Below are 112,777 nucleotides of genomic sequence, written 5' to 3' on the forward strand. Positions count from 1 at the left end.
CGGTGCGCTCAGACCTTTCCAGCCTTTCTCCAGCACGAAGCCACGGATGTCGCCGGCATCGTCCTTGGCCCACACCACGAACACGTCGGCGATCGGGCTGTTGGTGATCCACATCTTCGCGCCGGTCAGGCTGTAACCGCCGTCGACCTTGCGAGCACGGGTAATCATCGCGCCCGGGTCGGAACCGTGGTTCGGCTCGGTCAGACCGAAGCAGCCGATCCATTCGCCGGACGCCAGCTTCGGCAGGTATTTCTGTTTCTGTGCTTCAGTGCCGAATTCGTTGATCGGCACCATCACCAGCGAGGACTGCACGCTCATCATCGAGCGATAGCCGGAATCGACACGCTCCACTTCACGAGCGATCAAGCCGTAGCTGACATAGTTGAGGCCGCTGCCACCGTACTGTTCAGGGATGGTCGCGCCCAACAGGCCGACTTCGCCCATCTCGCGGAAGATCGCCGGGTCAGTCTTCTCATGGCGGAAGGCTTCGAGGACACGCGGTGCGAGGCTCTGTTGAGCGAACTGCTCGGCGGTGTCGCGGATCATGCGCTCTTCTTCAGTGAGCTGTTGATCCAGCAGCAGGGGATCGATCCAGTTGAAGCTTGCTTTACCGCCCATGAGTGTGTCCTCGCAAATCGGGTGAATTAACGTGGCATTGATCCTAGGCCCGGTTCGCCGTCGCGGCAAACGAGGATTTCGCATTCTGTTGTGCTAATTTCTCACTCCGAAACGTCGCTGAATGCCTTTTACGCGGCGCATTAGTGAGGTTGACGTACATGCGCAGAAAGATCCCCAGCACCACAGCCCTGATCAGCTTCGAGGCTGCCGCTCGCCATGAGAGCTTTACCAAGGCCGCCGAAGAACTTTCCCTCACCCAAGGCGCCATTTGCCGACAGATCGCCAGCCTTGAGGACTTCCTCGGCGTGGAACTGTTCCGACGCTCACGACGCGGCGTGAAGCTGACCGAAGCAGGACTTTCCTACAGCCGCCGAGTGGCAACTCAACTCGATGCGGTTGAACGCGACACGCTCTCGGTAATGGGCCAGCAAGGCGCCAATGTGATCGAGTTGGCGGTGGTGCCGACGTTCGGTACGCAATGGCTACTGCCAAGGCTCAAGGATTTCCAGGTCAAGCACCCGGAAGTCACGGTCAACCTGACCAACCGCACTCGGCCGTTCCTGTTTGCCGACACCGACTTCGACGCGGCGATCTACTTTGGCGACGCGGACTGGTCGGGTACCGAATCCCACAGGCTGATGGGCGAGAATCCGATGCCCGTGTGCAGTCCCGCCCTTCTCGGCAAGAAGATACAGCTGACAGCCGATGAGATTGCCGAGCTACCGCTTCTACAACAGACCACCCGCCCTTACGCCTGGCGTCAGTGGTTCAACTCGCAACACCTGAACATCCCCCGCGACATGACAGGCCCACGCTACGAGCTATTCTCCATGCTCGCCCAAGCAGCCATGCACGACATGGGCATCGCACTGATTCCACCGTTCCTGATTCAGCGTGAGTTAGCCGAGAAGCGCCTGGTGATTGCCAACCCGCAGGCACTCTCCAGCATCAAGGCGTATTACCTGATGATTCCAGAGCGAAAGGTCGAATCGGCGTCCTTAAGGGCATTTCGCGACTGGCTGGTAAACCAGGCGCAGAGCTATAGCCTAGAAGGATAAAGGCCCAGAGCAATAGCTGACCTAGTAGTCAGCAAAGTAAAAGCACTACAGATATAAGTATTTGTCGCATATTCAACGACTGTATCCGAAAGTCGTACAGACGTCCCACAAGCGCCTGAAGACGTGGCTTTGCGCCTCAATCAACGACTCATTACGGCCTATTCACGTCGCCGATGAGAAATTTTTTCAAATTCAGCCAGAATCCTTACAAGGCACGGCCTACAAGGGATTCAACCGGCTATCTGCGACATTCGGTCACAGGATGACTTGTAGTTAATTTTCCGTCACCCGTCATAATCCCTTGAAGGGCATAAAGTTCGCCTGCAAAATGCCGCTCCCCGCCCTGATTTGGCGGGATCGTGCTGATCGGCCGCCCCAGTCGCACCATCCGCAGTGCCTGGGTTTACTCAATAAGATCACGCAGGAGATTTGACGTGCACATTGGTGTTCCTCTCGAAACCCAGACCGGTGAAACACGGGTTGCTGCAACCCCGGAAACCATTAAAAAGCTGATCAGCCAAGGTCATAAGGTCACTGTGCAAACCGGCGCCGGCGTCAAAGCCAGCGTTGTCGACAGTGCCTATGAAGCGGCAGGCGCAACCATTGGCAGTGCCAACGATGCGTTTGGCGCCGAGCTGATTCTCAAAGTGGTCGCCCCAAGCGATGCCGAACTGACGCTGATCAAGCGCGGCACGGTGCTGGTTGGCATGCTCAACCCATTCAACAACGAAACCATCGCGAAAATGGCCGAATGCGGGATTACCGCGTTCGCCCTTGAAGCGGCGCCGCGCACCTCGCGGGCGCAGAGTCTCGATGTGTTGTCGTCGCAGGCGAACATTGCCGGCTATAAGTCGGTGCTGCTGGCCGCTCACTACTATCCGCGCTTCATGCCGATGCTGATGACCGCTGCGGGCACCGTGAAAGCGGCGCGCGTGCTGATTCTCGGCGCCGGTGTGGCCGGGTTGCAGGCGATTGCCACGGCGAAACGTCTGGGTGCAGTCATTGAAGCGTCTGACGTACGTCCGGCGGTGAAAGAGCAAATCGAATCCCTCGGCGCCAAGTTCGTCGACGTGCCGTACGAGACCGATGAAGAGCGCGAATGCGCGGTCGGTGTCGGTGGTTACGCGCGACCAATGCCGGCGAGTTGGATGCAGCGTCAGGCCCAGGCGGTACACGAACGCGCCAAACAGGCCGACATTGTCATCACCACTGCACTGATTCCGGGCCGCAAGGCACCGACGCTGTTGAGCGCGGACACCGTGGCGCAGATGAAACCGGGTTCGGTGGTCATCGACCTCGCAGCGGCTCAGGGTGGCAACTGCCCGCTGACCGTGGCCGATCAGGTCGTGATCGAGAATGGCGTAACCATTTGCGGCCCGACCAATCTCGCCGGTGAAGTCGCCGCAGACGCTTCGGCGCTGTACGCGCGCAACCTGCTGGACTTCCTGAAGCTGGTCTTCACTAAAGAAGGCCAGTTCGACGTCAACCTCGAAGACGACATCGTCGCCGCGTGCCTGATGTGCCGCGACGGCCAAGTCATCCGCAAAAACGCCTAAGCAGGGATTCAGACGATGGAAGAGCTTATCTCCCCCGGTATCTACAACCTGATCATCTTCGTGCTGGCGATTTATGTCGGTTACCACGTGGTCTGGAACGTTACGCCTGCGCTGCACACCCCCTTGATGGCAGTGACCAACGCGATTTCCGCAATCGTGATCGTCGGCGCCATGCTGGCCGCTGCGCTGACCGTCACGCCGCTGGGCAAGACCATGGGCACCCTCGCCGTGGCGCTGGCCGCGGTCAACGTGTTCGGTGGCTTCCTGGTCACCCGCCGCATGCTTGAGATGTTCAAGAAGAAAGCCCCGAAAGTAAAAGAAGAGGCGCCGAAGTAATGAGCATGAATCTCGTCACGACGCTCTACCTGATCGCGTCGATCTGCTTCATCCAGGCCCTCAAAGGCCTGTCGCACCCGACCACTTCACGGCGCGGCAACCTGTTCGGCATGCTCGGCATGGCGCTGGCCATCCTGACCACCGTCGGTCTCATCTATAAGTTGGGTGCAGAGCTGGCCACTGCCGGTATCGGTTACGTGATCGTCGGCCTGCTGATCGGCGGCACCGCCGGTTCGATCATGGCCAAGCGTGTTGAAATGACCAAAATGCCGGAACTGGTCGCCTTCATGCACAGCATGATCGGCCTGGCGGCGGTGTTCATCGCCATTGCTGCCGTGGTTGAGCCGCAGTCGCTGGGCATCGTCAAGCAACTGGGCGACGCGATCCCGGCGGGCAACCGTCTGGAACTGTTCCTCGGCGCGGCGATTGGTGCAATCACCTTCTCCGGTTCGGTGATCGCCTTCGGCAAACTGTCGGGCAAGTACAAGTTCCGCCTGTTCCAAGGCGCACCGGTACAGTTCGCCGGTCAGCATAAGCTGAACGCAGTACTGGGTCTGGCCACATTGGCACTCGGCCTGACCTTCATGTTCACCGGCAACCTCACCGCGTTCGCGTTGATGCTGGCGCTGGCGTTCGTGATGGGCGTGCTGATCATCATCCCGATCGGCGGCGCCGATATGCCGGTGGTGGTATCGATGCTCAACAGCTACTCCGGCTGGGCGGCGGCAGGTATTGGTTTTTCGCTGAACAACTCGATGCTGATCATCGCCGGTTCGCTGGTGGGTTCGAGCGGTGCGATCCTCTCGTACATCATGTGCAAGGCAATGAACCGTTCCTTCTTTAATGTACTGCTCGGCGGTTTCGGCAATACGGCGGATGCTGGCCCGGCCGGTGCGAAAGAAGCGCGTCCGGTGAAATCCGGCTCGGCTGATGACGCGACCTTCCTGCTGACCAACGCCGACACCGTGATTATCGTGCCGGGCTACGGTCTGGCGGTGGCCCGTGCGCAGCATGCTCTGAAGGAGCTGACCGAGAAGCTGACTCACCGTGGCGTGACCGTGAAGTACGCGATCCACCCGGTGGCCGGCCGCATGCCTGGGCACATGAACGTGCTGCTCGCCGAGGCCGAAGTGCCTTACGACCAGGTGTTCGAGATGGAAGACATCAACTCCGAGTTCGGCCAGGCCGACGTGGTGCTGGTGCTGGGCGCGAACGACGTGGTCAACCCGGCCGCGAAGAACGATCCGAAATCGCCGATTGCCGGCATGCCGATTCTCGAAGCGTTCAAGGCCAAGACCATCATCGTCAACAAGCGCTCGATGGCCAGCGGCTATGCCGGTCTGGACAACGAGCTGTTCTACCTGGACAAGACCATGATGGTGTTCGGTGACGCGAAGAAAGTCATCGAAGACATGGTCAAAGCGGTCGAGTAACTCGCCGCTGAAACACCGAACGCCCCGATTCGTCGGGGCGTTTTTGTTTGCGCAAACAGTCGGACAATATGCCGCGTTGTTGCATATCCGGTAACGATGTTTTACTTGAAACCCGCTAAATAGACGCCTTGTTTGCGACCTTGGTAGCGGGACAGGCGCCTGCCAAATTCACTAGACTGCGCATCCTGCTACTCGCTTCCCGAGATAATAATCCATGTACCGTGACCGTATTCGCCTGCCTTCGTTGTTGGATAAAGTGATGAGCGCCGCCGACGCCGCTGCTCTGATTGAGGACGGCATGACCGTCGGCATGAGCGGCTTTACCCGTGCCGGCGAAGCCAAAGCCGTACCCCACGCACTGGCCGAGCGGGCCAAGGTCACGCCGCTGAAGATCAGCCTGATGACCGGTGCGAGCCTGGGCAACGACCTCGACAAGCAACTGACCGAAGCCGGCGTGCTGTCGCGGCGCATGCCGTTCCAGGTCGACAGCACACTGCGCAAAGCAATCAACGCCGGCGAAGTGATGTTTATCGACCAACACCTGTCGGAAACCGTCGAGCAACTGCGCAACCAGCAACTGAAGCTGCCGGACATTGCGGTGATCGAAGCCGTGGCGATTACCGAACAGGGCCACATCGTGCCGACCACCTCGGTGGGCAATTCGGCGAGCTTCGCGATTTTCGCCAAGCAGGTGATCATCGAGATCAACCTGGCGCACAACGCCAACCTCGAAGGCCTGCATGACATCTATATCCCGACCTATCGTCCGACGCGCACGCCGATCCCGCTGGTAAAAGTAGACGACCGCATCGGCAGCACCGCGATCCCGATCCCGCCGGAGAAGATCGTCGCCATTGTCATCACCCAGCAGGCGGATTCGCCGTCGACCGTATCGTCGCCGGATGTCGACACCAACGCCATCGCCGAACACCTGATCAATTTCTTCAAGCAGGAAGTCGACGCCGGGCGTATGACCAACAAACTCGGCCCATTGCAGGCCGGGATCGGCAACATCGCCAACGCAGTGATGTGTGGCCTGATCGACTCGCCTTTCGAAGACCTGACCATGTACTCCGAAGTGCTGCAGGACTCGACGTTCGATCTGATCGATGCCGGCAAGCTGAGCTTCGCCTCGGGCAGTTCGATCACCTTGTCCGAGCGGCGCAACAGCGATGTATTCGGCAATCTGGAGAAGTACAAGGACAAACTGGTGCTGCGTCCGCAGGAGATCTCCAACCACCCGGAAGTGGTGCGGCGCCTCGGGATCATCGGGATCAACACCGCGCTGGAGTTCGACATCTACGGCAACGTCAACTCTACCCACGTCTGCGGCACGCGGATGATGAACGGCATCGGCGGCTCGGGCGACTTCGCGCGCAACGCGCATCTGGCGGTGTTCGTGACCAAGTCGATTGCCAAGGGTGGCGCGATTTCCAGCGTGGTGCCGATGGTCAGCCATGTCGACCACACCGAGCATGATGTCGACATTCTGGTGACTGAGGTGGGTCTGGCGGACTTGCGTGGTCTGGCGCCACGGGAGCGTGCGCGGGTGATCATCGATAATTGTGTACACCCGGACTATCGTCAGGCGTTGAATGATTACTTCACCGCAGCCTGTGCAATCGGTGGCCACACTCCGCATATCCTGCGTGAAGCCTTGAGCTGGCACATCAACCTGGAAGAAACCGGGCGGATGCTGAAGGTGTAACTCGCACAGATATTCCGCTGGCGCAAACACAGTTTCGTCAGCGGGATGTTGCAACCCGCGCCAACTATCAAAAACTGTACTGCTGTACCGGTCTTTTCCTACCGTAAATACCTACCTATTCTTCCGAAATGAGCAAACACGCACTACTTAAGTGCGGACAGGTACAGTTCGCTCGATTTTGACCCATACACCTCCTATAAACAGTTAACTGGTCACTCACAATACAGTTGAACTGTATCTAGAGAGACTTGGCAAACGAGAGGATCATGGGCACCAGTCAAACCACTACCTGATCCCGCCACAAGCGGAAGGATGTCAACCATGGAACGTACACTCAGTTCCGAACTGTTCTTCGAAGACAAAGCTGTAAACACCCAGGCTTCCCTGCCTCTGCGCGTTATCGCCAACCTGATGTTGTGGCAGCGCCGCATCTCCAGCCGCCACCAACTGGCCCGTCTGGATTCGCGCCTGCTGGCTGACGCCGGTATCAGCGAAGCTCAACGCTACGAAGAGCTGAGCAAGCCGTTCTGGCGCTAAGTAGCGTCGCTGGCTCTGGTCGTTAGAACCTCCGCCAGCAACCCGAATTGAATAAAACAAAACCCGTCGTGGGAAACCACGACGGGTTTTGTCGTTCTGGATCCTTCAAAACAGCAGAATAGACGCTTCGAGATTGAAACAAGTACAGTTTTAGATTTATTAATATACGCAGGTACAGTTAGAAGCGTTCAACAGGAGCCAGTATTCTGACCACTGGGCGAATTGCACATAGCAGCCTAATATCCATTCAGTAAGTGGCGAATGCTGTGCCGAAGGCGTCTGACTCCTCAGATACCGAGCCACCTCTCAAAACGGTTTATCCACAGGAGTTATCCCATGTCCCGTCTTCGCCTGCTCAGCGCTGCCGCCCTGCTGGCCGTGGCTGCGAACGCCAGCGCCACCAGCTTCATCGTGACCACCGACGCTGTCGTCGGCGCCCTGAAATCCTCGTCCGATGCCACTTCCGACGTTACTTCGTCCTTCCGTGACGACAAGATCGTCCTCGCGGCCCGCGATGACGCGGCCAGTTTTGTAGCCAGCGAAGGCGAGATCCGTGGCGTGAAACTGGAAAGCGCGCTCGATCACATCCGTCATCAAGCCCCACAGCTGCAAGCCACCGACGCACAGTTGGCTCAGGCCATTCTGACGATCTAAGCGATCGCGGTATCGCGGGACACGCCGGTCGTGTCCCGATGTTTCGACGCTGGCTCTAGCCCGGGCATTGCGCTAGCCTTGCGGCTCGCTAACCGTTACCGAGTCTTATGCGTTTTCTTCAAAATCTGCTGTTCCCTTGCGCATTGTTAATGGCCTGCTGGACGACGTCGGTCGATGCCTTCGATATGTCGACCCAGAACACCGTCGTCAGCGTTTGGGCGACCGGCATGGTGTCTTCCGCACCTTTCGACCGTAAACTGCTGCTGGCTGCTCACGACGATGCAGCGGTGTTCGTTGCCAGTGACGGAGAACTGCGAGGCGCTCGACTGGAATCCGCACTGCATTACCTGCGCAAAACCCGGCCGAAACTTCATGTAAGCGACCTTGAACTGGCACAGGCAATTCTCGTCCAATAGTTATCCTTGTCCTTCCGGAGTCGTTCCATGCGTAGCCCGCTGATTGCTGCCGCCCTTGGCCTGTTTTTGTTGGCCGATGTGGCCCAGGCGCACACCCTGGTCGCCACCAGTAACATCATCGTTCGTGCCTCCCAGCGCACCATCGATTTCACCTCCGATACCACCACCTCGATTCGCGACTCGAAAATCATCCGGGAAGCCCACGACGACGCCGCCAGTTTCGTCGCCAGCAACGGTGATATCCGTGGCGCACACCTGGAAGCCGCGCTCAACACCTTGCGCACTCGCGTGCCGGAAGCGCGCGACGCCAGTGATCAGGTTCTCGCTGAAGCCATCCTCGCACTGTGAGGTCACTCGGCGCCTGGCTACTGGCCGGGACGTTGTTGCTGCTTGGCAACAGCGCCCACGCCGGCCTGCAATTACGGCTCAAGACTGACGGCCTGAGCCCAGCCCAACAACAGGCCAGCCAGGCGCTGATCGATGAAGCCATGCGCGCGCTGCCGCCGAGCTTCATCGAGCGGCTGGATCGGCGCATCGATGTCGGCTGGACCGACGACATGCCCGTCAATGCCTATGGCCAGGCCACGCTGGTTGCCGAACTCGATCTGAACCGCAAACTGCTCGCCAGCCTCACCGACGGCAGCGCCGCCAAAGAGAAAACCAATCGCCCCCACGGCACTGTGCGTCAGGAACTGCTCGCCACCGTGCTGCACGAAATCACCCACATTTATGACCGCGCGCGCTTGTGGCCGAGTGCCGAACGCACGCTGATCCAGCGTTGCACCCGGCGTTTCAATAGCGCCGGGCTGATCGGTATCCCCGATGAATGCCGTGGCCAGAACGGCCGCCGCTTTACCCTCAGCGATGACCCGCGTCTGCTCGACCTTGCCGGTTGGCAGCAATACGTCGGCCGTCGTGGCGAACGCGAACAGCACAACCGGCAGATCGCCCGCAGCCCGGATTTGTACGAAATCTCCAGTCCAAAGGAGTTCGTCGCGGTCAACATGGAGTATTTCCTCCTCGACCCGAGCTATGCCTGCCGCCGTCCGGCGTTGTACCGCTACTACCAGGAACACTTCGGCTGGGCACCACCGGCCAAGGACACCTGCAGCAAGACCTTCGCCTTCCTCAATGCCGGTAACGACTTCGCCAAGCAGCCCTTGGGACAGGTCGACCCGGAACGGGTTTACGCCGTCGATTATCTGCTCGCCGAGGCCAATCAGAACTGGGTCAGCCGTTGGGGCCACAGCATGTTGCGGCTGGTGATCTGCGCACCCGGTCGGCCGCGTGGCCCGGATTGCCGGCTCGATCTGGATCAGCATCTGGTGCTGTCGTATCGCGCCTTCGTAGGCGATGTGCAGCTGTCGAGCTGGGACGGACTGGTCGGCAAGTACCCTTCACGATTGTTCGTCCTGCCATTGGCACAAGTCATCGACGAATACACCAAGACCGAACTGCGCAGCCTCGCTTCGGTACCGCTGAATCTGTCACGCAACGAGATCGAAGGCGTGGTCGAACACGCCGCCGAGATGCACTGGAGCTACGACGGTAACTACTTCTTCCTGTCCAACAACTGCGCGGTAGAAGGCCTGAAACTGTTGCGCAGCGGCAGCAACAACGCGCAGCTCACCGGCCTGGACAGCATCATGCCCAACGGTTTGCTGGAAGTGCTCAAGGGCCGGGGCCTGGCCGACACCAGCGTGCTGGATGATCCCAAAGAGGCGCTGCGTCTGGGTTATCGCTTCGATTCGTTCCGTGATCGTTATCAGGCGATGTTCGATGTACTGAAGAAGCAATTGCCGATCAAACAGAACAGTGTTGAGCAATGGCTTTCGTTGACTGCCGAGGAACGCCGCCCGTGGTTCGAACGTGCCGACCTGCGCACCAGCGCCGCACTGCTGCTGTTGGAACAGGCGAGCTACCGGCGACAGTTGTTGCTCGCACAGGACGAGGTCAAGCAGCGTTACCTCGGCGCACGCGAACTGGAAAACGGCGGCATGGACAAAGCCAACGCGACCTTGCAGGAAATCCTCGCCAATAGCGGCTTCCTCAGTCGCCCGGCGGAATTGCTCGACTCCAAGGGTTACGGCTTGCCGCAACCGAGCGAATTCAGCCGCTTGGAAGCAGAAAGCAGCCAGCGGCAGAAAAAGCTCCTGGCCCTTTCCGGAGATCTGGACACCGAAGTGCGAAAGTTGCTGGAGCCCAAGCGTGCTGCCGAGATTGCGGCGAGCGAAGCCAACGTGAAACAGATTGGCGAGCATTTGCGCAAACTGCACAAGGCGTCTGGCGGACTGGAACTGCCATAAAAGCGAAAGATCGCAGCCTGCGGCAGCTCCTATGTATGGACTCGCCCCCACTGTCTACCCGTTTTTTGAAAACTGTCGCCCCGTTGCATCTATGTATTAGGCCTATTCGTGGAAGCCGTCTTCGGCCTCTGGCCAAAATTGGAAGAGCTCGTGGCATGCCGATTACAGTCAGGCCTCGAAGGCCAGTAGGAGCTTAGGCATCAATCCACGCTGGTCTTACCTGGGGTCAATTTTTTTCAGCAAAGGGTCGGACAGTCAGTACCTCGGTGGCAGAACTCGGTCGCTCAGTGGCTTATCGTCGCTTACTGACCATTACCAGCATGACGACGATAAGACTGGTCATTCTGTAGAAGCACCCAGACGATTCGTAGGTTGCGGTTGGCTAACCTGATCGCAGCCTCCTTACGGCCCAGTCGGCTCATCCACCGCAACAAGCGGCGGTCATCGGGTTGCAGGGAATCAGGTCGCAGTTGTTGCAGGACCGAATGGGCTCCCTGGATCATCAAGCTGCGTAAATAAACATCACCTCGCTTGGTCATGTCGCCCAGCCGGACCGTCTGCCCGCTGCTGTGCTGGTCAGGCACCATGCCAAAGTACGCGGCAAACTTGCGGGCATTGGGAAACCGCTCAGGGTTGGTTTCCTTGGCCACCAGTGCCGTGGCAATGACTGGGCCAATGCCGCGCACGGTCATCAGTCGCCTCGCTGTCATGTCGGCGTTAGCGGCCACTTCCAGGCGGCCCGTCAACACGCCGATGCGCTCGCCCAAATGGCGCCACTCAGCCAACAGTTCGTCGATCAATTCACGCAGCAGGCCAGGCAGTGGCTGGGTCGCATCTTCCAGTACCCGCGGAATCTTCTGACTGATCGCAACATCGCCCTGCGCCAAGGCCACGCCGTGCTCGAGCAGCAGGCCGCGCATCTGATTGCTGACCGCCGTGCGTCGACGCACATAGCCCTGACGGGCGCGATGCAGCGCTTGCATTGCCAGCGCAGCAACGCTTTTGACCGGTACCGCGCAGATTTTTTCATCGCGACCAGCGCGCAGAATCGCCAGCGCATCGTTGCGATCATTTTTAGGCCCACTGCGGTGTGTGGTCACCAAACCGGCTGGAAGAATCCGCGCCAGATTACCTTTGTCTTGCAACTGCCGGGCCCAGGCTTGAGCTCCCGGACCGGTCTCCATCAAAACCACGACATGAGGCGGCAGCTGTTGGAGAAACTCATAAAACGCCTCACGCGACTTGATCCGCTGTTCATAGCGCACCTGGCCGAGGACATCTTCACCAGCGACCTGAAAGACCTGTTTGGCCAGATCTACCGCCAAAGTTGTGCAGGCCGACAAATCGGAAGAAGACAGGGATTGATCATTCGAACTATGATTTTTCATGGACTCGCCCTCGCTGTCGATGGCTGTTTAGACTGCCACCGTGGCGCATTGACGCCTCGGCTTGGGCGAGTCCATCCAATTACAGAGGGATCGAATTCCCTGTAGGAGCTGCCGCAGGCTGCGATCTTTTGACTGACTAACGATTAATACAAAACCCCATCCAGAATTTCATAAACGATCCCGGTGCCCACCGCGATCAGCACGATATCGCCACCAGCCCGGCGCCATTCATAACCCGGATAGACCGGCAAACGACCTAACGCACGACCATCCAGGCGCTCACCGTAATAACCGTGCGGCAATGGCCGGCCACGCTCCAGGTGGATGCCCGGCGGCGGCGGCGCACCGCGCACGAAGTAGCCGTGGTTGTCGCGAATGGTCTGGCGCACCGGACCGAAGTCGCGAGGTGGCGGGCCGCCTCGGTGGTTGTTCGGCGGGCCACGGCGATCGTCACCGCGATGCTCCCCTTGGTTGTCGTAATGGCCCTGCTGCGGGCCGCCGCGGTCGTGATCATCGCGCTGATCGGCGCTGGCCAGCAGCGGAGTCGCGCTGATCATCAGCACACCCAATCCGGCCATCAGACGTTTCGGCATTTTCATTCGGTCTTTCCTCACAGCACTGACAGCAAAAAGGGCTTCAGAACGTAGTCCTGAAGCCCTCGGTCTTGCTTGTTTAGTCTGTACCGTGAGGTGCTAATTCCTCTGTATCAGGAACTTTACCTTCAACTGACGCGGGCCTTACGCACGCCTTCGGACAGCGCCGAGCACAGGCTCAACACGCCATCGATGGCCTGATCCGGCGTGGTCGCGTTGGCGATGTGATCGATCAGCGCCGAACCCACCACCACACCGTCGGCAAGACGCGCAATGGCCGCCGCTTGCTCCGGGGTACGGATACCGAAACCAATGCTGATCGGCAGATCGGTATGGCGGCGCAGACGGGTCACTGCCTCTTCGACGTGCTCCAGCGTTGCCGCACCGGCACCGGTCACACCGGCCACGGACACGTAGTAAACAAATCCGGAACTGCCGTTGAGCACCTTCGGCAGACGTGCGTCGTCGGTGGTCGGCGTGGTCAGGCGGATGAAGTCCAGACCGGCAGCCTGGGCCGGGTCGCAGAGTTCTTCGTTGTGCTCTGGCGGCATGTCGACCACGATCAGACCATCGACGCCTGCCTCTTTGGCTTCAGCGATGAAACGCTCAACGCCAAACTTGTGGATCGGGTTGAAGTAGCCCATCAGCACCAGCGGCGTATCGCTATTGTCTTCACGGAACTCGCGAACCATTTGCAGGGTTTTCGCCAGATTCTGCTTGGCACCCAGCGCACGGATATTGGCGAGTTGAATCGCCGGGCCGTCCGCCATCGGGTCGGTGAACGGCATGCCCAGTTCGATAACGTCGGCACCGGCCTTGGGCAAGCCCTTGAGGATCGCCAGCGAAGTGTCGTAATCCGGGTCACCGGCGGTGACGAAGGTCACCAGCGCGGCACGATTTTGTTGTTTGAGTTCGGCAAATCGGGTTTGCAGGCGGCTCATCAGTGTTTCTCCTGCTTGGACTGTTCCATGTGGTGCATCACGGTCTGCATGTCTTTGTCGCCACGGCCAGACAGGTTGACCACCATCAGGTGATCCTTCGGCAGCTTCGGTGCACGTTTGAACACTTCGGCCAAGGCGTGGGCGCTTTCCAGGGCAGGAATAATCCCTTCCAGACGGCAGCACTTGTGAAACGCTTCGAGGGCTTCATCGTCGGTCACCGAGGTGTACTGGACGCGGCCGATGTCATGCAACCAGGCGTGTTCCGGGCCGATACCCGGGTAATCGAGACCGGCGGAAATCGAGTGGGCGTCGATGATCTGGCCATCGTCGTCCTGCAGCAGGAAGGTGCGGTTGCCGTGCAATACACCCGGTACGCCGCCGTTGAGGCTGGCCGCGTGCTTGCCGGTTTCGATGCCGTAACCAGCGGCTTCAACGCCGATGATCTCAACGCTCTTGTCGTCGAGGAACGGGTGGAACAGGCCCATTGCGTTGGAACCACCGCCGATGCACGCCACCAGGCTATCCGGCAGACGGCCTTCCTGAGCTTGCAACTGCTCGCGGGTTTCCTTGCCGATCACGGCCTGGAAGTCGCGAACCATGGCCGGATAAGGGTGTGGGCCGGCCACAGTGCCGATCAGGTAGAAAGTGCTGTCGACGTTGGTCACCCAGTCACGCAGCGCTTCGTTCATCGCATCTTTCAGGGTGCCGGTGCCGGCAACCACCGGGATCACCTCGGCGCCCAGCAACTTCATGCGGAACACGTTGGCCTGCTGACGCTCGATGTCAGTGGTGCCCATGTAGATCACGCAGTCCAGACCGAAGCGCGCAGCTACGGTGGCGGTCGCCACGCCGTGCATGCCGGCGCCGGTCTCGGCGATGATGCGTTTTTTGCCCATGCGCCGCGCCAGCAGGATCTGGCCGATGCAGTTATTGATCTTGTGCGCGCCAGTGTGGTTGAGCTCTTCGCGCTTGAGGTAGATCTTCGCGCCGCCGCAGAACTCGGTCAGACGCTCGGCGAAGTACAGCGGGCTCGGACGTCCGACGTAGTCACGCTGGAAGTAGGCCAATTCCTCTTTGAATGCCGGATCTTCCTGAGCCGCTTCGTATTCGCGGGCCAGATCGAGGATCAACGGCATCAGGGTTTCAGCGACGTAGCGGCCACCGAACGAACCGAACAGGCCGTTGGCGTCAGGGCCGTTACGCAGATCGGAGTTGTGCGAAGTCTGGGTCATGGTGTGCTCCAGGAGAATTCGGGTCAAAAGACAATGACGACCACTCTACCCCTGACCTTCTAAGCTGAAAACCGATAAGATCGCCGCAACCCGTCAGGAAAACTCACAGATATCATGAGCCACGACCTTCCCCCGCTGAACGCCCTGCGCGCCTTCGAAGCCACGGCCCGGCTGAACAGCGTCAGTCAGGCCGCCGAACAGCTGCACGTCACCCATGGCGCAGTGAGTCGACAGCTCAAAGTGCTGGAAGAACACCTTGGTGTCAGCCTGTTCGTCAAGGATGGACGCGGCTTGAAACTCACAGATGCCGGCGTGCGTTTGCGCGATGCCAGCGGCGAAGCGTTTGACCGGTTGCGCAGCGTTTGTGCAGAGCTGACGCAAAGCACCGCCGATGCGCCGTTCGTGCTCGGTTGCTCCGGAAGTTTGCTGGCGCGCTGGTTTATTCCGCGACTGGGGCGCTTGAATGCCGATCTGCCGGACTTGCGTCTGCACCTCTCGGCGGGAGAAGGCGATCTCGATCCCAGACGTCCGGGGCTGGATGCTCTCCTGCTGTTCGCCGAACCACCATGGCCGGCGGACATGCAGGTGTATGAACTGGCTGCGGAACGCATCGGCCCGGTGCTGAGCCCGCTGTTCAGCGGCTATCAACGCCTGCAAACGGCATCTGCCGAAGCCTTGCTCGATGAGCCGCTGCTGCACACGACGTCACGCCCGCAAGCCTGGCCGAGCTGGGCACAGCAAAACCACCTCGACACCAAGGCATTGAAGCTCGGACAAGGTTTTGAGCATTTGTATTATTTGCTGGAAGCGGCGGTTGCAGGTCTCGGCGTGGCCATCGCGCCGGAGCCGCTGGTTACCGAGGATTTGAAGGCCGGTCGCCTGGTTGCGCCGTGGGGCTTCTGTGAAACCCCGGCGCAACTGGCGTTGTGGCTACCCAAGCGCGCCGCGGACGGGCGCGCTCGGCAACTGGCGCAATGGCTCAAGCATGAGCTGCGCCAGAGCGATCACTCGCCGCGCTTGAACAGCAAGTAAGCCGCCAGCAGACCCAGTGCACCGACTGCCACACCGGCAGTCGTCCATGGGTGTTCCTGAGCATAATCGCGGGTGGCGATCCCGGTCTCACGGGTTTTCACTTTAACTTCTTCGTAAGCGTCGCTGAGCAGGTGGCGCGAATGTTTCAGCGCACTTTCAGCATTGCTTTTCAGCGCCTTGAGGGTCTTGCGCGACTCGTCGGAAGCATCGTCTTTCAGGCTTTCCAACGACTTGAGCAGACTCTCGATCTCCGCTTCCATGCTTTGCAATGAGGCTTTACGTAAAGAGGTGTTGGCCATGGTGGCTCTCCTGCATTGGTGATGAGTGGCGTGTGTTGATTGGGACTTCAGCGGTTTGAGAAAGTGCAGAAAATCTGAACTTCGCTTGCGCAGCGGCGCCGAAATCAACAGTGCAATTCACTGCTAGTCTCAAATCCACACGCAAAGGAGATCGCCATGAGTGACCATCACACGTACAAGAAAGTCGAGCTGGTCGGCTCGTCCCCAACCAGTATCGAAGACGCCATCAACAACGCGTTGGCCGAAGCCAACAAGAGCATCAAGCACCTGGAATGGTTTGAAGTGACCGAGACCCGCGGCCACATCAAGGACGGTAAAGCGGCGCACTTTCAGGTAACGCTGAAGGTCGGGTTCCGGATTGCCAGCAGCTGAGTTTAGTCTACGCTTCTGAACTTGCGCGCTGGCCGAGTGCCATAGGAATGGCAAAGCGCTACAAGGTGGTCGCACCGAGTGAATGACTCGGTGCACGCCTCTTTTAATCCGACCAGGGAGTGCGACCGATGAAGAATTTCATATTGGCAGTAGGTTTGTTGAGCCTTGCGGGTGGTGCGTTTGCTGCCGGCAAGCCTTGTGAAGAGCTGAAAAGCGAGATTGCGGCGAAGCTGGATGCCAAGGGCGTTTCCGGGTATTCGCTTGAGATTGTAGAGAAGGGCGCCGCGGCTGGCGGCGATGTCGTCGGCAGCTGTGAAGGTGGCACCAAAGAAATCGTCTACAAGCGCGGTTGATCGTGCCTGAAATGCAAAAGCCGACGTGAATGCGTCGGCTTTTTTGTGGGCAACGTATTGCCAATGTGGGAGCGGGCTTGCTCGCGAAGGGGGCGTGCCAGTCGACATTTTTTGTGCCTGACACCCCGCCTTCGCGAGCAAGCCCGCTCCCACAAGGGATCTACGCAGAATTTCAGCCCTTCATGACTTGTGCCAGCAACTCGTACGAGTGCACACGATCAGCGTGTTCATACAAATCACTGGTGAAAATCAGCTCATCCGCCTGCGTCTGCTCAATCAGCACTTCAAGTTTCGCGCGGATTTTCGCCGGGCTGCCAACCATCGCCAGGCCAAGGAAATCACCCACCGCCTCACGCTCATGGGGCAACCACAAGCCGTCCATGGTTTTTACCGGCGGACGTTGCACCAGGCTTTGCCCACGCATCAGCGCGAGGATTCGCTGGTACACCGAGGTCGCGAGGTAATCCGCTTGTTCATCGGTATCGGCCGCCACCAGCGGCACACCGAGCATCACATACGGCTTGTCCAGCACCGCCGACGGCTTGAAATGATTGCGGTAGACGCGAATCGCCTCGTGCATGAAGCGCGGGGCGAAATGCGAGGCAAAGGCGTAGGGCAAACCGCGCTCACCGGCCAGTTGCGCACTGAACAGGCTGGAACCCAGTAACCAGATCGGCACATGGGTGCCAGTGCCCGGCATCGCGATCACCCGTTGATCCGGGGTGCGCGGGCCAAGGAAGCGCGCCAGTTCGGCAACGTCTTCGGGGAAGTCGTCGGCACTGCCGGAACGCTCACGGCGCAGGGCACGGGCGGTCATTTGATCGGAACCCGGCGCACGGCCGAGACCGAGATCGATGCGCCCCGGATACAGACTCTCAAGGGTGCCGAACTGCTCGGCGATCACCAGCGGCGCGTGGTTGGGCAGCATGACGCCGCCCGAACCGACGCGAATCGTCGATGTACCACCGGCCAGATAACCCAGCAGCACCGAGGTCGCGGAACTGGCGATGCCGTCCATATTGTGGTGTTCAGCCACCCAGAACCGCGTGTAGCCGAATTTTTCAACATGCTGCGCCAGATCCAGGGAATTGCGCAGAGACTGTGCCGGGCTGCCGTTTTCTCGCACCGGAACCAGATCGAGGGTGGAAAATTTTACGTCCGAGAGTTGCTTCATAAACCTGCTTCTCCGAGTGAGGAGGCAGGTTTTTCTTGCGAACGAAAACCTGCCGAATCCATAAGCGTGTTTTGTGCAATGTGGGCATATACCCGAATTTCAATAGCACAGGCGAAATTTCCTACTAAAAAAGTCAACCATTCAGATGAGCTGAACTTTGTTCCGCCGTCTATCCTCAGAAGCCTTGCAAGCAAAACCACGACGGCGCGGCGTTCCGCGCCTGATCTTGAGGAGGCAGACATGGCTATCGTTAAGAAAGCATCCGCGCATTGGGCAGGTGATCTGAAAACCGGCATCGGCTCGATCTCCACTGAAACCGGTGTCCTCAGAGAAGCCCCGTATGGCTTCAAGGCACGCTTCGAGGGCGGCAAGGGCACCAACCCTGAAGAACTGATCGGCGCGGCCCATGCCGGCTGTTTCTCCATGGCGTTTTCGATGATTCTCGGCGATGCCGGCCTGAAAGCCGACAGCATCGACACCAACGCTGAAGTCACCCTCGACCAGGTCGACGGAGGGTTTGCGATTACTGCGGTGAAGCTGATCCTCAAGGCGAAAATTCCGGGGGCGACTCAGGCGCAGTTTGAAGAACTGAGCAACAAGGCCAAGGAAGGGTGCCCGGTATCCAAGGTTCTGAATGCCAAGATCACCCTTGAGGCATCGTTGGTCAGCTGATTTTCCAAGGCGCGATTCAGGCGTTGGCAGCACCGACGCCTTCGCGAGCAGGCTCGCTCCCACATTCGATCTCCAGCGGACACATTTTCTGTGAACAACCGGGATTCCTTGTGGGAGCGAGCCTGCTCGCGAAAGCGGCCTCAAGCGATGAGCAGAACTTGTGAGCGAAGTCAGAACCTGCTCGGCGAAAGTGTGGTCGAATACATGACAGCAGCTTCAGCGCACACCCGTGCGCGCTGCCTCAAGGAGCTACATTGATGAAACGTATTGGCTTGGCGATCCTCTGCAGTGCACTGGCCACATCAGTTCTCGCCGCCCCTAAAGACTGCGAAAAACTCAGGAAAGAGATCGAAATCAAGATCCAGGCTAAAGCCGTGCCGTCCTACACACTGGAAATCGTCACCAAGGAAGAAGCCGCGCAACATGACATCGCCATGGTTGTCGGTTCTTGCGAGAACGGCAGTAAAGCAATCGTCTATCAAAAGAACAGCGACTGAAATTGCTCAGGGCACGCAGTTGATCTGCCGTTCCTCGGCAACGATCTGCCCCTGGCCGTTTAGCAACCGGGCGCTTGGCGTAAAGGCCAATGACCGGGCTTCGAGCCGATAACGTTGCCCTGCCTCGAAATGATCGTAGCGCACTCTCATGTAACACAGCCGCTCCTGCGGATCGGTGTCCATGCCCTGACCACCGCCGAAGACTTCGAAATCAAAACGCACCGTCAGCTCATGGCTGCCCGGTGGGACCTGAAAAAATCGGCCATCCTGCAAGCGCATATTGTCCAGCCGTTCGGCCATCAGCACCTTGCCGCCGGGCGTGGGCATGGCAAAGTCGACCCAGGCCTTGCCGGGGTCCGCCGCCGGCATCGGGCTCTGGCAACCGGCAACCACACTTGCAGCGAGCAACAGCGTCAATCTGCGCATGATCAATGTCCTTTGGATTGGACAACCAGCATAACGCCGTTCAGGTCTTCTGACAGCCTGCCGGCGTGCCCTGCCCCACGACCTTGCGCTGCTCGTCATACAGCTTGGCCCATGGGCGGAATCCGATACTGCCGGCCTGTAACTGATAGCGCTGACCCGCGTTGAAGTCCTTGAATTTGACGTTCAACTGGCAATCGCGCCATAGCGGTTCGGCAACCGGGCCGATGTTGGTCGCCTCCACCGGAAACTGATAACGCACCTTCAGCTCATGGCTGCCGGGCTGCACCTCGAAGTAACGTTTGTCGACGGCGGCCTGGCTGTCGACTTGCAGCGCTTGCAGCGCCGTGTCCTGTTGCCGGGCATCCAGATCGACCCAGGCTTGCGAAGGGTCGGGATCGGGCATTCCGAATCCGGCACAACCGGCCAGCGTCAGCAGGCTTCCTGTCAGTATCAACATGCGCATAGCGGAGCTCCAATGGGCGGGATAGTCTTGCGGGCAGACTTTCCAGGGGATTTCTTATTTTGATCAGGCCGCTTCCAAGCCATCGGTTACTTGATCGCGTTTTTCGGATTTTGTTTCCGGGTGTGATGCTTTTGTTGCTCAACGGTTGTGCAAGCCTCAGCTATTACAGCCAGTTGGCCAGTGGTCAGTTGCAGTTGCTGCGCGCGCGCGAGCCGGTAGCCGAGGTCATTGCCGACCCGAGTCGCGACGCGAAACTGCGCACGCATCTGGCCCAGTCGCAAAAGGCCCGGGCCTTCGCCAGCGAGCAACTGCACCTGCCGGACAACCAGAGCTATCGCCTGTACGCGGACATTGGCCGGCCGTTTGTGGTGTGGAACGTATTCGCCACCCAAGAGTTTTCCCTGACCGCGCAAAACCATTGCTTCCCGATTGCCGGGTGCGTGGCTTATCGCGGCTACTACAGCCAGAGCGCGGCGCGGGGCGAAGCGGCGATTCAGCGGCTGCAAGGCTTGGACGTGTCGATGGGTGGCGTCGAGGCCTATTCGACGCTGGGCTGGTTCAACGACCCGATCCTCAATTCGATGATGGGCTGGGGCGACGAACGGTTAGCCACACTGATTTTCCATGAACTGGCCCATCAACGCGTCTATGTGAAGGACGACACCGAGTTCAACGAGTCTTTCGCCACGTTTGTCGAGCAGGAAGGCACGCGGCAGTGGCGGGCGTTTCGCGGGTTGCCAGCGGACACTGATGCAAAGCTCAAACAGCGTGATCAATTCATTGCGTTGGTGCTGGATACGCGGTCACGTCTGGAAAAGCTCTATGCCCAGCCATTGCCGGTCGAGCAGATGCGCGAGCGCAAAGCGGAGGAGTTCGAGCGGTTTCGCCGGGATTATCGGTTGATGCGCGACAGCCAGTGGGCCGGGGACAAGCGTTATGACGCTTGGGTCAATGCGCCGTTGAACAATGCGCGGCTGTTGCCGTTTGGGCTTTATGACCAGTGGGTGCCGGCGTTTGCGGCGTTGTTCCGGCAGGTCGGGGGGGATTGGCTGAGGTTTTATGCCGAGGTCGAGCGGTTGGGTGGGTTGCAGGTGGCTGAGCGTAAGGCGGCGCTCAAGGCATTGGCGCAATCCTGATTTTGCATTGGCTGGGCCGGCCCTTTCGCGAGCAAGCCCGCCCACAGGGGGAATGCATTCCAAATGTGGGAGCGGGCTTGCTCGCGAAGGCGTACTGATCAGCGCCGCATAAATGCCTGATGCAACTCGGCCAGCGTTTCAAAGTGGAAGGCCGGCGCCTCGGCATTCAGCTCTTCAAAACTGCCAAATCCATACCCCACTGCCGCCGCATCCAGCCCATTGCTGCGCGCGCCGATCAAGTCATGCTTACGATCGCCGATCATCAGCGTATTCGCCGGATCCAGCCCTTCCTCGGCCACCAGATGCGCAATCAGCTCCACCTTGTTGGTCCGCGTGCCATCCAGTTCACTGCCATAAATCACCTTGAAATGCCGGGCAAAGTCGAAGTGCCGGGCGATCTCGCGGGCGAACACCCACGGCTTGGACGTCGCGATATACAGCTGCCGCCCCTGGCCGCTGAGGGTTTCCAGCAACGGCGTGACACCGTCGAACACGCGGTTCTCATACAAGCCGGTGACCTTGAAGCGCTCGCGATAGAAATTCACCGCCTCCCACGCCTTGGCCTCGTCGAAGCCATAAAACTGCATGAACGCCTGCAGCAGCGGCGGGCCGATGAAGTGCTCAAGCCTGGTCAGGTCCGGCTCATCGATGCCGAGCTTACCCAAGGCGAACTGGATAGAACGGGTGATGCCCTCACGCGGGTCAGTCTGTAGTGGTCTAATGAAACCGGACACCCATTTAGGCGAGAATGCTCGCCAGATAGAGGTGTCTGATGACCAAACAACGTCGTTCTTTTTCCGCTGAATTCAAACGCGAGGCCGCAGGCCTCGTGCTCGATCAAGGCTATAGCCATATCGAAGCCAGCCGCTCGCTTGGTGTGGTTGAGTCCGCGTTGCGCCGCTGGGTTAATCAGCTTCAGCAGGAGCGCACTGGCGTTACTCCGCAGAGTAAAGCGCTGACGCCAGAGCAACAGAAAATCCAGGAATTGGAAGCTCGAATCGCTCGACTTGAGCGGGAGAAATCCATTTTAAAAAAGGCTACCGCGCTCTTGATGTCGGAAGAGCACGAGCGCACGCGCTGATTGATCAACTGAGCCCCCAAGAGCCGGTTGATTGGCTTTGCGCAGTCTTTGACGTCACTCGTTCGTGTTACTACGCCCATCGTCTCAGGCGCCGAACTCCAGACGTTGAGCGGCTTCGGTTGCGCAGCCGGGTTAACGAACTGTTTACGCAAAGTCGAAGCGCCGCCGGTAGCCGCAGCATCGTGTCGATGATGCAGGAAGACGGCGAGCAAATTGGGCGGTTCAAGGTGCGAGGCCTGATGCGGGAACTGGAGTTGGTCAGTAAACAACCTGGATCACATGCCTACAAACAAGCGACGGTTGAGCGGCCTGACATTCCGAACATATTGAATCGAGAGTTTGATGTGCCGGCGCCGAATCAGGTCTGGTGTGGCGACATCACCTACATCTGGGCTCAAGGGAAATGGCATTACCTGGCTGTCGTTATGGATCTTTACGCGCGCCGAGTGGTGGGCTGGGCGCTGTCGAACAAGCCGGATGCGGATCTGGTCATCAAGGCGTTGGACATGGCTTACGAACAGCGTGGCAGGCCTCAAGGGCTTCTGTTTCACTCGGATCAGGGCTCGCAATATGGCAGTCGCCAGTTTCGCCAACGGCTCTGGCGTTACCGCATGCGCCAAAGCATGAGCCGTCGTGGAAACTGCTGGGATAACGCGCCGATGGAGCGTGTGTTTCGCAGCTTGAAAACTGAATGGATACCGACCGTGGGCTACATGACAGCTCAAGAAGCGCACCGCGACATCAGTCATTACCTGATGCATCGGTACAACTGGATTAGACCGCACCAATTCAACAACGGACTGGCCCCAGCTCAGGCCGAGAAAAAACTTAACGTCGTGTCCGGGATTAGTTGACCACTACAGTCAGGGTGCCATCGAGGTCGAACAGTACGGTCTGGTAATGCATGAGAAATCCTGAGCAGGTGTAAGTCGATTCAGAGCCGGTCGTAGCCTTCGGCAAGGTGCAGATCCTTGAGCTTCACGTAGTTCGCCGCGCTGTAGGTGAAAAAAGCGTTTTCCTTGTCGGTCAGCGCACGGATCTGCTTCACCGGGCTGCCGACATACAGAAAACCGCTTTCCAGGCGCTTGCCCGGTGGCACCAGGCTGCCGGCGCCGATGATCACGTCGTCCTCAACCACCGCGCCGTCCATGACGATGCTGCCCATGCCGATCAGCACGCGACTGCCTACCGTGCAGCCGTGGAGCATGACTTTGTGGGCAATGGTCACGTCGTCGCCGATCAGCAACGGGAAGCCGTCCGGGTTGAACGGTCCGGCGTGGGTGATGTGCAACACGCAGCCGTCCTGCACGCTGGTGCGCGCACCGATGCGGATGCGGTGCATGTCGCCGCGGATGACGGTCAGCGGCCAGACGGAGCTGTCTTCGCCGATTTCGACGTCGCCGATCACCACCGCCGAGCCGTCGACAAATGCGCCTTGGCTCAACTGCGGGGTGTGATTCTGGTACTTGCGAAGGGACACGATAATTTCTCTCTCTGTCGCCGATAGCTGCGGTCGATGCCGATTGTAATTAAGATGGGGCAATGTTTCTTCCAGCCAAGGTGCCAACCGTGAGCGTGAACAACCCTCTTCTGCAGTCCTACGACCTGCCGCCGTTCTCCACGATCCGTGCCGAACACGTGCTGCCAGCCATCGAAACGATCCTGGCCGACAACCGCGCCGCCATCGCTGAAATCCTCAAGAGCCAAGGCCAGAACCCTACCTGGGCCGGCCTGGTGCTGGCGATGGACGAACTCAATGATCGCCTCGGGGCGGCCTGGAGCCCGGTCAGCCACCTCAACGCCGTGTGCAACAGCGCCGAACTGCGCGAAGCCTACGAGTCGTGCCTGCCAGCCCTGAGCGCCTACTCCACCGAGATGGGCCAGAACCGCGAACTGTTCCAGGCGTATGAAGCCTTGGCCAACAGCCCGCAAGCCGCCGGTTTCGACGTGGCGCAGAAAACCATTCTGGAACACGCCCTGCGCGATTTCCGCCTGTCGGGTATCGACCTGCCAGAAGCCGAACAGAAACGCTACGCCGAAGTGCAAAGCAAGCTGTCCGAGCTGGGCAGCCGCTTCTCCAACCAACTGCTCGACGCCACCCAGGCCTGGACCAAGCACGTCACCGACGAAGCCGCCCTCGCCGGCCTGACTGATTCGGCCAAGGCGCAAATGGCTGCCGCTGCACAGGCCAAAGGCCTTGATGGCTGGCTGATCAGCCTGGAATTCCCAAGCTACTACGCGGTGATGACCTACGCCCAGGACCGTGCGTTGCGCGAAGAAGTCTACGCCGCCTACTGCACCCGCGCCTCGGATCAAGGCCCGAATGCCGGCCAGAACGACAACACCCCGGTGATGGAAGAGATCCTCGACTTGCGTCAGGAGCTGGCCAAGCTGTTGGGTTTTGCCAGCTTCGCCGAGCTGAGCCTGGCGACCAAAATGGCCGAGTCCAGCGATCAGGTGCTGAGCTTCCTGCGTGATCTGGCCAAGCGCAGCAAACCGTTCGCCGCGCAGGATCTGCAACAGCTGCGTGCCTACGCCGCCGAACAGGGCTGCGCCGATCTGCAAAGCTGGGACAGCGGTTTCTACGGCGAAAAGCTGCGTGAGCAACGCTACAGCGTCGCTCAGGAAACCCTGCGCGCCTACTTCCCGATCGACAAAGTGCTGGGCGGTCTGTTCGCTATCGTTCAACGCCTGTACGGCATCGAGATCGCCGAGCAGAAAGGCTTCGACACCTGGCACCCGGACGTGCGCCTGTTCGAAATCAAGGAAAACGGCCAGCACGTCGGCCGCTTCTTCTTCGACCTGTATGCCCGCGCCAACAAGCGTGGCGGTGCCTGGATGGACGGCGCCCGCGATCGTCGTCGCACTGCTGACGGCGTGCTGCAAAGCCCGGTGGCCAACCTGGTGTGTAACTTCACCCCGGCGGACAGCGGCAAGCCTGCGCTGCTGACCCACGATGAGGTCACCACCCTGTTCCACGAATTCGGCCATGGCCTGCATCACCTGCTGACCCGCGTTGATCATGCCGGCGTTTCGGGCATCAACGGCGTGGCGTGGGACGCCGTCGAGCTGCCGAGCCAGTTCATGGAAAACTGGTGCTGGGAGCCGGAAGGCCTGGCGCTGATTTCCGGCCACTACGAAACCGGTGAGCCGCTGCCACAGGATCTGCTGGAAAAAATGCTCGCGGCGAAGAACTTCCAGTCCGGCCTGATGATGGTGCGGCAGCTGGAGTTCTCGCTGTTCGACTTCGAACTGCACGCCACTCATGGCGACGGCCGCAGCGTGTTGCAGGTGCTGGAAGGCGTACGTGACGAGGTGTCGGTGATGCGTCCACCGGCCTACAACCGCTTCCCCAACAGCTTCGCGCACATCTTCGCCGGCGGTTATGCGGCGGGCTACTACAGCTACAAGTGGGCTGAAGTGCTGTCGGCCGATGCCTTCTCGAAATTCGAAGAAGACGGCGTGCTCAACGCTGAAACCGGTCGCGCGTTCCGCGAAGCGATTCTGGCTCGCGGCGGGTCGCAGGCGCCGATGGTGCTGTTCGTCGACTTCCGTGGTCGCGAGCCATCGATTGACGCACTCTTGCGCCACAGCGGCCTGAGTGAGGACGCGGCAGCATGAGCGAGGCGCCTGTGATTACCAAAAAACGCTTTATCGCCGGGGCGGTCTGCCCGGCGTGCAGCGAGCCGGACAAGTTGATGATGTGGAACGAGGACAGCGTGCCGCACCGCGAATGCGTGGCGTGCGGTTACTCCGACACACTCAACGAGCAAGGGCTGTCAGTACCCAAAGAGCTGGGCACGCGGGTCAACACCAGCGCGCTCAAGCCGCCCGCGGACAAGAAAGTCCAGGCGGTGCAGTTCTTCCCGAACCCGAAGCTTGCGAAAAAGCCCGACGAGCAACACTGAGCCACCACCACCTTCCACGGATAACCCGTGGAAGGTGGTATCTATTTACCGCCTTCTCCGCGCGCTTCCTGCCTAGTCTGGATGTTTCAGCCAGACGTCAAGGAAGACGCCCATGCCCCTCTCCAATCCTCTGTTGCACCCCTGGGACTTGCCGCCTTGGTCTGCCGTGCGCGCCGAACACCTGATGCCCGCCATCACTGCGATCATTGCCGCCAATCGGCAAGCCATCGGCGAGATCGTTGACCATCAGACAGCGCTCCCCGGCTGGGATGATCTGGTATTGGCAGTCGATGACACCGACGCCCGCCTTGACGAGGCCATGGGCATCGTCGAGGTCTTGGCCACGGTAAACCACGATAGCCACTGGACACTCGCCATCGAGGGCTGCAACGAGGCAGCGAGCGATTATCGTCTGTGGAAATCCACCCACCTGGGACTGTTTCGCGCCTATCAGACTCTGCAACAGAGTGCGCTTGCCCGCAGTTTCGACCCTGCCCGCAAATTTGCCCTGAGCAAGGTGCTGCGCAAGTTTCAGCTGTCCGGCATCGCACTTGCGTCGCAAGGCCAGGAAACACTGGCGCGACTCAATGACGAAATCGACCGGCTCGAAACGTTGTTTCTCAATAACCTCGACCGCGCCAATAGCCGATGGCGCAAACACATTGACGATGTTGCGCTGCTTGAGGGACTGCCACAGGCGATACAGGATCATCTGGCCCGGCTGGCCAAGGACGCCGGGCTTGGCGGATGGTTGCTGCCACTGGACCACAACACCTATCACCAGGTCATGACGTACGCGGAACATCGGCCACTGCGCGAAGAATACTTCCATGCGTATTCCACCCGAGCCTCCGACCAAGGCCCTCATGCAGGACTGTTCGATAACGGCCCGGTACTGGCCTCGTTACTGGCGCTGCGTCAGCAGAAAGCCGAGCTCCTCGGCTATGCCGATTTTGCCCAGTTACGTCTGGCCATGGAGTCATCCCAATCGACTTTGCATATCAATGCTTTTTTACGCCAGCAGTTGGCCCTGACGCGCCCTGCGCTCGTGCAGGAAAGGCAAGCACTCGAGGCCTTTGCACAGGCGCTAGGCGCGCCTGAAACCAAAGCCTGGGATCAGGATTTTCTCGCGCAGAAATGGCGTGATTCGCACTTCAGCGGGGCATTGAAGGGGCTGCGCGATTACTTCCCACTGGAGGGTACCCTGCACCGGCTCTGTCTGTTCAGCGAGCGCATGTTTGGCATTCAGCTCGTCGAACAGAAGACGCTCAGCTATTGGCACGCACATGTGCGCCTGTTCGAGGTCAGGGAAAATGGACAGGCGCTCGGCCACCTGTATATCGATCCGTATAAGCGCCCGGGACTGGCCGACTTTGCCGGAACAGGTTCACTGCGCCATCGACGGGTAAATGCCGAAGGTCGAGTGACACTGCCGATCGCCTTGCTCAATGGCAACTTCACACCACCCACCGACAGCATCCCCTGTTTGTTGTCGCATATTGATCTGCGTGTACTGTTTCATGAGTTCGGTCATTGTCTGCAGCACATCCTGACGCGTTCGCCCCACCACATCCTGTCCGGCATTTCACAGATGGGCCGTGAATCCGCCGAGTTTGCCGGGCAGTTTTTCGAACGGTGGTGCCTGTCGAAGGCGTTTCTCTTGTGGCTGGCTGCGCATCACCAGACAGGCGAGCGCTTGAGTGAAACGCGCGTCGAACTCGCCTTGGCCGCCATTCAAACCCAGACCAGCCAAGCGACTGCATTACTGCAGATGGGCGCATTGCTCGACTTCGAGCTGCATCGCTGTCATGGCGATGGCCGCAGCGTGCAACAGGTGTTTACCGATGTGCAGCGCGAAGCCATGCAATTGCAGCTGCCCGCGTATTGTCGATTCGCCAACGGTTTTGACTACCTGGTGACCGGTTATGAAGCCTTGGTTTACGCCTACCTGTGGTCCGGCAAGCTGGCAGCGCAAGCGTTCAAGCGGTTTGAGCAGCAGTGGGTTTTCAATCCGGCCACTGGCCGGGCGTTTCGCGAAACGTTCTTTTCACCGGGGGACCCGGGTTCGTTGCTGACGGCAGTACAACGCTTTCTGGGGCGCCGGGGCGATGAGCTGTTCAGCACGCCATCACCCGAAAACACCCATTGATCGGCATCATCACTTGAGATTGACCGTCTGGAACCAGCTCTTCATCGAGCAGGTCGCGAACGCGCTGGTGCTGCAATCACCGTTAGCCAGCGCGGTACGCAACTTGTCGACATCGGCCTGCATCATGTAGCGAACGCCCTCCTTGAAGTGGCCACTTTCGCCGAAACCGCCCTGAGTCATTTCATTCAGGGCATCCTCTTTGCTCCAACCCTGAACCACCACGCGGTACATCGCCGCCATCAGGCCGGTGCGATCAGAGCCGTGCTTGCAATGCATCAACACCGGGCCATTGGCCTCGGCGCTCTGGATGGCGCGCAAGGTCTTGAGCACGTCGCTGTCGTCGACGTGGTTGGTGCGATAAGGCAGTTGCAGCTGATTGATCCCCGGCTCGGACAACCAGTTGCTGTCGGCTTCCGGCAGAAAGTTAATCACCGTGGTCACTTTTAGATTGTTCAGCAACGGTACCGCTCCGCCATCAGGCAATGCGCTGCGATAAAGGGTCGGTGACATCTGGAACAGGTTGTATTGCACTTCGACCGGTTGTGCCCACTCGGCGGGACGGGACGCCGTGTCAGCAGCCTCGGCCGGGATCAGGTACAGCAGAGCCACAAGCGACAAACACAAGGCAGGAAAAAAACGCACTCGGGACATGCTGGGTAGACCGTGTCGGGATTTTTTGAGAACTGCAGCTTCAATGTTTGCCGGTCAAAGCCCTGTGAGCGGCCTGTCAAAGATTTGTGAATGAGCACCCATCTCCCGATGAGCTGGTCAGAAATCTGGGGTTTTTTCGGTTTTATCGATTCATCACGATGCTTAGCCTGCTACCATTTGTCACATCATGTTGCAGGCGTGTCCCCCTTCCCCGGGTCATCCCGGCCACGCCGCAACGAAAAATCCTCAAGCCGTTCGCAGAAACGGTTGACCCCCTTGATGCCTGATGAGGTGCACCCCCCATGTCTGATGCAGATCGAGACAACCCGCGGCGTGAGTTTTTGCGCAAATCCCTGACCCTGATTCCGGTGGTCACCCTGGCCGGCACCAGCCTGGGCAGCAGCGTGCTGCAAGCGGCGCCGGAAGCGGCACCGGTCAAGCCTGCCGCGCAACCGGCTCGCGCCGACGCAGGCGTGTATCAGCCGAGCTATTTCACCGCCGAAGAATGGGCATTCATCAATGCGGCCGTGGCGCAATTGATCCCGAATGATGCCCAAGGCCCGGGTGCACTTGAGGCCGGGGTACCGGAATACATCGACCGTCAGATGAATACGCCATACGCCGCCGGTGCCCTTTGGTACATGCAAGGCCCGTTCAACGCCGACGCCGCACCGGAGATGGGTTGGCAGAGCAAACTGGTGCCAAAAGAGATCTATCGCCTGGGCATCGCCGCCACGGATCAGTGGGCAAAAGCTCTCAACGGTAAAACATTTGCCGAGCAAGACAGCGCTACCCGAGACGATTTGCTCAAGCAACTCGAAGCTGGAAAACCGCAATTCGATAGCGTCCCGGCGAAGATTTTCTTCAACCTGCTGCTGCAAAACACCAAGGAAGGGTTCTTCTGCGACCCGATCCATGGCGGCAACAAAGGCATGGTTGGCTGGACCATGATCGGTTTCCCCGGCGCCCGCGCCGATTTCATGGATTGGGTGGAACGCAACGAGCAATACCCCTTCCAGGCAGTTTCGATTCGCGGCGAGAGGGCTTAAGGCATGGCAACGGTAATGAAGAAGGTTGACGCGGTCATCGTCGGTTTCGGCTGGACTGGCGCGATCATGGCCAAGGAACTGACCGAGGCGGGCCTTAACGTGCTGGCGCTGGAGCGCGGGCCGATGCAGGACACGTATCCCGACGGCAACTATCCACAGGTGATCGACGAACTCACCTACAGCGTGCGCAAAAAACTCTTTCAGGACATTTCCAAAGAAACCGTCACCATCCGCCACAGCGTCAACGACATCGCCCTGCCGAACCGCCAGTTGGGCGCGTTCCTGCCGGGCAACGGCGTCGGCGGCGCGGGGCTGCACTGGTCGGGCGTGCACTTTCGCGTCGACCCGATCGAGCTGCACATGCGTAGCCACTACGAAGAACGCTACGGCAAAAGCTTCATCCCCAAAGACATGACCATCCAGGACTTCGGCGTCAGCTATGAAGAGCTGGAGCCGTTTTTCGATTACGCCGAAAAAGTCTTCGGTACCTCGGGCCAGGCCTGGACGGTGAAAGGTCAACTGGTCGGTCAGGGCAAGGGTGGCAACCCCTACGCACCGGATCGTTCGAACCACTTCCCGCTGGAAGCGCAGAAAAACACCGTTTCCGCACAGCTATTCGGCAAAGCGGCTACAGAAGTCGGTTACAAACCCTACAACCTGCCTTCGGCGAATACCTCGGGGCCGTACACCAACCCCTACGGCGCGCAGATGGGCCCGTGCAACTTCTGCGGCTTTTGCAGCGGTTACGTTTGCTACATGTATTCCAAGGCCTCGCCGAACGTGAACATTCTGCCAGCGCTCAAGCCTCTGCCGAACTTCGAGTTGCGGCCCAACTCGCATGTACTGCGGGTCAACCTCGACAGCACGAAAACCAAAGCCACCGGCGTGACGTACATCGACGGCCAGGGTCGCGAGATCGAGCAGCCGGCGGATCTGGTGATTCTCGGCGCCTTCCAGTTGCACAACGTGCGGCTGATGCTGCTGTCCGGGATCGGCAAGCCCTATGACCCGATCAGCGGCGAAGGCGTCGTCGGGCGCAACTTCGCCTACCAGAACATGGCGACCATCAAGGCGTTCTTCGACAAGGACACCCACACCAACAACTTCATCGGTGCCGGCGGCAACGGTGTGGCGCTGGATGACTTCAACGCCGACAACTTCGACCATGGCCCGCACGGCTTCGTCGGTGGGTCGCCGATGTGGGTCAACCAGGCCGGCAGCCGCCCGATCGCCGGCACCTCCAACCCACCGGGCACGCCGGCCTGGGGCAGTGCGTGGAAACGTGCGACCGCCGATTACTACACCCATCAAGTGTCGATGGACGCCCACGGCGCGCATCAATCCTACCGAGGCAACTACCTCGATCTCGATCCGGTGTACCGCGATGCCTACGGCCTGCCGCTGCTGCGGATGACCTTCGACTGGCAGGAAAACGACATCAAGATGAACCGCTTCATGGTCGAGAAAATGGGCAAGGTCGCTGAAGCGATGGGCCCGAAAGCCATTGCGGTGATCGGCAAGAAAGTCGGCGATCACTTCAACAGCGCGTCCTACCAGACCACCCACCTCAACGGTGGCGCGATCATGGGCACCGACCCGAAAACCAGCGCCCTGAACCGTTACTTGCAGAGCTGGGACGTGCATAACGTGTTCGTGCCAGGGGCTTCGGCGTTCCCGCAAGGTCTGGGTTACAACCCGACCGGGCTGGTGGCCGCGCTGACCTACTGGTCGGCGAAAGCGATCCGCGAGCAATACCTGAAAAACCCCGGCCCGTTGGTTCAGGCTTAAGGAGCGATGACCATGAAGAACCTTGTTATCGCGACCCTGGCCCTGCTCGGCAGCGCCTCCATTCATGCCGCCGACGTTGATCAAGCGTTGATCAAACAGGGCGAATACCTCGCCCGTGCCGGCGACTGCGTGGCTTGCCACACGGCCAAAAACGGCAAGCCGTTCGCCGGTGGCCTGCCAATGGAAACGCCGATCGGCACGATCTACTCGACCAACATCACCCCGGATAAAACCGGTGTCGGTGATTACAGCTTCGAAGATTTCGACCAGGCCGTCCGACATGGCGTCGCCAAAAACGGCAGTACCTTGTACCCGGCGATGCCGTATCCGTCCTACGCCCGTGTCAGCGAAACCGACATGCAAGCGCTGTACGCGTATTTCATGCACGGCGTTGAACCGGTGGCGCAAGAGAACAAGGCCAGCGACATTCCCTGGCCGTTGAGCATGCGCTGGCCGCTGATGGGCTGGCGCTGGATGTTTGCGCCAAAGGTCGAGGACTACAAAGCCGCGTCGCAAGACGCCGTTATTGATCGTGGCGCCTATCTGGTCGAAGGCCTCGGCCATTGCGGCGCCTGCCACACGCCGCGCGCCCTGACCATGCAGGAAAAATCCCTGAGCGCGGCGGACGGCAAAAACTTCCTGGCCGGCAGCGCGCCGCTGGAAGGCTGGATCGCCAAAAACCTGCGCGGCGACCACAAGGATGGCCTCGGCAGCTGGAGCGAAGAGCAACTGGTGCAATTCCTCAAAACCGGCCGCAGTGATCGCAGCGCGGTGTTCGGTGGCATGAGCGATGTGGTCACCCACAGCATGCAATACATGACCGACGCCGACCTGACCGCCATTGCCCGCTACCTCAAGTCGTTGCCAGCGACTGATCCGAACGATCAGCCGCATCAGTACGACGAGAAAGCTGCCAAGGCCCTGTGGAACGGTGACGACAGCCAACGCGGCGCATCGGTTTACATCGATAACTGCGCGGCGTGCCACCGCACCGACGGCCACGGCTATACCCGGGTATTCCCGGCATTGGCGGGTAATCCGGTGCTGCAATCGGACGACCCGACTTCGCTCATCCACATTGTGCTCAAGGGCGGAACATTGCCGGCCACGCACGCGGCACCATCGACCTTCACCATGCCGGGTTTCGCCTGGCGTCTGTCGGATCAGGAAGTCGCGGACGTGGTGAGCTTCATCCGTGGCAGTTGGGGCAACAAAGGGGCGCCGGTCAGCGCTGACGAGGTCAGTCGTTTGCGCACCAGCGATATGACGACCACCTCGACAGATGACCTGGGCCAGCTAACCCACAGCAATTAAACAAAAAGCCCTGTGCGCATTCATGCACACAGGGCTTTTTTTTGGTTCTTCACGGAATCCCGGGAAACACAGAAACAAGAACGCCGATTTGATTGATGATGTTCGTGCGAGCAAACACATCTAACAAACCGGCGTTCTTATGCGCGATATTAATACTTTCCTTCCTTTTTGGGAGGGCTTTTCTGTCGTCACGATCAAGCCTGATGGTGATGCCCTCCAGATCGATCTTACACCCCACGCCACCCGATTCCCTTCCTGTGGTGGGTGCCAAAAACCCTGTTCAACCACGCATGAGTATTGCCAGCGAGTCATTCGTGATTTACCCATTCTCGGTCGCGCAGTACGCCTGAGCGTTTTGCTCCGACGCGTTGGTTGCCGCGACTGTGGCAAACGCATGGAGGCCGTCAGTTGGCTGGATCGCTATGCCCGTATGACACGGCGTCTGGCAGAGGCGGTCATTCAAGCCTGTGAACGCCTTCCCACGTTGCACGTAGCGCAGATGTTTGGGCTGCATTGGGAGACCGTTCGGGTGCTGGAGCGTCGAGCCTTGCAAGCAGCATTGAGCGTTTTGCCAAAGGCGCAACCGCGACGTTTGGTGATGGACGAGTTCGCATTGTTCAAAGGTCATCGTTATGCCAGCGTTGTTCTGGATGCGGATACGCGACGGGTGCTGTGGATCGGCGAAGGCCGCAGCCGGGCGGCGGTCAGGCCATTTTTCGAAGAGCTGGGGCCAGAGGGGTGCGCCCGAATCGAAGCGGTGGCAATGGACATGAACACCGCTTTTGATCTGGAGGTTCGTCAGCACTGCCCAAAAGCGCGAGTGGTCTACGATCTTTTCCATGTGGTGGCCAAATATGGCCGAGAGGTGATTGATCGGGTTCGCGTCGACGAAGCCAATCGACTGCGTCACGACAAGCCGGCCCGAAAGGTCATCAAGCAAGCGCGTTGGCTGCTCCTGCGCAACCCGCAGAACCTGAAAACACCGGAGCAACAGGTCCGCTTGGAGGATTTGCTGGCGGCCAACCAAGCGTTGATGACGGTCTACTTGATGAAAGCTGAACTCAAAACGCTCTGGACGCCAAGTACCGCCTGGGGCTGGAGATCAGCCTGGAAGCAATGGCTGCGCCACGCTGATGAAAGCGCGATACCGGCTCTGATCCTGTTCGCCAAACGGCTAAAGGGTTATTGGCGGGGAATCGTCAGCCGGGTTCGCTGGCCGATGCACACGGGGCAGTTGGAAGGCATAAACAATCGAATAAAGGTTATCAAACGGATGGCGTACGGTTACCGGGATAGCGAATTCTTTTTCATGAAAATCAAGAGCGTCTTTCCCGGTAATCCGTGAAGAACCTTTTTTTTACGCTACAACCAATACAGCGTTTAATCCCTATTACGGATTCATGATATTTACATAGGCCTTGGCCAGTGCCAGCAACTTGGCCTTGTCATTTGCATCAATATCACCGTCACCATCGATATCCTTTACATTACGCACATCGAAAGTTTCACCCGCGTCGTAAGATGCGGCAATGATGATCTGCGAATCCAGCAGGGACTCGCTCGGCACTGCGTTCTGCGCATCCCAGCCAGACTGTTTCAGCGCAAACTGCATGGACACCAGGACTTCATTCGGATCAACCGGAGTCGGCCCAAGTTTCTGCAGAAAGATGCCACGTTGATTAAAGTTCGACACATTTAATTCCTTTTAAATATTGAATAGCAGAATGACAACAAGGCGAATACTAACGACATCGCAAGTTGCACTGCTACTTGAAAGGTGTGTCTCCGGATTGCGATAAACATAGTTCAATCAATAAACCGGAGGAGCTGTTTCCATACCCGAGTCGCCGAACGGCACTGGCTGTTTCCTCGCACCAGCGATACTGTATATACATACAGACGTCAGGACATATCCGATGCACACGCCCTTGCCACCTCGCGGACGCGGCACCGCGACCAACCCGCACAACCGTTTCGCACCGAACCGTTCGGTGGCCGAGGACGACGGCTGGTATCAGGAGGTGCCCGAAACCCAAGGCACCGAAGTGATGATTGAAACGGCGAAAACCATCATCACCCGCAACACTTCGCCGGATCTGCCGTTCGACCGCTCGATCAATCCCTATCGCGGCTGCGAGCATGGCTGCATTTATTGCTACGCGCGGCCCAGCCACGCCTATTGGGACATGTCGCCGGGGCTCGATTTTGAAACGAAGTTGATCGCCAAGACCAATGCTGCGCAGGTACTGGAAGAACAGCTGAGCAAACGCGGCTATCAATGCGCGCCGATCAATCTGGGCTCCAATACCGATCCGTATCAGCCGATCGAGCGCGAACACAAAATCACCCGCCAGACCCTCGAAGTGCTGCTGCGTTATCGGCATCCGGTAACCATCGTCACCAAAGGCTCGCTGATCCTGCGTGATCTCGACCTGCTGACCGAACTGGCGCAGCAACGGCTGGTGGCGGTGATGATCAGCCTGACCACGCTGGACGATGAACTGAAGCGAATCCTCGAACCGCGCGCTGCGGCGCCCAAGGCGCGATTACGGGCCATTCGGGTCATGCGCGAAGCCGGGATTCGCGTAGGTGTGCTGTGTTCGCCGATGATTCCGATGATCAACGACAGCGAAATCGAAAGCCTGCTCACCGAGGCTCACGCCGCTGGCGCGCAGAGTGCTGCGTACATGATGTTGCGCCTGCCGCTGGAAGTCGCGCCATTGTTCGAAGAGTGGCTGCAGGCGCACTATCCACAACGGGCGGCGCATGTGCTGAGCCTGATTCGCCAGAGCCGGGGCGGCGAACTCTACGACAGCCGTTTCGGCGCACGGATGCGTGGCGAAGGGCCGTTCGCCGACTTGCTCGCGCAACGCTTTGCCAAGGCCATTAAACGTCTTGGTTTAAATCATCGCGAGAGCTACAACCTCGATTGCACAGCCTTCTGTCCGCCGGGTCGCCAGATGTCGTTGATTTAGCGACAATTGGCCTATGGTTGTGAGGTTGGAACCCTTCCGTCGAAACACCTCAGTCACGTTTTTTGTGACCTGGAACACACGTTCTAGAGCGCTTGATTCAGTTTGAGTTAAGTTTCGGCGGCTACCTTGTTCATCGAGTGACTGACGGGACGGGATGACCCGGATGTTTAAACAGCCACTGGCTTCATACCGGAATACCGGGGCAATGACCCCCTGAATCCGCCTAAGAGGATGAATCATGAGTGACAAGGATAAACAGCCGTTGGCTGCGTCGGCGCAAGCCCTTGTGGCGGAATCCGCCGATGCAGCGCTGCGACAGATCGTAGACGGCTTTTTGCATTTTCATCATGAGGTCTTCCCGCAGCAGGAAGAACTCTTCAAGAAACTCGCCACGGCCCAGTCGCCAAAAGCGATGTTCATCACCTGCGCCGACTCGCGCATCGTCCCCGAACTGATCACCCAGAGCTCGCCTGGCGATTTGTTCGTGACCCGAAATGTCGGCAACGTTGTACCGCCTTACGGCCAGATGAACGGCGGCGTTTCCACCGCCATCGAATATGCGGTGCTGGCGCTCGGCGTGCAGCACATCATCATCTGCGGCCACTCGGATTGCGGCGCCATGCGCGCGGTGCTCAACCCCGACAGCCTGGAAAAAATGCCGACGGTCAAAGCCTGGTTGCGCCACGCCGAAGTGGCAAAAACCATGGTGCATGAAAACTGTAACTGCGCCGACGAAAAAGAAAGCATGCCGGTCCTCACCGAGGAAAACGTCATCGCCCAATTGCAGCACTTGCGTACCCATCCTTCGGTAGCCTCACGCATGGCGAACGGTCATCTGTTCATCCATGGCTGGGTCTACAACATCGAAACCAGCGAAATCAAAGCTTACGACGCGGATCAGGGACGCTTCCTGCCGCTCGACGGCAGCCATCCGATTCCGGTGGCGACGCCCAAAGCGCGCTTCTAAATCTTCCTAACAATCTGTGTGGTTTGACGCCGGCCGCTGTTTCAGCGGCCCGGCCTCGCCACGCCTGAAGAAAGCTTCGGGAGAGTCATCATGCGTGCTGCTCAATTAAAAGCGGTGTTGCCACGGGAGCTGCTCGCTTCGGTGGTGGTGTTTCTGGTCGCTCTGCCACTGTGCATGGGTATTGCGATTGCCTCGGGATTACCGCCGGCCAAAGGTCTGATCACCGGGATCATCGGTGGTCTGGTCGTGGGTTGGCTGGCAGGTTCGCCGTTGCAGGTCAGCGGGCCGGCGGCGGGTCTGGCGGTGTTGGTCTTTGAGCTGGTGCGCCAGCACGGTATCGAGATGCTCGGGCCGATCCTGTTGCTCGCCGGTTTTCTGCAATTGGTGGCCGGGCGCTTGAAGCTCGGTTGCTGGTTTCGGGTCACAGCGCCAGCGGTGGTCTACGGCATGCTCGCCGGGATCGGCGTGTTGATCGTGCTGTCACAAATCCATGTGATGCTCGACGCCTCACCAAAGCCCTCGGGGCTGGATAACCTCACAGCATTCCCCGGCGCGGTGTCGCAGGCCTTGCCGTCGTTTGGCTGGCAGGCCGGTCTGCTCGGGCTGGCGACCATTGCGGTGATGTGGCTGTGGGAAAAATTTCGTCCGCATTCACTGCGCTTCGTTCCCGGTGCATTGCTGGGTGTGGGTCTGGCGACGGGTGCCAGTCTGCTGCTGGCGTTGCAGGTAAAACGCGTTGAGGTGCCGGCCAATCTGGCGGAAGCCATCGACTGGCTGAAACCTGCGGATCTGCTCAGTCTGGCGGATCCGACGCTGCTGATCGCTGCGTTTGCCGTGGCGTTTATCGCCAGCGCCGAAACCCTGTTGTCGGCAGCGGCGGTCGATCGCATGCATAACGGCGTGCGCTCGGACTTCGACCGTGAATTGTCGGCACAAGGCGTCGGCAACATGCTCTGCGGTCTGCTCGGTGCGTTACCGATGACCGGGGTGATCGTGCGCAGTTCGGCTAACGTCCAGGCCGGTGCGACCACGCGTTATTCGACAATCTTCCATGGCCTGTGGCTGCTGGCGTTCGTGCTGTTGCTGTCGAGCGTGCTGCAAAGCATTCCGGTGGCGAGTCTGGCGGGGGTACTGGTGTATACCGGTTTCAAACTGGTGGATCTCAAGGCGTTTCGCGGGCTGGGACGTTATGGGCGGATGCCGATGTTCACTTACGCAGCGACAGCGCTGGCGATCATCTTCACCGACCTGCTTACCGGCGTGTTGATCGGCTTCGGCCTGACCTTGCTGAAACTGGCGTTCAAGGCTTCGCGCTTGAAGATCAGCTTGATCGACCTGCCGCAGGACGGCGAGATGGAGTTGCGTCTGGTGGGTGCAGCGACGTTCCTCAAAGTGCCAGCACTGACCCAGGTGTTGAACACAATTCCAGCGGGTACGACGGTGCATGTGCCGCTCAATAACCTGAGCTACATCGATCATTCGTGTCTGGAGTTGCTGGAAGAGTGGGGCCGGGCGAATGCGGCCAAGGGCTCTAAGCTGTTGATTGAGTCGCGAGGGTTGAAGCGCAGGCTTGAAGGGCGGATTCGGACTACCACAGGTATCGGCGCGGCCGGTTAAATCTCCCCGCCTGAACACAAACCCTTAGGGAGGGGGCTTGCTTCCGAAAGCGGTGGATCAGTCGACATGGTTAGTGACTGACACATCGCCTTCGGGAGCAAGCCCCCTCCCACATTGGCATTTGCGCACGCCTTTAAATCAGGCGGCGGGCTGATCCAGCTCCAGGCCCACACCCAATCGGCGGCCCATACACGGCCAGCGCTTCCACGCGGCGCCGGTGTCGGGGCTGCTGAGTTTTTCGCGGTAAGCCTCTACCGACTCCAGCGCAAAACTCTCGTCGTTGAGCATCTCGTCGATGGCGTGATGCACCGCTTCGTCCAGTTGGTTGGCAAATTCCTCACCGATCAATTGGTGAGCAATCAGATTGGCGACCGTCATGTCAAAGGGGATCAGTGGCTGGCCGAAATGCTTGATGTACAGGTCGTTGACCTCTTCGACAAAACGGTGCGCCAGATAGGCTTCGTCCAGCAGGCTGTCCAGGCCAACGTGCCCGGCCATGATTGCCGGCGGCTGGAGGAAATACTGCTCGGCGATTTTCAGCACCGGTTTGATCTGCGATTCGATTCCCGCTTCCCTGGCGACTTCATTGGCTGCATCCAGCAGGTCTGGCACTTCATCGATGTAGGCGGCGACAAAACGCGTCAGCACGCCTTGGGCGTCGGCTTCCGGCAACTGGATCGCCGGATGTAAATGAGGCAGCTTGCTTTCCAGCTGACGGGTCAGCAGGCCGGTGTCTTTCTCGTGTTGTTGGGCTGTTTGGATCTGCTCGCGCAATGCGGCGGTGTTCATGAAAACTCCAGGAAACAAGGCAATGAAATAGGGAAGACATAAGTTAGCTGGCTTACGAAAAATGCTAAGACGCATTTGTCATAATTATTTCATCCTTGATGCGCCTGCGTTATATCGGTTTGCCACCACTCGTCTGCATCCTTCTCCATTCGTGCCCTTGAACGCAAGTCTCGGCTGTTTCAGTTCATTTACGTGTGCACATTGCAATTCTCAGTCGCTGTCTATACTCGCCATTGAATGGAGTTAGCTGATGACGCCCGACTGCCCAAGCAGCAAGGCCCGGCGATTCAAGTTCGTAGTCTGATGCAGCCGCTCCCTTGCCGAAGGCGTTGCGCCTACGGGATAACAAGAACGATAAGGGGAACCCGCAATGATGCGACATCCACACGTCTGGATGGGCCTCCTGTTGTGGTCGATTTTCAGCCAGGCCAATGCGGCCTGGACTGTGAATATGGCGCCTGGAGCGACTGAAATCAGTCACGCAGTATTCGACCTGCACATGACCATTTTCTGGATCTGTGTGGTAATCGGGATCATCGTCTTCGGCGCCATGTTCTGGTCGATGATGGTGCACCGCCGCTCTACCGGGCAGGTCGCCGCAAAATTCCACGAAAGTACCACCGTCGAAATTCTCTGGACCATTGTGCCGTTCCTGATCCTGGTGGCGATGGCCGTGCCGGCGACCGCCACCCTGATCAAGATGTACGACACCAGTGAGCCGGATATCGATATCCAGATCACCGGTTATCAGTGGAAGTGGCACTACAAATACCTGGGCCAGGACGTTGAGTTCTTCAGCAACCTGGCCACGCCCGCCGAGCAGATCCACAACAAGGAAGCCAAAGGCGAGCATTACCTGCTTGAGGTCGACAAGCCGTTGGTGCTGCCGACCGGGGCCAAGGTGCGCTTTCTCGTGACCTCCGCCGACGTCATCCACTCGTGGTGGGTGCCGGCGTTTGCGGTCAAGCGCGACGCGATTCCGGGTTTCGTCAACGAAGCCTGGACCCGCGTCGACAAGCCGGGCATCTACCGTGGCCAGTGCGCCGAACTGTGCGGCAAGGATCACGGGTTCATGCCGATCGTGGTCGAGGTCAAGGAAAAGGCCGACTACGAAACATGGCTCGCCGAGCGCAAGGCCGAAGCTGCGCAGCTCAAAGAGCTGACCAGCAAGGAATGGACCCTCGATGAGCTTAAAGAGCGCGGCGACAAGGTCTATCACACCACTTGTGTCGCGTGTCACCAAGCCGAAGGCCAAGGCCTGCCGCCAATGTTCCCGGCACTAAAAGGCTCGAAAATCGCCACCGGGCCGATCAAGGATCACCTGAGCATCGTCTTCCACGGCAAGCCCGGCACCGCCATGGCGGCGTTCGGCAAACAGTTGTCGGAAGTCGATATTGCAGCGGTCGTGACCTATGAACGTAACGCCTGGGGCAACAACAAGGGCGACATGGTCACGCCGAAAGAAGTGCTGGAGCTGAAACAGGCGGAAAGCAAATGAGCCGGTCTATTGCGTACTTCGTGAACCAGTCGGGGCTCTGTGCCCCGGCCTGCCCAGCCCACTCACTTGAAGGAGACCGGCCATGAGCGCTGTCATCGATGACCACGGTCACGCCGACCACGCCCACGGCCCCGCCAAAGGCCTGATGCGCTGGGTGCTGACCACCAACCACAAGGACATCGGCACGCTGTACCTGTGGTTTGCGTTCTGCATGTTCCTGCTTGGCGGCTCGTTCGCCATGGTGATCCGCGCCGAGTTGTTCCAGCCCGGATTGCAGATCGTCGAGCCGGCGTTCTTCAACCAGATGACCACCATGCACGGTCTGGTGATGGTCTTCGGTGCGGTGATGCCGGCGTTCGTCGGCCTCGCCAACTGGATGATCCCGCTGATGATCGGCGCGCCTGACATGGCCCTGCCGCGCATGAACAACTTCAGTTTCTGGCTGCTGCCGGCGGCGTTCCTGCTGCTGGTCTCGACCCTGTTCAGCCCCGGTGGCGGGCCGAATTTCGGCTGGACGTTCTACGCGCCGCTGTCGACGACCTACGCGCCGGAAAGCGTGACGTTCTTCATCTTCGCCATCCACTTGATGGGGATCAGCTCCATCATGGGCGCGATCAACGTGGTCGCGACCATCCTCAACCTGCGCGCGCCCGGCATGACGTTGATGAAAATGCCGCTGTTTGTCTGGACCTGGCTGATCACAGCGTTCCTGCTGATCGCGGTGATGCCAGTACTGGCCGGGTGCGTGACGATGATGCTGATGGACATCCACTTCGGCACCAGTTTCTTCAGTGCCGCCGGTGGCGGTGACCCGGTGTTGTTCCAGCATGTGTTCTGGTTCTTCGGCCACCCTGAGGTGTACATCATGATCCTGCCGGCGTTCGGCGCCGTCAGCTCGATCATCCCGACGTTCTCGCGCAAACCGCTGTTCGGCTACACCTCGATGGTCTACGCCACCGCGAGTATTGCGTTCCTGTCGTTCATTGTCTGGGCGCACCACATGTTTGTGGTCGGCATTCCGTTGGTGGGCGAGCTGTTTTTCATGTACGCCACGCTACTGATCGCGGTGCCGACCGGAGTGAAGGTGTTCAACTGGGCGAGCACCATGTGGCAAGGCTCGCTGACCTTCGAAACGCCGATGCTGTTTGCCGTGGCGTTCGTGATCCTGTTCTCCATTGGCGGGTTCTCCGGGCTGATGCTGGCCATCGCCCCGGCGGACTTCCAGTATCAGGACACCTACTTCGTGGTCGCGCACTTCCACTATGTGCTGGTGCCGGGGGCAATCTTCGGGATCTTCGCCTCGGCCTATTACTGGCTGCCGAAATGGACCGGGCACATGTACGACGAAACCCTCGGCAAGCTGCATTTCTGGTTGTCATTCATCGGGATGAACATGGCCTTCTTCCCTATGCACTTCGTGGGTCTTGCGGGGATGCCGCGGCGGATTCCGGACTACAACCTGCAATTCGCCGACTTCAACATGGTCTCCTCGATCGGCGCGTTCATGTTCGGCGCCACGCAGATCTTCTTCCTGTTCATCGTGATCAAGACCATTCGCGGCGGGCCGCCAGCACCGGCCAAACCGTGGGATGGCGCCGAAGGTCTGGAGTGGAGCGTGCCGTCGCCGGCGCCGTATCACACCTTCACTACGCCGCCGGAAGTGAAATGAAACGCCTTGCTTCTGTGGGAGGGGGCTTGCTCCCGAATGCCATTTATCATTCAACAGATAAGTTGACTGACCCGACGCATTCGCGAGCAAGCCCGCTCCCACAGGGGTTCTCGGTTGAGGGATGGAACCATGGCTGACTCGATCTCGCTGAAGAAACTGGTCACCCGCCTGCTCGCCGTGGTGGTGGCGATGTTTGTCTTCGGGTTTGCCCTGGTGCCGATCTACGACGTGATGTGCAAAGCCTTCGGCATCAACGGCAAGACCGGTGGGCAGTACGAGGGCGAGCAGGTGGTCGACACCTCGCGGCAGGTGCGCGTGCAGTTTTTGTCGACCAACACCGCCGACATGCCGTGGGACTTCTACCCCAAACACGACGAGCTGACCGCCAACCCCGGCGCCGTCAACGAGATGATCTTCATTGCGCGCAACCCCACCGACAAACCGATGAGTGCGCAAGCCGTGCCGAGCATCGCGCCAAGCAACGCGGCGGCGTATTTCCACAAGACCGAATGCTTTTGCTTTACCCAGCAGGTGCTGCAGCCCGGTCAGCAGATCGAGATGCCGGTGCGCTTCATTGTTGACCGTGACATGCCCAAGGATGTGAAGCACCTGACGCTGTCCTACACGCTGTTCGATATCACCGCCCGACATCCACCGGTGGCTGTAAACACTGGCGGTTGAGCGTGCCCGATAAGGAGAACAATAAATGGCAACTCATGAGCACTATTACGTTCCGGCCCAGAGCAAGTGGCCGATCATCGCCACGATCGGGATGTTGGTCACCGTGTACGGCCTGGCCGTCTGGTTCAACGATCTGAAGGCAGCGCGCCCGGAATCCCACGGCCCGCTGATCTTTTTCATCGGTGGCTTGCTGGTGGCGTACATGCTGTTCGGCTGGTTCGGCACAGTGATCAAGGAAAGTCGTGCCGGACTTTACAGCGCGCAGCTTGATCGTTCGTTCCGCTGGGGCATGAGCTGGTTCATCTTTTCCGAGGTGATGTTCTTCGTCGCCTTCTTCGGTGCGCTGTTTTACGTGCGGCACATCTCCGGCCCGGCGCTGGGTGGCGAAGGTGCGAAAGGCCTCGCTCACATGCTCTGGCCAAACTTTCAGTTCACCTGGCCGTTGCTGCAAACGCCGGACCCGAAACTGTTCCCGCCGGCCAAGGACGTCATCAGCCCGTGGGGCCTGCCGCTGATCAACACGATTCTGCTGGTCAGCTCCAGCGTGACCATCACCATTGCCCACCATGCCTTGAAGAAGGGCCATCGCGGCGCGCTGAAAATCTGGCTGGCGATCACCGTGCTGCTGGGCTGCGCGTTCCTTGGTTTTCAGGCTGAAGAATATATCCACGCCTACCAAGAACTGGGGCTGACCCTCGGCTCGGGTATCTACGGCGCGACGTTCTTCATGCTCACCGGTTTCCACGGCGCCCACGTAACCATCGGCACGATCATTCTGTTTGTGATGCTGATGCGCATCATGAGGGGTCACTTCGACAACGAACACCAGTTCGGCTTCGAAGCGGCGAGCTGGTATTGGCACTTCGTCGACGTGGTGTGGATCGGCTTGTTCATCTTCGTTTACGTGCTCTGAGCACTACCAAGGCGCATGCGACACCAGTTGGCCGCTGTAGAAGCCCCAGGCGATCAAGCCGACCGTGGCAGCGGCCAATGCCACCCGAACACTCAAGGCGATGACCAGACGATTGGAGCTGCTGTCGTCCTTGACCAGGAAAAACAGGCCGCTGAACAGGCTGATCACCGTGGCAATCAGCAGCAGGACGATGGCTGCTTTGAGCATGGGAAGACTCCGGGGGACAGGCGATGCACTTGAGTATAGCGATCGCGATGCCTGACTTTATGGCGATGCCATGAAGCACTTTCGCCCGGGCGTCATACCGACCGTGGTCGTGGCTCTGTTGCTGCCGCTGCTGGTGTCGCTGGGTTTCTGGCAATTGGGCCGTGGCGCGGAGAAAACCGCGCTGCTTGCCAGTTACGCCGAGCGTCGCGCCGCCGAACCGATGGCCAGCACAGAGCTGGCGAATAGCGCTGATCCGGCCTATCGCCGCGTGCATCTGCACGGTCAGTTCGACGCGGCCCACAGCCTGCTGCTCGACAACAGCCAGCGCAACGGCAAGGTCGGCGTCGAGTTGCTGCAACCCTTTCAGGATCAACGCACCGGCCTGTGGCTGCTGGTCAATCGCGGCTGGCTGCCGTGGCCGGACCGGCGCGTGCCGCCGCAATTCACCACACCCCCGGAGGCGCTGAATATCGACGCCTGGGTCTACATCGCCCCCGGCGCGACCTTCCAGCTGCACGCCGACCCGGTCAGCAATACCTGGCCGCAAACCATCACTGCCGTCGAGCCCGCCAAGCTGTGGAAAACTCTCGAACGCGACGGCTTCGCCTACGAATTACGCGCCGAATCCGGCCCGGCCAGCTATCAGGCTGACTGGCCGGTGGTGGCGATGGGGCCGGAAAAACACCTCGGTTACGCCGTGCAGTGGTTCGCCATGACCATCGCTCTGCTCGGTCTCTACCTCTACTTAGGCTGGCACAACGCAAAGGAGAAACACCATGGGAACGGCCATGAATCCACCCAGCATGTCTGAAACCAAACCTGCCGCCAGCCGTCGTCGCGGACGTCTTCAGTTGCTGCTGATTGTGCTCGGCGTGGTCGGCCCGATGATCCTCGCCACCGGCATGTACAAATTGCAGTTCTGGGTGCCGGAGGGTCGCAGCTATCACGGCGAACTGATCGGCAACGGCCAGACCCGCGCCGACCTCGGCGTGCAGGCGAATGAACAGCGCTGGCAGATGTTGGTGACCGCACCGAAGGATTGCGCCGTGGATTGCCAGCAGTTGGTGTATCTGGCGCGGCAGATCCAGATCGGCCTCGGCCGTGAAGCCGGGCGCGCCAGCCACGCCCTCGCCGCCGCACAACCGCTGACCAGCGATTACGACGCCAAACTCACCCGCGAATACCCACAGTTGCAACGCTATCCGCTGGACGCCGCAGTGTTCAGCAAGACCACGGGCGACAAGGCCACGCCGCAACTGTGGATCATCGACCCCCACGGCAACCTCGTGCTGCGTTACGAGCCGAATGTAAAGGGCAAGGATCTGCTCAACGACCTGCGCCACCTGTTGAAACTGTCGAACATCGGATAAGGGCATCGTCATGGCCAAACCTGGATTTCGCCTCGCGCTGTTTGCCACCCTGCTGGCGCTGATTGTCGTGCTGCTCGGCGCCTACACGCGCCTGACTCACGCAGGCTTAGGCTGTCCGGACTGGCCGGGCTGCTACGGGTTTATCAGCGTGCCGAAAAGCGAAGCCCAACTGGCCCATGCCGAACTGCACTTCCCCGACGCACCAGTGGAAGCGCACAAGGGCTGGAACGAAATGATCCACCGCTACTTCGCCGGCACCCTCGGCCTGCTCATTTCGGTATTGGCCGGGCGCGCGTGGGTCAATCGTCGCCATCCCGGGCTACCGTTGAAACTGCCGCTGTTTCTGCTGGCGGTGGTGTTCGCCCAAGCGGCGTTCGGCATGTGGACGGTGACGCTCAAGCTCTGGCCGCAAGTGGTCACCGGGCATTTGCTCGGCGGTTTTGCGACGTTGAGTCTGCTGTTTCTGCTGACGTTGAGATTGTCTGGAGTGCTGCCGGCGCTGACCGTGCCCAAGCGTCTGCAATATTGGGCGACCGCCGGTTTGTTGCTGGTGATCGGTCAGATTGCGCTGGGCGGCTGGGTCAGTTCCAACTACGCAGCGGTGGCCTGCATCGATTTCCCCACCTGCCACGGCCAATGGTTGCCGCCCGCCGATTTCGCCAACGGCTTTCACCTGACCCAACACATCGGCCCGAATTATCTGGGTGGACAACTCGACAGCGATGCGCGCACGGCGATTCACCTGACCCACCGCATCGGCGCATTGCTGGTGACGCTGGTGCTGCTTGGTCTGGCCTGGCAATTGAAAGTGGTCGGCATGACCCGATTGGCCGGGTTGGTGCTGATCGCCCTCGGCGCACAAATCAGCCTCGGCATCAGCAACGTTATTTTCCATCTGCCACTGCCAGTGGCCGTGGCGCACAACGCCGGCGGTGCAGCGCTGTTGCTGACCCTGGTGCTGGTCAATTATCACGCGCGCACCAGTCTGGTCCGGGTCAGACAACCGGTGCTCGCGCGCTGGCGCTTCAGCCCACGTAAACACTCGGCCGCGCCCATCACAATAAAAGGAGAAACGCCGTGGCGATTCTGATTGGTGAACGTCCCACTCAGGCAATCTGGCGTGATTATCTGGAACTGACCAAACCGAAAGTCGTGGTGCTGATGCTGATCACTTCGCTGGTCGGCATGTTCCTCGCGACCCGCGCCGGGGTGCCGTGGACGGTGCTGGTGTTTGGCAACCTGGGTATCGCGCTGTGTGCCGGAGGTGCGGCGGCGGTCAATCATGTGGTGGATCGGCGCATTGATGCAGTGATGGCGCGCACGCATAAACGGCCATTGGCCGAGGGCCGGGTTTCGCCCGCCGCCGCGTTGACCTTCGCGCTGGTGCTGGCGCTGCTCGGTCAGGCGTTGCTGCTGACCTTCACCAATCCGCTGACCGCGTGGCTGACCCTCGCCTCCTTGCTCGGCTACGCGGTGATCTACACCGGTTTCCTCAAGCGCGCGACGCCGCAGAACATCGTCATTGGCGGTCTGGCCGGCGCCGCGCCGCCGCTGCTCGGCTGGACCGCCGCCACTGGCCATGTCAGCGCCGAACCGTTGCTGCTGGTGCTGATCATCTTCGCCTGGACGCCGCCGCACTTCTGGGCGCTGGCGATTCATCGCAAAGAGGAATACGCCAAGGCCGACATCCCGATGCTGCCGGTCACCCACGGCGAGCACTACACCAAGGTGCATATTCTGCTGTACACCTTCGCGCTGCTGGCGGTGAGTCTGCTGCCTTATGTGATCCACATGAGCGGCGTGCTTTATCTGGTTTGCGCGCTGGCTCTGGGCGCAAGGTTTCTGCAATGGGCCGTGGTGCTGTACCGTGGCACTCGGCCGCACGCGGCGATCAACACGTTCAAGTACTCTATCTGGTACTTGTTTGTGCTGTTCATCGCCCTGCTCGTAGACCACTACTTACTGTTGAACCTATGACTCGAACCCAGAAAACCGTCTTCATCCTCGTCGCCGTGATCGCGCTGATCCTGGGGCTTACCGTCAACAAGGTGCTGAGCGGCAAGGGCCAGGGCGACCCGACCGCGCTGATCGACGCCGGCATTATTCTGCTGCCGCAGAGCCGCACCCTGCCAAACGTGACGATGACCGATCAGGACGGCAAACCGGTCGCCATCGACGAGTTGAAGGGCAAGTGGAGCCTGCTGTTTTTCGGCTACACCTTCTGCCCGGACATCTGCCCGACCACCCTTGCCCAGCTACGTCAGATCAAAAGCGAACTGCCCAAAGACGCTGTGGATAAGTTGCAGATCGTGCTGGTCAGCGTTGACCCGAACCGCGATAACCCGAAGCAGTTGAAGCAGTATCTGGGCTACTTCGATCCGCAGTTCATCGGTCTCACGCCGAGTTCGATCGAAGCGCTGCAAAAGGTCGCCAACGCGGTGAGCATTCCGTTTATTCCGGCCGATACCAGCAAGCCGAATTACACGGTTGATCACAGTGGCAATCTGGCGGTGATCGGGCCGGACGGGACGCAGCGTGGGTTTATTCGGGCGCCGCTGAACAACGCCAAACTGGTGGCGCAGCTGCCGGTGATGCTTAACCGCAAGTAAAACCAACACGGTCCCCCTGTGGGAGCGAGCCTGCTCGCGAAAAGGCCGGCACATTCAACATCTGCATCGACTGACACACCGCATTCGCGAGCAAGCCCGCTCCCACAGGGACACAGGCACAAAAAAGGGGGCGCTCATGGCGCCCCCTTTTCATTGCAGCAATCTGGATCAGAACGCCGGCAACACCGCACCCTTGTACTTCTCGGTAATGAATTTCTTCACTTCCGGGCTGTGCAGGGCAGCGGCCAGTTTCTTCATCGCGTCGCTGTCCTTGTTGTCCGCACGGGACACGAGGATGTTCACGTACGGCGAATCATTACCTTCGATCACCAGCGCATCCTTGGACGGATCAAGCTTGGCTTCCAGCGCGTAGTTGGTGTTGATCAGCGCCAGATCGACCTGGGTCAGCACGCGCGGGATGGTCGCGGCTTCCAGTTCACGGATTTTCAGGTCTTTCGGGTTCTGCGCGATGTCTTTGAGGGTCGACAGGATGTTGGTCGGATCCTTCAAAGTAATCACGCCAGCCTTGGCCAGCAGCAACAGCGCACGGCCGCCGTTGGTGGCGTCGTTCGGGATTACCACGTTGGCGCCGCTTGGCAGGTCTTTCAGATCCTTGATCTTGCTCGAATAGGCGCCCAGTGGCTCCAGATGCACGCCCGTCACGGCCACCAGGCTGGTGCCCTTGGCCTTGTTGAACTCATCGAGGTACGGCTGGTGCTGGAAGAAGTTGGCGTCCAGACGTTTTTCGGCGACCTGTACGTTCGGCTGAATGTAGTCAGTGAAGACCTTGACCTTCAGATCCACGCCTTCTTTGGCCAGGGCCGGCTTCACGAATTCGAGGATTTCCGCGTGCGGCACCGGGCTGGCGGCAACGGTCAGGGTTTCTGCGTGGGCCGAGAATGCCGCAACGGCAGCGAAAGCAGCGATCAGTTTTTTCATTCAGCTAACTCCTTTTGAGGCGCCCGTCTGGCGCCTGCCAGCGAATGGCCGGCTCATTTCTTGATGGTCAGACCGGTTATTTGCGCGAGAAGTGCACAACCAGTCTGTCACCTACCATTTGCAGCACTTGTACCAGAATCAACAGCAGCACCACGGTGACGATCATCACGTCAGTCTGGAAACGCTGGTAGCCGAAGCGAATCGCCAGGTCACCCAGGCCACCGGCGCCGACCACACCGGCCATCGCCGTGTAGGAAACCAGAGTAATCGCCGTCACCGTAATCGCCGCGAAGATGCCCGGACGGGCCTCAGGCAGCAAAGCGTTCATGATGATCTGCCGGGTGGTCGCGCCCATCGACTGGGTCGCTTCAATGATGCCGCGATCGACTTCACGCAGCGCGGTTTCCACCAGACGCGCGAAGAACGGCGTGGCACCCACCACCAGCGGCGGAATCGCACCGGCCACGCCCAGCGACGTGCCGGTGATCAGCACGGTGAACGGGATCATCACGATCAACAGAATGATAAACGGCAGCGAACGCAGAATGTTCACTGCCAGCGACATGAACGCGTAGAGGCCACGGTTTTCCAGCAACTGACGCGGGCTGCAAAGGAACAGCAGCACGCCAAGCGGCAGGCCCAGCAGCACGGTGAACAGCAGCGAACCGCCGAGCATCAGCATGGTGTCGCCAGTCGCCAGCCAGATTTCAAACCAGTCGATGTTTTCGAAGAACGTCTTGAGCAGTTCCATTAACGGAGCACCTCCATGTGAACGTCAGCGGCGGTGAAGCGGGCAAACGCCGCTTCCATGTCGCCACCGGTGACGGCGAGGGTCAATTGCCCGTACGGAATGTCTTTGATGCGGTCGATGCGGCCGGCAAGGATGCTGTAGTCGACGCCGGTTTCCCGGGCAACGGTGCCAAGCAGTGGCGCGTAGGTCGCTTCGCCCTGGAAAGTCAGACGCACGATACGACCCGGCACATGAGCAAAGTCATCACGCTGTTCGCCTTCGTCGATTTGCTCGCTTTCCTGGACGAAGCGCTTGGTGGTCGGGTGCTGCGGATGCAGGAACACATCGGCCACCGAGCCTTGCTCGACGATCACGCCGGCATCCATCACACCCACCTGATCGCACACGCGACGGATCACATCCATCTCGTGGGTGATCAGGACGATGGTCAGTTTCAGCTCACGGTTGATCTCGGCCAACAGTTGCAGGACCGACGCGGTGGTCTGCGGGTCGAGGGCGCTGGTGGCTTCGTCGCACAGCAGAATCTTTGGCTTGGTCGCCAGGGCGCGGGCAATACCGACGCGCTGCTTCTGGCCGCCGGACAACTGCGCCGGATATTTTTTGGCGTGGTCAGACAAACCGACCCGCGCCAGCAACTCGGCGACGCGCTTGTCGATTTCGCTGCTCGACAGTTCGCCGGCCAGGGTCAGCGGCAACGCAACGTTGTCGGCAACGGTCTTGGACGCGAGCAGGTTGAAGTGCTGGAAGATCATCCCGACTTGCTGGCGGAAACGGCGCAGGCCGTTGGCGTCCAGCGCGGTGACTTCTTCGCCGTCGACGATGATCTTGCCGCCACTGGATTCTTCCAGGCGATTGATCAGACGCAGCAGGGTACTTTTTCCCGCACCGGAATGGCCGATCAGGCCGAAAACCTGACCGTTCTCGATCGTGAGACTGGTCGGGTGCAGGGCGGGGATGTCCTTACCGGCGACGCGGTAAGTTTTGTGGACGTTTTGAAACTCGATCACGTAGCGAACCTTGTGGGGCGCGTTAGAAAAGGATCAGCGGTTAGCCGGGCGCGCATTTTAGCCTGTCCGTATAGAGGTTCTTAGCATTTATTTCTCAATTAACCTTCGATTTGGCAATAACAAGATCAAAGGTCATAAAAAAGGAACGCCCGTTCCTGCTCATCGGTCACTAGTTAAGCGACTTGAAACCCTGGGTAACCGTGCCCGGAAACGCTCAAGAGTCCCCGTTGAAAGGGGTCAAACGAGGAGTTTACGTCTGATGAGTACCAAAAAACCTGCCTCCGGCAAAAGTGAACTGGCTGGAACCGACACCCCGGACCGCGCCAACACCAACGCCAAACTCGACAGTCTGGAGAAATTTCGCTCCGACGCCACCGGCCAGGCCCTGCGCACCAATCAGGGGGTAAAAATCGCCGATAACCAGAATACCCTCAAGGCCGGCCCCCGCGGGCCGTCGTTGCTGGAAGACTTCATCATGCGTGAAAAAATCACGCACTTTGACCATGAGCGCATTCCGGAGCGCATCGTCCACGCCCGCGGCACCGGGGCTCACGGCTTCTTTCAGGCCTACGAGAATCATGCCGCGCTGACCAAGGCCGGTTTCCTACAGGATCCGGGGAAAAAGACGCCAGTGTTCGTGCGTTTTTCCACCGTACAGGGGCCGCGCGGCTCCGGTGACACCGTGCGTGACGTGCGCGGTTTTGCCGTGAAGTTCTTCACCGACGAGGGCAACTTCGACCTGGTCGGCAACAACATGCCGGTGTTTTTCATTCAGGACGCGATCAAGTTCCCTGACTTCGTCCACGCGGTAAAACCTGAACCGCACAACGAAATCCCTACCGGCGGCTCGGCTCACGACACCTTCTGGGACTTCGTATCGCTGGTGCCGGAGTCGGCGCACATGGTCATCTGGGCGATGTCCGACCGGGCGATCCCGAAAAGCCTGCGCAGCATGCAGGGCTTTGGCGTGCACACCTTCCGGCTGGTCAACGCCGAAGGCAAATCGCGCTTCGTCAAATTCCACTGGCGCCCTACAGCCGGCACTTGCTCGCTGGTGTGGGACGAGGCGCAGAAACTCGCCGGTAAAGACACCGACTACCACCGTCGCGACCTTTGGGAATCGATCGAGATGGGCGACTACCCGGAATGGGAACTGGGCGTGCAGATCATCGAAGAGGAAAACGAGCACGACTTCGAGTTCGACATCCTCGACCCGACCAAGCTGATCCCCGAAGAAATCGTGCCGATCACGCCGCTGGGTAAAATGACCCTCAACCGCAACCCGGACAATTTCTTTGCCGAGACCGAGCAAGTTGCGTTTTGCCCGGGCCACATCGTGCCGGGCATCGACTTCTCCAATGACCCGCTGCTGCAAGGTCGGCTGTTTTCCTACACCGACACGCAGATCAGCCGACTCGGTGGACCGAATTTTCATGAGCTGCCAATCAACCGCCCGGTGGCGCCGTTCCATAACGGCCAGCGTGATGCTCAGCACCGCACAGTGATCGACAAGGGACGCGCGTCTTACGAGCCAAACTCGATCGATGGCGGCTGGCCGAAAGAAACCCCGCCTGCCGCGCAGGATGGCGGTTTCGAGACCTATCCGGAGCGTATCGACGCCGCCAAGATCCGCCAGCGCAGCGAGTCGTTCAGCGACCACTTCTCCCAGGCGCGCCTGTTCTTCAACAGCATGAGTGCGCATGAGAAGGAACACATCATTGCCGCCTACAGCTTTGAGTTGGGCAAGGTTGAGCGTGAGTTCATCCGCGCGCGGGAAGTGAATGAAATTCTGGCCAATATCGACCTGGAACTGGCCAAGCGTGTGGCGGCCAATCTGGGGCTGCCTGCGCCGACCAAAGGCACGGTCGAGGTGCGAAAAACATCGTTCGACCACTCGCCTTCACTCAGCCAGGCGAATCTGCTGCCGGAAAATATCAAGACGCGCAAAGTGGCCATTCTTGCTGCCAACGGCGTCGATGGTGCAGCGATTGATGCGATGAAGAAGGCATTGGCCGCTGAAGGTGCACACGCCAAGTTGCTGGGGCCGACTTCAGCGCCAGTGAAGACTGCCGATGGCAAAAGCCTGCCGGTGGATGCATCGATGGAAGGTATGCCTTCAGTGATTTTCGATGCGGTGTTCGTGCCGGGTGGCGCGGCGTCGATCAAAGCGTTGAGCGGTGAGGGCGTGGCGCTGCATTACGTGCTGGAGGCCTATAAGCATCTGAAGGCGGTTGCCTTGCACGGCGAAGCCAAGCAGTTGCTGGATGTGCTGAAGCTGGAGACGGATGCCGGGTTGCTCGAGGGTAAGGATATCGGGGCGTTGACCAAGCCGTTCTTTGCCGCAATCGGGCAGCATCGGGTTTGGGCTCGGGAGCCTAAGGCGAAAGCCATTCCGGCCTAAACGTTATTTGCTGACTGACAGGACGCCTTCGCGAGCAAGCCCGCTCCCACTCTGGATCTGCGTCGAACACAACATTTGTGGGCACAGCAGATCAAGGGTGGGGGCGGGCTTGCTCGCGAAGCTTTTAGGGTTTTTGCGGACTTAGAACCATCTGCGCCGGCACCGTGCGCAAAATCTGCTTCTCGATCTTCAGATCAAAATCCGGATTCAATTTCTTCACCCGCTTGGTCAGCAACGTCGCCAACCAAGGGTAATCGTTGGTGCGGGGCGCCTGAATGCTCACCGCGCACTCGTAATTCACCACATCAGCGGCGATCGCGTCGAGTTGCCGGCGAAGTTTGCGGCTATCGGTGATGTTCAGCGCCACGGTGGTGCTTTCGGCGGTCGGATCGATCACCTTGGCTTTTGGCTTGGCTTCCGCGGCCAGCAATGCGGCTTCGGCCTTTTCCAGCTCGGCCTTGCGCGCTTCGGTGATGGCGCCATTGACGCCACCAGTCAGCGCCGGGGCCTTGGGCATCAGCGCACGGGCACGGCTCAACGCTGTGGCAGCAGCGTTTACATCACCCTTCTGCAGGACAATCTGGCTGCGGCGCAGATACGCCTCGGCCAATTGTCGCTGGTATTGCTCAAGGGATTGATCGTTGGGCGTTTCGGCCTGCAAAGCGGCCAACTGGTCTTCGGCTGTGGCCAGTTCGCTGCTGGCCAGGTTTTGCTCCAGCTGTGCGATGGCCGTAGCCCGCGCATCGGGGATCTGGGCCACCGGCGGCGTGCTTTGGCAGGCGCCCAGCAGCACGGAAAATGCGACAAGGAGCAGATAACGGGAGGCGAACGGCTTCATTCCTGCGACTCTCTAATTGCGCAAAAAGCGAGCAAGTCTACACCCCTCGACGGGGCAGAACAAAACTCAGCAGAAACAGTGCGGCCGCCGTTACAACAATTGACGGGCCGGCCGGGGTGTCCTTGAACCACGACAGCGCCAGGCCGCCACACACGGCGAGCATGCCCAGCAGGCTCGCGCCCAGTGCCATCTGCTCCGGCGAACGGGCGTGACGCTGTGCCGCAGCCGCCGGGATGATCAACAGCGAGGTAATCAGCAACACACCGACGATTTTCATCGCCACCGCGATCACCACCGCAATCAACAACATCAGAGCCATACGCAGGCCAGCCACCGGCAGGCCTTCGACTTTGGCCAACTCTTCATGCACGGTGATCGCCAGCAGCGGTCGCCACAGCGTCACCAGCAATACCAGCACTGCCGCGCTACCGCCAAGGATCCACGCCAGATCAGTCGGGCTGATCGCCAGCAGGTCGCCGAACAGATAGGCCATCAGGTCGATCCGCACTTCATGCATGAAGCTTAGTACCACCAACCCGAGAGAGAGCGTGCTCGGTGCGAGAATTCCCAAAAGCGTGTCGGACGCCAGTGGTTGGCGCTGTTGCAGGGTCACCAGCAACACCGCCAGCAGCAGACAGCCGACCGTCACCGCGACCGTCGGGCTGACATCCAGCAAAAAGCCCAACGCCACGCCGAGCAATGCGGCGTGGGACAAGGTATCGCCGAAATAGGCCATGCGCCGCCAGACCACAAACGATCCGAGCGGCCCTGCAACGATCGCCAACGCCAGACCTGCAAGCAGGGCATACAACAGAAAATCAGCCATGCTTGCAGCTATCTCCATGAACGTGGGGTTGGCCGGAAACCGGGCCTTTGACCACTGAACCGTGCAGGTCATGGGCGTGGTCGTGATGGTGGTGATAAATCGCCAGGCTCTGCGCGTTCTTGCCGAACAACTCGACAAACGCCGGATCGCCGCTGACCTGCTCGGGATGCCCGGAGCAGCAAACGTGGCGGTTGAGGCACACCACCTGGTCGGTGGTGCTCATCACCAGATGCAGATCGTGAGAAACCATCAACACACCGCAGCCGTGGCGGTCGCGCAGACGGGTGATCAGGCTATACAACTCGGCTTGGCCGGCCACGTCGACACCTTGTACCGGCTCGTCGAGCACCAGCAGTTCCGGTTCACGCAGCAACGCCCGGGCCAGCAGCACGCGCTGCATTTCACCACCGGAAACGCTTTGCACCGGGCTTTCGATGACCTGTTCGGCGCCGACTTCCTTGAGCGCAGCCAATGCGCGCGGGCGATCAACACCCGGCACCAGCCGCAGGAAGCGCAGCACCGACAGCGGCAAAGTCGGATCGACGTGGAGTTTTTGCGGCATGTAGCCCACGCGCAGTTTCGGCTTGCGCCAGACACTGCCGCTGTCCGGCTTCAACAGCCCGAGCACGGCGCGCACCAACGTGGTCTTGCCAGCGCCGTTGGGGCCGATCAGGGTGACGATTTGTCCCGGCTCGACGCTCAGCTCGATGTTGTCCAGCACGGTCTGCCCGGCAAACGTGACGGCGACTTGCTCCAGACGGATCAGCGCGTTGCTCATCAAGCCCCCTGGCAACCGGAGCACAGGCCGACCACTTCGACGGTCTGCGCCTCGACGATAAAACCGACATCCTTGGCGCTGTTAATGATCGCGTCGCTGATCACTTTTTGCTCAAGTTCGATGGCGGCGTGGCAATCGCGGCAGATCAGGAACTGGCCCTGATGCGAATGTTCCGGGTGCACGCAGCCGACGAAGGCATTGAGTGAGGAGATGCGGTGCACCAAGCCGTTTTCCAAAAGGAAATCCAGCGCCCGGTAAACGGTCGGCGGCGCGGCGCGGCGGCCGTCCTGCTCGCTGAGCACGGCGAGGATGTCGTAGGCGCCCAGCGGCTTGTGGCTCTGCCACACCAGCTCCAGCACCCGGCGGCGCAACGCGGTCAGGCGCAAGCCTTTCTGCGCGCACAAGGTATCGGCCTCGGACAATGCGCTGTGCACGCAATGAGAGTGGTCGTGGGGACGGCTGGCAATCGGTGTAATAGGCATGGGCGGCGACGAGTTTTGATAGAGACGTTATTATGTTACCCGTTCTCGCCTCCTTGAGTGGTCATCGTGTCCCGACTTTTTTCTGTTTTTGTGGCTTTTGTCGCCAGTTTCCTGCTGATCGGTTCGGCTCAGGCCGAGGTCAAAGTCCTCACCAGCATCAAACCGTTGCAGCTGATTGCAGCAGCCGTGCAGGACGGCGTGGCGATCCCCGAAGTGCTGCTGCCGCCGGGTGCCTCACCGCATAACTACGCGCTGCGTCCATCCGACGTACGGAAGGTGCAAGCGGTGGATCTGCTCTACTGGATCGGCCCGGACATGGAAGGTTTCCTGCCGCGCGTGCTGAACGGTCGTACGCTGCCGAGCGTCGCCGTGCAGGATCTGCCGGGGATGAAACTGCGTCATTTCGCTGAAGACAGTCATTCCCATGCAGAAGAGGCCGACGATCATGACCACGATCACCGCCCGGGCACGCTGGATGCGCATTTGTGGCTAACGCCGGTCAACGCGCGGGTCATTGCCGACAAAATGGCCGCTGACCTGAGTGCGGCTGATCCGGCGAATGCTGAACGTTATCAAAGCAACGCCAAGGCATTCGACGAGCGTCTGGATGCGTTGGACCTGCGCTTGAAGAAACGACTGGCCAGCGTTGAAGGCAAACCCTACTTCGTGTTTCACGAGGCGTTCGATTACTTCGAAGAGGCTTACGGCCTGAAGCACACCGGCGTATTCAGCGTTGCCGCAGAAGTGCAACCGGGCGCGCAGCACGTGGCGGCGATGCGCAAGCGTTTGCAGGAAGTGGGTAAGACTTGCGTGTTCAGCGAACCGCCATTGCGGCCGCGCCTGGCGGAAACGCTGGTGGCTGGCTTGCCGGTGAAACTGGCGGAGCTGGATGCACTGGGCGGCTACACCCCGGCGACTGCTCAGGGCTACGAGCAGGTTTTGGAAAAATTGGGCAATGATCTGGCCGGTTGCCTGGAATCTCTTTAACCCCGGCATCGGCGTCGACCCATTCGCGAGCAAGCCCGCTCCCACATTGGATTTAAACCAATGTGGGAGCGGGCTTGCTCGCGAAGCTTTTTAAAGGGCAAAAGGCAACGGTGTACTGACCTGCTGCCGTTGCGCCAACCGCTGCTCGAACTCCTGCGGATCGTGAATCAACACATCCTGCCCGGCAAACTGCTCAGCCGCGATCAACCGCGACAGCCAGAAGCGCACACACGCCACGCGCAGCATGGTCGGCCACAACTCTGCTTCTGCCGCCGAGAACGGACGCAGCGCCGCATAGGCACCGAGGAATGCACGCGCCCGCGGGCCATCGATCAAGCCGTCATCGTCCGAACACCAATCGTTCAGGGCAATCGCCACGTCATACAGCATCGGTCCCGAGCAGGCGTTGTAGAAGTCGATCAGCCCGGTCAGGTGCGTACCTTCAAACATCGCGTTGTCACGGAACAGGTCGGCGTGAATATTCGCCCGTGGCAGCGCGAGAATTTTCTCTTTCTGCTCTGTGATTTCATCCAGCGCCTTTCGCAGCAGTGCACGCGGCTCATCGCTCAGGTGCGAGAGAAACTCCGTGCCCTCCTCCAGCATCCAGTCCAGGCCACGATCGGTCTTGCGTTTGATCATGCGCTCGCCCTGGGTCGCCAGGTGCAGATGTGCCTGCAACTCACCGACCTGCGCGCAATGCTGAGCATTGGCGACCTTGATGTGCTTGCCAGACAGACGCGGTTGCAGCAGCGCCGGCTTGCCTTTGAGTTCACGCAACGCCACGCCGTCAGTGGTACGCAATGCGTAAGGCACCGGCAGATCGGCTTCGTGGAGGACGTCGAGCAGGTCGATGAAAAACGGCATCTCCTGCACCGGGCCGCGCTCAACCAGGGTCAGGACGAATTCGCCCTGCTCCAGGCTGATAAAGAAGTTGGTGTTTTCGCTGCCGGCGGCGATCCCCTGGAAATCAAGCAGGCGGCCGAGCCCGTAGGGGGCGAGAAAGGTTTCCAGCTCGGGCCGAGCCAGGGGGGTGAACACAGACATGGTTAAAAACTGCTCAGTTCGGGCGCCGCTATCAAAGCGGCGCCGATTAAAATTAAGAGACTACTTCCATTCGAAAATCTTCCACGACGGAATCAGCATATCCGGCTGATCCGAACGGATGAAATTTGCATCCGTCCCGTCGGCACGCACCAGAAAATAAGGCGGGGCGCCCTTTACCGTGACCTTGATCGCATACAGGAAACCGTTTTGCCGGTACTCCTGAATGGTCTTGTCGCCTTCCGTGCGAATGGTAACTTCCGGATCCGCTGACGGCGCATCATCCGCCGCCATCGCGACCAGGGGTGAGGCAGCAATCAGACCGACCAGCAGCAAGCGATTTAACGTACGCATGATAACCTTGTCCCTTTGTCGTCAACGGTCCCGCTATTCTAGCGCCGGGCCCGCCGAAAAGGTTGATTCTGCTCATGAGCCAAGCCCCCCTCGTCCTGGTGGACGGTTCGTCTTACCTGTACCGCGCTTTCCACGCCCTGCCTCCTTTGACCACGTCCAAAGGCCTGCCAACCGGTGCGGTCAAGGGCGTGCTGAACATGCTCAAGAGTCTGCGCAAGCAGTACCCGGACAGCCCGTTCGCCGTGGTGTTCGACGCCAAGGGCGGGACATTTCGCGATGAGATGTACGCCGAATACAAGGCCAACCGCCCGAGCATGCCCGACGACATGCGCGTGCAGATCGAACCGCTGCACCAGAGCGTGATCGCCCTCGGCTTCCCGCTCTTGTGCGTGGAAGGCGTCGAGGCTGACGACGTGATCGGCACTCTGGCGCGCAGCAGCGCAGCGGCGGATCGCCCGGTGATCATCTCCACGGGCGACAAGGACATGGCGCAACTGGTCGACGGCCACATTACCTTGGTCAACACCATGTCCGGTAGCTCGATGGACGTGGAGGGCGTGAAGGAGAAATTCGGCGTCGCTCCGGAGCAGATCATCGATTATCTGGCGCTGATGGGCGACTCTTCCGACAACATTCCAGGCGTTCCGGGTATCGGCCCGAAGACCGCGTCCGGCCTGCTGGTCGGCGTCAACGGCGGCCTCACCGAGCTGTACGCGAATCTCGACATCGTCCCGACCCTGCCGATTCGCGGCGCCAAGACCCTGCCGGCCAAGCTCGAAGAACACAAGGAGATGGCGTTCCTCTCCTATCAACTGGCGACCATCAAGGTCGACGTGCCGCTGGACGTCGAGCTCGACGATCTGCAAATGGGCGCGGAAGACCCGGCCAAGCTCTACGAGCTGTACTCCCTGCTCGAATTCAAAAGCTGGATCAACGATCTGGATCGCGACGCCAAACGTCTGGAACTGAGCGCTGCCGCCACGCCTGAACCCGCAGGCGACCTGTTCAGCGCGCCGGAAGCCCAAGCGCCAGCCGCCCCCGCTGAAGCCGCCTATGAAACCATCCTCGATCAGGCGCGGTTCGACGTCTGGCTGGAAAAACTGAACAACGCCAAGCTGTTCGCCTTCGACACCGAAACCACCGGCATCGACGCGCAACAGGCGCAACTGGTCGGCCTGTCGTTCGCCGTGCAGGCCAACGAAGCGGCGTATATCCCGCTGACCCACTCTTACATCGGCGTGCCTGAGCAACTGGATCGCGATACCGTGCTGCGCGCACTGAAACCGATTCTGGAAGACCCGACCAAACTCAAGGTCGGCCAGCATGCCAAGTTTGACATGAACATCCTGGCCAACTGCGCCATTGGTGGCGACCAGAACGAAGGCATCACCGTGCGCGGCATCGCCTTCGACACGATGCTTGAGTCCTACGTGCTCAACTCCACCGCCACCCGTCACGACATGGACAGCCTCGCGCAGAAGTACCTGGATCACACCACCGTGAGCTTCCAGGACATCGCCGGCAAAGGTGCCAAGCAGCTGACTTTCGACCAGATTGCCTTGGAGCAGGCCGGGCCGTATGCCGCCGAAGACGCCGACATCACCCTGCGTCTGCACCAGACCCTGTTCGAAAAACTCAGCGCGATCCCGAGCCTGGCCAGCGTGCTGACCGACATCGAAATCCCGCTGGTACCGGTGCTCGCGCGCATCGAGCGCCAAGGCGCCTTCGTCGATGCCGAGTTGCTCGGTATCCAGAGCATCGAGCTGGGCAACAAGATGGTCGCGCTGGAGCGCGAAGCGTTCGAGATCGCCGGGGAAGAATTCAACCTTGGCTCACCCAAGCAGCTCGGCGTGATTCTCTACGAGAAACTCGGCCTGCCGGTTTTGAAAAAAACCGCCAAGGGCCAACCGTCCACCGCTGAAGAAGTCTTGGCGAAACTGGCCGAAGATGATCACCGCTTGCCGAAAGTGCTGATGGAGCACCGTTCGATGAGCAAGCTGAAAAGCACTTACACCGATCGCCTGCCGGAGCAGATCAACCCGCGAACCGGGCGTATCCACACGTCTTACCATCAGGCGGTGGCATCCACCGGGCGCTTGTCCTCCAGCGATCCGAACCTGCAGAACATTCCGGTACGCACCGCTGAAGGCCGGCGCATCCGTCAGGCGTTCGTTGCGCCAAAAGGCTACAAACTGCTGGCGGCGGACTATTCGCAGATCGAACTGCGGATCATGGCGCACCTGTCCAAGGACGAAGGCTTGATGAACGCCTTCCGCAATAACCTCGACGTCCACACTGCCACCGCTGCCGAAGTGTTCAAGGTCGAACTCAACGAAGTGACTTCCGACCAGCGCCGTGGCGCCAAGGCGATCAACTTCGGCCTGATCTACGGCATGGGCGCGCAGAAGCTGGGCAAGGACATTGGCGTCGACACCAAGACCGCGAAGGCCTACATCGATACTTACTTCGCCCGTTACCCAGGCGTTCGCGAGTACATGGATCGCACCCGTGCGCAGGCGGCAGACCAAGGTTACGTGGAAACGTTTTTCGGGCGTCGCCTGTACCTGCCGGAAATCAACTCGAACAAGCCGCAGGAGCGCGCCGCCGCCGAACGCACGGCGATCAACGCGCCGATGCAGGGAACGGCCGCGGACATCATCAAGAAAGCCATGGTGGCGGTGGACAACTGGCTCGCGACTTCCGGGCTGGACGCCAAAGTCATTCTGCAGGTACACGATGAACTGGTACTGGAGGTTCGCGAGGATCTGGTCGAGCAGGTCAGCAGCGAGATTCGTCTGCACATGAGCGAAGCGGCGAAGCTGGATGTGCCGTTGCTGGTCGAAGTGGGTGTGGGCAACAATTGGGATGAGGCTCACTGAGCCATTTGACGATGGTCTTGCCGCGACACAACGTCGCGGCAGCGCCGGTAAACCTGCTTATTTCGAAAAGCGCTTGGGACTATTCCAAAGCTTTTTGAAAAAAATCTGAACTAATCTGGCAGACCACTACTCAGAGTTACTGAATGGCTGGTGAAGCCCTTCGATGCTCCTATGTTGTGTTAAGTGTTGGCAGATATCTGAACCCCGCCCTAGCGGTTCGGAACTTAAACCCCGGAATTTCTCCCTCCCCAATGAAATCCGGGGCTTTTTTTGCCCAAAACTTGTCTGTAGCGCGTTCATGCTGCGTTGAAAGATCAGCTCAAATGCTCATTTAGGTCCCCTAAACTCCGCTTTTCACCGCCCTTTCGCCTTGCCTGAACACACTACAAACAAATTTCCATATCCCGACTTACTCGGCTGCCGCCTCGGCGCCTTTGTCTGCCAGTTCCATCCAGCCGGCCAGTACAGTGTAGGCCTCTTCCAGGCCCATGCGTTTCGGCGCCGAAAACAGCTGGATCGTCACAAGATCGCCCCAACCTTTGCGAATTTCCGACTGCACCTTGAGCAGCGTGTTCTTGGCTGCGCCATAAGTCAGCTTGTCGGCCTTGGTCAGCAGAATGTGCATCGGCATACCGGCGGCAACGGCCCAGTCGAGCATCAGCAGGTCGAAGTCGGTCATTGGATGACGGATGTCCATCATCAGAATCAAACCCTTCAAACTCTCACGGCCACCGAGGTAAGCCTCAAGGTGACGCTGCCAGTGCATCTTCAGCGGGATCGGTACTTTTGCATAACCGTAGCCCGGCAGGTCGACCAGACGCCGATCATCGTCTAGCTTGAAGAAGTTCAACAGCTGTGTGCGACCCGGGGTTTTCGAGGTGCGCGCCAGGCTGGCGTGAGTCAGGGTGTTCAGGGCGCTGGATTTGCCGGCGTTGGAACGCCCGGCAAACGCCACTTCGAAGCCTTCGTCGTCAGGGCATTGATCGACTTTGGCGGCACTGAGCATGAACGTGGACTGTTGGCACAGGCCGAGGATGGGATTCTTGAGTTGCATGGGATTTCCGATGTGGGCGGCGCCGGGATTGGGCGCGGAACGCGGTGTCGCTTCCGTTTCAGTGACGCCAGTATATAATGCCGCAGATTTTGTGTGTGCTTTGTCCCAGCGTAGGATGAAGTACACGAGAGCGACGGACCTTGATTGCGCATTAGAACGCAGAACGCTCTCAACCCTGAAAAGGTCGTTTCAATGGCTGCTGGCTGCCGGACTCTTGATGCCGCTTTACAGCGCACAGGCTACACAGGATCCGGAAGCCGTGTACAACCGTGTTTGTAGTGCCTGTCATTCCGGCCAACTGCCCTTGGCGCCCAAAAGAGGCGATCAGGCAGCCTGGACGCCGAGGTTGGCGAAAGGTATGGAGACGCTGGTGCAACACGTGACCCAGGGTTTCAAGGCGATGCCGCCGCGTGGTTTGTGCATGGACTGCAGTGCCGAGGATTACCAGGCCATCATCCTTTGGATGAGCGAGTAAACCCGGTCCATAACTCTTAACCCTTAGCCGTAGTTGGATTAGCTGATGAACAAATTGATCGTGAGTCTGCTGTTGACCGTGGGAATCTCAGGTTTCGCCCATGCTGCAGGTGATGCCGCAGCAGGCCAGGCAAAAGTCGCCGTTTGCGGAGCCTGCCATGGCCCGGACGGCAACAGCATGGCGCCAAACTTTCCAAAACTGGCCGGCCAGGGTGAACGCTACCTGACCAAGCAACTGCACGACATCAAGTCGGGCAAACGTGTCGTTCTGGAAATGACCGGCCTGCTGACCAACCTGAGCGATCAGGATCTGGCCGACATGGCCGCGTACTTCGCCAGCCAGAAAGGCTCCGTTGGCGCAGCCGATCCCAAGCTCGTCGCGCGCGGCGAAGCGCTGTTCCGAGGCGGCAATCTGGCCAAGGGCCTGCCCGCCTGCACCGGTTGCCATTCGCCGAACGGTGCCGGTAACGCCGCTGCCGGCTTCCCGCATCTGGGTGGCCAACACGCCTCGTACATCGCCAAGCAGTTGACCGACTTCCGCAAGGAAGAAGGCGGTCGCACCAACGACGGCGACACCATGACCATGCAGACCATCGCCAAGCGCCTGAGCGACGAAGATATCGCCGCGGTCTCCAGCTACATTCAAGGCCTGCACTAAGACCGACGGATCGAGCGTGGCGCGCGCGGTAAAGCGCCGACAATGTTAACGCTCGATTAATCCGTCGCAGCAAGTATAAAAAGGGTGGCTTTGGCCGCCCTTTTTTGTGGCCGCTGCCGTTACACTACAGAACTCATGCCCGCCAGGACCTGTCTGAAAACAGGTCGCGCGAGGCGACCAAAATTGTCCAGGAGTAAAGCATGCGTAATCTGATCATCAGCGCCGCCCTCGTCGCTGCCAGCCTGTTCGGCGTGACCGCTCAAGCCGCCGAAGCCCCTGCCGCTCCTTACGTGGAATTGACCAACCCGGTACCGGTTGCAGTGCCTGGCAAGATCGAAGTGGTCGAGTTGTTCTGGTATGGCTGCCCGCACTGCTACTCGTTTGAGCCAGTGATCAATCCGTGGGTTGAAAAACTGCCGTCCGACGTCAACTTCGTGCGTATTCCAGCCATGTTCGGCGGCCCATGGGACGCTCACGGCCAGATGTTCCTGACGCTGGAAGCAATGGGTGTCGAACACAAGGTTCACAGCGCCGTGTTTGAAGCGATCCAGAAACAACACAAGAAGCTGACCGACAAGAACGACATGGCTGACTTCCTCGCCACCCAAGGCGTGGACAAAGACAAGTTCCTCGCCACCTTTGACTCTTTCGCCATCAAAGGCCAGATCGTCAAGGCTCGTGAACTGGCCAAGAAGTATGAAATCACTGGCGTTCCAACCATGATCGTCAACGGTAAATACCGCTTCGACATCGGCTCCGCCGGCGGTGCAGAACAGGCTCTGCAACTGGCTGACCAACTGGTTGCCAAAGAGCGAGCGACCAACAAGGCCGCTGCCAACTAAGCGCGGCAACCGCCATGCGTCGCTGGAAGACCGAACGCATCGTTGGCCTGCATGATCCGCAGGTCAACGAGCATCACCTGGCGTCCACAGGCCTGCCAGCGGATCAGCGTCTGCGCTTGCTCAGTTTCAATATCCAGGTCGGTATCAGCACCGAGCGCTATCGGCATTACCTGACCCGCAGCTGGCAGCATCTGCTGCCGCACAACGGGCGCTCGGGCAACCTGCAAAAAATTGGTGACCTGCTCGGCGACTTCGACCTGGTCGCCTTGCAGGAAGCCGACGGCGGTAGCCTGCGCTCAGGCTACGTCAATCAAGTCGAACACTTGGCCCACCTCGGCGCCTTCCCCTACTGGTATCAACAACTCAATCGCAACCTCGGCCGACTGGCCCAGCACAGCAATGGCGTGCTCAGTCGTCTCAAGCCGTGGGCGATCGAGGATCACCCGCTGCCCGGCCCGAAAGGTCGCGGCGCGATCCTGCTGCGCTTCGGCGAAGGTCCGGAAGCACTGGTGGTGGTGATGATGCATCTGGCCCTTGGCGCGAGAACTCGCAGCCTGCAACTGGCCTATATTCGCGATCTGATCGGTGGCTATAAACATCAGATATTGATGGGCGACATGAACACCCATGCCAGCGATCTGCTACAACATTCACCGTTACGCGATCTCGGTCTGCTGGCCCCGCAGGTGGAAGCGACATTCCCCAGCTGGCGTCCTCAGCGTTGCCTTGATCATATTTTGCTCAGCCCGACCCTGACCCTGGAAAAGGTCGAAGTGCTGGCACAACCCATTTCCGATCACCTGCCGGTCGCGGTAGAGATTCGTCTGCCGGGTTCGCTCACGGCCGATGCATTGCCCGCGTTGAGTCCTGCCCCTCGCGGAACCCCTGAATGAGCGACGACGCCCAGCGCTGGAAAGAGAAGTACCTCAAAAGTATCGAACAACAGGAAAAGCTGGAGCGTCGATGGGACGCGCGTCTCGACTTGCTGCGTCGAGGCCTGGTGCGTAGCACCTTGGCGGCCGAAGGCACCGACAAAGTCGTTGATCAATGCATGAAAGAGATGCGCGACGTGGTGCGCACCGACGATATGGACGCCGGGCTCGCCGCCCTGTTGCCACGTCTGGAAAAAGCCGTGCTCGACTCCGAGCAGCGTCGCGAGACTCGAATCGATCAGGTCAGCAGCGCACTGACTTCCCTAGTGACGCAGTTGCAGGCGTTGCCACTGCCGCGGGAAGTCGCCCAGCCGCTGAAGAAGTTCGCCAAACAACTGGATGGGCGGGTCGGTCAGGCACGGGAAATGCCGCTGCTGTTGAGTGAACTCAGCAGTTTGCAGGGCAAGGCCCTGAGTCAGTTGGAGACACCGCCAGAACCGGGGCGTCCGGGGTTATTGCAGCGCCTGTTTGGTAGCCGTGATAACGAGGAGGCACCTACACCTACACCTACACCTACACCTGCTGTGCGCGAGCACGTTGCCGTTGTCGAACAGCCGCACATCGCTGCTGCGCCTGAATCCGAGCCGGTGCAGGTCGCCCCCGCCGTCGTCGCTGAACCGGCAATGGCCAATCCTGTTATCAAGGAATCTGCGCCAATCGCAGCAGTAGAGGCGCCTGCGGCCCCCGCTCAGCCGGAACCGGAAGTGGTTGCCTTTGTTCCGCCAACCGTCGCTTCTGAAGCGACCACGGCGACTGAAGTGGAAGCTTTCACGCCAGAGCCTGAAAACGTTATCGCTCCCGTTCCTGCTCCGACACCAGACACACCCGTCACCTTCAATCCCGACGAATTGATTCACCCCGGCGACCCAGCACCGCTGCTCCTCGACAGCCTGCCACTGCCCGAACCCATCGCTCAGGCATTGGCCGCCATCGACCCGGAGCAATCCGAGCAAGACATCCTCTTCGCCTTGCCGGATTCCCCGGAGCCGTCCTACAGCTCCGTGGCCAAACATATCGAAGACACGCTGATCGGCCTGCTCGACGACCTGACCCTGCCCGAGCGCCACCGTCCACAAGCCGAGGCAATGCGCGACCGGCTCAAACATGGTTTGAACTGGTACGAACTGATTCCGATCCTCGACGATCTCGCCACATTGATGCTGGCCATCACCGACAGCGGCCAGCACGAATTCGAAGCCTACTTGCAACAGCTCAACGAACGTCTTGAAGCGTTCCAGAGCAACCTGCAAGCCGCCAGCGAAGGGCACGCCGACAACAGCTCGGCAGCGCGGGCCATGGACACGCAGATCCGTGAGCAAGTCGACGGTTTGCAGACCAGCGTGCAGGAAGCGGCGGATCTGGACGATCTCAAGCAAGTGCTGGAGAACCATCTGGAAGGCTTGCTCGGCACCATGGATCAACACCAGAAGCAACGCGATGCCCGTGAGCAGGAGGTGGCGGCGCGCCTCAAAGGCCTGTCCGAGCGCGTGGCGCACATGGAGCAAGAAGCCCAGGGCTTCCGCGAGCACCTTGAAGAACAACGCCAGAAAGCCCTGATCGACCCACTCACCGGCCTGCCCAACCGCGCAGCGTGGAGTGAACGCCTTGAGCATGAAATCAAGCAATGGCAGCAACACGGCAACACCTTGAGCCTGGCAATGCTCGACCTTGATCACTTCAAACGCATTAATGACAACTACGGCCACCTGGCCGGCGACAAGGTGCTGAAGATCATCGCCACCGTGCTGCGCAAACGCCTGCGCGGTTCCGATTTCATTGCCCGTTTCGGCGGCGAAGAGTTCGTTCTGCTATTGCCGGCCACCCCGCCAGCGGTCGGCGCGAAGCTGCTGGAAACCCTGCGCGCGGCGATCGAGGCGTGCCCGTTCCACTTCAAGGGCGAGCGGGTGACGATCACCATTTCCATGGGCCTGGCATCGTTCAAGGCGGGAGAACACAGCGATCTGGTGCTTAAAAGAGCTGATCAGGCGCTGTACAGGGCTAAAAACGCAGGACGCAATCGGGTTGAACTGGGCTGAGCAAATTGTTCCATTTTGTTTAAATCCACACGCTGACCGTCTCGACGCAAGGCAGTACGTTACACTGTTGCATTATTGTCTTTTGCGTACTGCCTTCTGCCATGAAATTCTTTGCCCTCCTCGCGTCTCTTCTCGTTCTGGCCGGTTGCGCCAGCGGTCCGCGTTATGACACCAGCCATCCTTCAGCCAATTACGACAGCCGTATCCAGTTCGTGGTCGTGCATTACACCTCGACTTCGCTGGAGCGTTCGCTGCAGCTACTGACCCATGGCGAAGTCAGCAGCCATTACCTGATCGGCGACGACAAAAGCGCCACCGTTTACAAGCTGATGGATGAAAACCAGCGCGCCTGGCACGCCGGCGAAAGCCAGTGGCAGGGCCGCACCTGGTTGAACTCCAGCTCGATCGGCATCGAAATCGTCAACCCCGGTTTCAAGGACACCCCGACCGGGCGCCTCTGGTATCCCTACAGCGAAGCGCAGGTTCAGGCGCTGATCGTCCTGCTCAAGGACATCAGCAAGCGCAACGGCATCAGCCCACGGCACATCATTGGTCACAGCGACATCGCTCCATTGCGCAAGCTTGATCCGGGCCCGTTGTTCCCTTGGAAGCGTCTCGCCACTGAAGGCTTGGGTGTCTGGCCCAACGAGCAAGCCGTGGCTCGCCAGCAAGCGCTGTTCGACAGCGGTGAACTGCCGAGCATCGGCTGGTTCCAGGCGCAGTTGTCGCACCTGGGCTATGACACGCCGCAGACCGGCGAGCTGGACGTCGCCACGCGCCATGTCCTTGCGGCATTCCAGATGCACTTTCGCCCGACCCGCTTCGACGGCACGCCAGATGCGCAAACGGCGGCGTTGTTGCTGGTGCTCAATCAGACAAAATAATGACGCCCGCCCGACGGTCAGGGCGATTTTGTAATCAGCAGCTATAACTCATTGGTAATTCTTCGGATATTCCATGATGGTTGCTACCCGAGCGACGCTGCGTAGCTGGTTTTATCGCCCCTTGTTTTTGGCGATGATCGCGGCTGTCCTCAGTGCAAGCCTGCTGATCGCTGGCGCAATGTTTTTCGCGATGCGTCAGGTCGAGCAAAGTGAAAGTCAGGTCATGAACGCCCAAGGTGAGCGTTTCCTCGCCCGCCTTGAACAATTGTTCGGCCAGTTGCGCGAAAGTCTCGACGACCTCGAAGCCCAGCCCCTGCGCAGTTGCGATGACGAAATGATCGCCACGCTGCAGCAAGTCACCTTCAACTATCGCTTTGTCTACGAAGCCGCCTACATGGACGCTTCACGGATCTGCTCCAACCGTCCGCGTCAGGAAGGCCTGTCGGTTGTTCGCGCGCCGGATATCAAAGGCCCGACCTACAGCTATTGGCTGAACACCACCACAGAACCCGACGAAAACCGCGCCGCACTGATGCTCGGTCGCGGCAATTTTCGCGTGGCCACCTCGCGCGGGCATTTGACCGACATGGTCGACCTGTCGCCCGGCAGCAGCCTGCTGGTGGTGTTGGATCATGGCACCCGAGCGATTCCAGTGCTCGGCATGGCGCAGACATGGCCACCCCGCGAGCACTGGCCCCCCAAAAGCCACGATGCCCTGCAAGTCACCCAGACCCGACTGATCTACCGGATGCCCACCGACAACCCGGAATATCAACTGGTGCTGATCACACCGCGTACCGGCATGCACATCCCGGCTATCTGGTGGTGGATGGTGCCCGTCTGCCTGTTGCTTGGCGCGTTCGTCGGCTTCTTCGTGTTTTTGCTGGTGCGCCAGCGTCAGTCACTGGACGCCGAACTGCACGGTGCCATCCGCCGTGGCGAGTTGCAGGTGCTCTATCAACCGATCTTCGACCTCGACACTCGCAACTGTGTAGGTGCCGAGGCCTTGCTGCGCTGGCGCCGCCCGGACGGCACGCTGACCAGCCCTGATCTGTTTATTCCGCTGGCGGAAAACACCGGGCTGATCCGGCAGATGACCGACTTCGTTCTTCAGCGCCTGCTGGAGCAGTTGGGACCGGTGCTGCGCGCCAACCCGCAGCTATATATCTCGGTGAACCTGGCTGCCTGCGACGTGATGGTGCCGCGCATCGGCCAGGTCATGGCACGACTGCTGACCCTGCACCGAGTCGCGGCGCGGCAGATTGCCTTTGAAGTCACTGAACGCGGATTGATTGATGTGGTGGTGGCGCGGGAAAACCTGCAAGCCTTGCGCGATGTCGGCCATCAGGTACTTATCGACGATTTCGGAACCGGCTATTGCAGCCTCGCCTACCTGCAAACGCTGCCGGTGGACTGCCTGAAAATCGACAAGGCATTCATCGACGCCCTCGGCCATGACGCCGCCAGCAGTGGCGTCGCGCCGCACATCATTCACATGGCGCAAGCATTGGACTTGAAGGTGATTGCCGAAGGGATCGAGCTTGAGTCGCAAGCCGTCCTGCTCAGCAGTGAAGGCGTGAAATTCGGCCAGGGCTGGCTGTTCGCCCATGCCCTGAGCGCGGTGCAGTTCATTGAGCTGATTACTCGCGGGCGCCGCCTCGCAGGGCGACGCATGGATGACGAGGCCTAAACGGCAAGCGCCATATAAAACTGCGTCCCCTGCCCCGGCCGCGAATAAACACCCATCCGCCCACCATGCAGCTGGACGATTTCTTTGCACAGTGCCAAGCCAAGCCCCGCGCCGCCCTTCTTGCGTCCGACCTGCACAAACGGCTCGAAAATCCGCCCTTGCTGGCCATAAGCAATGCCTTCGCCGTTGTCTTCGACGCTGATGATCACACGCTCGCCATGGCGACGCGCCTGCAAGCGGATCTGACCGTCGCGGGCGGTATGACGCAGGGCGTTGTCGATCAGGTTGTCGAGCACCCGCTCCAATTGCGCCTGGTCCGCCTGCAAGCGCGGTAGCGGCCCCTGCACTTCTACCGTCAAGGCGATGCCCTTCTCGGCCGCCGCATCGGCAAAGCGCGATTGTGCCTGCTCCAGTAAGTCCTCGATGGAACACGGCGCCAGTGTCAGCTTCTGCAAGCCGTTTTGGTAACGTGAAAAGTTGAGCAAGTCGTTGATCAGCTGCATCAGGCGCTGCATTTCTTCGTTCACGGTGTCGAGCAAGTCAGCCTCGCGGGAGTCCGCTGGAAACTTTGCCCGCTCACGGAACAGGCCGAACGCCATGTGCATGCCGGTGACCGGCGTGCGCAGCTCATGGGAGGCCCGTAGCACGAACTCGCTGCGGACCCGCTCGAAGGCTCGCTGTTCGGTGACGTCGTGCAGCACCATCACCGCGCCAAGGATATGCCCCTGGGTGTGGCTGACCGGGGTCAGGCTGTAAGTCAGCAGGCGTGATTCGCCGTCGACTTCGATGCTCAAATCCTCCGGCGCCCGCTCCAGAGTGCCGCCGCGCAACACCAGTTGCAGTTGCGCATCCAGTTCCGGCCGCCCGAGCGCGCAGCCAAGGCCTTGGCCGAGACGATCATCTTCCCAACCCAGCTGGCGCTGCGCGACCGGGTTGAGGTGTTCCAGATGGCCCTGACGATCAATCATCAGCAGGCCGTCGTCGATGCTGTCGAGCACGGCCTGCAAGCGTTGCTGCCCGGCCAGCAGCTCATCGATGTTGGTCGCCTGATGCTCGCGCAGCGCTTCGGCCATCAGCCCGAAACGCTTGGTCAGCAGGTTCATTTCCATCGCAGAAGAAATTGGCAGCGTCACTTCAAAATTGCCTTGGCCGATATTGTCCGCCGCCCGCGCAAGCGCCTCGATCGGTGCGCCAAAACGCCGGGCAATGCCTTGGGCCGTGACAAACCCGATGATCAACACCGCCAACCCCACCAGTCCAAGCAGGCCAGCGATCAGCAGCGCCCGGTTGCGCGTATCACGCTGGACTGCGTTGATGTTGTCCAGCGCATGCTTGTGCTCGGCGATCAGTCCGTTGCGTAACGTATTGAAGCGATCGCGGAAGTCCGCATTGCTCATCATCGTCTTGGCCGGGTCATGGGACAGATCGAACGCATTCAGGAAGCTCAGGTAATCCGCCTTGGCCCGACTGAAACCGTACAGTCGACCATCACCCGCCTGCTCCTGCGCGATGCCTTCGTCGAGTAACTGGAAGTAATGCTGTTTAGACGCTTCGAACGCGACGGGATCAGGCTTTTCCGCCAGCATGATGATCAGTTGATCACCCAGCGTCTGCCGCAGCTTGAGACCCAGATCAAGGGTGGCGAAGTTGCTGCGTACCCGATCTTCCTGGGTTCCGGCCATCTGCATCACACTGACCAACCCGAGCAACAGCCCGAGCAAGGCCACCGTGATCAGTGCGGAAATACTCAGGAACAACCGGGTCCGCAACTTCATAGCCAGTTTCATCGTCGGGCACTCACAGGTTGTACTGCTTGCGCTTGCGATACAGGGTCGAGGCGTCGATGCCCAGGGTTTTTGCCGCTTGATCCAAGGTGCCGGCGGTGGCCAGAACTGCGCCAATATGGGCCTTTTCCAGCTCATCCAGGCTCAGTGCCGCACCGACTCGAGGGGCGTTGTTGGCCGGTTGTTCGGCCATGCCGAGGTGACTGATTTCCACGCGCTCCTGCGGGCAGATGATGCTCGCCCTTTCAACCACGTTGCGCAGTTCGCGGATGTTACCCGGCCAGCGATAGCCCAGCAGCGCCTCGCGGGCCTCGTCGCTGAAGCCGCGCGCCGGACGCGCGTACTCTTTGACGAAGCGGGCAAGAAAGCGATCGGCCAGAGTCAGGATGTCTTCGCTGCGCTCGCGCAACGGCGGCAAGTGCAAGGTGATGACGTTCAGGCGATACAACAGGTCTTCACGGAAACGACCGTCGCGCACCATGTCCTCAAGATTGAGGTTGGTCGCCGCCAGAATACGCACATCGGCGCGGCGGGTGACCGGATCCCCTACCCGTTCGTATTCCTTGTCCTGAATGAAGCGCAACAACTTGGGTTGCAATGTCAGGGGAAAATCGCCGATCTCGTCGAGAAACAGCGTGCCGCCGTCGGCCTGATTGACGCGACCCAAGGTACTTTCGCTGGCACCGGTGAACGCACCGCGACTGTGACCGAACAATTCGCTTTCCATCAGTTCAGCGGTCAGCGACGGGCAGTTGATGGTCACGCAGGATTTTTTCTCGCGCTTGCTCCAGCCGTGAATTGCCCGGGCCAGTTCACCTTTACCGGTGCCGGACTCACCCAGAATAAGGATGTTGGCGTCGGTGCCCGCCACTTGCCGCGCAGTTTCCAGCACCACTTTCATCGCGGGGCTATGGGAATCGAGGCCGTCCTTCGGCTTGCGGATCTCACCTTCGAGGGCTTCAAGACGCGCCGAGAGCTGACGTACTTCCAGTTGTTTGGCAGTCGCCAGACGCAACTGATCCGGGCTGCACGGTTTGACCAGATAGTCGGCGGCGCCGGCCTGGATCGCATCTACGGCGGTATCGACCGCCGAATGCGCGGTGACGATCACCACGCGCATCCATGGCGTCTGAATGCGCATTTGCGCCAGGACATCGAGGCCGTTGTCTTCGCCCAGACGCAGATCCAGAAAGCAAAGATCGAACACCTGCCGTTGCAACAATGCGTCGGCCTGAGCCGCACTGTTGGCGGTGGCCACCGTATAGCCCTCGTCTTCGAGGCAGTAACGGAAGGTTCGCAGGATGGCGGATTCATCATCCACCAGCAGAATGCGGCCTTGGTGCTCAGTGGCAGATTCCATTTTTCCTACGCTCCATAGTGATTGGTCTTGGGTTAGTCCCGGAAAAATCGGGCAAGTTGCATGGTTGATTCTGAACGATGCCAGCCATAGGAGGGTAGCTCTCTCCTGCCTTAACGGCTAATTCACTGATTTTGTTGATTTTTTAAACAATCGCCGATTTGCAGGGCATTCCCTGCGTACATTTCTGACATCCGCGCCCTGCTCTCAATTCCATAAGAATGAAATCTCCTACGAAATAATCGTGCATTGCGCACGATCGGAGATGACCCATCGTGCAGGATGCGTCGCGAATTATTTTTTATAATATTGTAACTATTTGATTTTATTGAATATTTTTCAAATAAAAAACTGGCATGCAGGCTGCAATACCTCATTCATCCCGGGCAGATCAGAACTGCCCCAACCGAATAAGAGAGTGAGGAACCCAGGATGACTCGCCAACGTGCCGCCCAAGTGCGTATCTCGCCACTGCATATCCAGCAAGGCCTGTTCGGCGTACTTGCGCTGTTGATCACCCTGATCGCTTGCCAGCAATGCCTGAGCTGGGAAAACAGCCAGAAGCCTGAGCCGCTGATCTCGATCCAGCACCGCACGCAAAAGCACTTCAGCGCGGTTAGCAACAGCCAGGCCGAGAGCGTCTCCATGCGCATGATGGATGTCGATCAGGCGCAACCACTGGATCAAATGCCACGTGAAGAACGCTGGGTTTTTTAATTGATTGAACAGATTCAGGCGCTATGCGTCGAAAAACGTAACACCCCTAAATAAAGAAGTAAGGAGAATCACCATGTTGAGCTGGGCAATTACATTCTTGATCATTGCCATCATTGCTGCAGTATTGGGCTTCGGTGGTATCGCGGGCACCGCCACGGGTATCGCCAAGATTCTCTTTGTCGTGTTCCTGGTGATGTTCATCGCTTCCTTCTTCTTTGGCCGTCGCGGCCGAGGTTAACGATGAGTGCGTTAAAGACTCTGGCAGCCGCCCTGCTTCTGGGCGGTAGTGCCATGGCGATGGCGGCCAACGATGGCCAGACGCGGGTCAACGAACTGCTGAGTTCCGATCCGCAATACAGGGAAACCTGGGAAGGCGTGGTGAAGAAGGAAGAGCGCCTGCCGGAATGGGTGATGAACCTTTCCGGGACGCCTGACCAACAAATGAATGCCGTGACTGAAGACGGCGACAAGTATCTGGTCGGCCCACTCTGCGAAAGCGCAGACAAATGCCTGAACCACCGCTTGATCGTCGCCTTCAGCTTCGACAAGAAAGATGCTTACGCCATGCTCGTCGATGTCCCCGAAGGATTGCCGGCCGACAAGTCGCCAACGCGGCATGCCACCTACCGCTTCCTCGGCAAACCCGATCAGGGCATGCAGGATCTTTTGATGGAAACACTGAAAAAAGATCCGAACTGGTACTGATACAAGTTCGAACATGAGGGCAGCGCCCCGCTGCCCTCTATTGCGCCCGCCCGATAAAGGTCGGCGCATGACCAAGGGGCCGGGACGTTCTGACTGTTACAGGGTCGGAGTGACCTACGGGTACAGGGAGTGCCTGCGCGAGGGCCGGGTCAGGGTAAAAGCTGCGTCGCAAGTTCGCCGGCCCACTGTGGTTCGACGGACTTGCGCTGAGCTTTGAGCAACACAAAACATTGATCCAGAGCGTCCAGCTCATCTTTTTTATCGCCCACACTGCGCGCGAAAACATTACGCGGTGTTTCCTGGCGACCGTATATCGAGAAAGAGACCGTTTAAACAGTAGGACTTCTAGTCTCCAGATGTAGGCTTTTTCTCAAATTTTCCGACGAAAATTCTCGTTCAAAAAATAACCAACCTACGCTGAAATGGCCGGTTCACGGCACTTATGCCGGCTGAAATGTCACAATCGAACCGGTTGGGACGCCAGTTTCATTTAAAAAAGCTCATGCCGATTCGGCATAGGGTAGGCGTTTACGGCATTAGACGGCGCAACCTTGCATCGGAATAGTTGCGCCTTTTTTCGCCTGCCGAAGAGCCGTAAATACGCGCTTCGGGGCACCTTATACGGAGGCAGATGCACAGACTTTTCCGCTAAAAAGCGTTCCAGTTCCTGCATGTGCCTGAGTCAAACGCAAGTAAGGGTAAAGATAATGAAGAAGGCAAAAATCAGCCTCGCCTGGCAGATCCTCATCGGTCTGGTTTTAGGGATTGCAATTGGTGCGTTGCTCAACCACTTCAGTGCCGAAAAGGCCTGGTGGATCAGCAACGTCCTGCAACCGGCAGGCGATATCTTTATCCGTCTGATCAAGATGATCGTGATCCCGATCGTCATCTCCTCTCTGATCGTCGGCATTGCCGGCGTGGGCGACGCCAAGAAGCTGGGGCGTATCGGCCTGAAGACGATCATCTATTTCGAAATCGTCACCACCATCGCCATCGTTGTCGGCCTGCTGTTGGCCAACCTGTTCCATCCGGGCACCGGCATCGACATGAGCACCCTGGGCACGGTGGATATCTCCAAGTACCAGGCGACCGCCGCCGAAGTACAGCATGAACACGCGTTCATCGAGACCATCCTCAACCTGATCCCGTCGAACATCTTCGCGGCCATGGCTCGCGGCGAAATGCTGCCGATCATCTTCTTCTCCGTACTGTTCGGTCTCGGCCTGTCGAGCCTGCAGTCGGACCTGCGCGAACCGCTGGTGAAGATGTTCCAGGGCGTTTCGGAAAGCATGTTCAAAGTCACCCACATGATCATGAACTACGCCCCGATCGGCGTATTCGCACTGATCGCGGTGACCGTCGCCAACTTCGGCTTCGCCTCCCTGCTGCCGCTGGCCAAACTGGTGATCCTGGTTTACGTCGCCATCGCCTTTTTCGCCTTCGTCGTACTGGGCCTGATTGCCAAGCTGTTCGGCTTCTCGGTACTCAAGCTGATGCGCATCTTCAAGGATGAGCTGGTGCTGGCCTACTCCACTGCCTCGTCGGAAACCGTGCTGCCGCGCGTGATCGAGAAGATGGAAGCCTACGGCGCGCCGAAAGCCATTTGCAGCTTCGTGGTACCGACCGGCTACTCGTTCAACCTCGACGGTTCGACCCTGTACCAGTCCATCGCGGCGATCTTCATTGCCCAGCTGTACGGCATCGACCTGTCGATCAGCCAGCAACTGCTGCTGGTGCTGACCCTGATGGTCACCTCCAAAGGCATCGCCGGCGTACCGGGCGTGTCCTTCGTGGTGCTGCTGGCCACCTTGGGCAGCGTCGGTATTCCGCTGGAAGGTCTGGCGTTCATCGCCGGTGTCGACCGCATCATGGACATGGCCCGTACGGCACTGAACGTGATCGGCAACGCCCTGGCCGTGCTGGTTATCGCGCGCTGGGAAGGCATGTACGACGATGCCAAGGGCGAGCGCTACTGGAACTCCCTGCCGCACTGGCGCAGCAAGGAAAAACTGCCGGCTGGCGAGATTTCCAAGAACTGATTGCTGAACATTGTGGGGATTGGCTTCTTGTGGGGGTGGGCTTGCTCACGAATGCGGAGTGTCAGTCAGCACAGATGTTTCTGACAGGACGCCTTCGCGAGCGAGCCCGCTCCCGCAGGGGATTTGAGTCAGAGCCAAGCATTCATTGTCCCCGCAAGTGATGTACACACGAACCCCGGAGAAATCCGGGGTTTGTCGTTTCTGGCGACCCCGCTATCATTCGCCGCATCTTCCGGGGGATTTGACTGATGCTTAATGGCCTGTGGCTTGGCTTCTTCGTCGTGGCAGCAATATCTGCGCTGGTGCAGTGGCTCGTCGGCGGTAACGCCGGGATCTTCGCGGCGATGGTGGAAAGCATTTTTGCCATGGCCAAACTCTCGGTCGAGGTCATGGTGCTGCTGTTCGGCACCCTGACCCTGTGGCTGGGCTTTTTACGTATTGCCGAGAAGGCCGGCATCGTCGAATGGCTGGCCAAGGTATTGGGGCCGCTGTTTCTGCGGCTGATGCCGGAAGTTCCGCCCGGTCACCCGGCCCTTGGTTTGATCACCCTGAACTTTGCCGCCAATGGCCTGGGCCTGGACAACGCCGCGACGCCCATCGGCCTGAAAGCCATGAAGGCGTTGCAGGAACTCAACCCCAGCGCCACCATCGCCAGCAACGCGCAGATCCTCTTCCTGGTGCTCAACGCGTCGTCCCTGACCCTGCTGCCGGTGACGATTTTCATGTACCGCGCCCAGCAAGGCGCGCCGGATCCGACCCTGGTATTCCTGCCGATCCTGCTGGCGACCAGTTGCTCGACCATCGTCGGCTTTCTCTCGGTGGCATTCATGCAGCGCCTGCGGATCTGGGATCCGGTGGTGCTGGCCTACCTGATTCCCGGCGCGCTGGTGCTCGGGGGGTTCATGGCGCTGCTGGCGACAATGTCGGCCACGGCGCTGGCGGGGCTGTCGTCGATCCTCGGCAACCTCACGCTGTTCGGGCTGATCATGCTGTTTCTACTGATCGGCGCCTTGCGCAAGGTGAAGGTTTACGAGGCCTTCGTCGAAGGCGCGAAGGAAGGTTTCGACGTCGCCAAAAACCTGCTGCCGTATCTGGTGGCAATGCTCTGTGCGGTTGGCGTCTTGCGTGCATCAGGCGCATTGGATTTCGGCCTCGAAGGCATTCGCCACCTGGTCGAGTGGGCCGGTTGGGATACGCGATTTGTCGATGCGCTGCCGACCGCGATGGTCAAACCGTTCTCCGGCAGCGCCGCCCGGGCGATGTTGATTGAAACCATGCAGACGTCCGGCGTCGACAGCTTCCCGGCATTGGTCGCCGCGACAGTGCAGGGCAGTACCGAGACCACGTTCTATGTGCTGGCCGTTTACTTTGGTGCGGTGGGGATTCAGCGGGCGCGGCATGCGGTGGGTTGTGCGTTGTTGGCCGAGTTGGCGGGCGTGATTGGCGCGATTGGTGTGTGCTACTGGTTCTTCGGCTAACCACAGATCCAATGTGGGAGCGGGCTTGCTCGCGAATGCGGTTTATCAGTCAACATCAGTGCTCAATGACACACCGCATTCGCGAGCAAGCCCGCTCCCACAGGGTTCTGTGTAGGACTTAAGGCCGGAGTTGCGGGGAGAGTTTTTGGCCTTGTTCTACCGCCCACGCCACGACTTTCGCGGTCAGGCGATCGCTGGCCTGGCCAAACCCGGCCACCACCGCCGGCACCTGCACATCGCTCAATGGCTGGCGCTCTTCAAAGCGGCGACTGGCGAGAATCCGCTGGTCATAACCACGTACCAAGAGCGCATCGACGCGCACTACGACGCTGGCCTGATTGCCCTGATATTCCGTCTGGAACGCCTGCAGATTCCCGCCCAACTCCAGATCCGCAGCAAAGTTGCTGTCGTCGGTACTGAGCAACGTCACCCGGCCATCACGCGCAAAGCCGTCCAGCAACCGATTACGCACCAGCACCGGCGCCGGATCGCTCCAGCGCGAAGCCTTGTAGCTGCTGATCACATCGCCCTGTGGAATCACCGCAATGCTCGGCCGGTTCAACACTTCGCTGGCCTGCAACTTGTTCAGGCGCAGCGACCAGGGCAGAGTGGCCGCCGAACTGGCCGAGGCGGGTGCTTGCGCACTCGGCAAGCGATAAACGTCCGATGGCTCCGACTTGGGCAAGATCGAGCAGGCGCTGAGCACAGTGAAGCCGGCGGCGAGGAGGGCGAGGCGAGTCAGCTTCATGGCGTGAACTCCTTGTTCTTGTCACTGCCCAGCAGGTAACCACTGGGGTTGGCCTCCAGGCGTTGGGAGATGGCACGCAGCGACGTCAGGGTTTCGCGCAGTTCGCGGATCGCCGGGGCGAGGCCATTGAGGCCCTGCATGCCGTTGTCGAGGGAGTTCTGGTTCTTGCTCAGCAGGCCGTTGATGGTCGCGCTGCTCTGTTCCAGCGACTTCATGGCCTGTTCGGCACTGCCCAACGCCTGCTTGCCCTGATCGTTGATCAAGCCGTTGGCGTTGCGCATCAGCAACGAGGTCTGTTCGAGCATGCTGCCAGCCTGTTTGCCGACCGTCGCCAGTTGCTGCATGGCCTGTTTGATGTCGCCGCGCTGATCGTTGATGGTGCCGGTGGTCTGCTCCAGATGGGCGAGGGTTTTGCTCACGCGCTCGACGTTCTCGGCGGAGAACATTTGGTTGGCGTTCTGCAGCAGTGCGGTAATGCCGGTCATCAAATCGTTGGAGTCATTGAGCAACCGCGAAATAGGCGAGGGCGAGGCGACGATGGTCGGCAGGTTGCCGTCATGGCCACGCAACTTCGGGCTTTGCGGCGTGCCGCCGCTGAGCTGGATGATCGACGTCCCGGTGATCCCGGCCAGCGCCAGTTTGGCCTGGGTGTCTTCCTTGACCGGCGTGTCGCCGGCCAGTCGAATCCGCGCCAGCACGCGCCGAGGGTCTTTGGGATCAAGGCGCAGGTTGATCACATCACCGACCTTGATCCCGCTGTACTGCACCGGGCTGCCCTTGGACAGGCCACTGACCGCCTCGCTGAAAACAATCTCGTAATCCTTGAACTCGGTGTCGACGCTGGACTTGGCCAGGAACAGACCGAAGAGCAGGGCGCCGGCCACCACAATCACGGTGAACAGGCCGATCAATACATGATGCGCTCGGGTTTCCATGTCAGACCTCGTTAAGCGATTTGGCGGCGTCCAGCGCCGAGCGGCCGCGCGGGCCGTGGAAGTATTCGTGAATCCAGGCGTCATCAGTTTCCGAAACGACATCGATGGGACCTGCGACCAACACTTTCTTCTGCGCCAGCACCGCCACACGGTCGGTGATGGTGTAGAGCGTGTCGAGGTCGTGGGTCACCAGAAACACGCTCAGGCCCAGCGCGTCGCGCAGGGTCAGGATCAGTTGATCGAACTGCGCCGCGCCAATCGGATCAAGGCCAGCGGTGGGTTCGTCGAGAAACAGAATGTCCGGATCCAGCGCCAGGGCCCGCGCCAGCGCGGCGCGTTTGATCATGCCGCCGGACAACGACGACGGGTATTTGTCCGCCGCCGACAGCGGCAACCCGGCCAGCGCCAGTTTGACCGCGGCCAGATGCTCGGCATCGTGGCGGCTCAGGCCGGCGTGTTCGATCAGCGGCAGGGCGACGTTTTCTGTCACCGTCAGCGACGAGAACAGCGCGCCTTTCTGGAACAACACGCCAAAGCGCCGTTCGACCAGTGAGCGCTCGTGCTCGGACAGGCTCGGCAGATTCTGGCCGAACACTTTGACGCTGCCTTCGCTGGGCCGGCGCAGGCCGACGATGCTGCGCAACAGCACCGATTTGCCGCTGCCGGAACCGCCGACCACGGCGAGGATTTCGCCTTTGTACAAATCCAGATCGAGGTTCTCGTGCACGCTCTGGCTGCCAAAGCGATTGCACAGGCCACGGACTTCGATCACCGCCTCGGCGGGCGCGCGGGGTAGACGACTCACCAGCCCATCTCCATGAAAAACAGCGCGGCCACCGCGTCGAGCACGATCACCACAAAAATCGACTGCACCACGGCGGAGGTGGTGTGGGCGCCGACCGATTCGGCGCTGCCGCTGACCTTGAAGCCTTCCAGGCAACCAATCGCCGCGATCAGAAAGGCGAAGATCGGCGCTTTCACCAGCCCGACCAGAAAATGTTGAATGCCGATATCCGACTGCAGCAGCGACAGGAACATTGCCGGCGAGATATCCAGCGACACCGCGCAGACCACGCCACCGCCGACGATCCCCGAGAGCATCGCCAGAAACGTCAGCATCGGCAGCGCCACCAACATCGCCAGCACCCTTGGCACCACCAGCAGCTCCATGGGGTCGAGGCCAAGGGTGCGGATCGCGTCGATTTCTTCGTTGGCCTTCATCGAGCCGATCTGCGCGGTGAACGCACTGGCGGTGCGGCCGGCCATCAGGATCGCCGTCAGCAACACGCCGAACTCACGCAGGAACGAGAAGCCCACCAGGTCCACGGTAAAAATCGTCGCGCCGAAACTGGCCAGCACCGTCGCGCCGAGAAACGCCACCACCGCGCCGACCAGAAAGGTCAGCAAGGCCACGATGGGCGCGGCGTCGAGGCCCGTCTGCTCAATGTGGGCGATCATCGGCGTGATGCGCCAGCGCTTGGGCCGCAACAGGTTACGGGCGATGGTTTCCAGAATCAGGCCGACGAAGCCGAGGAGCTGCAGGGTGTCTTGCCAGATCGTGTCGACGGCGCGGCCGATGCGCGTCAGCAGTTGCACGCTGACGCTGACTTCCGGCTCCTTGATTGGCACACAGAAATCGGTCAACGACTGATACACGGTTTGCAGCAACGCGCGGTCGGCGGAGGACAAGGTGCAATCGGGATGTTCGGCGGATTTGCCGAGGCGTTCGGAGCCGAGCAGTTCCACCAGCAACGACGCGCCGGCGGTGTCGAGGGCGCCGAGGCCATTCAGATCAATCGGCGTGCTGGCGTCGTATTGGCCGTGGAGCTTTTCGCTCAGGCGTTTGAGCTCGGCGTAATGGGCGAGCGTCCAGTCCCCGGTGACCCGCAGGCGGGCAGGGGTGATCGACGTGTCCAACTGGGCACTGCCTGTCATTGAACTGCTGATCATAAGCTCCGTGCTTTTTGGCTGTTTACGCTGGCATACGTAATAGCACGAACCGGATTACTTTTCTTTGACCGCTGTGCTGTCCGTCACTTCAAAGCGCAGCACGCCGATCACCTGGCCATCCTCGGTCAGCACCCGCACCTGCCACTTGCCCGCCGGGTTGCCGGGGAAATTCTGCTTGTGCGTCCACGCCCGGTAGCCTTCCTTACGCCCGCCATGGATGTCGAGGGCGATGCGATCGACCTCTTTGCCGTCGAACTGCCAGACGTGATAAATCCGCTCATCGAGGCCGCGCGGCGCGTTGATCGCGGTGTAGGCGTACAGCCCGCCGTTACGGATCTGCTCGGCACTGACCTCCTCGAGGCTGGCACCAGGGGTGCGATCCTGCAACTGGGTGCTGATTGCCACATCGGTCATCCACAGCGTCGCCGGCGGCACCCACGAACGCAGCACCCAGCCGACGCCGCCGATGCCCACCGTGATGCAGAGAATTGCCAGCGCGTTACGCACAGTGCGGATCGGGAAGATCGACGCCAGGCTCGGGAACGACAACACCACGGCGGTGCCCAGCGCCCATTTGAAACTCTGCGAGGTGGTCAGGTGCATGATTACCGGCAGCGCGGTGAGCAGGGCGGCGAACAGGGTCAGGGTGTGCAACGCGAGAAACGCCCAGCGTCGTGGCGCCAGCCATTTGTAATAGAGCGGGTCGACAATCGAGATCAGTGCGGCGATGCACAGCAGGCCAGTGAAAATCAGTTGGCCACTGTTCCAGGTGGTGGTGATGAAGAAGAACGGCAGGACGAAAAACAGGCTTTCCTGATGGATCATCTGCGTCGCGTAACGCAGCAGCGGCTGGGGGATTTCCCGTTTGAAGATCCGTGTGAACAGCTTGGTCAGGCTGTTTTCCAGCATCAACCAGATCCAGCTCAGCAGCATGATCGTGGTGATCCAGCTCGCCAGCCCCTGTTGCCGGTCGACCAGGATGAAACTGCCGACCCCGGAGATGAAACCGCCAAGCGCAATGACCCCGGGATAGCGCTTCATCAGTTCGAGAATGCGCTGGATGATCTGGGGTATTTTTAGCATTTGGCGATTCACAACAGTCGTAGGAAAAAACCTCGACAGAGTACCGCCGGCGGGGCGGTGTGGCGAGGCTGCCGGTCAGTAAATTCACCACTCACCTGTGGGAGCGAGCCTGCTCGCGAAGGCGGTGGGTCAGCCGACATTGTTGCCGACTGGCAATCCGTCTTCGCGAGCAGGCTCGCTCCCACAGGTTCAGTGTTCGGCTGGCCGGCGGCGGTGGTGCACACGCCAGCCGATCAGGATGAACAACACCAGACCCAACCCACCCGCACTCAGCCACAACACCTGATCATCACTGATCAACGGCTTCTCGATCCGCAGATACCCCGGTTGCAGCAACAACTCACGCATGGCCTTGTTCGCGGCTTCCAGCGTCACGCCGTGCAGCTCGCGGGCGGGGTTGGCGAAGCGGCCGTCCTCGTAGTCGCCCAGCGCGCTCCAGTAGTAATCGGCCAACGCGCTGTTGCCTTGCACCGCCCACGCCTGATGGGCGATGGCGGCTTGTTTGATGCGGGCAAAGGTGTCCGGGTCGAGGCCGTTTTTCAGCAGGTCGGCCTTGAGGGTTTCCAGTACCTGCTGCGCTTCGGCGACATCATCGCGGTCCAGATCGGCGTTCAGGCTCATGAAACCGACGCCACCAAACACTTCGCGCTCGGCCCACGGGCCATAGGACAGACCGTGGTTCAGGCGAATCTGCCGGTACAGCGCCCAGTCGAGGTAGTCCTTGAGGATGTCGAAGGTCTGGTCGTACTGATCGTCCAGCACCGGCTCCGGCACCAGCCAGTGCAGCTTGGCGCTGTCGCCGATAAAACCACGGGTGAGGGTGCGTTCGTGGGCGGCGCTGGTGCGGATGTCCGGCAGTGGCCGATGTTCGCTGGGTTCGACCGCTTCGAGCGTGCCCCAGGTGCGTTCCAGATAAGCCGGCAGCAGTTTGTCGAGTTCGCCGACGACAATCAGGCTCATGTTGTTCGGCGCATACCAGGCCTTTCGCACCTTCTCCAGTTGCTCCTGGGTCAGGTGATCGACCTCCGCGCGTTGCGGGCATTTCAGGCCCAGCTCCACCGCCAGTTGGTTGCTCGCGGTGTGGCCCAGATCCTGACGGTCGAGAAAGCGCTGCAGCTTGGTGTAATGGCCGCCGTCCTCGCGCTCGACCACGCGTTTGGCGGCGTTGATCGCGTTGTCGTCGATGCGCGTCTGAGTCAGCAGCGCGAGCAGCAGGTCGAGCACCTTGCGCTGGTTTTTCGCCGGGGCTTCGATGACGAACGTGGTGTCGGCGTTGCTGGTGAAGGCGTTCCACTCGCCGCCGAGCGCTTGCATGCGTTCTTCGAGGCCGCCTTCGCCCGTGGCGTCGATGCCACTGAACAGCAGGTGTTCGAGCAGGTGCGGCAGCTCCTTTTCGTCGCAGTCAAAATCGTCGAGACCAACGCCCACCACCAGCCGGATCGCCACATGCCCGCGTTCAGTGCCGGGCTTGAGCAGCAACTGCAAACCGTTGGGCAGCGCATAGCCTTCGACCTGAAAACGATCCAGGGCGAAGGAGGGGAATGAACCGAGCAACAGACAGGCGAACAACAGGCAACGCATAACAGGCTTCCATACGGCTGATTTGGAGATCCGTGTCGCTATTCAGGCCGCCCTTCGCGAGCAGGCTCGCTCCCACATTTGACGCATTTCCCTGTGGGAGCGAGCCTGCTCGCGAATCTTGAGGCTGAATCAAAGTTACTGACTGACCTAAGCCCCAGACGTTCAAGGCGAATGCGTAATGTCGCTCATATCATCCGCCGCCAGCGCTCCGGTATCTGCCGTTTCCAGCACCACATACGCGCTGCCGCAAAACAGCGAATTGAGCCGTCTCATGTCGGCAATCAACTCCAGGTGCAGCGAACTGGTTTCAATACTCTGCACGATCTTGCGTTGCAAACGGCTGACATGCGCATGAGCCAAACGCCGTTCCTGCGCGCGAAAGCGCCGTTTCTCGCGCAGCAACTGCCGAGCGCTTTCGCGGTCGCTGCTGAGAAATACCGAAAGGCCCAACCGCAGGTTGGCGATAAGTTGCTGATGCAGGACGGCCAAATCCTCCAGCCCCTCCTCGGAAAACGAACGACGCTGGGAAGTCTTCTGCTGCTGAATCTTGCGCAGCATGCGCTCGATCAGGTCGCTGGCCAGTTTCAGGTTGATCGCCAGTTCGATGATCTCCGCCCAGCGTCGACTGTCGTGCTCGCCGAGGTCCTCGCGGGGCATCTGCGCCAGGTACAGCTTGATCGCGCTGTACAGCGACTCGATGTCATCGGTCAGCCGACGGATTTCCTGGGTGACGGCGGTTTGCTTGCCGCGCAGCACGTCTAGAGTGGCGTCGAGCATGTTGTCGAGCAGATCGCCCATGCGCAGGGTTTCCCGAGCGGCATTGGCCAGGGCCAGGCTCGGCGTAACCAGCGCGGTCGCATCGAGATGACGGGGTTTGGCCGTGCCGTTGACCTCCGGCCGCTCCGGCAGCAGCCAGGCGCACAGCCGTGCCATCGGCCCGACACTCGGCAGCAGGATCAGGCAGCGCGCGGTGTTGTAGAGCAGATGGAAGCCGATGACCATTTCCTGCGGGCTGAAATCGAGGCTGTCGATCCAGTGCACCAGCGGATCAAGCACCGGAATGATCAGCAGTAGGCCGATCAGTTTGTACAGCAGGCTGCCCAGTGCCACCTGCCGGCCCGCCGCGTTCTGCATGCTGGTGCTCATGAACGCGAGAATGCCGCTGCCGATATTGGCACCGATCACCAGACCGATCGCCACCGGCAGACTGATCACCGCAGCACCGGCCAGCGTCGCGGTGAGCAGCACGGCAGCGAGGCTGGAGTAGGAAATCATTGCGAACAGCGCGCCGACCAGGGCATCGAGGAGGATGTCGCCGGTGAGCGAAGCAAAAATCACCTTCACGCCTTGGGCGTGGGTGATCGGCGCAGCGGCCTCGACGATCAGTTGCAGCGCAAGAATGATCAGCCCCAGACCGATGCTGACCCGGCCCATCTGCCCGAGCCGCGTCTGTTTGCGCGACAGAAAGAAAATCACCCCGAGGAAAATCAGCAGCGGCGACAACCACGAGAGATCAAACGTCAGCACCCGCGCCATCAGCGCCGTACCGACGTCAGCGCCCAGCATGGTCGCCAATGCCGGCGTCAGCGCCATCAGGCCTTGGCCGACGAAGGAGGTAACGAGCATGGCGGTGGCGTTGCTGCTTTGCACCATCGCCGTGACGACGATGCCGGCGACAAACGCGAGCCAGCGTTTGGACATGTTCTGGCCAATCACATGGCGCAGATTGGTGCCGTACACCCGCAGGATGCCGGTTCGGACGATGTGCGTACCCCAGATCAGCAGGGCGACGGCAGAAAGCAGATTGAGCAGGGTGAGCATGCAGACCCCCTGTATTAGCAGCGCCCCAGAGGAGCAAGTTGACGGTGCCGCGCGGTTTCTACGTTGTGATACTTAAGCTGTAGTTGGCTAACGGTCTGGGCGCCAGCATTGCACAGCTAAAGTGCTGATTGAAACAAAAGTGTCATGAAAATGGGTTCATGCGTCCACTTGAATCCAACATGTTTCCCGAATGTTGCCCAAAACAAATGTGGGAGCGAGCCTGCTCGCGAAAGCGGTGGATCAGCCAACATTGTTGTCGACTGACACTCCGTTTTCGCGAGCAGGCTCGCTCCCACAGGGGGTATTGCGTGCGCCTGGACTACCGGGTTATTGGCCCGGAATATCCTTGCGCAGTTTCACCGGATCCTGCTTTTTCTTCTTGGCCATCGCGCCGCGCAGTTTGATGTTGATCGCTTCAACCGCCAGCGAGAACGCCATGGCGAAGTAGACGTAGCCTTTTGGCACATGCACGTCGAACGACTCGGCGATCAGTACGGTACCCACCACCAGCAGGAACGACAGCGCCAGCATTTTCAGCGACGGGTGCTTGTCGATGAATTCGCTGATCGTGCCCGCCGCGAGCATCATCACCAGCACCGCAACGATGATCGCTGCAACCATGACCGGTACGTGCGAGACCATGCCGACAGCGGTGATCACCGAGTCCAGCGAGAACACGATGTCGATGATCGCGATCTGGATGATGGTGTAGAGGAAGTTGCCGCCCTTGCCGCCAGGCGTTTCTTCGCTTTCGTCTTCGCCTTCCAGCGCGTGGTACATCTCTTGCGAGCTCTTCCACAGCAGGAACAGACCACCGAAGAACAGGATCAGGTCGCGGCCGGAGATGCCTTGGCCGAAGACCACGAACAAGTCCGCGGTGAGGCGCATGACCCAGGTGATCGACAGCAGCAACAGGATCCGCGTGACCATGGCCAGCGCCAGACCGAAGATCCGGGTGCGCTGCTGCATGTGTTTAGGCATGCGGCTGACCAGGATCGAAATCATGATGATGTTATCGATGCCCAGAACGATTTCCAGAGCGGTCAGGGTAAAGAAGGCAACCCAGATCTCAGGGTTGGTCAGCCATTCCATGTGTATTCCTTTGAGCGATTGTTAAACCGAAAAAGGTCCGGGCTTCAAACAGCGAAGCCAGGACCCGCAACGGTGAGTCTTGGGCTTATAGAGTACTGAACACCGGGAAAGTCCCCAACAGCAGCGCAGCAATCAGAATGCAGATACAAACCAGGATCGCCCATTTCAGGGTGAAACGCTGGTGGTCACCAAAATCAATACCGGCCAGAGCCACCAACAGATAGGTCGATGGCACCAACGGGCTCAGCAAGTGGACGGGTTGCCCGACGATCGAGGCACGAGCCATTTCCACCGCGGTGATCCCGTAGTGGCTGGCAGCCTCGGCCAACACCGGCAACACGCCATAGTAGAACGCATCATTGGACATGAAGAAGGTGAACGGCATGCTCACCAGCGCCGTGATCACGGCCAGGTACGGGCCAAGGAAATCAGGGATCACCGCCAACAGGCTCTTCGACATCGCATCGACCATGCCGGTGCCCGACAGGATACCGGTGAAGATACCCGCCGCAAAGATCAGCCCGACCACTGCCAGCACACTACCGGCGTGAGCCGCGACGCGATCCTTCTGCATTTGCAGGCAAGGATAGTTGACGATCATTGCAATACTGAACGCCACCATGAACAACACCGGCAGCGGCAGCAGGCCGGCGATCAAGGTGCACATGAGACCGAAGGTCAGCGCGCCGTTGAACCAGATCAATTTCGGACGACGGGCATCCGGGAACTGCGACACGCTGATTTCGCTGTGATCGATATCGTCGCCCACCAGGTGCAACTCACCCAGACGCGCACGTTCACGCTTGCCGTAGAAGTAGGCAATGATCAGGATCGCCACCACACCGGCGGCCATGGCCGGAATCATCGGTACAAAGATGTCCGAAGGGTCGACGTGCAGCGCACTGGCGGCACGGGCGGTCGGGCCGCCCCACGGGGTCATGTTCATCACGCCACCGGCGAGGATGATCAGACCGGCCATGATGCGCGGGCTCATGCCGATACGGCTGTACAGCGGCAGCATGGCGGCCACGCAGATCATGTAAGTGGTCGCGCCGTCACCATCGAGGGAAACGACGAGCGCCAGTACGGCGGTACCGACCGAAACTTTCAGCGGGTCGCCCTTGACCAGTTTGAGGATCTTGCGCACGGCCGGGTCGAACAGGCCGGAGTCGATCATCAGTGCGAAATACAAAATGGCGAACATCAGCATCACGCCGGTCGGCGCAAGCTTGGTGATGCCTTCGAGCATCATCGGGCCGATCTTCGGCGCAAAACCACCGAACAGGGCGAACAGGATCGGGATGATGATCAGAGCGATCAGCGCGGACAGGCGCTTGGTCATGATCAGGAACATGAACGTGATGACCATGGCGAAGCCAAGGAAAGTCAGCATGGGAATACTCCAGGCGTAGCGCGGCTAGTGGAATGAGCAGATCGTGGGGATCAGCGCAGAACGGGAAGCACGAGACGTACGGGTGGAGTGACAGCGCGGAGGCGGGCTACAGAGGACATCAGAATCACCATTGTTGTTGTTAATTGGGCCGCGCGGGCGAGCTATCACGCGCATTGGCCAACCGGTCTGTTGCCGGAAGTGAGGCGATCCTAATGGGGCAACCTTTCAGCCAGCTTTCGCTGATGAAAGCTTTGAATGAACGGTCAACCGGCCGTCGGAAGCGGCTGGAGTCAATGAAAACGGGGAGCGGAACGAAAAATCAGGCGAAGACGCTGTGATCGCAGACACATACGCTTTCAGTTCGGCGCGGCACCGTCCATGGTCACGAATATCAGCTACTGATCAAAAAACAGCCAGATTCAGCGGCCGCATGGCGCCCATCCAGATCGCATGCTCGGTGTGGTCGAGCAAGTCATCGCCAGTGTCCGGATGCAGAAACACCACCAGGCCCTGGCGATTGAGCGCCAGCCACGGCAGCACGTCGCCAATCAGCTCCGGGCCGAAGGCCAACTGGCAGCTCCAGTCCGGGTGTGGGCCGACCGGGCGTTCGTGGACGCGGCCCATTTTCACTGGGAACAACTGCGCGGCCCGCTCGCACAAGTCCCGCGCCTGATCAATCGTGCTGGCGTCGAAATAGACGTGGGCGTGGTAGCCCTTGATCGCTTGCATCTGAAAGCCTCAAAAATCGGTTCGAACCCTCGGCGTTGCGCGTATGTCACACGCCTTACAAGGGAAAACAAAAGGGATCAGCCATGAAAAATGCCGAAACCCCGGTGGTAAAAGTGGTGCTCTATGGTGCCATGAGTAGCCTGGGCGGCGCGTTGATGGCTGAGTTGCTGCGCCGACAGCACGAAGTCATCGCCATTCTCGACGACCTCACGGCGCTCGCGCCACGTCCGGGTTTGCGCACCAAAAGCGGTGATCTGTTTGATATCGAACGGGTCAATCAAAGCGTAGCGGGGAGTTCGGCGGTGATCTGCCTGTTGGATGCGCCGGGTTTGCCGTTCAGCAGTGATCACGTGGAAAAGTCCGTTGTACTGGGGCCGGTCGAACAGGTACTGGCCGTAGACGCACTGGTCGATGGCCTGCAACTGGCCAATGTTTCGCGGCTGTTTCTGGTGGGTGATTTTGCCGTGCTCGACGAGCCGGAACAGGAAGATCGCCTGCAACGCCACGCCGCCGAAGAGATTCGCGAAGCCCTGCAAAGCAGCCCGCTGCACTGGACGCTGATCAATGCACCCCATGGTGTAGCCGGATTGACGATCGAGCATTTCAGCCAGGTCGGCGGCAATCTGGAACCGGGTCTGGCCGAACCGCTTGAACGCCTGAATCGTGTGGCGGTGGGGATTGCCGATGAGCTGCGGCTGAATCTGCATGTGGGCCAGCATGTGAATTTTGTCGCGGCCACAGGCTCGTAAAAGATCACAGCCTTCGGCAGTTCCTACAGGGGACCGCATTTCAACTGTAGGAGCTGCCGCTGGCTGCGATCTTTTGATCTTCAAAGCGCAATCGACGGCAGCTCCAACCCGGTCAGCGACTCAGCACTACTGGCCTGCTCCGCCATCAACCATTCGACGAACCGTTGAATCAACGCACCGCGCCGTTTGCGCTGCGGCAGTACCACGTAATAACCCAGCCGCGACAGGGTGGTTTCGGCAATCGGCCGGCACAACAAACCCTGGGTCAGCAAGTTATCCACAAGGTGACGCCAGCCGATGGCCACACCTTGGCCGCCAATCGCCGCCTGGATCAACAGCGTGTAATTGTCGAAGCGAAGCTGCCCCGGCGCCGGCGGGGTGCTGATGCCCAGCTCACGGAACAGACCGCTCCAGTCAAACCAGTTACTGCTGTTCTCACCGCGCAGGTGCAACAGGGGAAACTCCAGCAAGGCCTGAGCCGGCAAGGGCAGGGGACGGTGCTGCAACAGTTGCGGGCTGCACACCGGGAACACTTCCTCGCTGAACAACCAGTGACTTTCACCCTGCTTGAAACGCCCATCGCCAAACAGGATCGCCACATCAATGTCGGTGCGCAGCATGTTGTGGTTGCGCTCGCTGGTGACCAGGCTGACGTCGACCTGCGGATTGGCTTCGTGGAATCGATGCAGACGCGGCATCAACCAATAGGCGGCGAAGGCAAAATCGGTCGCGACTTGCAGCACCTCGTGCTGCTGTTGTGCGCTGATCGCGCTCAATCCTGCGTCGATATTTTGCAAACCGAGCTGAACCTGCTCGAAAAGGATCGTACCGACCTCGGTCAGTTCGATCCCGCGATAGATACGGTCAAACAACCGCGTGCCGAGCTGATCTTCCAGCCGTTTGATCTGCTGGCTGATCGCCGGTTGCGTGGTGCCAAGCTCTACCGCAGCGCCGGTGAAACTGCGATGCCGGGCCGCCGCCTCAAATGCACGCAGCAGGTCGAGCGACAGATCACCAAGGGCTTCATACATAAGCTGTGCTTATCCTAGTCATTGCCCGGCGCGGGCTTTACCGGGTAGAGCATGGACTCCATGCTCAACCGCAGCAATGTCGCATAAATATTCACTATGGAATGCCGCGATCACATGAAGCGCAAGAATATTCTTTTCATCATGGCCGATCAGATGGCCGCGCCAATGTTGCCGATCTACGGCCCCTCGCCGATCAAACTGCCGAATCTTTCACGCCTCGCCGCCCAAGGCGTGGTGTTCGATGCCGCTTACTGCAACAGCCCGTTATGCGCACCGTCGCGCTTCACCCTGGTCAGCGGCCAGTTGCCGAGCAAGATCGGCGCCTACGACAACGCCGCCGATTTCCCTGCCGATGTTCCGACCTACGCCCACTATCTGCGCCGCCTCGGCTATCGCACGGCGCTGTCGGGCAAGATGCATTTCTGCGGCCCGGACCAGTTGCACGGCTACGAAGAGCGCCTGACCAGCGACATTTATCCGGCCGACTATGGCTGGGCGGTGAACTGGGATGAGCCGGATGTGCGGCCGACCTGGTATCACAACATGTCCTCGGTGCTGCAAGCCGGGCCATGCGTGCGCACCAACCAACTCGACTTCGACGAAGAGGTGGTGTTCAAGGCGCAACAATACTTGTTCGACCACATCCGCGAGGACGGCGACCAGCCGTTCTGCCTGACCGTGTCGATGACTCACCCGCACGACCCGTACACGATTCCCAAGGCGTTCTGGGATTTGTACGACGATGGCGAAATCCCGTTGCCGACAACGCCGGATCAACACGAACTCGATCCGCACTCGCAGCGCCTGCTGAAGGTTTACGATCTATGGGACAAGCCACTGCCTGTGGATAAGATTCGCGATGCGCGTCGCGCCTACTTTGGTGCTTGCAGCTATATCGATGCCAACGTCGGCAAAATTCTGCAAACCCTCGAAGAAACCGGGCTGATCGACGACACCATCATTGTGTTCTCCGGCGACCATGGCGACATGCTCGGCGAGAAAGGCCTCTGGTACAAAATGCACTGGTACGAGATGGCGGCTCGCGTGCCCCTGTTGATAAGTGCTCCTGGCCAGTTCAATGCAGGCCGCGTGAGCGCCGCCGTATCGACCGCCGACCTGTTGCCGACCTTCGTTGAACTGGCCGGCGGCACGCTGGAGCCGGGGCTGCCGCTGGACGGTCGGTCACTGGTGTCGCATCTGCAAAGGCAGGGCGGGCACGACGAAGTGTTCGGCGAGTACATGGCCGAAGGCACGATCAGTCCGCTGATGATGATCCGTCGTGGCGCGTACAAATTTATCTACAGTGAAAGCGACCCTTGCCTACTCTTTGACGTAACCAACGACCCGCGCGAACAGGAAGAACTCAGCCAATCACCGCAACATCGCCAGCTTTTCGACGATTTTCTCGCCGAAGCACGGGCCAAGTGGGACATTCCAGCGATCCACCGGGAAGTGCTCGCCAGCCAGCGCCGCCGTCGTTTTGTCGCCGATGCGCTGACCATCGGCAAGCTGAAGAGCTGGGATCACCAGCCGCTGGTGGACGCCAGTCAGCAGTACATGCGCAACCACATCGATCTCGACGATCTGGAGCGCAAGGCCCGTTATCCACAACCCTGCCAAAACCAATAATGTGAAGGGGAAGTCCATGCGCAAGTTATCCACAGTAGTGACGGTCAGCCTGCTGGCTCTGGGCAGCGCCTCGGCATTTGCCGAACAAAGCTGCGAAACGGTGAAGATGGCCGACCCCGGCTGGAGCGACATCGCCGCGACCAACGCCATTACCGGGTTTCTGCTGGACGGCATGGGCTACAAGGCCAAAATCGACACCCTCGCGGTGCCGATCACCTTTGGCGGGCTGAAGGATGGCCAGGTGGACGTGTTCCTCGGCAACTGGATGCCGGCGCAGCAGGGCTTCTACGACAAGTTCGTCGCCACCGGTGACGTCACGCAACTGGCGAAGAACCTCGACGGCACCGAGTTCACCCTGGCTGTGCCCGACTACGTGTGGGATGCGGGTGTGCATAACTTTGCCGACCTGAACAAATACGCCGATAAATTCGACAAGAAAATCTACGGCATCGGCTCGGGTGCGCCGGCCAACATCTCGCTGCAAGAGATCATCAAGAAGAACGACTTCGACCTCGGCCAGTGGAAGCTGATCGAGTCCAGCGAACAGGCGATGCTTGCCGAAGTCTCGCGGGCAGTGAAGAAGCAGAAATTCGTCACCTTCCTTGGCTGGACCCCGCACCCGATGAACGTGCAGTTGAAAATGCATTACCTCAAGGGTGGCGAGAAGTACTTTGGCGATACCGGCAGCGTGTTCACTCTGACGCGCAAGGGTTACGCCGAGGCGTGTCCGAACGTGGGTAAATTGCTGACCAATCTTTCGTTCACTCAGGAGATGGAGAACAGCATCATGGCCGAAGTGGTGAACAAGAAGGTCACGAATGCCGAGGCGGCGAAGGCCTGGATCAAGGCGAATCCGGCGGTGTTGGACAAGTGGCTGGAGGGCGTCAAAACCGTGGATGGCAAGGATGCGTTGGCTGCGGTGAAGGCGAAGCTTTAATTTAGCGCGCACAGATCGTTCCCACGACGAGGCGTCGAACCGTCCGCCTGGGAATGCCTCAACGGACGCTCCGCGTTCGGCTTTGAATGGGACGCGGAGCGTCCCGAGCTGCATTCCCACGCAGAGCGTGGGAACGATCGGCGTAAGGGCTGATACCCTTGTTTAAAATTTCAACTGCGAGGACCCATGGCCTTCCCCAGTCGCCGCTCACTGCTTCCCTTCCTCACCTGGCTCCCTCGGCAAACCCGCGCCAGCGTCGGACGGGATCTGATCGTCGGCCTCAGCGGGGCGATTCTCGCGTTACCGCAGTCGATTGCCTACGCGCTGATCGCCGGTCTCCCACCTGAATACGGTCTCTATGCCGCTATCATCCCGGTATTGATCGCCTGCCTGTGGGGCTCGTCGTGGCATCTGATCTGCGGCCCTACCGCCGCCATCTCGATCGTCCTCTACGCCAGCGTGAGTCCGCTGGCCGTCCCGGCATCACAGGACTACATCACCCTGATCCTGCTGCTGACCTTCCTTGCCGGGATTTTCCAGTGGTTATTGGGTTTGCTGCGCTTCGGTGCGCTGGTGAATTTCGTCTCGCATTCGGTGGTGCTCGGTTTCACTTTGGGTGCGGCGGTGGTGATTGCCATCGGCCAGTTGCCCAATTTGTTGGGCCTGGATTTGCCGGCCAAAGCCACAGCGTTGGACAGTCTTATGGATCTGTTGCAGCACCTTGGGGCTGTGGATAAACCCTCCGTGCTGCTCGGCATCGCCACGGTGGTGGTTGGTGTGGTGCTGAAACAGTTGCTGCCACGCTGGCCGACCCTGTTGATAACGCTCGTGCTGGCCAGTCTGATCGTGTGGATGTGGCCGGCGATGTTCGGCCATGTGCATCTGGTCAGCGCGTTTGTCGGGCGCTTGCCGCCGTTCAGCGGTTTGCCGCTGGATCTGGACTTGATCCTGCGCCTGCTGCCCAGCGCAGTGGCGGTGGGCATGCTCGGGCTGGTCACCAGCCTGTCGATTGCCCGCTCGATTGCCGCGCGCTCGCAGCAGTTGCTCGATGCCAATCAGGAAGTCCGCGCGCAGGGCTTGTCGAATATGCTCGGGGCATTTTTTTCCGGATCCTTGTCGGCCGGTTCGTTTACTCGTTCGGGCCTGAGTTACGAGGCAGGCGCGTGTTCACCGCTGGCCGGGGTGTTTTCGGCGATCTGGGTCGCGCTCTTCGCGATTTTTGGTGCCGGGCTGATCGCGCACATTCCGATTCCGGCGATGGCTGGCAGCATTCTGTTGATTGCCTGGGGGTTGGTGGATCATCGCGGCATTCGCGCGTTGCTGCGGGTCAGCCGCGCCGAGTTCGTGGTCATGGCGCTGACCTGCCTGGCCACGCTATTACTGGAGTTGCAGACCGCGATCTACGCTGGCGTACTGGCGTCGCTGTTCTTCTACCTCAAGCGCACATCGCAACCGCGTGTGCAGCATTGGCGCGATGGCGAAGACGATGTGCTGCGGGTCGGTGGCTCGATCTTTTTCGGCGCCAGCCATTACCTGCAAGTGCGCCTGCAACGGATGCACGGCGCACGGGTAGTGATCGAGGCGCAACAGATCAACTTCATCGACTATTCGGGAGTCGAGATGCTGCATCAGGAAGCGCGGCGCTTGTTGCGCCAGGATCGCAGCCTGACTTTGCGTGGGGCGCGCCCGCAGGTGGTCGAGGAATTGAGAAAGCTGGAAGGGCCGGAGAAGTGTCCGATCCGGTTTGAGGACTGATTGGCGATCAAGGTAATCCTTGTGGGAGCGAGCCTGCTCGCGAAGACTGCGGCACATCCAGCATTGATGTGTCAGACAGACCGCTTTCGCGAGCAGGCTCGCTCCCACATGGCTATTTATTGGGCCAACTGGCGGCGTAGTTCGGCGAGCACAGGCGCGGTGTCCGGGCGTACCCCACGCCACAAAAAGAACGCTTCAGCCGCCTGCTCTGCCAACATCCCCAAACCGTCCATCGACACCGCCGCGCCATGCTCGCTGGCCCAGCGACAGAACGCCGTCGGCTCCTTGCCGTACATCATGTCGTAGCACAGGGTTCTGCCCGGCTCGATCAGGCTCGGCGCAATCGGCGGCACATCGCCGGTGAGGCTGGCGGAGGTGGCATTGATGATTACGTCCACCGGCTCCTGTAACCAGTCGAAACCACTGGCCAACACCGGCCCCAGATCGCAGAACAACTCGGCCAGCAATTCGGCCTTGTCCACCGTGCGATTGGCGATGATCACCGACGCCGGTTTTTCCGCCAGCAACGGCTCCAGTGCCCCGCGCACCGCGCCACCGGCACCAAGCAGCAGAATGCGTTTACCGGTCAGGCTGAATCCGGCATTCACGGTCAGATCGCGCACCAGACCGGCGCCATCGGTGTTGTCGCCGAGCAGCGAGCCGTCAGCCAGTTTGCTCAAGGTATTCACCGCGCCAGCGCGTTGTGCCCGGGCTGTCAGGCTGTTGGCCAGACGATAGGCGTCTTCTTTGAACGGTACGGTGACATTGGCGCCGCGACCTTCCTGGAAAAACGCCGTGGCGCAGCCGAAAAAGTCCTCGAGGGGCGCCAGCAACGTGCTGTAGTCGAGGCTCTGCCCGGTCTGTTCGGCGAACAGCTTGTGAATCATCGGCGACTTGCTGTGGCCGATCGGGTTACCGAAAACGACGTAACGATCCATCAGAAGTCCTCAGGCCTGGGCCAGCCAGTCGCGGTCTTGCAGGAAGTATTCGGTCAGACGCGCTTCTTCGCTGCCGGGCTCGGCCTTCCAGTCATAGCCCCAGCGCACTTGCGGCGGCAGCGACATGAGGATCGACTCGGTACGCCCACCCGATTGCAGACCAAACAGCGTGCCACGGTCGTAAACCAGGTTGAACTCGACGTAGCGGCCACGGCGGAATTCCTGGAACTCACGTTGCTGCGCAGTGAACGCGTCGTTCTTGCGTCGCTGCACGATGGGCAGGTAAGCATCGATGTAGGCATCACCGATGGCGCGCATGAAGGCGAAACTGGTGTCGAAATCCCACTCGTTCAGGTCATCGAAGAACAGACCGCCGATGCCGCGCGGTTCGTGACGATGCTTGATGTGGAAGTAGCTGTCGCACCATGCCTTGTAGCGCGAATAGACGTCCGGGCCGAACGGCGCGCAGGCCTGTTCGGCGACGCGGTGCCAATGGATGCAGTCTTCTTCGTTGCCGTAATAAGGCGTCAGGTCGAAGCCGCCGCCGAACCACCAGACTGGCTCTTCACCTTCTTTTTCGGCAATGAAAAAGCGCACGTTGGCGTGGGAGGTCGGCACATGCGGGTTGTGCGGGTGAATCACCAGCGACACGCCGAGCGCTTCAAAGCCGCGACCTGCCAGTTCCGGGCGGTGGGCGCTGGCCGACGGCGGCAGACCGCTGCCGAAGACGTGGGAAAAGTTGACGCCGCCCTTTTCGATCAGCGTGCCGTTTTCGATCACACGCGTGCGACCGCCACCCCCAGCAGGCCGGGCCCAGGCGTCTTCGACGAAGCGCGTGCCGCCGTCCTCGTTTTCGAGTGCGGCGCAGATACGGTCTTGCAGGTCGAGCAGATAGGCCTTTACGGCGTCGGTGCGGGTCGTCATGGCTTCACCTTGAATCGGGGCATAACTACGCGGCGCCCCGCAGGCGGGGGACGGCGCAAATGGGCGCGTAGCATACCACCGCAGACCCGCGCGCCGCAGTTGACGAAGATCAAGCATGGGAGTTGGATAGGGGGCTCACAAAAGACCCAAGGAGAGCAGGCAGATGGCAAAGCGTATCCAGTTCCGCGCCCACGGCGGTCCCGAAGTGCTCGAATATGTTGACTACTCACCGGCGGCACCCGGCCCCAATCAGGTACGGGTCGCCAACAAGGCGATCGGCCTGAATTTCATCGACACCTACTACCGCAGCGGCCTCTATGCACCGCCTGCTTTGCCATCTGGTCTGGGCGCGGAAGGCGCGGGCATCGTCGACGCGGTGGGCAGCGAAGTCACCCGGTTCAAGGTGGGTGATCGCGTCGCTTACGGCAGCGGCCCGCTGGGCGCCTACAGTCAATTGCACGTCTTGCCTGAAGCCAATCTGGTGCATCTGCCGGACGCCATCAGCTTCGAGACGGCTGCCGGGGTGATGCTCAAGGGCCTGACCGTGCAGTATCTGCTGCGCCAGACCTATGAACTCAAGGGCGGCGAAACCATTCTGTTCCACGCCGCTGCCGGGGGCGTCGGTTCGCTGGCCTGCCAATGGGCCAAGGCATTGGGTGTGAACCTGATCGGCACCGTCAGTTCGAAAGAAAAGGCCGAACTGGCCAAGGCCAACGGCGCTTGGGCGACCATCGATTACAGCCACGAAAATGTTGCTGAACGCGTGCTCGAACTGACCGACGGCAAGAAAGTCCCGGTGGTCTACGACGGCGTTGGCAAGGACACCTGGCTGACTTCGCTGGACAGCGTGTCGCCGCGTGGTCTGATGGTCAGCTTCGGCAATGCGTCCGGTGCAGTGGACGGGGTCAATCTGGGTATTCTCGCCGCCAAGGGCTCGCTGTACGTGACCCGGCCGACCCTGGCGACCTACGCCAACAACGCCGAAAACCTTCAGCGAATGGCCGATGAGCTGTTCGAGATGATCATCAGCGGCAAGCTCAAGGTAGACATCAGCCAGCGTTATCCGCTGGCCGATGCGGCGAAGGCACAGACCGAGCTTTCGGCTCGGCGGACTACCGGCTCCACCATCCTGCAGCCCTGACAACAAGCGTCCCCGGTGAATCTTCATCGCGTCATAGGGGGGCGCCCAACTCGAAAAAAAACGGCGTCTTGCCGGCCAGGGTTGTTTCAAACTCATGCCGTTCAAGGCGCTGCACCTGCAAACCCAGGACTCCGGGCAACCTGAGCAATGCGCAGGCCTGCTTATCTCTTTGCAGTTCCCGCTCGATGGCGCTTTCTGCGCCGGCAGGCAACTTGTCCCGGGCGATGACCACAAGCAGGCGGGCACCGCCAGCCTGTCTCTCAATCTGCATCTGCAGATCGACAGCATGCAGATCGGGCAACGCTTGCCTGAGTACGCCGAGAACCTGCCGCTGAGTAATGATCGCGCCGCCCAGCTTGATCGAAGTCTCGACTCGTCCTTCCAGTTCGAGCACGGGGAACGGGCTGCCACAAGCGCAATTCGACCCTTGCCGCAGGATCCGCCCCCCCGATCACCAATCCGATAACGTAACAGCGGCACATGATCGGGTAGCAGGGGCGTCAACAGAAACTCGCCAGCCTCACCTTCGGCCACGGCTTGCAGGGTCAGCGGATCAACCACTTCAAGCAGCATTGCGTCGGCATGCAGATGATAGAAACCGTGCTCAAGGTGTTGGCACTGATAGCCAATGGGACCGGTCTCCGTCGAGCTGTAACCCAGCGACCGAATCTTGATGGCCGGCCAGTCCCTGGCCAATTGCTCACGCAGCTGTTTACTGCAGGGTTCCCCGATGTAGTAGAGCCATCTCAGACTGGCCAACTGCTCGACGTCGATGTCTTGATGGTTAAACAGCGCCGCGGCAAATGACGGCGTGCAGATCAGCGCATCGACGGTTTGTGCATGAATCAGCTCGGCAATCCTCACAAGCCCCATCAGTGAACCGGCAGGCAACAAGCGGGCGCCAATACGCTCGACGAGCGCTGCCGCGTATTGAAAGGCCCCCTGCATTTCGCCGGCGGTCAGGCAATTGATGACAACTGCAGGACGCTCATCTGCGGTGCCAAACACCCGCGCGCCGAGCGACACGATACGGGCGTTGAACGCCCAGGAGTGGGTAATGTGTTTGCGCTGCCCGGTGCTACCTCCCGACGTCAGGGTCAGCCCACCGCCAGGCGCACAGTGGGAGGCCTGGGCCATTGCGCAAAACAACACACCGCCCAGATCGTCCTCTACCGCCTGCATCGGCAGTCGATGTAAATCTTGTGGACTCTGTACGTGGAGGATTTGCGGGCAAAGTGCGCGAAACCAGGGCAAAGAACGCGCATAAGCCAGTTGCCGGGCAAGGGCTTCACTCACTGTCAGGGGATCCCAGTCTGCAACCGCGCGGATTTCATCGTTCATCGCCATGTCCTCCCTGACGAATGCCCAACTCATCGAAGCCGCCACTGATGGCACTGGCCAGTCGTTGTAGCTGGTCCTGGCCATGATTCGCGCTGATGGCCAGACGCAAAATCGCCTCACCTTTAGCCACCACCGGAAACAGTGCGGTGGTCACCGCGAAAGCCTCTCGACGCAGGTGCAGCGCCAGACGGATCGCATCTCGTTCGCCCCCGACGCGGACGAAACGAATAGGCGAGGCGACTTCATGATTGCCTAGCACCGGTCCGAGCAGACCGTCGATCAGCGCCAAATTTCCCCACAGGGCCGCCTGCAATTGCCCAAGCTCCGGCGAAAGGTGGATAGCCCCCGAGGCGACCGCCGCGCCAACACCGCCCATCGACAGAGGCCCGCCGAAGGTATAGGTCGACGCATGGCGTCGTATCAGTTCTGCATCAGCGGCCGAAAGCACGGTGATCGCTCCTCCGGTTGCCCCGAACGCCTTGGACAGCGATGACAGGAGGATCAGGCGATGCCGCAGTCGATCATCGGCCGCCGTCAGGGCGTAACCGCCCCCGGCCACGCCATGGATCGAGGTGCCATGGGCGTCATCCGCATACAAATATCCTTCGAAGCGTTCTGCCAGTTGCAGCAAGCGGTTGACCGGATACAGACCGCGCATTGAACCGATGCTGTCGGTGAGGATGATCGGCGTATTGCCAGCCGCTGCGGCTGTCGAACACAACTGCTCGACTTGTTGCACATCGCTGCAATCACACCTTTGTACAGTGCCGAATTGCCACAGAATACCTTGCAGCACTTGCATCGAGGCATGGGCAGCCCGATCAACGATCCAGCAGGGACCACGACGCAAGGGGTAGGACGGCAGCTCACCGGATCCCAACAGCGGCAGACATCCCAGATGCGCGCTGCCCACCGAGTTGAAGGTGACGGTATGCCCCTGAAATATCTGGCTCAATTGCTCATCCAATGCACGCATCGGCGGCAGAAGTGCCCGGGTACGCGCTGCGGCGAATTGCACACCGAAGCACTCCACTGCATCCACCGCCCCCTGAATCAGGCGCGGGTCGCACTCCAGCCCGAGATATGAGCATGAGAGAAACTCGGTCAGTCGCTCGCCGTTGCTCAACTCGATGTCCTTGCCCTCGCGCCGCACCAGCTCCAGGCCATTGAGCCCGGCATCGAACAACTGCTGCTGATCGTCGCGCGCCTGGCGGACACGATTTTTCAACCAATTGACAGTCGGTTGCTGAGTGTTCATCGAGATACCTGCGAAGTTGTCGTCCGGCGATAGACCTGTACACGCCAGAGCTGGGTTTTTTCGCGTGCGATAGCGGCCTGGTGATCGCCGCTGACATCGCAGAAGCCTGCACAATCGGGCTGGATAACATGCAAATGTCCGCGTATGACCGTCAAAGCGTTCTCCGCCATGGACGGACGCAGTCGCTGCAAGACAGCGGCACCCGCGACGTCGGGCAAAAAGGAAGGCACGTCCGAGAGCGAGACGAAATCGACGTTTCTGTGCATGGCCACGCAGTCGAGAATGTCTGCCTGCACTACCCGCATCTCGCACTGTTGTTGTGCCTCACAGGCACGCTTGAAAATCTTCGGATCGCACTCCAGCGGGAAGCCCTGGGGATAGCGCAACTCACCGAAAAACAGCATTTGCAGGAAGAAACTCTTGCGCACGATTTGCGTAGTGAACAAGGCATGGAAAATCTGTAGATACGCATCCCTGGTACTGATACCGAGGTTGTTGGCTGGAAAAGCACCTTTGTAGAGCAGCGAATTGAGCACAGCTGCATTGCCAAGCAACGCAATCACCGCCCTCCAGCGTTTGCGGGGAAAGCGGGTTCGGTAATAATCCGTTTGCTCGCCGAGGTGGCTGTACTGAAAAATTGCTCGACCGGCCTGGCCGGTAAACAGTCCATTGATTTTCGCCAACCGCTGCAGCGTCCGTTCAAAAGCCCCCATGTAAATCGGTGCTTGCCAGCGCCGCGCCTGAAACAGGTCTGCCAACCAGCGGCGATCTTCCCGCGGCAGATCCAGGTGTTGAAAGATGGCTTGCCGTCGTGTCGTCAACGTCCCCGTCCGATACCCCATAAAGTCCATGAACGACTCGTGATCGGTCTGTTTCAGCAGGGCAAAGCGCAACCGCGTAAACGCCAGTTGCGGCGCACTGATATCGGCGCAGGTCATTCTTGCCGGTTTACGGGCCAGCAGTGGCAAAAGCCTTCCACCACTCCCTGCGACCCCCACAACATGCCCGGCACGCTTGGGCAGGATCGCGTATTCAAGCGCCGCGTCTTCATCTCCCAGCGCGTAATTCAAACGCTCGAAATAGTCAGCCATGCCTGCCTCCGTCCACCAAACCTGAAAATCGACGTGATGGCTTCATGATTTATCCAGGGCGTGAAGGAAGTCGTAGCGGGGCGCGAGGCCGTTTTGCCAAGACTCATACTGTTCGTAAACGGCCTCAAGCATGTCGCCGGTCAGGCGCAAGCTGGTTTCCATCACCGTGTTAATGGCCTCCCAGTCGGCTTGACACTTACATGTGCGGCGCAGAATGAGCTTGATTTCATTGAAGTGTTCTATATCGATATCCGAGTGAGCGATAAAGAACGTCAGCTGGGCGGTGCTTAGTGCAAGTATTTCGCTTAGTTTACTGATGAGTGGCGTGATGAACTGGTAGGCGTTTTCTGCCCAGTAACTGTATCCAAGCCGTTGCAGCGGATTACCAGTAAAGGATATCCAGTACAAATAAGCGATCAGTACTTCGGTTTCCGGTAACGCTGGAGGAATATCAAACAGCTCATTTTTCAAGCCAAGACTCATGACATCGTGCAAGGCCATTTTTTCATGCCCTACTTCTTGCGCCGCATGTTCAAAACAGAATTTTGCATAGACCGGATTATCGGCATGGCGCACACCCACCAATCCCTGATTGCGTGCATTGTGCGCGGTGTAGTGAAAGGTTTCGATCATGTAGATTGCATACAGCGCTTTGGAAACAGTCCCTTCGCGTATGGCTTTTACCAAGCGCGAGTTATCGAGAATATCGGACCAGGTCTTTTCGATGCGTTGATCAAGCAGGCTCAATTGTTGTTCAAAACTGACGGGCGCATTCATCGTGGTTCTCCAGTGGGTTGGCGGTGGCATGAACGGGTTGCTGAACAGCGGCGAGGATTTGCCCCCATTCAGCCGACAGCAACCAGTAGTCGCCGCGTGCACGTTGGTCGAGATGAAGAGCGTCGGCGCTGATCGGTGTCAGGCCAAAACGCTGAAACAGGCGCCGCTGTGGCGATCTGCAGAGGGCAGTGACGCCTCGATAACCGCGCTGGATCGCCCACTCGGTGGCAGCTGCCAGGAGTCCGTTGACCCAAACGGGTTGCTGGTTTTGCGAATGCGTGATCAGCCGGCTGAACTCGACATGGCGCGACAGCGCCACGGTAGGCGACAAATGCCGTTGCGCCAGCGATGCCCATTCAAAGGGCGATGGGGTCACCCTTAATACCGCCACCAGTTGATCGCATTGATAGAGCAGAAAGTGGGTACTGCGCGCGGGGATTGCCAGTTTGGTTTCCAGCAACCGGGCTCTGGACGTCAGCATGTAATGTTGCAGTCGAAGGCGAAATTGCCGCCCCATGAATCGATCAGGTTCTCGTGTGTCGGATCCCGCTTCAAGAATAACAATACGACAATTGTCATGATGACTGTTTACTGTCGCCTGAAGCACCTGCAGATAATCCGTGAGTTGTAAATCCGTAGTGTCCATTCCTTCTCCGCAGACGTTAACTTATCAAAGTTTTCTGAACGCATTGAAAGGATGGATGCTTTTAGAAATACCGCCACTGCGCTACTTCTGATAATGACGTGGGAAAAGTTACAGACCTTTATCAATGGGTAACTTATCTGACACACGAAATAGGCAAAACTTAAACAAACCGTTGTAAGTTTAGAGTTCTATGGAGGATAAATCGCAGACAGAAGTAGTACTCCTCACCAATAAGGCTGAGGAGTACTCGATAGAGTGTTTTCGGGAAATACGTCAGTCGGGACGAATGACCTTACCGGAAGCCAGATCTCGAATGACGCTGGGGTTCTTGCGCCCGCCCAGTTGCCCGCCCAGTACCAGGTCGATTTGTCCCCGGAAGTACTGCTCGACGCGCAACCGCGTGCGCGCCGCCGGCCGGCCTTGCGGGTTGGCCGATGTCGAAATCAACGGCCCTACCATCGAGCATAAGTCCCGCACCTGCGGATGATCGCTGACGCGTAGCGCCACCGTGTCATGCACCCCGGTGACCCATTCCGGCAGCAGATTCTGGTGTGGCACCAGCCAGGTGTTCGGCCCCGGCCAAGTGCTGGCCATGCGGTCGATCCAGTCTTGCGGGAAGTCTTCGAACAGGAAGTCGAACTGGCGAATGTTGTCGGCGACCAAAATCAGGCCCTTGTCGACCGAGCGATTCTTGATCGCCAGCAGCCGATCCACCGCTTCTTCGTTCCACGGGTCGCAACCCAGCCCCCAGACGGCTTCGGTTGGATAGGCAATGACCGCCCCAGCGCGAATCTCTCGTGCGGCTTGTTGCACACGCCAACTGTTAACCATGAAAAAATCTCCGCAAACAGGTTTCGCGCAGTTTACCGATCTTCCTTGTAAAACCTAGCTCGTCCTCGCCAGCCAGCGACCGTTTTCACACACGGCGCGGCCATCCATTTCCAGTTCGGTCAGCGCCGCCAGCACTTTGGGTAACGCCCAGCCGCAGCTTTGCGCCAACGCTTCGCTGGTATGCGGTGCGGCGTGTAGCAGGCTCAGCAAGGGGTGATCCGTATCGGCCGGGTCTGTGGATAACGGCAAATGCTGCCAGCCCCGCAAAGCTTCGAGGATGTGTTCGATGGTTTCCACCAACACCGCGCCATCGCGGATCAACTGGTGACAGCCGCGCGCACCGGGGTGATGGATCGAGCCCGGGATCGCATAGACTTCGCGCCCCTGTTCCGCCGCCAGCCGCGCGGTGATCAGCGAACCACTGGCGACACTCGCCTCGACCACAAGCACGCCAAGGGATAAACCACTGATGATCCGGTTGCGTCGCGGGAAGTTGCTCGCGGTGGGGCCAGCATCCAGCGGAAACTCCGAAAGCACCGCGCTGCCCGAGGCAATCATCGCGTCAGCCAGTCTCCGATTGCGCTGTGGATAAAAATTTTCCAACCCCGTACCTAACACCCCGACCGTTTGCCCACCGACATCCAGCGCTGCCTGATGCGCAGCGGCATCAATGCCCAGCGCCAAGCCACTGGTGATGACAAAACCGGCCCCGGCCAGGCTGCGGGAAAACGCTGCGGCGGTGTCCATTCCCGGGCGCGACGCACGGCGGCTACCGACCATCGCCAGTTGCGGCCTCTCCAGAATCAGTGGGTCACCCGCCACGAACAACAGGGGCGGCGGATCGGGGATTTGCGCCAGCAAGGCCGGATAGTCCGGCTGGTCCCACATCAGCAAATGCTGACCCGGCCGCTCTAGCCAGCGCATTGCATGGCTGGCGCCGTCGCGCACGTCGGGACAGCGTCGCGCCTCGGCACACGCCGTCGGCAAACCCAGCGAGCGCCAGGCACTGGCCGGCGCGCTGATGGCTTTGGACGCCGAACCAAAGGCTTCGAGCAATTTGAGAAAGCGCTTCGGGCCGATTTCCGGTAAGCGGTGCAGGCGCAGGCGCGCTTCCAGTTCCGCAGGGGAAACTGGCGTGTAGACAGGCAGGGGCATGGATCATCCTTGATCGTTATAAGTCCCGAACCATTCGGGACAAGCTGTGGATAACTCTGTTGGTAACTTGTTAAGCAAGCTTATGGATTTCGCACTTTATCGAGCACCGCCAGCGAGCGCGATGCATTCAGCACCAAGCCGTAGCTGAGCTTGTCGTAAGTGCGGAACACCATCAGTAACCCGGCCCGTTCGTCGGGGATTTTCAGCGGTTGGCCGGTGACGCGGTCGCGAACGGTTTCGCCGGTTTTCATCACGACCAATACGTTGCCTTCGGCCAGACCATCGCGTTTGCCTTTGTTCAGTGTGACGACGTCCATCACGCCGATCTGCGTGACGCCGCGCGGCACGTCGATGATCACGCCATTGATGTCGGTGGTCGGAGCACTGGGCATGAAGGTCGAATTGATCGAACGCTCTTCGCCACTGAACAAGCGATCACCCAGGCGCACTTCCTGGGTGGTGCGTTGCAGGGCGAGGGTGGCGACGTCGCCTTCGGTGGCCACAATCTCACCGCCACCGATGTCGTCGGCGTTGATCCCGAGGAATTCCTTGGTTTGCGGATCGGTATAGACCTTGCCCTGACGGAAGATCCCGTAGACCGGTTGATTCGGATCGAAATGGCCACGGGCAAAGATCCGGTCGCCAGTGCCGCTGAGCACGCGCTCCGCGTCACCGGCGACGATGTACGGCGCCTTGTCGAAATCCTCGACCTTGTCGACGATGCGGTTGCTGAGCAGGAAGCTGTTGATCGATTTCAGCGGAATGCTCGGAATCGCCTCGGCCACCGGGCTGGTGCGAATGCGCGGTGACAGTTTGATGGTGCCGCGCGACTCGCCGCGATTGAGGGTCAGACGCGGCTGGCCGTTGACGTAGCTGAGCGTCAGCGTATCGCCGGGATAGATCAGATCAGGGTTTTCGATTTGCGGGTTGGCCCGCCACAATTGTGGCCATTGCCAAGGCTCGCGCAGGTATTTGCCGGAAATGTCCCAGAGCGTATCCCCCGAAACCACCGTGTATTGCTGTGGAAAACCATCCCTGAGTTGCACTTGCCCTTGCGCCGCGCCAGCCGAAGCCAACAGCAGCAGGGCGAGTAGTGTTTTCCTCATGCAGTGAATCCCTTTATCATGTGCGCTCGCGTGAACCGTCAGAGCCCCCGTGGCTCGCTTCTGCCAAATGCAGAAGCTACGCTTCACAACGGTAGCCTGCATCTTCGGACCTGCCAGGCCATCGACCCGACTTTACTCAATACGTGCAGCAATCAGCCTATGGCCATTTTAAACATCCTCGAATTCCCGGACCCGCGTCTGCGTACTATCGCCAAGCCTGTGGCCGTAGTGGACGACGAAGTGCGTCAGTTGGTCGATGACATGTTTGAAACAATGTATGAAGCGCCGGGCATCGGCCTTGCCGCGACCCAGGTCAACGTGCACAAACGTATCGTCGTGATGGACCTTTCCGAAGACCGTACCGAACCTCGGGTGTTCATCAATCCCGAGTTCGAATCGCTGACTGACGAAATGGATCAGTACCAGGAAGGCTGCCTCTCGGTGCCGGGCTTCTACGAAAACGTCGACCGCCCGCAGAAGGTCAGGATCAAAGCGCTGGACCGCGACGGCAAGCCCTATGAGCTGATCGCCGAAGGCCTGCTCGCGGTGTGCATCCAGCACGAATGCGACCACCTCAACGGCAAATTGTTCGTCGACTACCTGTCCACGCTCAAACGCGACCGGATCAAGAAGAAACTGGAAAAGCTGCATCGCCAGAACGCTTGATGCCCTCCTTCAAAGGCTTGCTGCGGCAAGCCTTTTTCTTTTTATGAGACCCCTTCATGACTGAGCCACTGCGCATCGTTTTTGCCGGCACCCCGGAATTCGCCGCCGAACACCTCAAGGCCCTGCTGAGCAGCCCTTACGAGATCGTTGCGGTCTACACCCAACCGGATCGTCCGGCCGGTCGCGGACAAAAACTGATGCCGAGCCCGGTTAAACAGCTGGCGCTGGAAAATAATATCCAGGTGTTGCAGCCACCGACGTTGCGCAACGCTGACGCTCAGGCTGAACTCGCCGCACTGAAGCCGGATTTGATGGTGGTGGTCGCCTACGGCTTGATCCTGCCGCAAGTGGTGCTGGATATTCCGCGTCTGGGCTGCATTAACAGCCACGCGTCGTTGCTGCCTCGCTGGCGCGGTGCGGCGCCGATCCAGCGTGCCGTGGAAGCGGGCGACGCCGAAAGCGGCGTGACCGTGATGCGCATGGAAGCGGGCCTCGATACCGGGCCGATGCTGCTCAAAGTCGTTACGCCGATCACTGCCGAAGACACCGGAGGCACTCTCCACGATCGCCTCGCCGAAATGGGCCCGCCAGCCGTGGTGCAAGCGATTGCCGGTCTGGCGACCGGAACGCTGGAAGGCGAAGTGCAGAACGACGAGCTCGCCACCTACGCGCACAAATTGAACAAGGACGAAGCACGCATCGACTGGAGCCGCCCAGCCGTTGAGTTGGAGCGACTGGTACGCGCCTTCAATCCATGGCCGATCACCCACAGCACCCTCAACGGTGAAGCACTGAAAGTGCTGGCGGCGACACTCGCTGAAGGCAGCGGCACACCCGGCAGCATTCTCAGCGCCAGCAAGGACGGCCTGATCGTCGCGTGTGGCGAACAGTCGCTGTGCCTGACCCGCCTGCAATTGCCCGGCGGCAAGGCGCTGAACTTCAGCGACCTGTTCAACAGCCGCCGCGAGAAGTTTGCCGTCGGCACCGTGCTCGGCGCAGTGGTGGACGCGCAATGAACCCGCGTCTGGCCGCCGCCAAGGCACTCGCCGCCGTACTCAGCGGCAAAGCCTCGCTCAACAGCTCTCTGCCAACGCAACTGGACAAGGTCGAGGATCGCGATCGCGGCTTCACTCAAGATCTGGCGTTCGGCACTGCGCGCTGGCAGCCACGCTTGTCGGCACTGGCGGAGAAACTGCTGCAAAAGCCGTTCAAAGCCGCCGATGCTGACGTCGAAGCGCTGCTGCTGGTTGGCCTCTATCAACTGCTCTACACCCGCGTGCCGGCCCACGCCGCCATCGGCGAAACCGTCGGTTGCGCCGATAAGTTGAAAAAACCTTGGGCCAAGGGCTTACTCAACGCAGTGCTGCGCAACGCTCAGCGCGAAAGCGAAACGATTTTCGCCGAGCTGGAACGTGATCCGGTTGTACGCACCGCCCACCCGCGCTGGCTGCAAAAATCCCTGAAGGCGTTCTGGCCTGAGCAATGGGAAGCGATCTGCGAGGCAAACAACGCGCATCCGCCGATGATCCTGCGGGTCAACCGCCGCCATCACAGCCGCGATGCCTACCTCGGTCTGCTGACTGAGGCCGGGATCGCCGCAACACCCTGTGTCTACAGCCGCGACGGCATCATTCTTGAAGCCGCCGCTGACGTGCGCAGCCTGCCGGGTTTCGCCGAAGGCTGGATCAGCGTGCAGGACGAAGCCGCGCAACTGGCTGCCGATCTGCTCGATCTGGCGCCAGGCCAACGGGTGCTCGACGCTTGCTGCGCACCGGGTGGCAAGACCTGCCACATCCTCGAAGCCGAACCGGCGCTGACCGGCGTGGTAGCGGTGGATCTGGAAGCCAAGCGTCTGGTACGCGTGAAGGAAAACCTCGAACGCCTCGGCTTGAACGCCGAACTGATCGCCGCCGACGGTCGCGACATCGACAAATGGTGGGACGGCAAGCCGTTCCAGCGCATCCTGCTCGACGCGCCGTGCTCGGCCACGGGCGTAATCCGTCGCCATCCGGACATCAAGCTGACCCGTCAGCCCGACGACATCGCCGCCCTCGCTTTGCTCCAAGGCGAGCTGCTCGATGCGATGTGGAAAACCCTCGAAGTCGGCGGCATCCTGCTTTACGCCACCTGCTCGACTTTGCCGACCGAGAACACCGAAGTCATCGCCGCGTTCCTTGAACGCACAACCGGCGCCCGCGAGCTGGACCTGGCCACGACTGCCGGGATCAAACAGCCCCATGGTCGCCAATTGCTGGCCCAGCAGGGCGGGCACGACGGGTTCTACTACGCCAAGCTGATCAAGATCGCTGCTGCGCGCAGCTAAACGGATTCAACGGAGTGACTGGATGAAAATCATCATCCTCGGTGCAGGGCAGGTCGGCGGTTCGCTGGCCGAACACCTGGCGAGCGAAGCCAACGACATCACGGTGGTCGACACCGACGGCGAGCGCCTGCGCGACCTCGGCGACCGCCTCGACATCCGTACCATTCAGGGCCGCGGTTCGCTGCCGTCGGTGCTGCGTCAGGCCGGCGCGGACGATGCCGACATGCTGGTGGCAGTGACCAACAGCGACGAGACCAACATGGTCGCCTGCCAGGTCGCCCACACGCTGTTCCACACCCCGACCAAGATCGCCCGGGTGCGCGAAGCGTCCTACCTCAACCGTGAAGAGCAGTTGTTCCAGAACGAAGCGATCCCGGTCGACGTGCTGATCAGCCCCGAGCAGGTGGTGACCAACTACATCAAGCGCCTGATCCAGCATCCCGGCGCCTTGCAGGTGATCGACTTCGCTGACGGTGCGGCGCAACTGGTCGCGGTACGCGCTTACTACGGCGGGCCATTGGTGGGTCAGCAACTTCGTCAGTTGCGTGAACACATGCCGAATGTCGAGACTCGCGTAGCAGCGATTTTCCGCCGTGACCGGCCGATCCTGCCCCAGGGCGACACCGTGATCGAGGCCGATGACGAAGTCTTCTTCATCGCCGCCCGTGAGGACATTCGCGCGGTGATGAGCGAAATGCGCCGTCTCGACGAAACCTACAAACGCATCGTCATCGCTGGCGGCGGGCAGATCGGCGAACGTCTGGCCGAGGCTATCGAAAGCCGTTATCAGGTGAAGATCATCGAGATGAACCCGGCGCGCTGCCGCTATCTCTCCGACACCCTCGACAGCACCGTGGTGTTGCAGGGCAGTGCCTCGGATCGCGATTTGCTCCTGGAAGAGAACATCGCCGACGCCGACATCTTCCTCGCGCTGACCAACGATGACGAAGCCAATATCATGTCGTCGCTGCTGGCCAAACGGCTGGGGGCGAAGAAGGTGATGACCATCATCAACAATCCGGCTTACGTCGACCTGATTCAGGGCGGCGACATCGACATCGCCATCAGCCCGCAACTGGCAACCATCGGCACCTTGCTGGCCCACGTGCGCCGAGGCGATATCGTCAGCGTGCACTCACTGCGCCGCGGGGCGGCGGAAGCCATTGAGGCGATTGCCCACGGTGATGCGAAGTCGAGCAAAGTCATCGGCAAGCCGATCGAGAAAATCGGCCTGCCGCCGGGCACCACCATCGGTGCGGTGATTCGCAATGAACAAGTGATCATCGCCCACGACGACACGGTGATCGAAGCGGGCGACCATGTGATCCTGTTCCTTGTGGATAAAAAGCATATTCGCGATGTGGAGAAGCTGTTTCATGTGGGGTTGAGCTTCTTCTGATCCTAAATCTGCGTTGTTTGAGATGGCCTCTTCGCGAGCAAGCCCGCTCCCACATTTGGAATGCATTCCTCCTGTGGGAACGGGCTTGCTCGCGAAGACGGCCTCACTAAACCCCGTCAACACCTGACACTCCCACGAAAGGAATCCACCCATGCTCGAATCCCTGGAAAAAATGCTCGCCAAGGGTGTGGATAACTCATTGCTGCGCTTCGGCCTGGGCAAGGGTTACCTGGACTTGGGTGAAAACGCCAAGGCTGCCGAGCATTTCCAGCGCTGTGTCGGCTTCGATCCGAAGTACTCGGCGGCCTGGAAACTGTTAGGCAAGGCGCAACTGGCGCTGGGCGATCACGCCGCCGCGCGGCAGGCATGGGAACAAGGTCTGGAAGCCGCCCGCGCCCACGGCGACAAGCAGGCCGAGAAGGAAATGACCGTGTTTCTGAAGAAGCTCGATCGTCAGACGCAATAATCTACAGGTAGCGCAGGCCGATACCTTCGGCATCCACGGTCACCACTTCCATCCGCACGCGCGGCGCGCCTGTGGGTAAACCCTGCACCTGCCCATAAACCACAGCGCCCTTGGGCAATGACGCCAGACCCGGATGCTGCACAAACACCCCGGTGGGCGTCAGATTGCGCGTCTGCCCGAGGCATTCGCCGAAGCTGTCGTGGGTAATCTTGATACGAAACGACTTGCGGTGTTCGGACATCTGCTGCGCCCTTGTATGAACGGTTGTGGATAACCTCGACGATGAGGTTATCCACAGATCATGCCAATCACTTCTCTAACGTCTCAGTACCAGCGTACTTCGCCCGGCGGACGTTTCTTGAAGCGCTTCATGCTCCACATGTACTGGCTTGGATAAGCGGCGACGTAGCGCTCGACGACTTTGCTCATCGCGGCGCAGGACTCTGCCGTATCGGTGCTGTACATAGCCTCAGGCGCGGCTTCGAGGATCACTTTGTAGCCGGAACCATCGGGCAGGCGCAGGGCATGCAGGAATACGCCGACGGCTTTGCCACCGGCCAACATGTTCGGCACGAATTTGCTGGTCAGTGCCTGAGTGGCAAAGAACGGCACGAAGATCCCGGCGGATTCGGCCGGTTCCGGGTCAGCGGGAATGCCCACTGCACCACCTTTGCGCACTTCCTTGATGACGCTGAGGATGCCTTCCTTGGTCGACGCGGCGACTTTGTTGCCCAGTTGCACGCGTTGCTTGCGTAGCAATTCATCCACAGCCTTCAACTTTGGCGGACGGTAGAAAATGATCGGTTTGCACTGGCTGCAATAGAAGTGGTTGAGCACTTCCCAGTTGCCCAGATGGCTGGTGATGCCGACTACGCCTTTGCCCGAAGCCAATGCATCCTTGAGGACGTCGAGGC

General features: G+C 59.7%; 113 protein-coding genes and 2 pseudogenes (2 of these 115 only partly in view). 62 read left to right on the forward strand and 53 right to left on the reverse strand.

Annotated elements, in window-relative coordinates:
• Positions 1–618 carry the 5' portion of an acyl-CoA dehydrogenase gene (locus tag ATI02_RS14820; protein WP_095190295.1) on the reverse strand. 564 nt of this gene lie to the left of the window's left edge, so only the first 618 of its 1,182 coding nucleotides appear in the window; its start codon is at positions 616–618; the stop codon falls past the left edge of the window.
• A gap of 158 nt (positions 619–776) precedes the next feature.
• Between ATI02_RS14820 and ATI02_RS14825 the strand changes: the two genes are divergently transcribed.
• The 10 genes from ATI02_RS14825 to ATI02_RS14870 all read left to right on the forward strand — a co-directional run bounded on the left by ATI02_RS14825 (position 777) and on the right by ATI02_RS14870 (position 10,622).
• Positions 777–1,676, forward strand: coding sequence for a LysR family transcriptional regulator (locus ATI02_RS14825; protein WP_100846656.1), 900 nt, complete (start codon positions 777–779; stop codon positions 1,674–1,676).
• 434 nt (positions 1,677–2,110) lie between these two features.
• Positions 2,111–3,232 (forward strand): Re/Si-specific NAD(P)(+) transhydrogenase subunit alpha, encoded by a 1,122-nt coding sequence (locus ATI02_RS14830; protein ID WP_100846657.1) that lies wholly within the window; start codon positions 2,111–2,113, stop codon positions 3,230–3,232.
• Positions 3,233–3,247: 15 nt separating this feature from the next.
• Complete coding sequence (locus ATI02_RS14835; RefSeq protein WP_003187417.1) at positions 3,248–3,568, forward strand: NAD(P) transhydrogenase subunit alpha part 2; 321 nt, start codon at positions 3,248–3,250, stop codon at positions 3,566–3,568.
• A complete protein-coding gene (locus ATI02_RS14840) occupies positions 3,568–5,001 on the forward strand; it encodes an NAD(P)(+) transhydrogenase (Re/Si-specific) subunit beta (RefSeq protein ID WP_095190292.1) in 1,434 nt (477 codons plus the stop codon). The genes ATI02_RS14835 and ATI02_RS14840 overlap by 1 nt, the downstream gene beginning before the upstream one ends.
• 214 nt (positions 5,002–5,215) lie before the next feature.
• The gene (locus ATI02_RS14845) at positions 5,216–6,709 is read left to right on the forward strand and encodes a succinyl-CoA:acetate CoA-transferase ScpC (protein ID WP_100846658.1); all 1,494 of its coding nucleotides are present in this window, start codon (positions 5,216–5,218) and stop codon (positions 6,707–6,709) included.
• A 321-nt stretch (positions 6,710–7,030) separates the two neighbouring features.
• A complete protein-coding gene (locus ATI02_RS14850) occupies positions 7,031–7,246 on the forward strand; it encodes a DUF1127 domain-containing protein (protein ID WP_007911656.1) in 216 nt (71 codons plus the stop codon).
• Between the two features lie 336 nt (positions 7,247–7,582).
• Positions 7,583–7,900, forward strand: coding sequence for a DUF2388 domain-containing protein (locus tag ATI02_RS14855; protein ID WP_007911658.1), 318 nt, complete (start codon positions 7,583–7,585; stop codon positions 7,898–7,900).
• A 107-nt stretch (positions 7,901–8,007) separates the two neighbouring features.
• The gene (locus ATI02_RS14860) at positions 8,008–8,316 is read left to right on the forward strand and encodes a DUF2388 domain-containing protein (RefSeq protein ID WP_100846659.1); all 309 of its coding nucleotides are present in this window, start codon (positions 8,008–8,010) and stop codon (positions 8,314–8,316) included.
• Positions 8,317–8,343: 27 nt separating this feature from the next.
• On the forward strand, positions 8,344–8,664 hold the full coding sequence (locus ATI02_RS14865; RefSeq protein WP_034152281.1) for a DUF2388 domain-containing protein: 321 nt from the start codon (positions 8,344–8,346) through the stop codon (positions 8,662–8,664).
• Complete coding sequence (locus ATI02_RS14870) at positions 8,661–10,622, forward strand: DUF7844 domain-containing protein (RefSeq protein WP_100846660.1); 1,962 nt, start codon at positions 8,661–8,663, stop codon at positions 10,620–10,622. Before ATI02_RS14865 ends, ATI02_RS14870 begins: the two co-directional genes overlap by 4 nt.
• Positions 10,623–10,924: 302 nt before the next feature.
• Here ATI02_RS14870 and ATI02_RS14875 read toward each other — a convergent pair whose 3' ends face one another.
• From ATI02_RS14875 to trpB, 4 genes are all read right to left on the reverse strand, one after another.
• Positions 10,925–11,965, reverse strand: a complete 1,041-nt coding sequence (locus ATI02_RS14875) for an IS110 family RNA-guided transposase (RefSeq protein WP_100848419.1) — start codon at positions 11,963–11,965, stop codon at positions 10,925–10,927.
• 188 nt (positions 11,966–12,153) lie between these two features.
• Entirely contained in the window at positions 12,154–12,609 is a 456-nt protein-coding gene (locus ATI02_RS14880) for an anti-virulence regulator CigR family protein (RefSeq protein WP_100846661.1), read from the reverse strand.
• A 122-nt stretch (positions 12,610–12,731) separates the two neighbouring features.
• Positions 12,732–13,544, reverse strand: coding sequence for a tryptophan synthase subunit alpha (gene trpA / locus ATI02_RS14885; protein ID WP_095190287.1), 813 nt, complete (start codon positions 13,542–13,544; stop codon positions 12,732–12,734).
• Entirely contained in the window at positions 13,544–14,776 is a 1,233-nt protein-coding gene (trpB, locus tag ATI02_RS14890; protein ID WP_100846662.1) for a tryptophan synthase subunit beta, read from the reverse strand. Before trpB ends, trpA begins: the two co-directional genes overlap by 1 nt.
• 114 nt (positions 14,777–14,890) lie before the next feature.
• On the opposite strand from trpB, the gene ATI02_RS14895 reads away from it, so the two are divergent.
• Entirely contained in the window at positions 14,891–15,808 is a 918-nt protein-coding gene (locus ATI02_RS14895; protein WP_095190285.1) for a LysR family transcriptional regulator, read from the forward strand.
• On the opposite strand, the gene ATI02_RS14900 is transcribed toward ATI02_RS14895, so the two are convergent.
• The gene (locus ATI02_RS14900) at positions 15,781–16,107 is read right to left on the reverse strand and encodes an ElaB/YgaM/YqjD family protein (RefSeq protein WP_095190284.1); all 327 of its coding nucleotides are present in this window, start codon (positions 16,105–16,107) and stop codon (positions 15,781–15,783) included. The two genes, ATI02_RS14895 and ATI02_RS14900, sit on opposite strands and share 28 nt — an antisense overlap.
• A gap of 156 nt (positions 16,108–16,263) precedes the next feature.
• Between ATI02_RS14900 and ATI02_RS14905 the strand changes: the two genes are divergently transcribed.
• Positions 16,264–16,479, forward strand: coding sequence for a dodecin (locus ATI02_RS14905; RefSeq protein WP_095190283.1), 216 nt, complete (start codon positions 16,264–16,266; stop codon positions 16,477–16,479).
• Between the two features lie 128 nt (positions 16,480–16,607).
• Positions 16,608–16,832 (forward strand): DUF1161 domain-containing protein, encoded by a 225-nt coding sequence (locus ATI02_RS14910; protein WP_100846663.1) that lies wholly within the window; start codon positions 16,608–16,610, stop codon positions 16,830–16,832.
• A gap of 172 nt (positions 16,833–17,004) precedes the next feature.
• Here ATI02_RS14910 and ATI02_RS14915 read toward each other — a convergent pair whose 3' ends face one another.
• Together ATI02_RS14915 and ATI02_RS32020 are read right to left on the reverse strand one after the other, a co-directional pair.
• Positions 17,005–18,006 (reverse strand): LLM class flavin-dependent oxidoreductase, encoded by a 1,002-nt coding sequence (locus ATI02_RS14915; RefSeq protein WP_100846664.1) that lies wholly within the window; start codon positions 18,004–18,006, stop codon positions 17,005–17,007.
• Complete coding sequence (locus ATI02_RS32020; RefSeq protein WP_141233121.1) at positions 18,003–18,248, reverse strand: hypothetical protein; 246 nt, start codon at positions 18,246–18,248, stop codon at positions 18,003–18,005. Before ATI02_RS32020 ends, ATI02_RS14915 begins: the two co-directional genes overlap by 4 nt.
• Here ATI02_RS32020 and ATI02_RS14920 point away from each other — a divergent pair.
• Together ATI02_RS14920 and ATI02_RS14925 are read left to right on the forward strand one after the other, a co-directional pair.
• Positions 18,247–18,678 (forward strand): OsmC family protein, encoded by a 432-nt coding sequence (locus ATI02_RS14920; protein ID WP_064389763.1) that lies wholly within the window; start codon positions 18,247–18,249, stop codon positions 18,676–18,678. The genes ATI02_RS32020 and ATI02_RS14920 overlap by 2 nt on opposite strands.
• Positions 18,679–18,935: 257 nt before the next feature.
• Positions 18,936–19,175: a DUF1161 domain-containing protein gene (locus ATI02_RS14925; protein ID WP_100846665.1), complete on the forward strand. Its 240-nt coding sequence runs from the start codon at positions 18,936–18,938 to the stop codon at positions 19,173–19,175.
• 6 nt (positions 19,176–19,181) lie between these two features.
• On the opposite strand, the gene ATI02_RS14930 is transcribed toward ATI02_RS14925, so the two are convergent.
• Positions 19,182–19,601, reverse strand: a complete 420-nt coding sequence (locus ATI02_RS14930) for a PA0061/PA0062 family lipoprotein (protein ID WP_100846666.1) — start codon at positions 19,599–19,601, stop codon at positions 19,182–19,184.
• Positions 19,602–19,641: 40 nt separating this feature from the next.
• Positions 19,642–20,064 (reverse strand): PA0061/PA0062 family lipoprotein, encoded by a 423-nt coding sequence (locus ATI02_RS14935; protein WP_100846667.1) that lies wholly within the window; start codon positions 20,062–20,064, stop codon positions 19,642–19,644.
• 59 nt (positions 20,065–20,123) lie between these two features.
• Between ATI02_RS14935 and ATI02_RS14940 the strand changes: the two genes are divergently transcribed.
• Positions 20,124–21,200 (forward strand): aminopeptidase, encoded by a 1,077-nt coding sequence (locus ATI02_RS14940; protein WP_095190277.1) that lies wholly within the window; start codon positions 20,124–20,126, stop codon positions 21,198–21,200.
• A gap of 98 nt (positions 21,201–21,298) precedes the next feature.
• Here ATI02_RS14940 and ATI02_RS14945 read toward each other — a convergent pair whose 3' ends face one another.
• A complete protein-coding gene (locus ATI02_RS14945) occupies positions 21,299–21,934 on the reverse strand; it encodes an HAD hydrolase-like protein (RefSeq protein WP_100846668.1) in 636 nt (211 codons plus the stop codon).
• A 38-nt stretch (positions 21,935–21,972) separates the two neighbouring features.
• Here ATI02_RS14945 and ATI02_RS14950 point away from each other — a divergent pair.
• Positions 21,973–23,135 (forward strand): IS3 family transposase gene (locus tag ATI02_RS14950; protein ID WP_095191983.1). Its coding sequence is split into 2 segments (ribosomal slippage): positions 21,973–22,228 and positions 22,228–23,135, totalling 1,164 coding nucleotides; the frame shifts between segments, so codons are not numbered across the junction.
• Between the two features lie 80 nt (positions 23,136–23,215).
• Here the strand turns inward: ATI02_RS14950 and ATI02_RS14955 are convergent.
• Positions 23,216–23,761 (reverse strand): gamma carbonic anhydrase family protein, encoded by a 546-nt coding sequence (locus ATI02_RS14955; protein ID WP_100846669.1) that lies wholly within the window; start codon positions 23,759–23,761, stop codon positions 23,216–23,218.
• Between the two features lie 62 nt (positions 23,762–23,823).
• On the opposite strand from ATI02_RS14955, the gene prlC reads away from it, so the two are divergent.
• From prlC to ATI02_RS14970, 3 genes are all read left to right on the forward strand, one after another.
• A complete protein-coding gene (gene prlC / locus ATI02_RS14960) occupies positions 23,824–25,902 on the forward strand; it encodes an oligopeptidase A (protein WP_167394875.1) in 2,079 nt (692 codons plus the stop codon).
• The gene (locus ATI02_RS14965; protein ID WP_095190274.1) at positions 25,899–26,189 is read left to right on the forward strand and encodes a YheV family putative zinc ribbon protein; all 291 of its coding nucleotides are present in this window, start codon (positions 25,899–25,901) and stop codon (positions 26,187–26,189) included. Before prlC ends, ATI02_RS14965 begins: the two co-directional genes overlap by 4 nt.
• A gap of 112 nt (positions 26,190–26,301) precedes the next feature.
• A complete protein-coding gene (locus ATI02_RS14970) occupies positions 26,302–28,338 on the forward strand; it encodes a M3 family metallopeptidase (RefSeq protein ID WP_100846670.1) in 2,037 nt (678 codons plus the stop codon).
• 9 nt (positions 28,339–28,347) lie between these two features.
• On the opposite strand, the gene ATI02_RS14975 is transcribed toward ATI02_RS14970, so the two are convergent.
• Positions 28,348–28,989, reverse strand: coding sequence for a dual specificity protein phosphatase family protein (locus ATI02_RS14975; protein WP_100846671.1), 642 nt, complete (start codon positions 28,987–28,989; stop codon positions 28,348–28,350).
• A gap of 302 nt (positions 28,990–29,291) precedes the next feature.
• Between ATI02_RS14975 and ATI02_RS14980 the strand changes: the two genes are divergently transcribed.
• Genes ATI02_RS14980 through ATI02_RS14990 form a run of 3 tightly spaced genes read left to right on the forward strand, consistent with a single transcriptional unit; the run spans position 29,292 to position 33,140 of the window.
• Positions 29,292–30,038 (forward strand): gluconate 2-dehydrogenase subunit 3 family protein, encoded by a 747-nt coding sequence (locus ATI02_RS14980; RefSeq protein WP_100846672.1) that lies wholly within the window; start codon positions 29,292–29,294, stop codon positions 30,036–30,038.
• Between the two features lie 3 nt (positions 30,039–30,041).
• Entirely contained in the window at positions 30,042–31,826 is a 1,785-nt protein-coding gene (locus ATI02_RS14985; protein WP_100846673.1) for a GMC family oxidoreductase, read from the forward strand.
• A gap of 12 nt (positions 31,827–31,838) precedes the next feature.
• A complete protein-coding gene (locus ATI02_RS14990; protein WP_100846674.1) occupies positions 31,839–33,140 on the forward strand; it encodes a c-type cytochrome in 1,302 nt (433 codons plus the stop codon).
• Between the two features lie 49 nt (positions 33,141–33,189).
• Here the strand turns inward: ATI02_RS14990 and ATI02_RS32690 are convergent, their stop codons facing one another.
• Positions 33,190–33,411, reverse strand: a complete 222-nt coding sequence (locus ATI02_RS32690; protein WP_238156165.1) for a hypothetical protein — start codon at positions 33,409–33,411, stop codon at positions 33,190–33,192.
• On the opposite strand from ATI02_RS32690, the gene ATI02_RS14995 reads away from it, so the two are divergent.
• Positions 33,334–34,485, forward strand: coding sequence for an ISL3 family transposase (locus tag ATI02_RS14995; protein WP_238156162.1), 1,152 nt, complete (start codon positions 33,334–33,336; stop codon positions 34,483–34,485). The two genes, ATI02_RS32690 and ATI02_RS14995, sit on opposite strands and share 78 nt — an antisense overlap.
• A gap of 45 nt (positions 34,486–34,530) precedes the next feature.
• Here ATI02_RS14995 and ATI02_RS15000 read toward each other — a convergent pair whose 3' ends face one another.
• A complete protein-coding gene (locus ATI02_RS15000; RefSeq protein ID WP_095190268.1) occupies positions 34,531–34,833 on the reverse strand; it encodes a hypothetical protein in 303 nt (100 codons plus the stop codon).
• Between the two features lie 223 nt (positions 34,834–35,056).
• Here ATI02_RS15000 and ATI02_RS15005 point away from each other — a divergent pair, with 223 nt between their 5' ends.
• From ATI02_RS15005 to ATI02_RS15015, 3 genes are all read left to right on the forward strand, one after another.
• Positions 35,057–36,115, forward strand: coding sequence for a PA0069 family radical SAM protein (locus ATI02_RS15005; RefSeq protein WP_100846675.1), 1,059 nt, complete (start codon positions 35,057–35,059; stop codon positions 36,113–36,115).
• 238 nt (positions 36,116–36,353) lie between these two features.
• On the forward strand, positions 36,354–37,082 hold the full coding sequence (locus tag ATI02_RS15010) for a carbonic anhydrase (RefSeq protein ID WP_095190266.1): 729 nt from the start codon (positions 36,354–36,356) through the stop codon (positions 37,080–37,082).
• 90 nt (positions 37,083–37,172) lie between these two features.
• Positions 37,173–38,699 carry a SulP family inorganic anion transporter gene (locus ATI02_RS15015; protein WP_100846676.1) on the forward strand — a complete coding sequence of 509 codons (1,527 nt, stop codon included), beginning with the start codon at positions 37,173–37,175 and terminating at the stop codon, positions 38,697–38,699.
• A 138-nt stretch (positions 38,700–38,837) separates the two neighbouring features.
• Here ATI02_RS15015 and ATI02_RS15020 read toward each other — a convergent pair whose 3' ends face one another.
• Positions 38,838–39,488, reverse strand: coding sequence for a hypothetical protein (locus tag ATI02_RS15020; RefSeq protein WP_100846677.1), 651 nt, complete (start codon positions 39,486–39,488; stop codon positions 38,838–38,840).
• 370 nt (positions 39,489–39,858) lie between these two features.
• On the opposite strand from ATI02_RS15020, the gene coxB reads away from it, so the two are divergent.
• The 4 genes from coxB to ATI02_RS15040 all read left to right on the forward strand — a co-directional run bounded on the left by coxB (position 39,859) and on the right by ATI02_RS15040 (position 44,249).
• Complete coding sequence (coxB, locus tag ATI02_RS15025) at positions 39,859–40,986, forward strand: cytochrome c oxidase subunit II (protein WP_095190263.1); 1,128 nt, start codon at positions 39,859–39,861, stop codon at positions 40,984–40,986.
• A gap of 82 nt (positions 40,987–41,068) precedes the next feature.
• On the forward strand, positions 41,069–42,655 hold the full coding sequence (ctaD, locus tag ATI02_RS15030; protein ID WP_095190262.1) for a cytochrome c oxidase subunit I: 1,587 nt from the start codon (positions 41,069–41,071) through the stop codon (positions 42,653–42,655).
• Between the two features lie 129 nt (positions 42,656–42,784).
• On the forward strand, positions 42,785–43,336 hold the full coding sequence (locus ATI02_RS15035; protein WP_095190261.1) for a cytochrome c oxidase assembly protein: 552 nt from the start codon (positions 42,785–42,787) through the stop codon (positions 43,334–43,336).
• 25 nt (positions 43,337–43,361) lie between these two features.
• Positions 43,362–44,249, forward strand: coding sequence for a cytochrome c oxidase subunit 3 (locus tag ATI02_RS15040; protein ID WP_095190260.1), 888 nt, complete (start codon positions 43,362–43,364; stop codon positions 44,247–44,249).
• 3 nt (positions 44,250–44,252) lie between these two features.
• On the opposite strand, the gene ATI02_RS15045 is transcribed toward ATI02_RS15040, so the two are convergent.
• Complete coding sequence (locus tag ATI02_RS15045; RefSeq protein WP_003220344.1) at positions 44,253–44,456, reverse strand: twin transmembrane helix small protein; 204 nt, start codon at positions 44,454–44,456, stop codon at positions 44,253–44,255.
• Positions 44,457–44,526: 70 nt separating this feature from the next.
• Between ATI02_RS15045 and ATI02_RS15050 the strand changes: the two genes are divergently transcribed.
• The 6 genes and pseudogenes from ATI02_RS15050 to ATI02_RS33320 all read left to right on the forward strand — a co-directional run.
• Entirely contained in the window at positions 44,527–45,267 is a 741-nt protein-coding gene (locus ATI02_RS15050; protein WP_100846678.1) for an SURF1 family protein, read from the forward strand.
• Complete coding sequence (locus ATI02_RS15055) at positions 45,233–45,826, forward strand: PA_0111/PP_0108 family redox-active disulfide protein (protein ID WP_100848468.1); 594 nt, start codon at positions 45,233–45,235, stop codon at positions 45,824–45,826. The genes ATI02_RS15050 and ATI02_RS15055 overlap by 35 nt, the downstream gene beginning before the upstream one ends.
• 10 nt (positions 45,827–45,836) lie before the next feature.
• Complete coding sequence (locus ATI02_RS15060; RefSeq protein WP_095190257.1) at positions 45,837–46,916, forward strand: COX15/CtaA family protein; 1,080 nt, start codon at positions 45,837–45,839, stop codon at positions 46,914–46,916.
• Positions 46,904–47,803: a heme o synthase gene (cyoE, locus tag ATI02_RS15065; protein WP_100846679.1), complete on the forward strand. Its 900-nt coding sequence runs from the start codon at positions 46,904–46,906 to the stop codon at positions 47,801–47,803. The genes ATI02_RS15060 and cyoE overlap by 13 nt, the downstream gene beginning before the upstream one ends.
• On the forward strand, positions 47,800–48,435 hold the full coding sequence (locus ATI02_RS15070) for an SCO family protein (protein ID WP_095190255.1): 636 nt from the start codon (positions 47,800–47,802) through the stop codon (positions 48,433–48,435). The genes cyoE and ATI02_RS15070 overlap by 4 nt, the downstream gene beginning before the upstream one ends.
• 18 nt (positions 48,436–48,453) lie before the next feature.
• Positions 48,454–48,543, forward strand: a pseudogene (locus ATI02_RS33320) (metal ABC transporter ATP-binding protein); the annotation flags it as partial.
• Between the two features lie 60 nt (positions 48,544–48,603).
• Here the strand turns inward: ATI02_RS33320 and ATI02_RS15080 are convergent.
• From ATI02_RS15080 to ATI02_RS15090, 3 genes are all read right to left on the reverse strand, one after another.
• On the reverse strand, positions 48,604–49,374 hold the full coding sequence (locus ATI02_RS15080) for a MetQ/NlpA family ABC transporter substrate-binding protein (RefSeq protein ID WP_100846680.1): 771 nt from the start codon (positions 49,372–49,374) through the stop codon (positions 48,604–48,606).
• 76 nt (positions 49,375–49,450) lie between these two features.
• Entirely contained in the window at positions 49,451–50,125 is a 675-nt protein-coding gene (locus ATI02_RS15085; RefSeq protein ID WP_100846681.1) for a methionine ABC transporter permease, read from the reverse strand.
• Positions 50,125–51,132 (reverse strand): methionine ABC transporter ATP-binding protein, encoded by a 1,008-nt coding sequence (locus ATI02_RS15090; RefSeq protein ID WP_100846682.1) that lies wholly within the window; start codon positions 51,130–51,132, stop codon positions 50,125–50,127. Before ATI02_RS15090 ends, ATI02_RS15085 begins: the two co-directional genes overlap by 1 nt.
• 259 nt (positions 51,133–51,391) lie before the next feature.
• Between ATI02_RS15090 and katE the strand changes: the two genes are divergently transcribed.
• Complete coding sequence (katE, locus tag ATI02_RS15095; protein ID WP_100846683.1) at positions 51,392–53,533, forward strand: catalase HPII; 2,142 nt, start codon at positions 51,392–51,394, stop codon at positions 53,531–53,533.
• Between the two features lie 124 nt (positions 53,534–53,657).
• On the opposite strand, the gene ATI02_RS15100 is transcribed toward katE, so the two are convergent.
• Genes ATI02_RS15100 through ATI02_RS15115 form a run of 4 tightly spaced genes read right to left on the reverse strand, consistent with a single transcriptional unit; the run spans position 53,658 to position 56,457 of the window.
• Positions 53,658–54,371, reverse strand: coding sequence for a PA5502 family lipoprotein (locus ATI02_RS15100; protein WP_100846684.1), 714 nt, complete (start codon positions 54,369–54,371; stop codon positions 53,658–53,660).
• A gap of 37 nt (positions 54,372–54,408) precedes the next feature.
• Positions 54,409–55,197, reverse strand: a complete 789-nt coding sequence (gene znuB, locus ATI02_RS15105) for a zinc ABC transporter permease subunit ZnuB (RefSeq protein WP_007911758.1) — start codon at positions 55,195–55,197, stop codon at positions 54,409–54,411.
• Positions 55,190–55,975 (reverse strand): zinc ABC transporter ATP-binding protein ZnuC, encoded by a 786-nt coding sequence (gene znuC, locus ATI02_RS15110; protein ID WP_100846685.1) that lies wholly within the window; start codon positions 55,973–55,975, stop codon positions 55,190–55,192. Before znuC ends, znuB begins: the two co-directional genes overlap by 8 nt.
• Positions 55,975–56,457 carry a Fur family transcriptional regulator gene (locus ATI02_RS15115; protein WP_095190246.1) on the reverse strand — a complete coding sequence of 161 codons (483 nt, stop codon included), beginning with the start codon at positions 56,455–56,457 and terminating at the stop codon, positions 55,975–55,977. Before ATI02_RS15115 ends, znuC begins: the two co-directional genes overlap by 1 nt.
• A 66-nt stretch (positions 56,458–56,523) precedes the next feature.
• On the opposite strand from ATI02_RS15115, the gene ATI02_RS15120 reads away from it, so the two are divergent.
• Positions 56,524–57,444, forward strand: a complete 921-nt coding sequence (locus ATI02_RS15120) for a zinc ABC transporter substrate-binding protein (protein ID WP_095190298.1) — start codon at positions 56,524–56,526, stop codon at positions 57,442–57,444.
• A 90-nt stretch (positions 57,445–57,534) separates the two neighbouring features.
• On the opposite strand, the gene ATI02_RS15125 is transcribed toward ATI02_RS15120, so the two are convergent.
• Together ATI02_RS15125 and ATI02_RS15130 are read right to left on the reverse strand one after the other, a co-directional pair.
• Positions 57,535–58,488, reverse strand: coding sequence for a homoserine kinase (locus ATI02_RS15125; protein WP_095190245.1), 954 nt, complete (start codon positions 58,486–58,488; stop codon positions 57,535–57,537).
• Positions 58,489–58,548: 60 nt separating this feature from the next.
• A complete protein-coding gene (locus ATI02_RS15130; protein WP_095190244.1) occupies positions 58,549–58,839 on the reverse strand; it encodes a DUF2782 domain-containing protein in 291 nt (96 codons plus the stop codon).
• Between the two features lie 74 nt (positions 58,840–58,913).
• Here ATI02_RS15130 and polA point away from each other — a divergent pair, with 74 nt between their 5' ends.
• Positions 58,914–61,718, forward strand: a complete 2,805-nt coding sequence (gene polA / locus ATI02_RS15135; RefSeq protein ID WP_095190243.1) for a DNA polymerase I — start codon at positions 58,914–58,916, stop codon at positions 61,716–61,718.
• A gap of 409 nt (positions 61,719–62,127) precedes the next feature.
• Here the strand turns inward: polA and yihA are convergent, their stop codons facing one another.
• Complete coding sequence (gene yihA, locus ATI02_RS15140; RefSeq protein ID WP_100846686.1) at positions 62,128–62,772, reverse strand: ribosome biogenesis GTP-binding protein YihA/YsxC; 645 nt, start codon at positions 62,770–62,772, stop codon at positions 62,128–62,130.
• A 217-nt stretch (positions 62,773–62,989) separates the two neighbouring features.
• On the opposite strand from yihA, the gene ATI02_RS15145 reads away from it, so the two are divergent.
• The 7 genes from ATI02_RS15145 to ATI02_RS15175 all read left to right on the forward strand — a co-directional run bounded on the left by ATI02_RS15145 (position 62,990) and on the right by ATI02_RS15175 (position 70,288).
• Positions 62,990–63,247, forward strand: coding sequence for a c-type cytochrome (locus ATI02_RS15145; protein WP_095190297.1), 258 nt, complete (start codon positions 62,990–62,992; stop codon positions 63,245–63,247).
• A 45-nt stretch (positions 63,248–63,292) separates the two neighbouring features.
• Complete coding sequence (locus ATI02_RS15150) at positions 63,293–63,904, forward strand: c-type cytochrome (protein ID WP_095190241.1); 612 nt, start codon at positions 63,293–63,295, stop codon at positions 63,902–63,904.
• A gap of 200 nt (positions 63,905–64,104) precedes the next feature.
• Positions 64,105–64,746: a thiol:disulfide interchange protein DsbA/DsbL gene (locus ATI02_RS15155; RefSeq protein WP_095190240.1), complete on the forward strand. Its 642-nt coding sequence runs from the start codon at positions 64,105–64,107 to the stop codon at positions 64,744–64,746.
• Positions 64,747–64,760: 14 nt separating this feature from the next.
• Positions 64,761–65,639: an endonuclease/exonuclease/phosphatase family protein gene (locus tag ATI02_RS15160; protein ID WP_095190239.1), complete on the forward strand. Its 879-nt coding sequence runs from the start codon at positions 64,761–64,763 to the stop codon at positions 65,637–65,639.
• The gene (locus ATI02_RS15165) at positions 65,636–67,714 is read left to right on the forward strand and encodes a GGDEF domain-containing protein (protein WP_100846687.1); all 2,079 of its coding nucleotides are present in this window, start codon (positions 65,636–65,638) and stop codon (positions 67,712–67,714) included. Before ATI02_RS15160 ends, ATI02_RS15165 begins: the two co-directional genes overlap by 4 nt.
• Positions 67,715–67,815: 101 nt before the next feature.
• Positions 67,816–68,598: an N-acetylmuramoyl-L-alanine amidase gene (locus ATI02_RS15170; RefSeq protein WP_100846688.1), complete on the forward strand. Its 783-nt coding sequence runs from the start codon at positions 67,816–67,818 to the stop codon at positions 68,596–68,598.
• Positions 68,599–68,674: 76 nt separating this feature from the next.
• Positions 68,675–70,288, forward strand: a complete 1,614-nt coding sequence (locus ATI02_RS15175) for an EAL domain-containing protein (protein WP_425273628.1) — start codon at positions 68,675–68,677, stop codon at positions 70,286–70,288.
• Here ATI02_RS15175 and ATI02_RS15180 read toward each other — a convergent pair.
• Positions 70,285–72,075, reverse strand: coding sequence for a KinB sensor domain-containing domain (locus ATI02_RS15180; protein WP_100846690.1), 1,791 nt, complete (start codon positions 72,073–72,075; stop codon positions 70,285–70,287). The genes ATI02_RS15175 and ATI02_RS15180 overlap by 4 nt on opposite strands.
• 10 nt (positions 72,076–72,085) lie before the next feature.
• Positions 72,086–73,432 carry a sigma-54-dependent response regulator transcription factor AlgB gene (gene algB, locus ATI02_RS15185; protein WP_100846691.1) on the reverse strand — a complete coding sequence of 449 codons (1,347 nt, stop codon included), beginning with the start codon at positions 73,430–73,432 and terminating at the stop codon, positions 72,086–72,088.
• 429 nt (positions 73,433–73,861) lie between these two features.
• Here algB and ATI02_RS15190 point away from each other — a divergent pair, with 429 nt between their 5' ends.
• The 5 genes from ATI02_RS15190 (at position 73,862) to ATI02_RS15210 (ending at position 78,368) form a co-directional block, all read left to right on the forward strand.
• On the forward strand, positions 73,862–74,146 hold the full coding sequence (locus tag ATI02_RS15190; RefSeq protein ID WP_100846692.1) for a hypothetical protein: 285 nt from the start codon (positions 73,862–73,864) through the stop codon (positions 74,144–74,146).
• A gap of 73 nt (positions 74,147–74,219) precedes the next feature.
• Positions 74,220–74,384, forward strand: coding sequence for a DUF1328 domain-containing protein (locus tag ATI02_RS15195; protein WP_003177151.1), 165 nt, complete (start codon positions 74,220–74,222; stop codon positions 74,382–74,384).
• A 2-nt stretch (positions 74,385–74,386) separates the two neighbouring features.
• Positions 74,387–74,851: an inhibitor of vertebrate lysozyme family protein gene (locus ATI02_RS15200; RefSeq protein WP_095190232.1), complete on the forward strand. Its 465-nt coding sequence runs from the start codon at positions 74,387–74,389 to the stop codon at positions 74,849–74,851.
• Positions 74,852–75,558: 707 nt separating this feature from the next.
• Positions 75,559–76,890, forward strand: coding sequence for a glutamate/aspartate:proton symporter GltP (gltP, locus tag ATI02_RS15205; protein ID WP_095190231.1), 1,332 nt, complete (start codon positions 75,559–75,561; stop codon positions 76,888–76,890).
• A gap of 248 nt (positions 76,891–77,138) precedes the next feature.
• Positions 77,139–78,368: a spore maturation protein gene (locus ATI02_RS15210; RefSeq protein WP_100846693.1), complete on the forward strand. Its 1,230-nt coding sequence runs from the start codon at positions 77,139–77,141 to the stop codon at positions 78,366–78,368.
• Between the two features lie 118 nt (positions 78,369–78,486).
• On the opposite strand, the gene ATI02_RS15215 is transcribed toward ATI02_RS15210, so the two are convergent.
• The 10 genes from ATI02_RS15215 to ATI02_RS15270 form a co-directional block, all read right to left on the reverse strand.
• Entirely contained in the window at positions 78,487–79,116 is a 630-nt protein-coding gene (locus tag ATI02_RS15215; protein WP_100846694.1) for an ABC-type transport auxiliary lipoprotein family protein, read from the reverse strand.
• A complete protein-coding gene (locus tag ATI02_RS15220) occupies positions 79,113–80,051 on the reverse strand; it encodes an MlaD family protein (protein ID WP_095190228.1) in 939 nt (312 codons plus the stop codon). The genes ATI02_RS15215 and ATI02_RS15220 overlap by 4 nt, the downstream gene beginning before the upstream one ends.
• 1 nt (position 80,052) lies before the next feature.
• On the reverse strand, positions 80,053–80,856 hold the full coding sequence (locus ATI02_RS15225; protein ID WP_095190227.1) for an ABC transporter ATP-binding protein: 804 nt from the start codon (positions 80,854–80,856) through the stop codon (positions 80,053–80,055).
• The gene (locus tag ATI02_RS15230; protein WP_100846695.1) at positions 80,853–82,001 is read right to left on the reverse strand and encodes an ABC transporter permease; all 1,149 of its coding nucleotides are present in this window, start codon (positions 81,999–82,001) and stop codon (positions 80,853–80,855) included. The genes ATI02_RS15225 and ATI02_RS15230 overlap by 4 nt, the downstream gene beginning before the upstream one ends.
• A 54-nt stretch (positions 82,002–82,055) precedes the next feature.
• Complete coding sequence (locus ATI02_RS15235) at positions 82,056–83,084, reverse strand: DUF5924 family protein (protein ID WP_100846696.1); 1,029 nt, start codon at positions 83,082–83,084, stop codon at positions 82,056–82,058.
• Positions 83,085–83,273: 189 nt separating this feature from the next.
• Complete coding sequence (locus ATI02_RS15245) at positions 83,274–84,665, reverse strand: M16 family metallopeptidase (protein ID WP_100846697.1); 1,392 nt, start codon at positions 84,663–84,665, stop codon at positions 83,274–83,276.
• Between the two features lie 162 nt (positions 84,666–84,827).
• On the reverse strand, positions 84,828–86,486 hold the full coding sequence (locus tag ATI02_RS15250) for a Na/Pi cotransporter family protein (protein WP_100846698.1): 1,659 nt from the start codon (positions 86,484–86,486) through the stop codon (positions 84,828–84,830).
• A 327-nt stretch (positions 86,487–86,813) separates the two neighbouring features.
• Positions 86,814–87,578: a TerC family protein gene (locus ATI02_RS15260; RefSeq protein WP_095191088.1), complete on the reverse strand. Its 765-nt coding sequence runs from the start codon at positions 87,576–87,578 to the stop codon at positions 86,814–86,816.
• An 85-nt stretch (positions 87,579–87,663) separates the two neighbouring features.
• Positions 87,664–88,971 (reverse strand): CitMHS family transporter, encoded by a 1,308-nt coding sequence (locus ATI02_RS15265; RefSeq protein WP_095191089.1) that lies wholly within the window; start codon positions 88,969–88,971, stop codon positions 87,664–87,666.
• A gap of 402 nt (positions 88,972–89,373) precedes the next feature.
• Positions 89,374–89,700, reverse strand: coding sequence for a DOPA 4,5-dioxygenase family protein (locus ATI02_RS15270; RefSeq protein ID WP_100846700.1), 327 nt, complete (start codon positions 89,698–89,700; stop codon positions 89,374–89,376).
• Positions 89,701–89,783: 83 nt separating this feature from the next.
• Here ATI02_RS15270 and ATI02_RS15275 point away from each other — a divergent pair, with 83 nt between their 5' ends.
• Positions 89,784–90,449: an NAD(P)-dependent oxidoreductase gene (locus tag ATI02_RS15275; protein WP_095191091.1), complete on the forward strand. Its 666-nt coding sequence runs from the start codon at positions 89,784–89,786 to the stop codon at positions 90,447–90,449.
• 80 nt (positions 90,450–90,529) lie between these two features.
• Here the strand turns inward: ATI02_RS15275 and ATI02_RS15280 are convergent, their stop codons facing one another.
• Complete coding sequence (locus ATI02_RS15280; protein WP_100846701.1) at positions 90,530–91,480, reverse strand: choline sulfate utilization transcriptional regulator; 951 nt, start codon at positions 91,478–91,480, stop codon at positions 90,530–90,532.
• Between the two features lie 114 nt (positions 91,481–91,594).
• Between ATI02_RS15280 and betC the strand changes: the two genes are divergently transcribed.
• The 3 genes from betC to ATI02_RS15295 all read left to right on the forward strand — a co-directional run bounded on the left by betC (position 91,595) and on the right by ATI02_RS15295 (position 95,801).
• Positions 91,595–93,109, forward strand: a complete 1,515-nt coding sequence (gene betC, locus ATI02_RS15285) for a choline-sulfatase (protein WP_100846702.1) — start codon at positions 91,595–91,597, stop codon at positions 93,107–93,109.
• A 16-nt stretch (positions 93,110–93,125) separates the two neighbouring features.
• On the forward strand, positions 93,126–94,046 hold the full coding sequence (gene choX, locus ATI02_RS15290) for a choline ABC transporter substrate-binding protein (protein ID WP_095191094.1): 921 nt from the start codon (positions 93,126–93,128) through the stop codon (positions 94,044–94,046).
• 186 nt (positions 94,047–94,232) lie between these two features.
• Positions 94,233–95,801, forward strand: a complete 1,569-nt coding sequence (locus ATI02_RS15295; protein WP_100846703.1) for a SulP family inorganic anion transporter — start codon at positions 94,233–94,235, stop codon at positions 95,799–95,801.
• A gap of 116 nt (positions 95,802–95,917) precedes the next feature.
• Here ATI02_RS15295 and aroE read toward each other — a convergent pair whose 3' ends face one another.
• The gene (gene aroE / locus ATI02_RS15300; protein ID WP_100846704.1) at positions 95,918–96,739 is read right to left on the reverse strand and encodes a shikimate dehydrogenase; all 822 of its coding nucleotides are present in this window, start codon (positions 96,737–96,739) and stop codon (positions 95,918–95,920) included.
• A gap of 9 nt (positions 96,740–96,748) precedes the next feature.
• Positions 96,749–97,663 (reverse strand): oxygen-dependent coproporphyrinogen oxidase, encoded by a 915-nt coding sequence (hemF, locus tag ATI02_RS15305; protein WP_095191097.1) that lies wholly within the window; start codon positions 97,661–97,663, stop codon positions 96,749–96,751.
• Between the two features lie 163 nt (positions 97,664–97,826).
• Between hemF and ATI02_RS15310 the strand changes: the two genes are divergently transcribed.
• On the forward strand, positions 97,827–98,804 hold the full coding sequence (locus ATI02_RS15310; RefSeq protein ID WP_100846705.1) for an NADPH:quinone reductase: 978 nt from the start codon (positions 97,827–97,829) through the stop codon (positions 98,802–98,804).
• 31 nt (positions 98,805–98,835) lie between these two features.
• On the opposite strand, the gene ATI02_RS32695 is transcribed toward ATI02_RS15310, so the two are convergent.
• The 9 genes and pseudogenes from ATI02_RS32695 to ATI02_RS15350 all read right to left on the reverse strand — a co-directional run bounded on the left by ATI02_RS32695 (position 98,836) and on the right by ATI02_RS15350 (position 107,009).
• Entirely contained in the window at positions 98,836–99,198 is a 363-nt protein-coding gene (locus ATI02_RS32695) for a hypothetical protein (RefSeq protein ID WP_244196550.1), read from the reverse strand.
• Between the two features lie 170 nt (positions 99,199–99,368).
• Positions 99,369–100,229 (reverse strand): annotated as a pseudogene (locus ATI02_RS32700) (AMP-binding protein); the annotation flags it as partial.
• On the reverse strand, positions 100,135–101,403 hold the full coding sequence (locus ATI02_RS15320; protein WP_100846706.1) for an aminotransferase class I/II-fold pyridoxal phosphate-dependent enzyme: 1,269 nt from the start codon (positions 101,401–101,403) through the stop codon (positions 100,135–100,137). The gene ATI02_RS15320 and the pseudogene ATI02_RS32700, both read right to left, overlap by 95 nt.
• Positions 101,400–102,494, reverse strand: coding sequence for a DUF3419 family protein (locus ATI02_RS15325; RefSeq protein WP_100846707.1), 1,095 nt, complete (start codon positions 102,492–102,494; stop codon positions 101,400–101,402). The genes ATI02_RS15320 and ATI02_RS15325 overlap by 4 nt, the downstream gene beginning before the upstream one ends.
• Positions 102,495–102,536: 42 nt before the next feature.
• Positions 102,537–103,271: an iron-containing redox enzyme family protein gene (locus ATI02_RS15330; RefSeq protein WP_100846708.1), complete on the reverse strand. Its 735-nt coding sequence runs from the start codon at positions 103,269–103,271 to the stop codon at positions 102,537–102,539.
• Complete coding sequence (locus ATI02_RS15335) at positions 103,249–103,917, reverse strand: hypothetical protein (RefSeq protein ID WP_095191103.1); 669 nt, start codon at positions 103,915–103,917, stop codon at positions 103,249–103,251. The genes ATI02_RS15330 and ATI02_RS15335 overlap by 23 nt, the downstream gene beginning before the upstream one ends.
• Before the next feature lie 273 nt (positions 103,918–104,190).
• Positions 104,191–104,748, reverse strand: a complete 558-nt coding sequence (gene tsaC, locus ATI02_RS15340) for an L-threonylcarbamoyladenylate synthase type 1 TsaC (RefSeq protein WP_095191104.1) — start codon at positions 104,746–104,748, stop codon at positions 104,191–104,193.
• 54 nt (positions 104,749–104,802) lie between these two features.
• Positions 104,803–105,903 (reverse strand): DNA-processing protein DprA, encoded by a 1,101-nt coding sequence (gene dprA / locus ATI02_RS15345; protein WP_095191105.1) that lies wholly within the window; start codon positions 105,901–105,903, stop codon positions 104,803–104,805.
• A gap of 80 nt (positions 105,904–105,983) precedes the next feature.
• On the reverse strand, positions 105,984–107,009 hold the full coding sequence (locus ATI02_RS15350) for a LysM peptidoglycan-binding domain-containing protein (RefSeq protein WP_095191106.1): 1,026 nt from the start codon (positions 107,007–107,009) through the stop codon (positions 105,984–105,986).
• 159 nt (positions 107,010–107,168) lie between these two features.
• Here ATI02_RS15350 and def point away from each other — a divergent pair, with 159 nt between their 5' ends.
• The 5 genes from def (at position 107,169) to ATI02_RS15375 (ending at position 111,863) form a co-directional block, all read left to right on the forward strand.
• Positions 107,169–107,675, forward strand: a complete 507-nt coding sequence (gene def, locus ATI02_RS15355) for a peptide deformylase (RefSeq protein ID WP_095191107.1) — start codon at positions 107,169–107,171, stop codon at positions 107,673–107,675.
• Between the two features lie 56 nt (positions 107,676–107,731).
• Positions 107,732–108,691, forward strand: a complete 960-nt coding sequence (gene fmt / locus ATI02_RS15360; RefSeq protein ID WP_100846709.1) for a methionyl-tRNA formyltransferase — start codon at positions 107,732–107,734, stop codon at positions 108,689–108,691.
• A complete protein-coding gene (gene rsmB, locus ATI02_RS15365) occupies positions 108,688–109,998 on the forward strand; it encodes a 16S rRNA (cytosine(967)-C(5))-methyltransferase RsmB (RefSeq protein WP_100846710.1) in 1,311 nt (436 codons plus the stop codon). Before fmt ends, rsmB begins: the two co-directional genes overlap by 4 nt.
• A gap of 22 nt (positions 109,999–110,020) precedes the next feature.
• A complete protein-coding gene (trkA, locus tag ATI02_RS15370; protein ID WP_095191110.1) occupies positions 110,021–111,397 on the forward strand; it encodes a Trk system potassium transporter TrkA in 1,377 nt (458 codons plus the stop codon).
• A 151-nt stretch (positions 111,398–111,548) separates the two neighbouring features.
• Entirely contained in the window at positions 111,549–111,863 is a 315-nt protein-coding gene (locus tag ATI02_RS15375) for a tetratricopeptide repeat protein (RefSeq protein WP_100846711.1), read from the forward strand.
• Between the two features lies 1 nt (position 111,864).
• Here ATI02_RS15375 and ATI02_RS15380 read toward each other — a convergent pair whose 3' ends face one another.
• Together ATI02_RS15380 and ATI02_RS15385 are read right to left on the reverse strand one after the other, a co-directional pair.
• On the reverse strand, positions 111,865–112,104 hold the full coding sequence (locus tag ATI02_RS15380) for a pilus assembly protein PilZ (RefSeq protein WP_095191111.1): 240 nt from the start codon (positions 112,102–112,104) through the stop codon (positions 111,865–111,867).
• An 83-nt stretch (positions 112,105–112,187) separates the two neighbouring features.
• Positions 112,188–112,777: the 3' portion of a lysophospholipid acyltransferase gene (locus ATI02_RS15385; RefSeq protein ID WP_100846712.1), read on the reverse strand. Its footprint extends 298 nt past the window's final position; the window shows 590 of its 888 coding nt (coding positions 299–888); the start codon falls outside the window, past its right edge; the stop codon is at positions 112,188–112,190.

The sequence above is a fragment of the Pseudomonas baetica genome, from assembly GCF_002813455.1.
In the GTDB taxonomy this organism is placed as follows: Bacteria; Pseudomonadota; Gammaproteobacteria; order Pseudomonadales; family Pseudomonadaceae; genus Aquipseudomonas; species Aquipseudomonas baetica.

Bases quoted from the DNA above. Each gene is read 5' to 3' on its own strand.
- ATI02_RS14825 (WP_100846656.1), top strand. From the start codon at position 777: ATGCGCAGAAAGATCCCCAGCACCACAGCCCTGATCAGCTTCGAGGCT.
- ATI02_RS14835 (WP_003187417.1), top strand. From the start codon at position 3,248: ATGGAAGAGCTTATCTCCCCCGGTATCTACAACCTGATCATCTTCGTG.
- ATI02_RS14840 (WP_095190292.1), top strand. From the start codon at position 3,568: ATGAGCATGAATCTCGTCACGACGCTCTACCTGATCGCGTCGATCTGC.
- ATI02_RS14845 (WP_100846658.1), top strand. From the start codon at position 5,216: ATGTACCGTGACCGTATTCGCCTGCCTTCGTTGTTGGATAAAGTGATG.
- ATI02_RS14850 (WP_007911656.1), top strand. From the start codon at position 7,031: ATGGAACGTACACTCAGTTCCGAACTGTTCTTCGAAGACAAAGCTGTA.
- ATI02_RS14855 (WP_007911658.1), top strand. From the start codon at position 7,583: ATGTCCCGTCTTCGCCTGCTCAGCGCTGCCGCCCTGCTGGCCGTGGCT.
- ATI02_RS14860 (WP_100846659.1), top strand. From the start codon at position 8,008: ATGCGTTTTCTTCAAAATCTGCTGTTCCCTTGCGCATTGTTAATGGCC.
- ATI02_RS14865 (WP_034152281.1), top strand. From the start codon at position 8,344: ATGCGTAGCCCGCTGATTGCTGCCGCCCTTGGCCTGTTTTTGTTGGCC.
- ATI02_RS14880 (WP_100846661.1), bottom strand. From the start codon at position 12,609: ATGAAAATGCCGAAACGTCTGATGGCCGGATTGGGTGTGCTGATGATC.
- trpA (WP_095190287.1), bottom strand. From the start codon at position 13,544: ATGAGCCGCCTGCAAACCCGATTTGCCGAACTCAAACAACAAAATCGT.
- trpB (WP_100846662.1), bottom strand. From the start codon at position 14,776: ATGACCCAGACTTCGCACAACTCCGATCTGCGTAACGGCCCTGACGCC.
- ATI02_RS14895 (WP_095190285.1), top strand. From the start codon at position 14,891: ATGAGCCACGACCTTCCCCCGCTGAACGCCCTGCGCGCCTTCGAAGCC.
- ATI02_RS14900 (WP_095190284.1), bottom strand. From the start codon at position 16,107: ATGGCCAACACCTCTTTACGTAAAGCCTCATTGCAAAGCATGGAAGCG.
- ATI02_RS14905 (WP_095190283.1), top strand. From the start codon at position 16,264: ATGAGTGACCATCACACGTACAAGAAAGTCGAGCTGGTCGGCTCGTCC.
- ATI02_RS14910 (WP_100846663.1), top strand. From the start codon at position 16,608: ATGAAGAATTTCATATTGGCAGTAGGTTTGTTGAGCCTTGCGGGTGGT.
- ATI02_RS14915 (WP_100846664.1), bottom strand. From the start codon at position 18,006: ATGAAGCAACTCTCGGACGTAAAATTTTCCACCCTCGATCTGGTTCCG.
- ATI02_RS14920 (WP_064389763.1), top strand. From the start codon at position 18,247: ATGGCTATCGTTAAGAAAGCATCCGCGCATTGGGCAGGTGATCTGAAA.
- ATI02_RS32020 (WP_141233121.1), bottom strand. From the start codon at position 18,248: ATGTCTGCCTCCTCAAGATCAGGCGCGGAACGCCGCGCCGTCGTGGTT.
- ATI02_RS14925 (WP_100846665.1), top strand. From the start codon at position 18,936: ATGAAACGTATTGGCTTGGCGATCCTCTGCAGTGCACTGGCCACATCA.
- ATI02_RS14930 (WP_100846666.1), bottom strand. From the start codon at position 19,601: ATGCGCAGATTGACGCTGTTGCTCGCTGCAAGTGTGGTTGCCGGTTGC.
- ATI02_RS14935 (WP_100846667.1), bottom strand. From the start codon at position 20,064: ATGCGCATGTTGATACTGACAGGAAGCCTGCTGACGCTGGCCGGTTGT.
- prlC (WP_167394875.1), top strand. From the start codon at position 23,824: ATGTTTCTTCCAGCCAAGGTGCCAACCGTGAGCGTGAACAACCCTCTT.
- ATI02_RS14965 (WP_095190274.1), top strand. From the start codon at position 25,899: ATGAGCGAGGCGCCTGTGATTACCAAAAAACGCTTTATCGCCGGGGCG.
- ATI02_RS14970 (WP_100846670.1), top strand. From the start codon at position 26,302: ATGCCCCTCTCCAATCCTCTGTTGCACCCCTGGGACTTGCCGCCTTGG.
- ATI02_RS14975 (WP_100846671.1), bottom strand. From the start codon at position 28,989: ATGTCCCGAGTGCGTTTTTTTCCTGCCTTGTGTTTGTCGCTTGTGGCT.
- ATI02_RS14980 (WP_100846672.1), top strand. From the start codon at position 29,292: ATGTCTGATGCAGATCGAGACAACCCGCGGCGTGAGTTTTTGCGCAAA.
- ATI02_RS14985 (WP_100846673.1), top strand. From the start codon at position 30,042: ATGGCAACGGTAATGAAGAAGGTTGACGCGGTCATCGTCGGTTTCGGC.
- ATI02_RS14990 (WP_100846674.1), top strand. From the start codon at position 31,839: ATGAAGAACCTTGTTATCGCGACCCTGGCCCTGCTCGGCAGCGCCTCC.
- ATI02_RS15005 (WP_100846675.1), top strand. From the start codon at position 35,057: ATGCACACGCCCTTGCCACCTCGCGGACGCGGCACCGCGACCAACCCG.
- ATI02_RS15010 (WP_095190266.1), top strand. From the start codon at position 36,354: ATGAGTGACAAGGATAAACAGCCGTTGGCTGCGTCGGCGCAAGCCCTT.
- ATI02_RS15015 (WP_100846676.1), top strand. From the start codon at position 37,173: ATGCGTGCTGCTCAATTAAAAGCGGTGTTGCCACGGGAGCTGCTCGCT.
- ATI02_RS15020 (WP_100846677.1), bottom strand. From the start codon at position 39,488: ATGAACACCGCCGCATTGCGCGAGCAGATCCAAACAGCCCAACAACAC.
- coxB (WP_095190263.1), top strand. From the start codon at position 39,859: ATGATGCGACATCCACACGTCTGGATGGGCCTCCTGTTGTGGTCGATT.
- ctaD (WP_095190262.1), top strand. From the start codon at position 41,069: ATGAGCGCTGTCATCGATGACCACGGTCACGCCGACCACGCCCACGGC.
- ATI02_RS15035 (WP_095190261.1), top strand. From the start codon at position 42,785: ATGGCTGACTCGATCTCGCTGAAGAAACTGGTCACCCGCCTGCTCGCC.
- ATI02_RS15040 (WP_095190260.1), top strand. From the start codon at position 43,362: ATGGCAACTCATGAGCACTATTACGTTCCGGCCCAGAGCAAGTGGCCG.
- ATI02_RS15045 (WP_003220344.1), bottom strand. From the start codon at position 44,456: ATGCTCAAAGCAGCCATCGTCCTGCTGCTGATTGCCACGGTGATCAGC.
- ATI02_RS15050 (WP_100846678.1), top strand. From the start codon at position 44,527: ATGAAGCACTTTCGCCCGGGCGTCATACCGACCGTGGTCGTGGCTCTG.
- ATI02_RS15055 (WP_100848468.1), top strand. From the start codon at position 45,233: ATGGGAACGGCCATGAATCCACCCAGCATGTCTGAAACCAAACCTGCC.
- ATI02_RS15060 (WP_095190257.1), top strand. From the start codon at position 45,837: ATGGCCAAACCTGGATTTCGCCTCGCGCTGTTTGCCACCCTGCTGGCG.
- ATI02_RS15070 (WP_095190255.1), top strand. From the start codon at position 47,800: ATGACTCGAACCCAGAAAACCGTCTTCATCCTCGTCGCCGTGATCGCG.
- ATI02_RS15080 (WP_100846680.1), bottom strand. From the start codon at position 49,374: ATGAAAAAACTGATCGCTGCTTTCGCTGCCGTTGCGGCATTCTCGGCC.
- ATI02_RS15085 (WP_100846681.1), bottom strand. From the start codon at position 50,125: ATGGAACTGCTCAAGACGTTCTTCGAAAACATCGACTGGTTTGAAATC.
- katE (WP_100846683.1), top strand. From the start codon at position 51,392: ATGAGTACCAAAAAACCTGCCTCCGGCAAAAGTGAACTGGCTGGAACC.
- ATI02_RS15100 (WP_100846684.1), bottom strand. From the start codon at position 54,371: ATGAAGCCGTTCGCCTCCCGTTATCTGCTCCTTGTCGCATTTTCCGTG.
- znuB (WP_007911758.1), bottom strand. From the start codon at position 55,197: ATGGCTGATTTTCTGTTGTATGCCCTGCTTGCAGGTCTGGCGTTGGCG.
- znuC (WP_100846685.1), bottom strand. From the start codon at position 55,975: ATGAGCAACGCGCTGATCCGTCTGGAGCAAGTCGCCGTCACGTTTGCC.
- ATI02_RS15115 (WP_095190246.1), bottom strand. From the start codon at position 56,457: ATGCCTATTACACCGATTGCCAGCCGTCCCCACGACCACTCTCATTGC.
- ATI02_RS15125 (WP_095190245.1), bottom strand. From the start codon at position 58,488: ATGTCTGTGTTCACCCCCCTGGCTCGGCCCGAGCTGGAAACCTTTCTC.
- ATI02_RS15130 (WP_095190244.1), bottom strand. From the start codon at position 58,839: ATGCGTACGTTAAATCGCTTGCTGCTGGTCGGTCTGATTGCTGCCTCA.
- polA (WP_095190243.1), top strand. From the start codon at position 58,914: ATGAGCCAAGCCCCCCTCGTCCTGGTGGACGGTTCGTCTTACCTGTAC.
- yihA (WP_100846686.1), bottom strand. From the start codon at position 62,772: ATGCAACTCAAGAATCCCATCCTCGGCCTGTGCCAACAGTCCACGTTC.
- ATI02_RS15145 (WP_095190297.1), top strand. From the start codon at position 62,990: ATGCCGCTTTACAGCGCACAGGCTACACAGGATCCGGAAGCCGTGTAC.
- ATI02_RS15150 (WP_095190241.1), top strand. From the start codon at position 63,293: ATGAACAAATTGATCGTGAGTCTGCTGTTGACCGTGGGAATCTCAGGT.
- ATI02_RS15155 (WP_095190240.1), top strand. From the start codon at position 64,105: ATGCGTAATCTGATCATCAGCGCCGCCCTCGTCGCTGCCAGCCTGTTC.
- ATI02_RS15160 (WP_095190239.1), top strand. From the start codon at position 64,761: ATGCGTCGCTGGAAGACCGAACGCATCGTTGGCCTGCATGATCCGCAG.
- ATI02_RS15165 (WP_100846687.1), top strand. From the start codon at position 65,636: ATGAGCGACGACGCCCAGCGCTGGAAAGAGAAGTACCTCAAAAGTATC.
- ATI02_RS15170 (WP_100846688.1), top strand. From the start codon at position 67,816: ATGAAATTCTTTGCCCTCCTCGCGTCTCTTCTCGTTCTGGCCGGTTGC.
- ATI02_RS15175 (WP_425273628.1), top strand. From the start codon at position 68,675: ATGGTTGCTACCCGAGCGACGCTGCGTAGCTGGTTTTATCGCCCCTTG.
- ATI02_RS15180 (WP_100846690.1), bottom strand. From the start codon at position 72,075: ATGAAACTGGCTATGAAGTTGCGGACCCGGTTGTTCCTGAGTATTTCC.
- algB (WP_100846691.1), bottom strand. From the start codon at position 73,432: ATGGAATCTGCCACTGAGCACCAAGGCCGCATTCTGCTGGTGGATGAT.
- ATI02_RS15190 (WP_100846692.1), top strand. From the start codon at position 73,862: ATGACTCGCCAACGTGCCGCCCAAGTGCGTATCTCGCCACTGCATATC.
- ATI02_RS15195 (WP_003177151.1), top strand. From the start codon at position 74,220: ATGTTGAGCTGGGCAATTACATTCTTGATCATTGCCATCATTGCTGCA.
- ATI02_RS15200 (WP_095190232.1), top strand. From the start codon at position 74,387: ATGAGTGCGTTAAAGACTCTGGCAGCCGCCCTGCTTCTGGGCGGTAGT.
- gltP (WP_095190231.1), top strand. From the start codon at position 75,559: ATGAAGAAGGCAAAAATCAGCCTCGCCTGGCAGATCCTCATCGGTCTG.
- ATI02_RS15210 (WP_100846693.1), top strand. From the start codon at position 77,139: ATGCTTAATGGCCTGTGGCTTGGCTTCTTCGTCGTGGCAGCAATATCT.
- ATI02_RS15215 (WP_100846694.1), bottom strand. From the start codon at position 79,116: ATGAAGCTGACTCGCCTCGCCCTCCTCGCCGCCGGCTTCACTGTGCTC.
- ATI02_RS15220 (WP_095190228.1), bottom strand. From the start codon at position 80,051: ATGGAAACCCGAGCGCATCATGTATTGATCGGCCTGTTCACCGTGATT.
- ATI02_RS15230 (WP_100846695.1), bottom strand. From the start codon at position 82,001: ATGATCAGCAGTTCAATGACAGGCAGTGCCCAGTTGGACACGTCGATC.
- ATI02_RS15235 (WP_100846696.1), bottom strand. From the start codon at position 83,084: ATGCTAAAAATACCCCAGATCATCCAGCGCATTCTCGAACTGATGAAG.
- ATI02_RS15245 (WP_100846697.1), bottom strand. From the start codon at position 84,665: ATGCGTTGCCTGTTGTTCGCCTGTCTGTTGCTCGGTTCATTCCCCTCC.
- ATI02_RS15250 (WP_100846698.1), bottom strand. From the start codon at position 86,486: ATGCTCACCCTGCTCAATCTGCTTTCTGCCGTCGCCCTGCTGATCTGG.
- ATI02_RS15260 (WP_095191088.1), bottom strand. From the start codon at position 87,578: ATGGAATGGCTGACCAACCCTGAGATCTGGGTTGCCTTCTTTACCCTG.
- ATI02_RS15265 (WP_095191089.1), bottom strand. From the start codon at position 88,971: ATGCTGACTTTCCTTGGCTTCGCCATGGTCATCACGTTCATGTTCCTG.
- ATI02_RS15270 (WP_100846700.1), bottom strand. From the start codon at position 89,700: ATGCAAGCGATCAAGGGCTACCACGCCCACGTCTATTTCGACGCCAGC.
- ATI02_RS15275 (WP_095191091.1), top strand. From the start codon at position 89,784: ATGAAAAATGCCGAAACCCCGGTGGTAAAAGTGGTGCTCTATGGTGCC.
- ATI02_RS15280 (WP_100846701.1), bottom strand. From the start codon at position 91,480: ATGTATGAAGCCCTTGGTGATCTGTCGCTCGACCTGCTGCGTGCATTT.
- betC (WP_100846702.1), top strand. From the start codon at position 91,595: ATGAAGCGCAAGAATATTCTTTTCATCATGGCCGATCAGATGGCCGCG.
- choX (WP_095191094.1), top strand. From the start codon at position 93,126: ATGCGCAAGTTATCCACAGTAGTGACGGTCAGCCTGCTGGCTCTGGGC.
- ATI02_RS15295 (WP_100846703.1), top strand. From the start codon at position 94,233: ATGGCCTTCCCCAGTCGCCGCTCACTGCTTCCCTTCCTCACCTGGCTC.
- aroE (WP_100846704.1), bottom strand. From the start codon at position 96,739: ATGGATCGTTACGTCGTTTTCGGTAACCCGATCGGCCACAGCAAGTCG.
- hemF (WP_095191097.1), bottom strand. From the start codon at position 97,663: ATGACGACCCGCACCGACGCCGTAAAGGCCTATCTGCTCGACCTGCAA.
- ATI02_RS15310 (WP_100846705.1), top strand. From the start codon at position 97,827: ATGGCAAAGCGTATCCAGTTCCGCGCCCACGGCGGTCCCGAAGTGCTC.
- ATI02_RS15320 (WP_100846706.1), bottom strand. From the start codon at position 101,403: ATGAACACTCAGCAACCGACTGTCAATTGGTTGAAAAATCGTGTCCGC.
- ATI02_RS15325 (WP_100846707.1), bottom strand. From the start codon at position 102,494: ATGGCTGACTATTTCGAGCGTTTGAATTACGCGCTGGGAGATGAAGAC.
- ATI02_RS15330 (WP_100846708.1), bottom strand. From the start codon at position 103,271: ATGAATGCGCCCGTCAGTTTTGAACAACAATTGAGCCTGCTTGATCAA.
- ATI02_RS15335 (WP_095191103.1), bottom strand. From the start codon at position 103,917: ATGGACACTACGGATTTACAACTCACGGATTATCTGCAGGTGCTTCAG.
- tsaC (WP_095191104.1), bottom strand. From the start codon at position 104,748: ATGGTTAACAGTTGGCGTGTGCAACAAGCCGCACGAGAGATTCGCGCT.
- dprA (WP_095191105.1), bottom strand. From the start codon at position 105,903: ATGCCCCTGCCTGTCTACACGCCAGTTTCCCCTGCGGAACTGGAAGCG.
- ATI02_RS15350 (WP_095191106.1), bottom strand. From the start codon at position 107,009: ATGAGGAAAACACTACTCGCCCTGCTGCTGTTGGCTTCGGCTGGCGCG.
- def (WP_095191107.1), top strand. From the start codon at position 107,169: ATGGCCATTTTAAACATCCTCGAATTCCCGGACCCGCGTCTGCGTACT.
- fmt (WP_100846709.1), top strand. From the start codon at position 107,732: ATGACTGAGCCACTGCGCATCGTTTTTGCCGGCACCCCGGAATTCGCC.
- rsmB (WP_100846710.1), top strand. From the start codon at position 108,688: ATGAACCCGCGTCTGGCCGCCGCCAAGGCACTCGCCGCCGTACTCAGC.
- trkA (WP_095191110.1), top strand. From the start codon at position 110,021: ATGAAAATCATCATCCTCGGTGCAGGGCAGGTCGGCGGTTCGCTGGCC.
- ATI02_RS15375 (WP_100846711.1), top strand. From the start codon at position 111,549: ATGCTCGAATCCCTGGAAAAAATGCTCGCCAAGGGTGTGGATAACTCA.
- ATI02_RS15380 (WP_095191111.1), bottom strand. From the start codon at position 112,104: ATGTCCGAACACCGCAAGTCGTTTCGTATCAAGATTACCCACGACAGC.